We start from the raw sequence: 112,504 nt of genomic DNA, 5'->3' as shown, positions 1-112,504 counted from the left end.
CCTTGCGCGGGAAAGTGACGGAGCTGGAACGCGTGAACAAGGATGGCAGCATCCAGAGGTACAAGCGCCTTGACTAAAAAAACCCATCAACCGGCCCCGATCGATGACGCCGTGTTTCTCGGCCGCGCTGTCGAACGGCTGAGCGTCTTGATCGCCGAGCAATCCAAGACTGTCTTCGATACGATGGGGATCGTCATCCCGGTTCGTTCGTGTTCGCTGATGACTGTCCTGGCAACGCTCGGCACGGCCTCCGCTGCGGATCTGGCGCGCGAACTCGGACATTCGCACCAGCTGGTCATGCAAAAGATACCAAAGCTGCTCCGCCTAGGCCTCGTACGGTATCGGAACGATGACAATGATGCCCGGCGACGACTATTGGAGCCCACGGAGGAAGGCTTGTCGCAGCTCGCGAAATTCGAGCAGTGCACGGTGCTGATCCGGGCGGCCTATGCCGGCCTGTTTGCCGAGGTGGGGGACGTCAGGCAATTCGTGGACCGGGCCGCCGATGCGCTCAACGAGAAGCCGCTGGACAAGCGCATCCATTCCCCGGCGCGTTTGACCTGACGCACAAGCAGTTTTGTCTTCATTTTTTGCTGACTATCCCCATGCTTTCCATGATCCTGGCTGTATTATCCTTGCAGTCCAGCTCATCGGGTTTTGCCTCGATCAGCTGAATCAGCGACAAAAGATGGGCCTTGTTCTGCGCCAGCCGCACTTCCAGAGACTCGATATCGGCGATCTTCTTCTTAAGCGCCACCATCAGCTCATCATGTTTCCATGATGAAATATCCTCCGGCAAGACCTGCCTGATTTCGTCCAGGGAAAAGCCCGCCTGCTGGGCGTCGGTGATGATGGACAGTACCGCCACCGCTTCCAGCGGATAGTCGCGGTAGCCGTTCGATTGCCGGTCCACGGCTTTCAGCAAGCCCTTGGCTTCATAGAAGCGTATCGTGGACGCCGCCAGGCCGCTGCGCTTGGCCAGTTCGCCGATTTTCATCTTTTTTCCTGCTCCCTTATTGTGGTGTGTTATTCCGCAGGGCCGCGAGCAGAGCTTGCGCCACTTCCTTGCTCGATCCGGGGTTCTGGCCCGTGACGAGGCGGCCATCGGTCATGACGAAGCTGCCAAACGGTAGAAAACCCTTGTCATACAGCGCTCCCCTTCCCTCGAGCTCGCTTTGCAGCAGGTAGGGTACCTGATCCTTGATGCCGGCCAGCGATTCCTCCGTATTCGAAAAGCCCGTCACGCGGCGCCCTTGTATCAGCGGCTTGCCGTTGTCGTCCTGCAGGTCGAGCAAGCCGGCGGCGCCATGGCAGACGGAGGAAACGATGCCGCCGTTGCGGTAGATCGCCTCGGCAATGCGCTTGAGGTCCTGGTTGCCCTTGAAATCCCACATCGTGCCATGGCCGCCCGTGTAGAAAATAGCCCGGTAGCCAGCAGGATCGATGTCGGCCGCCGCTCGTGTCGACGCCAAAGCCGCCATGAAAGCGGGATCTTTCAAGTGGCTTTTTGCGGCGGCATCCATATACAGCCATCCCAGGCTGCGCTCATCGAGCGGCACGGCGCCGCCGTTCGGGCTGACGAAGTCGACGCCAAAGCCGGCGTCCTTCAGCGCGTCATACACGTGCGTCAGTTCCGTGAGCCAGAGCCCGGTATGGTCGTTTCTGCTCGGATACTGGGAATGATTGGTCATGACCACGAGTACCGTACCTGGTTCCCGTTTTGGCGCCGCCGGTTCCGCAGCAACGATCTGCATGAACAGCATGGGCATGAGCGCGAGGAAAAGCTGCTTGAAAACTGACATGGGATCGTCCTCCTGATGGTTGAGTGGCCTGCGCCATGTGATCCACTATAAGCTTAAAGCCAACTTGAATGTCAAGCGGCAGATGGGCGGTGACAGGATTTTGTTGTCTCAGGCTGCTGCGTTTCTTCCAGCCCGTGTTGCGAACGGTACACAGGCAAAAAAAGTGCGTTTTAGAGCTTGACCTTCAAGTTAGCTTAAAGCTTATCGTGAGGTCATCGCAACCCTGGAGATAAGCATGAAGCCTTTTACCCCACTGACGCTGCCCAATGGAAGCGTCATTCCGAACCGCCTCGCCAAAGCCGCCATGGAAGAGAACATGGCTGACAACGATCACGCGCCCTCACAGGAGCTGATCCGCCTTTACCAGTCATGGGCCGACGGTGGCGTTGGCCTGATGATCACGGGAAATGTGATGATTGACCGCCGCGCCATGACGGGACCGGGCGGCGTGGTACTCGATTCTGCGCAATTTGGCGCCCGCTTCGAGCAATGGTCGCGCACTGCCCGTTCACGCGGGGCGCAGATCTGGATGCAGATTAACCATCCCGGACGCCAGATGCCGGCCGCCATGGGACAGGAAACCATCGCGCCATCGGCCGTGGCCATGGATATGGGCAACTTCTCGAAGCAATTTTCCGCGCCGCGGGCAATGACGGAAGCCGACATTGCCGACGTGAAGCAGCGCTTCGTCAACAGCGCCAAGCTGGCGGAACAGTTCGGCTTTACGGGCGTGCAAATCCATGCGGCGCACGGCTACCTGCTCAGCCAGTTCCTCTCCCCTATTACAAATAAACGCACGGACCGCTGGGGCGGCTCGCTCGAGAACCGGGCGCGGCTGCTGGTGGACGTCGTCAACGGGGTGCGGCAAGCCGTGGGCAAAGGCTTTGCCGTCGCCGTGAAGCTCAACTCGGCGGATTTCCAGAAAGGCGGCTTCAGCTCGGAGGACGCCAGGCAAGTGGTTTCCATGCTCAACAGCCTGGGCGTGGACCTGATCGAATTGTCCGGCGGCAGTTACGAAGCCCCTGCCATGCATGGCCAGACCCGCGACGGCCGCACCTTGGCCCGCGAAGCGTATTTCCTGGAGTTTGCCAAGGACATCGCCACCGTGGCCACGATGCCCATCATGGTGACGGGCGGCATACGCCGCTACCCGGTGGTCGAGCAAGTGCTGGGCAGCGGCATCGCCATGGCGGGCATGGGAACGGCGCTGGCCATCGACCCGCACTTGCCGAAAGCATGGCGTGCCGATCAATCGGCCAGCCCCTTGCTCAGGGCCATTACTTGGAAAAACAAGGTGCTGTCGTCGATCGGCTACATGGCGATGGTGAAGTATCAGCTGCGGCGCCTGAGCCAGGGCAAGTCAACGAAGCCCAATGTGGCGCCCGCCCTGGCGCTGGCGATGCAGCAATGGGAAACCGCCATCAGGAACCGGCAGTATCGCCGCCGCATGAATAGCGGCGTGTGAATTGATTTCTTTAAATCCAACATAAAAGGTGCAAGCAATGAACATGAAAATTGCCGCGGCGGTATCCGCATTGATATGGAGTGCCGCCGCAGCCCCGTCGTGGGCTGACAATCCTGTTGAAAACAAGCCAGTCATCATCAATATCGCCGGCCATGACGTGCCGGTGGCGGCCGGTGGCCTGTATGACCGCTATCGCTCGAACCCGCCTCTATCGGTGATCGCGGCGGAAGCGCCGGAGCTCGACCTGAGCTGGTTCAAGGGAATCAAAAAAGAAAAAGTCGCCATCGGCTTTGACTCGTATTCACCGAATTTCTATTATAAAAACAGCAAAATCACGGCCGTCTTTACGGCCGACCTGGCAAGGCTGAAGGAACTGATGCCGGAAGACATACTGAAGCAGGTGCAGCCATTGCAAGTGTGGCCGGGCCGGGGCGCGGTGGCGTTGACGGCCTACGCCTATGAATACTGCGACAACGACAGCTACAATGAAATTTCCCTGGCGATCGTGACGAACAAGCCCGGCACGTCCAGTTTCGGCCCTTTCACCTTGCTGGGGCAATCGCTGTCGAAGGATTTCTGGGGTTATGTGCTCAAGCTGCCCGTGAACACGGAACTGGCCAGGGTGCGCGGTGTCGTAGGCTACAACCTGCCCAAGTGGCTGACCGGCATCGAGCGCAAGGAAACGGACGCCGCCGTCTCCTTTGAAGTCATGGATAGCGCAACGGGCAAGCTCGATTTTGTCTTCGCGGGGAAAAAACTGGACGGTCTGTCGCACCAGGCCGAGCTGGTGACGAACAGCTTCACCAATCAGGATGGCGCCGGCCAGCTCACTTATGGCTTTGCCGTTTCGCGCCAGCTCAGCCCTGCAACGAGCACGAGCGCGGAAGCGCTCGACCTGGCACTGGGCGACGGCAGCTTCTCCAGCTATCTCAAGTCATTGAAGCTGGGGAAGATGATGAAATATGAATATGTGCCGGAATTTCAAAATGCGCTGTATGCGCCGAAACCATTAACAGAGCTCGGTGCCGAAAAATGATTTTGAAATGGCGCCAGGCGGGCAGCAACGGGACGCTTACTCCTCCTGTAGCTGCAATTCCCAATACCCCACGTCGATCCACCGGTCGAATTTACGGCCGACCCGCTTGAACATGGCCGCCTTCTCGAATCCCAGGCGCTCATGCAAGGCGACGCTGGCGTCGTTGGGCTGTGCGATGCCGCCGATGACCACCTGCAGTTGTCGCCGGCGCAAGTCCTCGATGAGCGCGCTGTACAGCTGCCGGCCGATGCCCTGCCCCACGCATTCGTGCGCTAGGTACACCGTCGATTCGACGGAAAAACGATAGGCGCTGCGGGCGCGCCAAGGCGTCGCGTAGGCGTAGCCGAGTATCCTGCCGTCGCGCTCGAAGACATACCATGGCAACTGTGCCCCCACAGAGGCGATACGCTGGGCCATTTCGTCGGTGTCCACCACCCGTTCTTCGAAGGTGATGGTGGAGTTGCTGACGTAATGGTTGTAGATTTCTATGATCGCGGCGGCGTCGGCGGTGGTGGCAAGACGTATCATCAGGGCAATCCTGGTCGAAGGGTGGCAAAGACAGTTTATTTGCCCGGCGTCTCGTGTTCCATGGCCGCCGCGACAAGGGCGCGCGCATCGAGCGGCATGGATTCCTTGCGCTCGCTGTAGCGGCTGGTCAGGTAATCCGAGCGGTCGCGCACGATCAGGGTGAATTTATACAATTCTTCCATGACGTCGACCAGGCGGTCGTAGTACGGCGACGGTTTCATGCGGTCGTTGTCGTCGAACTCCTGGTAGGCCTTGGCGACGGACGACTGGTTCGGGATCGTCACCATGCGCATCCAGCGGCCCAGCACGCGCAAGCCGTTGACGGCATTGAACGATTGCGAGCCGCCCGACACTTGCATCACCGCCAGGGTGCGCCCTTGCGTGGGACGCACGCTGCCCATTTCCAGCGGCAGCCAGTCGATCTGCGACTTGAACACGCCCGTCACGGCGCCATGGCGTTCCGGGCTGCACCAGACCTGGCCTTCCGACCACAGCGACAAGGCGCGCAATTCCTGCACCTTGGGATGGTCGGGGCTGACGCTGTCGACCATGGGCAAGCCATGCGGGTCGAAAACCCGTGTCTCGGCGCCGAAATGCTGGAGAAGCCGCTCCGCCTCCAGGGTCAGCAAGCGGCTGAATGAACGTTCACGCAGCGAACCGTACAGCAGCAGGATGCGGGGCGGATGTGTGGCCACCGCCGGCGGCGCCAGTTTATCGAGGGTCGGCGTATCGAGGTGGGCTGCGCTGATGTTGGGCAAGTCATGCATGATGGTTTCCTTATTCAATAATTCCATGATAGTCGAATTATGGAATTAATGTAAACCTGTTTTGTTCCTGAAGCACCTGCCCTCCCTCCCGGCATATGTTGATGTAGATCAATCAATTTTTGAATCGTGTGCAGCAGAATATGATCATGCGCAAGCCGCTATTCAAGCGACGATGGTTCGGCCTGCACCCTGCACTACACGTACCCACTTCATAAGGAATACCATGATCCCCACTACCATGAAAGCCGCCGTTGTCGAGCAACTGGGCCAGCCGCTGGTGCTGCGCGACGTACCCGTGCCTGTGCCCGGTCCCGGCCAGATCCTCGTCAAGACGGAAGCATGCGGCGTCTGCCACACGGACTTGCATGCTGCGCGCGGCGACTGGCCCGTCAAGCCGACGCCGCCATTCATTCCCGGCCACGAAGGCATCGGTGTGGTGGTGGAGTTGGGCACGGGCGTGACCGAGGTGCGGCTGGGCGACCGGGTCGGCGTGCCCTGGCTCTATTCCGCTTGCGGCCATTGCGAACATTGCCTGGCAGCCTGGGAAACCGTGTGCGCCGAGGCGCAGTTCGGCGGTTACACGAAGAACGGCGGCTTCGCCGAATACATCCTGGCCGACCCGCGCTACGTCGCGCATATTCCGGCCGGTCTTTCTGCCGTGCAGGCGGCGCCCATCATCTGCGCCGGCGTAACGAGCTACAAGGGCATCAAGGAAACGGGCGCGCGGCCGGGCCAGTGGCTGGCCGTATCCGGCATCGGCGGACTGGGCCACCTGGCCATCGAATATGCGGTGGCGATGGGCTTGCGCGTGGCGGCCGTCGACATCGATGAAGGCAAGCTCGAGCACGCGCGCGCCCTCGGCGCCGAAGTGACGATCAATGCGCGCCAGGGCGACCCCGTGGCGGCCTTGCGCGAAGCGACGGGCGGCGGCGCCCACGGCGTACTCATCACGGCGCCGTCGATCGATGCCTTCCAGCAAGGCGTGGCGATGACGCGCAAGCGCGGCACCTGCGTATTGGTGGGCTTGCCGCCTGGCGACTTCCCGACGCCGCTGTTCGACGTCGTCGCCAACTGCGTAACGATACGCGGCTCTTTCGTGGGCACGCGCCAGGACATGGCCGAGGCGCTTGGCTTTGCCGCCACGGGCAAGGTCACGGCCGGCATCGAATTGCAGCCGCTGTCGGCCATCAACGAAGTCTTCAGCCGCCTGGAACATGGCAAGGTCGCCTCGCGCGTGGTGCTCGATTTCAGCAGCAGCTGAGCGCGACTCCCGCCGCGCGGCCGCTGTGTCCTATGGTGCGACGGCAAGCAATTGCCGTTGTTATCATGGCATTTCATAAAAGACACAACAAGGACACCGCGATGAAAAAAACCCTTTCCAGCCTGCTGGCCTGCGCCGCCCTCGCCTGGCCGCTTGCCGCCGGCGCGGCCGAGCAGGCTCCATCCGCGCTGCCCGGACATTATTACCTGCAAGGCGTGATGGAAACGGGTTCCGAGCTGCTGCTGAAAAAGGACGGCACCTTCGAATGGGTGCTCAGCTACGGCAATACCGACCAGCAAGCCAGCGGCGAATGGCGCGTTGCCGGCGACACGGTGACCCTGGTGACGGGCAACGGCGGCAAGGAGCCGCAGTTCCGCGTGTTCGAGGAAGCGGAAATGCGCATCCAGAAACCTGCCGAAGCGGGCCTGTGGGTGGCCATCGTCGGCTTCCCCAAAGTGGGGCCGATGGCCGGCGTGGAGGTAAAATTCGAGGCGCAAAGCGGCAAGACGGCCACGGCGGTGAGCGTGGCGAACGGCGACGCCATCGTCCGCATGCCGGCGTCGGAACGCTGGGTGCGCGCCGGCTTGCGCCGCCAGGGTTCAACAGCCGACTATCAATGGCTGGCCGTGCCGGCGGCGCGCGCGCAGGAACGCATCGCCGCGTTCGCCGTCACCGACGCGCAGTGGCTGCGGGGCCAGGCATTCCAGAAGCTGGCCTTGCGCGTCGTCGATGGCGGTCTGAAAGTCGACGATGCGGACAATGGCCTGTCCAGGGGCTTGTACGCCAAACCGGCATCGAAGCAGTAGCCCTCAATTTACCTCATTCCATTGCGCAAACACGCGGCAACTGGCCGGCAATATCGGCCAGGGCAGCGCTGTTTTACGCCCGCGCACGCCCGTGCGCCGTTGACACCCTGCACCGTCTGTCCTATAGTCGCCGGGTTAACGACAAATGAGAATGAGAATCATGTTCAGTTCTATCAAGAAATGGCTGGTCTGCTATCCGCTCGTGGCTGCCAGCCTCAGCCTGTTACTGGCCGGAGGCGCGCAGGCGCAGGCGGCAGATCCTGGCGCCGGCGCCAAGCAATTGTGGCAATTGATTGACTACGTTGCCGTCGATTACAGCGGCGCCGTCGAGCACGGCAAGGTGGTCAGCGAGGCGGAATACGCGGAAATGCTCGACTTTACCGACAACGCGACGACGCAGATCGCCGCCCTGCCCGCCCACGCGTCACAGGCGGCCATCGCCGCCGCCATCGCCGACCTGCGCAAAGCCGTCGTGGCCAAGGCCGATGGCGTGGAAGTCAAGCGCCTGGCGCACCACGCGAACGGCTTGCTGATTGCCGCCTACCCGATCCCCGTGGCGCCGAAAGTGCTGCCGAACCTGGCGCGCGGCGCGGCCCTGTATGCGGCCCAGTGCGCCTCTTGCCACGGCGTGGCCGGCGGCGGCGATGGTCCGCTGGCGGCCAGCCTGGAGCCGAAACCGATCGCCTTCACGGATGGCGAACGGGCCCAGTCGCGCAGCCTGATGGCCCTGTACCAGGTCATTTCGCAGGGCGTGGCGGGCACCTCGATGGCCAGTTTCGGCCAGCTGTCCGAAAACGAGCGCTGGGACCTGGCCTTCTATATCGGCGGCATGTCGCACGATGCGGCGGCAAGCGCGCGCGGCGAAAAACTGTGGCAGGACGATCCGCGCAGCAAAAAACTGTACGCGGACCTGGCCGCCGTGACGACCTTGACGCAGGAAGCCGTGGCCGCCAAGCTGGGCGCGGACGAGGCGCAAGCCTTGACGGCATACTTGCGCAGCCATCCTGACAAGGCCGAGGCGCACAAGCCTGCCGGCCTGGCCCTGTCGCGTATGCGTCTGGAAGAAAGCCTGGCCGCCATGCATGCGGGGGACCGCGCGGCCGCCACCCGCCTGGGCCTGTCCGCCTACCTGGACGGTTTCGAGCCGATCGAGCCGATGGTCGGCGCGCGCAACAAATCCCTGCTGCTGGCCGTGGAAAACGCCATGCTGGCCTACCGCTCCGCCGTTGCCAAGGGCACGGTGGCCGACGCCGAGGCGGCCGGCGACAAGCTGCAGCAACTGTTTACCCACGTGGAAGCGGAACTGGGCGATGCCAAGGCCGATCCGATGACGACTTTTGTCGGCGCCCTGACGATCCTGCTGCGCGAAGGCGTGGAAGCGCTGCTGATCGTCATCGGCATCATCGCCTTCCTGCGCAAGGCCAAGCGCAACGACGTGCTGCCTTACGTGCATGCGGGCTGGGCCAGCGCCCTGGTGGCGGGCGGCCTGACGTGGGTGGCGGCGACGTATCTGGTGACCATCAGCGGCGCCAGCCGTGAAGTGAGCGAGGGTCTCGGTTCCGTGTTCGCGGCCCTGGTCCTGCTCAGCGTGGGCTTGTGGATGCACCAGAAGAGCAGCGCCGGGCGCTGGCAGGAATATTTGCACGAGAAACTCACGGCGGCCATGACGCGGCGCTCGGCCTGGGGCCTGTTCGCCCTGGCCTTCATCGCCGTCTACCGCGAAGTGTTTGAAACCGTGCTGTTCTATTCCGCCCTGGCGGCGGACGGCAACGGCGGCGCCCTGCTGGGCGGCTTCCTGGTGGCCATCGTGCTGCTGGTCGTCATCGCCTGGGCCTTGCTGCGCACCAGCGCCCGCATGCCGATCGGCAAGTTCTTCTCATGGACGTCGGCCTTCGTGGCCGTGCTGGCCGTGATTTTGATGGGCAAAGGCGTGGCCGCGCTGCAGGAAGCAGGCTGGGTCGGCGTCACCCCCGTCGACTTCATGCGCATCGACTTGCTGGGCATCCTGCCGACGGCGGAAACCCTGCTGGCGCAGGCGGCCATCGTGGCCATCATCATCGCCGGCTATGGCTGGAACCGCGTCTCCGCAGGCAAGCGCAAGCTGGCCTGACCTTGCAATAGCCGGCATGGGCAAGCCGCCCGTGCCGGCACTTCCGCACTTTTTCCCCATTCACCTGTTGCCATGCCGCTCAAGGAGCGGCATGGCGCGCATCCACGTAGGCCCAGGCTTGCAGGCCCGACGCCAGGGTCACGCGCTCGCGCCGGTAGTCGGCCACCTCGTAACCATCCGCCTGCCGCAATTCCTCCAGCGAGACGGCCAGTACGGCGCCCGGCACGCTATCCGTCGGTTCGCCGCGCGAGGCGATCGGATGATGCGTCTTGCCGCTGGTCGCCACCACTTGCGCATCAGAGATGGCCAGCAGCGCCAGACGATAGCCGGGCAAGCGGTCGGGCCGGCTGTCGAGCAGACGCCCGAAGGTGGCCAGTTGCACCCCGGGCTGCTGCAAGGTGCCGTAGGAAAACAGGTGTTCCATCGTTGCCGTTGACATAGTTGCCATCTGTTTCTCCTGGTCGCATGTCGATAGCATGCATCGTAACGCCTTTTGCCGGCACAAGCCCTGCACGGTTTTGAAAACTGCGATATGATGACCATCATGCAGAACTCATCCAACAAATCATCTGACAAGCAACCTTCGGCGCAAAGCCGCAAGGAAGCCACCCATGAACGCATCGTCGAGGTGGCCACGCGCGCCATCCGCCGCAGCGGCTATGCGGGCACGGGCGTGGCCGATATCATGAAGGAAGCGGGCCTGACGCACGGCGGCTTTTATGCGCACTTCGCCTCGCGCGACGCCCTGCTGGCCGAAGCGGGCGACCGCGCGGGCGCCGAAGCGGTGGCGCTGGCGGCCAGGGTGGCGGCCGCCGCCCCGCCCGGCCAGGCGCTTCAGGCCATGCTGGCCGCCTACTTGTCGCCCGAACATATCGCCGCCATCGAGGTCGGCTGCCCCGTCTCGGCGCTGGGTTCGGAAATGCCGCGCCAGGCGCCCGAGGTGCGGCGCGCCGCCACCATCCACATCAAGGAAATGATCGACCTGTTCGCGCGCCAGCTGCCGAACTGGGGCCAGCCCGAAGCGCACGCGCAAGCCATGGCGACGGTGTGCGCCATGATCGGCACCACCATCCTGGCGCGCGCCGTCGACGAACCGGCGCTGTCGGACGCCCTGTGCGCGGCCACCCTGGCGCAGTTCCAGGACACAAACCAGCCGTAACACCCATGGCCCGGGTCCGTCCCGGGCTTTTTTTCAAACAACAATATGACGATCATCATATTCAACACTATCCACCACTGAAGGAACTGCCATGAACAATAACAAGATTGCCCTGGTCACCGGCGCCTCGTCCGGCATCGGCGCGGCCACGGCCCAACGCCTGGCGCAAGCGGGCTACACGGTCTACGGCACCAGCCGCCGCGGCGCGCAAGCCGATGCGGTCGGCTACACGATGCTGGCGCTCGACGTCACCAGCGACGCGTCCGTCGCTGCCGCCGTGGCCGAGCTGATGCGGCGCGAAGGCCGCATCGACCTGCTGGTGAATAACGCCGGTTTCGGCGTGGCCCCGGCGGGCGCCGAGGAAAGCAGCATGGCGCAGGCGCAAGCCATCTTCGTCACGAATTTCTATGGCGTGTTGCGCATGACCCTGGCCGTGCTGCCGCACATGCGGGCCCAGGGCGGCGGGCGCATCCTCAATATCGGTTCCGTCCTGGGCTTTTTGCCCATGCCCTACGGCGCGCTGTATTCGGCCACCAAGCACGCGATCGAGGGCTACACGGAATCGCTCGACCATGAAGTGCGCGGCTGGGGCATCCGCGCCAGCGTCATCGAGCCGGCCTATACGAAAACCACGTTCGAAGCCAATCTGCTGGCGCCCGATACGCCGCTGTCCGCCTACCGGCAAGTGAGCGCGGACGTCACGCGCCGGCTGCAAGCGCTGATGGCCGGCGCCGACGACCCTGGCGTCGTGGCCGACACGGTCCTGGCGGCGGCCCAGGCAAGCCAGCCGACATTGCGCTACACGGCCGGGCCGCTGGCGGCGCGCTTGCGCCTGATGCGCCGTTTCCTGCCCGCCGCGCTGATGGACGCCGGCTTGCGCAAGGACCTGCGCCTGGCCTGAACGCCAGCATTTTTTCCCGCATTCAGAGAGAACATCATGCAAGCATTGCAACTTAAAAAATACGGCGGCCTCGATCACGTGGCGTTTGCCGACCTGCCCCGCCCCACGCCCGGCCCCGGCGAACTGCTGGTGCGGGTGCACGCCGTCGGCCTGAACCCCATCGATAACCTGATTCCCAGGGGCGACTTCAAGCCGATATTAAAACTGCGCTTGCCGGCCACCCTGGGCAGCGACCTGGCCGGCGTGGTGGTGGAAGTCGGCAGCGGCGTCACGCGCTTCAAGGTCGGCGACGCCGTGTATGCGAGCATTTTCGACACGCCGCACGGCAGCCTGGCCGAATTTGCCGTCGTAGCGGAACAGGCGGCCGCGCTGAAACCGGTGAACCTCGATTTCGTGCAGGCGGCGTCGATTCCGATGGCGGGCTTGACGGCGTGGCAAGCCATGCACGAGCGCATGCAGCTGCGGCCGGGTCAGAAAGTGTTCATCCCGGCCGGTTCCGGCGGCATCGGCACGTTCGCCATCCAGCTGGCCCGGCACTTGGGCGCCCGCGTGGGCACGACCACCAGCACGGCGAACGTGGAACTGGTGCGCAGCCTGGGGGCCGATGAGGTGGTCGACTATAAACAACAGCCGTTCGAGGACGTGCTGCGCGATTACGACGCCGTGCTGGGCACGGTGCGCGGCGACGGGCTGGAAAAAGCCTTGCGCATCGTCAAGCCCGGCAGCCGCGTCGTCTCGCTGGTCGGCCCGCCGGATGCGGCCTTTGCCCGCGCGCGCGGCATGCACGCGGTGCTGAAACTGGTGTTCGGTTTACTCAGCCGCAAGATCATCAGCCTGGCACGGCGGCGCGGCGCCAGCTATGCCTTCCACTTCGTGCGTCCCGACGGCGGCCAGCTGGCGCAGATCGCCGCCCTGCTTGAGGCGGGCACCATCCGCCCCGTCATCGACCAGGTGTTTCCTTTTCTTCAAGCCAAACAGGCGCTGGCCTACCTGGCGCAGGGACGCGCACGGGGCAAGGTGGTAGTACAGCTGACCGTGCCTTAAACGAGCTGCGCCGCAACGGCGTCGGGCGCCGTGACTATGTGTGAGTTTTTTGTTGGCAATTTCCTCCATACTCGTTGTCAACCCCATGCCTATTGATACCGGTCAACCTCCATAAAGGTAGCTCATGCGCTTTTCCCCGGAATGCTGCTGGCTCGCTATCGCTCTCGTGGCCGGCATAGTCCATGCCGCCGAACCTGGCGTCACCGATACGCACATCCGGCTGGGCATGGTCAATGCGCAAACGGGCGCGGCCTCGGGCCTGGGGCGGGCCATGCTCGATGGCGCGACGGCCGTGTTCCAGGAAGCGAACCGCAGCGGCGGCATCCACGGCCGCAGCATCGAGCTGGTGGTGGCCGACGATGGCTACGATCCGGACCGCGCCATCAGCGAAACGCTCAGGCTGGTCGAGGAAATACAGGTATTCGCCCTGTTCGGCAACGTGGGCACGCCCACCACCAACGCCGTCATCCCGATTGTGCAGGAAATGAAGGTGCCGCTGGTGGGCGCGTTTACGGGCGCGATGACCTTGCGCCGCCCCGTGGTGCATGAAATCATCAACTTTCGCGCCAGTTACGACGATGAGTCCGATGCCCTGGTGCAGTACTTCGCCAGCCGGGGCATCAAGCGCTTTGGCGTGCTGTACCAGGACGACGGTTTCGGCAATGCCGTGCTCGACGGCACCGTGCGCGCGCTGCAGCGGCGCGGCATGGAACTCGTTGCCAAGGGATCGTTCCAGCGCGGCACGACGGCCGTCAAGGCGGGGCTGGCGGCCCTGATCGGCCACGACCTGCAAGCGGTGATCATGGCCGGCCCCTACACGCCGGTGGCCGCATTCGTGCGCGAAGCGGGCCAGGCCGGGCTGAAGGCGGCCTTGTCCACGGTATCGTTTGTCGGTACCGACAGCCTGCTGCAGCTGCTGGGCACGGAAGGCAACAACATTGTGATTTCGCAAGTGGTGCCCCTGCCGGAAGACCGCCAGTTGCCGATCGCCGCCGACTGCGCCGCCCTGCTGGCCCGGCACGTGCCGTCGGCCAGGCTGTCTTTCGTCAGTTTCGAAGGCTGCATCTCGGCCACCCTGATGGTGGCGGCGCTGCGCCGCACAGGCGCCGACCTCACGCGCGAGCGCCTGATCCAGAGTTTCGAAACGTTCGACCGGCTCGATCTGGGCGGCATGCTGGTAACGCTGCGGCCGGACAATCACCAGGCGTCGACGGCCGTTTTCCTGACCCGTATCGCCGACGGCAGGATCGTTCCGGCGGACCTGGCGCCTGGCGCCAAGTGATGCGCGCCCATTTTTGCGGCCCGCCCTGGAGCCTGACATGAAAATCAGGACCAAGCTGATCATCAGTACCACCGTCCTGCTGGCCGGCGTGGCGGCCATGGCGGCGGCCGGCCTGCTGCTGGTGAAAGGCATCGAAACCCATGTCCACGGCTTGACCGACGAGACGGTGCCGCTGTACACGGACGTGTTGCGCCTGCGTTATACCGTGCAGGACATGGCGTCGGACTTTTTCGAGCTGGGCAAGGCGGAAGACCTGGCGCAGCTGGAGCAGGTATCGAACAAGATCGGCGCCAATATCGAGGCCGCCGAGAACATCAGCGACGATTTGCGGCGCCATGGCGAATCGCAGGCGCCCCGCTACCACGCGGCCTTCGAACGGGAATTCCAACGCATGCGCGTCGCCGTGCGCAAGCGCCTGGAAAACGAGGCCTATTACAAGGCGCAGGCGACGGAGATGCGGCAAGTGCTGGCGCAGATCAAGGCCGCCGCCAAGGGCGCGCGCAGCAAGATCCGCGTGGTCGACAGCCAGGCCCAGGCCACGGCCGCCGAGGTGCAGCTGCAAAGCCAGCGCCTGAACCAGAATGCCCGCTACCTGACCGACCTGCGCAAGAGCATCCACGACATGCAGATTGCGCTGGCCGAAACGGAAGCCGTGAAGAACCGCTTCCGCATCGCCCCCCTGCGCGAGCGGCTGACGGCGGCCGTCGCGCACCTGGCGGGAACCAGCGAGCGCGACATCAGCCCCGCCCAGCAGACGCTGCGGGCGACCCTGCTGGCCACGGCGCGCCAGATGCTCGATCCCGCCGCAGGCTTGCTGGCCCTGCGCGCCGGCCTGCTGGCCGAAGGCGGCGCCGGCGCGGCGCAGCAGGACAAATATCTTGCCCTAAAGGAACAAATCAGCGCCGCCCTGGCCACGGCCCACCTGCGCCTGGCCGAGGAGCTCGATCCCATCGAACTGCAGCTGGCCATCGGACGCGACCGGCTGGCCGAGGCCGGCCGCTACATGCGCACCTCGGCCCGCATCGAGGATGCCAGCGGCGAAATCAACCTGGCCGTCGACGCCATCAGCATCGACGTGGGCGAAGTCATGCTGGCCACGGCCGCCGCCGACGTCACGCGCCTGGGCCAGGATATCGCCCGGCGCATCAGCGCCCTGCACCGCGACATGGCCACCATGCAGGCCTTACAGCAAAGCATAGGCCAGCTGGGCTTGCTGGCCGAAACGAGGGTCGTCAACACTTACCTGGACGCGGTGGAGCGCTCGGGACGGCGGCTGGTGCAGGCCAAGGGCAGCGTGCTGGACAGCCAGACGGCGCTGGGCGAGGTCATCGACCATGTGCGCGCCTTCGAGCGCGAACAGGCCGCCTATTCCGCGCAGCAAGTGGCGCGCATCACGGGGCAGCAGCAGGAGGCGGTGGCCAAGGTGCGCGACGGCGTGCGGCATGCCTTCGTGCTGATCCTCGGCATCGCGCTGGTGCTGCTGTTGGCCTGCGTGATCATCACGGGCCTGATCAGCGCATCGATCGCCAGGCCGCTGGCGCGTTTGTCCTACGCGATTGCGCATATCCGCGACGGCAAGGCCCTGTCGGTGCGCGTGGCGCAGCACGGCAGCGATGAACTGGGGCAGCTGATCACGGGCTTCAACGGCATGCTCGAGCACGTCGAACAGCGCGACCTGGCGCTGACGCAGGCCAAGGCCGAGGCCGACGCCGCCAACCGCGCCAAATCCGAATTCCTGGCCAAGATGAGCCACGAGATCCGCACGCCGATGAATGGCGTGCTGGGCATGACGGAATTGCTGCAACGCACGGAACTGAGTCCCAAGCAGCAGCGTTTCGTGCACACGGTGCACCGTTCGGGCGAAAGTCTGCTCAGCATCATCGACGACATCCTCGACTTTTCCAAGATCGAGGCGGGCAAGCTGGTGCTCGAACACATCCCTTTCGACCTGCGCCAGGTGATCGACGATGTGGTGGCGCTGTTTGCCAACGGCATCCAGCGCAAGGCCATCGAATTTACCTGCCGCGTTGCCTCCGACGTGCCGCAGCACGTCCGTGGCGATCCCGTGCGCCTGCGCCAGATCCTCACCAACCTGCTCAATAACGCCACCAAGTTCACGGAACGGGGCGAAATTTCCGTCGATGTCAGCTGTCCCGCTGCCGGCCAGATCCGCCTGGAAGTGCGCGACACGGGCATCGGCATGGCACCGGAAGCGGCGGCGGCCGTCTTCCAGCCGTTCCGCCAGGCCGACAGCACCACCTCGCGCAAATACGGCGGCACGGGCCTGGGCCTGGCCATCATCAAGCAGCTGGCGGAAATGATGGGCGGCAACATTGTGCTCCAGTCCGTGGCGGGACAGGGTTCCAGCTTCGCCGTGACCGTCGTCGTCGGCGAGGTGGCGCCCGAGGACGCGCCGGCGGCGCCGCCACCGCGCGTGTCGCTCGATGCCTTGAACGTGCTGATCGTGGACGACAACGCCACCAACCGCAGTATCCTGCTGCAGCACGCGATCGAGTGGCAGATGGCCGCCGCCAGCGCCGCCGACGGCGCCGAGGCGCTGGACCGGCTGCAAGGCGCGCTGCGTAGCGGGCGCCCGTTCGACCTGGCGATCATCGACATGCGCATGCCCGTCATGGATGGCGCCGAGCTGGTGCGGGCGATCAAGGGCGACGCACGCATGGCGGCGCTGAAAATCATCATGCTCAGTTCGATCGACGCCTCGGCCGATCTGCGCCAGGTGACGGCGCTGGGCGTGGAATACTGCCTGACCAAGCCCGTGCGGGCGCTGGAATTGCGCCACTGCATCGAGGCCGTCGGCGGCTTCGGCACCCTGGCGCCAGCGACGGCTGCGATACCTGCCACGTCGGCCCCGCCCGCCGCGCCGGATACGGCTGGCGCAGCTCCGGGCCAGGCCCCGCTGCGCATGCTGCTGGTGGAAGACAACGCGATCAACCAGGAAATCGCCCTGGCCATGCTGGAAGACACGGGCTACGAGGCCACGCCGGCCGACAACGGGCGGCGCGCGCTGGCCCTGTGGGAACGCTACCCGTTCGATGTGATCCTGATGGATTGCCAGATGCCGGAAATGGACGGCTTCGAAGCGACCCGGCGCTTGCGCCGCATGGAAACCCAGCAAGGCCGCAGCCGCACGCCCATCATTGCCCTGACGGCCAACGCCATCCTGGGCGACCGCGAACTGTGCCTGGAGGCGGGCATGGACGACTACCTCGCCAAGCCGTACACGCGCGCCGCCCTGCTGGCCGTGCTGGCCCGCTGGCGCCCGGCGTCCGCCGCACCAAAGGCAACGGAGACGCCGCCAGTGACGGCGCAGGCTGTCCAGGCGGCGCCGGCCGAATCGGCCTCCATCCTCGACGCGGCCGCCCTGCAAAACCTGCGCGCCATGCGCCGTCCCGGCCGTCCCGACGTGCTCGGCCGCATCATCGATTTGTTTTACAGCGACGCCCCGCGCCTGCTGGGCCAGCTGGAAGTGGCCGCCGGGGCCAGCGACGCCGCGGCGCTGCAGCTGGCGGCGCACACGCTCAAGTCGAGCTGCGCCAACGTGGGCGCGCTGGGCTTGTCGGCCACCTGCCGTGAAATCGAACAATATGCGCGCGGCAATGACGTCGGCAGCGCGCTGCAGCATATCCGCGGCATCCAGCAAGAACTCGACCGTGTCCTCGCCGCCCTGGCCATTGAAAAGGAAACCCCATGAATACCGCACAGCCCCCGCAAGCACTGGTCCTGGTGGTCGATGACGACACCATGACGCGCATCCTCGTGACGGAAGCGCTGGAGCCGGAAGGCTTCCGCATCGAGGAAGCGGCCAGCGGCCTGGAAGCGCTGGCCGCCTTCCAGCGCGGCGTGCCCGACCTGATCCTGCTCGACGTCGCCATGCCCGGCATGAGCGGCTTCGAATGCTGCGCCCAGCTGCGCCGGCTGCCCGGCGGCGCGCACGTGCCCATCGTCGTACTGACCGGCAACGACGACGATGACTCCATCAAGCAGGCGCTGGAAGCGGGCGCCAGCGATTTCATCTCCAAGCCGATGCAATGGCGGCTGCTGGCGCACCGCCTGCGCTACCTGCTGCGGGCCAGCAGCGCATTAACCGAGCTGAGCCGAATCCAGGAAAGCCTCAGCCACGCGCAGGCGCTGGCCCGCCTCGGCAACTGGGAATACCGGGGCACCGGCGGCGACGGCTACTGGTCGCCGGAACTGCTGCGCATCCTGGGCCTGGAGGCCGATTCCGGCCCCACCAGCTTCGACCGTTTGCTGCAATGCCTGCCCGAAGACCAGCGGCCCCTGCTGCTCGATGCCTTCATGGAACTGCATGCCAACGGCACCAGCTACAGCCTGGAGCACAAGGTGCGGCAGCCCGATGGCGGCGAGTGCATCGTCTTTCACCAGGCCGAAGCCGTGCGCGAAGGCCATCAGGTGCTGCTGATGCGCGGTACCGTGCAGGACATCACGGAACGCAAGCTGCAGCAAAGGCGCATTGAATACCTGGCCAACCACGATGCGCTGACGGACTTGCCCAACCGCCAGTTGCTGAACGACCGCATCGGCCAGGCCATCGCCCACGCGCGCCGCACCCGTTTGCACCTGGCGACCCTGATGCTGGACCTCGACCGTTTCAAGTTCGTCAACGACAGCTATGGCCACCCCGTGGGCGATGCGCTGCTGCAGGAAGTGGCCCGCCGGCTCAAGCTGGCCGTGCGCGAAGGCGACACCGTGGCCCGCCAGGGCGGCGACGAATTCGTCGTCCTGCTGACGGACCTGCCCGACATCGGGACGGCCGAAGAGATCGTGAAAAAAGTGCTCGAGCTGTTCGCCGATCCGGTCGTGCTGGGCGAACATACCTTGCACGTCAGCACCAGTATCGGCGCCAGCGTCTTTCCCTCCGACGGCGACAGCGCCGACATGCTGCTCAAGACGGCCGACGCGGCCCTGTACAGCGCCAAGGACAAGGGCCGCGACGGCTACCAGTTCTACAACCACAAGATGGGCGTGCTGGTGGAAGAGCGGGCCGAAATCGAACACGCGCTGCACCAGGCGCTGGCGCTGAACGAGCTGGAATTGCATTACCAGCCCAAGGTCGACCTCACCAGCGGCAAGATCTACGGCATGGAAGCGCTGCTGCGCTGGCGCCGCGACGGCATCGGGCTGGTGCCGCCGGACCGCTTCATTCCCCTGGCCGAGGAAACGGGCATGATCGTGCCCATCGGCGAATGGGTGCTGCGCACGGCCTGCGCGCAACTGGGCGTCTGGCATGCCTACGGCTTTACGCACCTGACGATGGCCGTCAACGTGTCGGCACGCCAGTTCCGCCAGGTCGACATGCCGGAACTGGTGCGCGCAGTGCTGGACGACAGCGGCCTGCCGGCGCATTGCCTGGAACTGGAGCTGACGGAGAGCGTGCTGATGCAGAACCGCGACCTCGTGGTGCGGGCGCTGGAGCAGCTGAAGGAAATCGGCGTCACCCTGTCGCTGGACGACTTCGGCACCGGCTATTCCAGCCTGTCCTATCTGAAGCAATTCCCCATCGACGTGGTCAAGATCGACCAATCGTTCATCCGCGACGTGACCGACAGCGTGGATGGCGCGTCGCTGACCCGCTCCATCATCGCCATGGCCAAGTCCCTGCACCTGACCACGGTGGCCGAAGGCGTCGAAACGGAGGGTCAATTGGGTTTTCTCAATACCAACCGCTGCGACGCCATGCAAGGCTATTACTTCAGCCGCCCCCTGCCCGGCGCCGAGATGGATCTGATGCTGCATGCAGGCACCCATTTGCCGCCCGAGAGCTGCCATGCCGTGGCGCCCCAGCGCGTGCTGCTGCTGGTCGATGATGAGGAGCATATCCTGTCCGCCCTGCGCCGCTCGCTGCGCAAGGAAGGCTACCAGATACTCAGCACCACCAATCCCCAGGAAGCGCTGGAACTGGTCGCCTCGCATGCGGTGGGCGTGATCCTCACGGATGCGCGCATGCCGGGCATGTCGGGCAACGAACTATTGCGCCGCATCAAGGGCGTCTATCCCGAGATCGTGCGCGTGATGCTGTCCGGCTACCCTGAGCTGCATTCGGTCACGGCGGCCATCAACGAAGGCTCGGTGTACAAATTCATCACCAAGCCGTGGGACGAAACCCTGCTGAAAGACCACTTGCTGGAAGCCTTCCAGCGTTTCGAATCGGGCGTGCAGCGGCCACCACGGGGGCCCCATGGCATCGAGATCAGCAACCGCGCCGCCTAGCGCGCCGCCAGGAGCCATCATGCAGGAGCAGCTGTTCTTCGAAGGCTTGCGCGCCCTGGCCGAAGCGGCCTTTCCCAAGCATTGCGCCTGCTGCGGGCGCGTCTTCGCCACGGCGCACGAGTTCATCTTGCAGACGCAGGCGATGCGCCAGAATGTCTCGGGGCTCAAGCAAAGTTTCGATGACAACAACGTGGCCATCGTCGAGGTCTACCGCAATTGCCTGTGCGGCTCGACCCTGATGGATTTCTTTTCGGACCGGCGCGACAGGTCCGAACCATCGCTGCGGCGGCGCCAGCTGTTTGAGCGCCTGCTGCCGCTGCTGCAGGAAAAAGGCATGGAACAGGCCGCGGCGCGCGACTATCTGCTGCAAGTCGTGCGCGGCGAGCTGCCTTACCAGTAACCAAGCACCTTCCACCACGTCGTGCCGACGACGGCAAAGATCAGCAGTTCCACCACGCACATGATGAAGCCGACCCGCCACCAGTTGCCCATCGTCACGAAGCCGCTGCCGAAGATGATGGGCGAGGTACCCGTCGCGTAGTGGGTCAGGGTCATCATGATGGCCGAGCCGGCCGTCATCATCAGCATGAACGGCACGTGGTATTCGGCCGGGATCAGGTGCAGGCCCACGGTCAGGAAGGCCAGCAGCATGGCGCTGATGTGGGCCGTCGTGCTGGCAAAGAAGTAATGCGAAAAGACAAACACCAGCACGAGGACGGCGGCGATCGGCAGCCAGTCCATGCCGCTGGCGACGATGGCCGCCTTCATGCCGGCCGAGAACCAGGCGATCACGCCCGTCTTGTTCAGCTGCTCGGCCATCATGACCAGGGCGCCAAACCACACCAGAGTGTCCCAGGCGCTTTTTTCCGACAGCACGTCGTCCCAGTCGATGGTGCCGGTAATGATCAGCACGAACAAGCCGACAAAGGCAACGACCGTCGCATCGAGCGAAAAGGCGGGGCCGAACAGCATGGCGGGCACGTTGGCCCACAGCAGCAGCAACAGGGCGAAGGTGCCCAGCATGACTTTTTCCGGCGGCGACAGCGGGCCCATGCCTTTCAATTGCGCCTTAGCGTAGGTGACGGCGTCGGGCGTGGCTTTCAGTTCCGGCGGCGACAGCCAATAGATGATCAACGGCATCACCAGCAGGCAGACCAGGCCCGGCAGCAGCATGCACAGGGCCCAGGTGGTCCACGTCAGGTGGAAACTCTGGCCGCTGGCCTTGGCCACGAAATCGACCACCAGCGGGTTGGGCGCCGTGGCCGTCAGGAACATGGCCGAGGTGATCGGGTTGGCATGGTAGTTGACGAGGGCCAGATACGTGCCCACCTTCTTTTCCGTGCCCTTGGCCGGGTCGGAATCGAAGGCGTTGGCGATCGATTTCATGACGGGGTGGACGATGCCGCCGCCGCGTGCCGTGTTACTGGGCGTAAATGGCGCCAGCACCAGTTCGCAAATCGCCAGGCCATAGCCGATGCCCATGGTGCGTTTGCCCAGCAGCGAGATGAACAGCAAGCCGATGCGGCTGCCCAGCCCCGTCTTTTTCAGGCCGCGCGATATCAGAATCGCCACGACGATCAGCCAGATCAATGGATTCGAAAAACTGCTGAGCGCATCTGTGATGGCGCCCTTGGACGAGGTCGACGTCACCTGCGACAAGGACACGATGACGATGGCCATCATCGCCATCACGCCGATCGGCATGACTTTTAATATGATCGCCAGTATCGTGGTGAGGAAGATCGCCACCAGGCCCCAGGCCTTCGGCGTCAAGCCTTCGGGCGCCGGCAGCAATAGCATGCCGACAAGCAAGGCAGTGCAGATCAGGGCGGGGACGAGGCGGAATGGGACGGCTTCCTTGAAATGCAGGAACAGGTCGCGCACTGTTTTATACATCATGATTTCCTTTACTGGACAGGCATCCGGACGGGCAGTGGCGCCCGCTCGGCTTGTGATAATTCTTTTTAGCAACATCATACAAGCTCATACGCAACCGCCCCGCTCCATTACGCGTGCGCGTGCCAGGAAATTGCCGAATCGTTGACTTGAGCGCTATCACAGGAGCGGAATATATTGACGGCCAGTGACAATGGGTGACTTTTTTGGCAATTTTTCTCTGTATCTTTCCCCGTAGCTGCCGCCAGATATGCCACCAGGATTGCCAACCTTTCAGGGGAAAACTTGATGAATAGCACGGAACAGTATTCGATCCACCCATCCATCGGCATCGCCCGCGTGGGCAACAGCCATGATTCGTTCTATCTGGCGCCGGAAACCATCGGCGGGCTGCCGGTCGAAGCGGACGGCAACAACGATCCGCTGCTGGCCGATGGCAAGCCGGTCCACGTTGCCCAGTTCAAGGATGCGGCCGGCCGCGTGCGGCGCCAGGCGGCCAGTTTCCGCATCTACAAGTCCGTGGCGGGACGTCCCGGGGAAAAAGTCCTGGTCGACCTGCAAGACCCGAGCATTGCCAAAATCGAGTGGACAGTGCACGTGGCTAACAAGAAGGCGGCCTGGTGGAACTTCATTCCCCTGCTGGGCGACCTGATGTTTGGCCCGTACAACAGCTATGAAACCTGGGAAAATACGCCGCCCGCCTGGAACCTCACGCCCACGTCCTGGACCAATCTGCGCAACAGCGACGTCACGGGAGAGGCGGCACGGCAAAAACTGATCGTCGATCCGGGACCGCGCACCCTCGACGCGCCGCTGGGCAAGGCCCAGTTCGACAAGGACGGCGCCGGCGCGTACAAGCACGTGTCCTTCCCCGATCCGCAAGCCATCACGCAAGGCTATCCGGTGCGCACCCTGGGCGAAATGCGCACGGATTCGCGCGGCAACTTGCTGGTGATCGGCGCCTATGGCCGCGCCGGCGGCTCGGAAAGCATCACGGGCTTCGGCGGCGGCGATACGTGGAATGACGACGTGGCCGACGGCCCCGTCAGCGCAACCATCCATTTCAAGGATGGCAGCCCCTCCGTGGAGCTGAAAGCCTGGGTGGTCATCGGCTCGCCGAAGTTCGCGCCAGAACTGGTGAATATTTCCACTTGGGATGACGTCGTGGCCGACATGGCCATCAAATACAAGAACGCGCTGCCAGAGGCCTACGATGCGGCCCGCTGGAGCGGCAGCGATGGCTGGAACCCCGACTATGTCGTCAATTACGCGCAGGACATTCAGCCATTCCTCGCCAGGATAGGCGATTACCAGTGGGTGGCGACGGTGCCGTCGATGACGGCCTTCATCCGCCCCGCCTTCGACGTGGCCGATGCCTCGGAAGCAAACCGGCCCCAGCGGGAAAAATTCCTCAGCTATTTCAGGAAGCCATCGGCCATCCGGCCCGGGACCAAGGAACAGGTGCCGGGTTTTACCGGCGGCCAGGGCGGGCAATTGTTCAGCGCCGCCACCACGGACAATCCCGGCGCGGGCATACCGCTCGTGCCCCTGAATTCGGGCAGCAATTCCGTGCGCAACAACGTCATCAGCAAGTTTTCGGTATTGACGGATACGCAATACTTTGCCTTGCAGCAATGGGCGGCCGGCAAATTCGCCCCCGACGCGCCGGGCCTGGCCTTACCGGGCATCGACCCGCTCGACCACGCGACCATCGGCAATTGCGTCGGCGAACCCATGTGCCCTGGCATCGAAGTGACGTGGAGCGTGCGCAACCCCATCATCTATGAAAAACCGTACGCCATCCTGCACCGCGTGGATGCCGACTACGCCAAAAACGGCCTCTCGCCGGGCCGCGACGAATGCGAACCGCTGGACTGGAGCGATCCGACCGTCGGCACCGGCTGCGAACCGGGCGACCTGACCAAGCGCATGGCGATTCCATGGCAGGCCGACTTCTATGACTGCTCCGTGCAGATGATCAACTTCGACAATCCGGATATCGTCAAGAATCCCGATACGATGATCCCCGTGCCGCCCACCTACTACGCCTACTGGTGGCCGCCGCAAAGCCCGTGGAACGTGATCAATGGCGCCACCACCAAGGAAGAACAGGCGCTCGCCGGCGTGCCGGCCGGCATGCAGGTGATGTACAGCCGCGGCATGAACAGTTTTTCGCAGATGATCAGCTCCTGGCACTACCTGGGTTTCATCGTGAACCAGAACGAGGATGCCGAATCGGGCCGCCAGTATCCGTACTTTGTGGAAAAGGAGCGCAATCACGCGAAATTCGTGGCCGCCAGCGTCGGTGTCGGCAATGCCAGCAGCTTCATCACGGGCGACGATGCCAACTACCTGCCTGCGTGGTTCCTCAAGGATGAAGATCCGCAGACGGCGCCCGAGAAGGCCTCGCAGCTGTTTGCCAGCGGCGGCGCGCAAGTGGCCCTGCATGACACGCCGAAGAAAATCATGCCGGCCAACCGGCGCCGGTTTTCCCATTGAGCATGTCTTCATCGCCCGACTACGACGTCGTCATTGTCGGCGGCGGTGCCGCCGGCACGGCCGCCGCCCTGACCCTGGCCCGCTACACGGGCTTGCGCATCGCCTTGCTGGAAAAGCAGCTGTTCGACGATTACCGGGCCGGCGAAACGGTCTCGTCGTCCATCTTCTCGATGCTGGACTTTCTGGGCGTGGGCCGCGACCTGCTGGACGGCGCCCAGCTGCCCGCGTTTTCCCACGCGGCCGCCTGGGGCAGCGCGGAACTGATGTCGCGCGACGCCGTCTTCAGCAGCCATGGCCACGGCTTGCACCTGGACCGCCGGCATTACGACGCCATCCTGCTGGAGCAGGCGCGCCAGGCGGGCGTGGAGCTGTGGCGTCCCGCCCAACTGGTGCAGCTGGAACACGGCGGCCCATGGCGCTTGCGCGTGGCGACCGGCGGGCAGGAAGTGGACCTGACGGCCCGTTACCTGATCGATTGCAGCGGCAAGCAGGCGGCCATCGTGCGCCAGCGCAAGCGCCCCATCCACACGCAAGACGCGCTGGTGGCGCTGTACGCCTATTATCAGTTGCAAGAACCGCAATTCCTGCCGCACCGCACCCTGGTGGAAACGACGCAGCACGGCTGGTATTATGCGGCGCCCCTGCCCGGCGACCGCGTGGCGCTGGCCTTCATCACGGATGCCGACATCCTCAAGCGCCTGCGGCTGAAGGAGGAAGCGCCCTGGCGCGAGGCCGCCATGGGCACGCGGCACGTGCGCGATATCATGCCGCGCCTGCCCGCGCCGAACGCCCTGCGCCACTATGCGATCCACAGCCGCGTGGCCTCGCTGCCGGCGGACGACAACTGGACGGCGGCGGGCGACGCGGCCGCCTGCTTCGACCCCATCTCCTCACTGGGCATCGGCCAGGCCATGGCGTCGGGCATCCATGCGGCGCGGGTGGCGGAAGCCTGCCTGGCGGGCGACCGGGGCATGGCGGCGGGCTACCGGCGCAGCGTCTTCGCCTCGTTTGAAACCTATCTGCAGATGCGGCGCGGCTTCTACGGCGCCGAACAGCGCTGGCCGGAGGCGCCATTCTGGCAGCGCCGGGCCGCATCCTGATGCCGCCGGCGAAAAACTGAGCCAGGTCAAGAGACCGCATGCCCACCGCCCGTTTCCGGGCGGATTTCAGCCCGAAATTACCATCCGCACTATAATGTCGGCACCGCGTGCGGCAGCATTGGCGGCGATAGACGGTAACAATTTCGTGTGGAGGCCAGTACAATAGCGTCTGGGCCTACACAGGGTTTCACTTTTGCCAGCAGTTGCCAGCAACTAACCATTTTTTTGACCAGCCAACAAATACTATGAGTTCGATGAATGAAGAGCGCGTTTTAAGCGTGCACCACTGGACGGATACCCTGTTCTCCTTTACCACCACGCGCGACCCGTCGCTGCGTTTCTCGAATGGCCACTTCACCATGATCGGCCTGCGCGTCGACGGCAAGCCATTGCTACGCGCCTACAGTATCGCCAGCGCCAATTACGAAGACCACCTGGAATTTTTCAGCATCAAGGTGCCGGGCGGCCCCCTGACGTCGCGTCTGCAACACTTGCAAGTGGGCGACACCGTCATCGTCGGCCGCAAGCCGACGGGCACCCTGGTGTCCGACTACCTGCTGCCGGGCAAGCGCCTGTACATGCTGTCGACGGGCACGGGCCTGGCGCCTTTCCTCAGCATCGTGCGCGATCCAGACATCTACGAACGCTTCGACGAATTGATCCTCGTGCACGGCGTGCGCCAGGTCGACGAACTGGCTTACCACGACTTGCTGGAAGAACATCTGCCGAAGCATGAGTTCCTGGGCGAAATGGTCAGCGACAAGCTGCGCTACTACCCGACCGTGACGCGCGAAGACTTCCGCAACATGGGCCGCATCACGGAGCTGATCGAAAACGGCAAGCTGGCCAAAGACCTGGGCGTGCCGGAACTCAATCCTGCCGAAGACCGCGTGATGATTTGCGGCAGCTCCGAGATGCTGCGCGACCTGAAAGACATGCTGGAAGCGCGTGGCTTCAAGGAAGGCAATACCTCGACGCCTGGCGACTTCGTTGTCGAGCGCGCATTCGCCGAGAAGTAATCGAGAGCAAATCCGCAGCAAATGCAGGGGCCCGGCCCCGCCGCTTCCCGCGGCGGCGCCGGGCCTTTTCATTGCCGGCTCAACGGGCCAGCACTGGACCGCGCTGGTACTGCAAACCATTCATGAAGCGCTGCACGGGCGTAAAGGCACTGCTGAGGATATCGTCATGCGCGGCGTAATAGCGCGTCTCGATCTTCAGCAGGCCCAGCACGGTCGCATCGAGCTTGTCCGTCTGATACGGCCGGCTTTCCAGCGCGGCGCGCGCGGCCGTCGACTGCGGCGCTTGCTGGTTATCCCAGATCAACATGGGGATTTCATAGCCGCTCTTGTCCGACGCGGAATGGCCCGCGTGATTGCGGCTGTAGCCCACTTCCTGCCCATGGTCGGAGACGAACAGCAAGGAGGCGGCCCGGCCGGTCTTGGCTTGCTCCGCCATGCCGATCAGGGTGCCCAGCACGTAATCGCCATAGCGGATGGCGTTATCGTATTCGTCGCGCTGGTTGCGTATCCAGCTGGACCTGCCCTGGCTGGCCATCTGCGCGCTGACGGCGTCCTGTGCCCGGTCGAAATGGGCGAAGCGGCTGGGATAGCGCATGTCATAGCTGGGATGCGCGCCCAGCAAGTGCACGACGATGAGCTTTTTCGGCGCCGCGTCGCGCAGCGCGTGGGCGAATGGCTGGAACAGGTTGCCGTCAAAATTGTTTTCTCCACGACCGGTGCCGTAGTTGATGAAGTCGCTTTCATCGGCCTCGCCCGCCAGCAGCCCGATCCAGCCATCGTTACGCGTCTGGTTCGAAACCCAGAACGTCTTGTAGCCGGCCGCCTCGGCCAGCATCAGCAGATTCGGCTTGGCCATCCACGCATCGGGGTTGCCGATATCGGCCGGCGTGAGCATGGTCATCATCGATTCCACCGTGCTGGACGCGGGCGAAATCACATCGTTAAAAACCAGCAGCTTCGCGCGCATGGCGTCGAGCTGGGGCGTGGTCGCGCGCGGATAGCCGTACAGCGACATCGAGGCGCGGTTGGTGCTCTCGCCGATCACGAGGATGACGGTACGCGCCTCCTCGCCCGCATAGCGCACATTCCAGTCGCGCGGCGCGGCCATGGCCGCCGTCAGCGCATGCTGCATCGATTTCATCGCGTCCAGCTGCGCGCTGTACTGCTGGTAGCGCAGCGGCCAGAACAATGCCGGATTTTCGCGCCGCATGGTGGTATTGACGTGCAGCAGCACGAGAAACACGGCCATACCGGCGGCAAAGGCTTTGTGCGGCCAGCCCGGCCCGGTACCGGCGCGCGACGCCTGCCAGCGCTGCAGCTGGCGGTCGGCCAGCAGCACGGCTGCCGTCACCAGCACAAACCAGCCAGCCGCTTGCGCCAGGGCGACGCTGTTGTGCAGGAAGAATTCTCCCGTTTCCGCTTGATCTGTCGCAAACATGGCCTGCAAAACCGCATTCGGGTTCGGGCGCATGCCAAAATAGCCACGCAAGAAGCCTTTTACGGCGGCGTCCAGGTAAAACACGGGCACGACGACACGCACCAGCAAGGTGATCGCGCCGGAACTGCCACGCCATGCGTGCAGCACGCCGCCCACGCCCAGCAGGAAGGCCGCCAGCAAGACGCTCAATTTCAGGCATTCATTCGCGCTTAACTGATCGAAGAGGAAGAAAACCAGCAGGCCAGCAATGCTGAACAGGACACGGCAAAACAGAATCAGCATGAAGGCGATGGAGAGTAAGCATTGAACAAGGACAAGCCCGCGCGGACGGGCCAGCGATTGTAGCGCAGTCTGTTGCAACTTGTACCATCGTTTCCTGCGCCCTGCTGATTCACGCATGCTACTGACAGAAATTGTCAGTGCTTTTTATTATGATTTCGGCACCAGCTGGCCAGCCAGCCAGTACTATTGATATCTCCACCTGCGACAGGACTTTTCATGACACGTGCCATTACCATACTGACCGAAAACTTTGCCGATTGGGAAACCGCCCTGCTCAATTCCACGGCGCGCCTGTACTACGGTTTCTACACGCAGTTCGCCACGCCGGGCGGCTTGCCCGTCACCTCGTCCGGCGGCATGCTGGTCACGCCGCAGCTGGCGCTGGAAGATATCGTGCTCGAGGAACTCGATTTGCTGATGGTGTGCGGCGGCAGCCACTGGCAAAGCGGCAAGGCGCCCGACCTGGGACCCCTGCTGCGCGCGGCGCGCGACAAGGGCGTGGTGCTGGCCGGCATTTGCGACGGCACGCGCGTGCAGGCGCAGGCGGGCGTGCTCGACACCGTGCGCCATACGTCCAACAGCGCGGGCAACTTGCTGGAAACGGGCTATGCTGGCGCCGCCCTGTACCAGGATGTGCCTTGGGCCGTTGCCGACCAGCGCATCATCACGGCGCCCGGCACGGCGCCCGTCACCTTCACCAAGGAAGTCTTGCGCGCTCTGGGCATCGCCGACGACAACCTGACGGCCTACTTGGCCATGCACGGGTCCGAGCACGGCCAGGCCGCGGCGGCGCGCTAGTGGGGGGCCAGCACGCGCAAACGCGCCACGGCGTGCGTGTTGCCCGGGTCCAGCTCCAGCGAACGGCGGTAATGCGTGACGGCCAGCGCCGTGGCGCCATCGGCCTCATACGCTTCGGCCAGGCTGTCGTGGCCATTCGCCCCTTGCGGATACAGCTGCACGCCCAGCTCGAAGACGGCCACCGCCTGTTTCGGCTGCTGCCGGCCCAGCAGGCGGTAGCCCCAGGCATTCAGGTCGTCGTCGGCGGGTGCAGGCAGCCCATGCTCGCGCCGGATGGCGGCCAGTTTCTGCTCCAGCCCTTCAAAGCCCGTGCCGGCCGCCTTGTTGCGCAATAGATGCGCGGCATACGCGCCGCCCCGCTGCTGGCGCAGGGCGGGAAGGTAAAAGCCGGCAATGGTATCGATCAGCTGTTCCGGCTGGCCGCCAGCCAGGTTGCTCAGGATAATGACGGCCAGGCCGTCGTCGGGATACACATAGAAGGCCGAGCGGCCGCCGCCGATGCCGGCCACGGCGCGGTGGCCATCACGGCCGATGGTGGGCCAGCCCAGCGCCCACGGCGCCGGCTTGCCGTCGTTCAAACTGGTCGGCTGCCACAGCCGTTCCACACTGGCGGGCGCCAGCAAGCGCCCCGACTGCAGCGCGATGAGCCAGTTGGCCAGTTCGCCCGCATTGCTGTTGATGCCGGCCCCGGCGCGCATGAAGACGGGAAAGTCCTCGATCACGTTGCGGTAGCCGTTGCCTCCCCGGTCCAGCACGTAGGAACTGGCCTTGCCCACGACGACGTCCTTCGCATCGCCAAAGCCGCTGTGCCGCATGCCCGCCACGTCGAACTGCCGGTGCCGGATGAAGTCGGTAAAGGGCTGGCCGCTCTGGCGCTCGATCAATTGCGCCAGCAACACGTAATTGGTCTGGTTGTAGCGGTAGCGCTGGCCTGGCGGGGCTTCCACGGGCAGCGCCTGCACGGCGCTCCACGCCGCAGCGGCGTCGTCCGGTTGCGGCCCCACCAGCTTGCCGCTGCGCTGGTCGAGCACGTCGGGCAAGCCCGAGGTATGGTTGAGCAATTGCGTCACCGTCACGGCTTGCCAGGCTGCAGGCAGCCCCGTCAGGTATTGGCCGATGGGCGCGGCCAGGTCGATCTTGCCCTCCTGCACCAGCTGCATCACGGCCACACCCGCAAACGCCTTGGTGGCTGAGTTGATGGAAAACAGGCTGGCGTCCGTCACGGGCACCTGATATTGCAGGCTGGCCAGGCCGAAATTGCGCTTCAGCACGACCTTGCCATGCTGGATCACGGCCAGTTGCAGCCCGGGAATCTGGCGCTCCCGCATTTCGCTGCGCACAAAGGCGGCAATCTCCTGTTCCGCGCGCGATGCCTGCGATGAGTTGGCGGGGGCGGCAGTGGCGAGCGAGGTGACGGGAGCTGCCACGGCGGCAAGCGCCATGACGAGCAGGACGGATGGGAGGCGTGGTTTCAAGATGCGGCTTTCGACAGTTGAAAACGGAACCGCAGCATCCCATACCTATTTGTCAACGTCAACGACAATCTTGCCTGCTAGAAAGCTACTCTTCCAGCCACACATCTTCATACCCTTGCCGGTCGAGAATGAACTTGGCGCCGCTGGGCAAGGCCAGGTAATCGACCACTTGCGGCAGCATCTCGTGCAGGTGCTCCGCATGCAGGGGCTGGTAAAAGCCGCTGGCGTCGTCGTGTTCGCCGCAGTGGATGAACCAGCTGATGGTGCCGTTTTCCGGCAGCACGATGCGCGTGCCGTAGATGGGCGACTGCGCCAGGCTGCCGATGGCCAGGGCCACCATGGGTTCGGGCGCCTGCGCCGGCAAGCCGAATTTGTCGCAGATGCGTTGCTGTGTTTCGCTGATCAGTTCAGTCATGGTGCTCTCAGGATCCGATGTAGCGGTAATGGAGGCGCAGCGCGCCATCGTGGCCGGACATTTCCAGGTGCAAAATCGCTTCACCGGGCTTGCCGTCGGCCAGCAACAGGCATTCCAGGCCCAGCGCTCCGTCGCCGGCGGCGTACACATCGACGCCGGGCCGGCCGCCCTTGCCCGGCACAAAGGCGTGCGCCAGCGGCGTCAGGGACAGCGCCTCGTTGGCGGCAAAGTAGCTGTCGAGCATGTCGACGATCTCCGCGGCCACGGCCGGCGACAGACCCCAGTCGCGTTGCAGCGCAACAGGATCGCGCCCGTTCAGCGTCTGCACGAACGCTGCGGCCTGCGCGTACGCCAGCTCTCGCAGGCTGTCAGTAACTGTCATTTCCATATAGCGACTCCCGCCTTCTCCATTCAACAGGCGACATTATAGTGCGTGGCCGGGCGCATAGTCGATCCGTTTGCCATCCATAACCAAACGGCTTGCAGCTCATTTAAAACGCCGCCCTTATTATTTATCGCACTGCAATAACATAAATGGCCGGCGTGATATTTGGTGAGTATCTCGGACATAGAATCGCGAATACGGTTGATTTCCAATTGACGCTTATTTATTCCGGCGCTAATATCGAATGGCCATATACCATGGCACACAGCGCAAGCAGTACTTAACCATCACAAGAGGATAGTACAATGCAAAACCAATCCAAATTGTTCGCATTCAAACTGGCTGAAAAACAGGTACAAAAACAGGCGGCGCCCGCCACCGCCTGGAAAGTGCGCGACGGCGTCGCCGTGGCCGGCTGCACCGCCGTCGGCACCAATGATCAATATCGCGACTCTTCGCGTCTCAAGCCGAACGACAGCGGCCAGTATTGCTGATTTCCGGCACGCCATAACCCCGCCCGGCGCGGGGTTGCATATATTCCCCATATTCAAACCGGCGCCGTGCGGCGCGGATTTTCCGCGTGCAATGAATATATGAACCCCTCTCAATTGGAGATTCCATTCTTTAAAGCAGTTATCGGTAAAAATCGAAACATAACCATTAACAGAGGATCTCATGCACGATAAAACCAAGCTGTTCGCATTCAAACTGGCGGAAAAAAAGGAAGAGGAAAAACCGGCGCGTCCTGCGCCCTGGAAAGTACGCGACGGTGTCGCCGTGGCCGGCTGCACGGCGGTCGACAGCGAGGAACAATACCGCTATTCGCGCGTCGGCTCGAGTGACGGCGGAGAATTCTGCTGATCGTTGCGCCAACTGAAAGCCTTGCCGCGGCAAGGCTTTTTCATCTTCCCGATTTTCCGCTACTGCAGGCTCCCCGACATGCATAAAAAGGTTTTGATTATCAGCCATAGCGGCGACCTGCACGCCGACCTGGTGGCATCGATTCTCGCCGACCGCGGTCATGCCCCCTTCCGTATCGATCTCGACGCCTTTCCCCGCGATTACCAGCTGTGCCAGCGCATGCTGGGCGGCCAGGCCAGTGCGCGGCTGCGCCGCCTGCCCGACGGCGACTGGCTGGACCTGCGCCAGGTAGGCGCCGTCTGGCTGCGCAAGGCGGCCGACTACGCCTATGCCAGCGCCGACCTGACGCCGCAGGAACGCGCCTACGCCCGGCTGGAAACGGAACAGGCCATCTTCAGCGTGCTGTACAGCCTCGATTGCTACTGGCTCAGCCATCCGCTGGCCCTGCGCGGCGCCCAATGGAAAGGCGAACAGCTGGCACGGGCCGCGCGCATGGGCTTTCGCGTGCCCGCCACCGTGATCAGCAACGTGCCCGACGACGTGCGCGCTTTCCGCGCGGCCATCGGCGGACCCATCATTTTCAAGAGCATGTCCACGCCCAGCCTGGCGGCCGAAACGGTCGAGGATGCAGACAGGGTCAGCGGCGGCATAGGCACCACCGTCGTCGACGATGCCATGCTCGACAGCCTGGACGCCGTCAGCGAACTGAGCTGCCAGTTCCAGGAATATATCGCCAAGCAATATGAACTACGGATCACCGTGATCGGCAAGCAGCTGTTTGCCGCCCGCCTGTATTCGCAGGACGATGCGCGCACGGCCATCGATTCGCGCGACATGTCGGCGCCCATCCGCTACGAAGCGGCGACCTTGCCGGACGACATACACGAGCGCTGCCTCGCTTTCGTGCACAGCTATGGTCTCGAGTACGGCGCGCTGGACCTGATCGTCACGCCCGAGGGCGAGTATGTTTTCCTGGAAAACAATCCTGTTGGTCAATTTTTATATGTGCAACAACTGGTGCCCGCCTTGCCCCTGCTGGAAAGCGTCGCCGATATCCTGATCGAAGGAGCGTTATGCCACAGTCGGACCTGACCCTGCTGCCTTCGCAGCTGCGCGCACTGGAGCAGGCGCGCGACAGCCGCGCCATCGTCCTGGCCGCCTCGCACCTGGACATGGAGCTGTTGCCCGCCCTCTACGAAATGTGCCAGGGCATCGGCCCCATGGCGCGCCTCGACGTGGTGCTGCACGGACGGGGCGGCATCGTCAACGCGGCGCGCCGCATCGCCCTGCTGCTGCGCCAGCATGCGCGCCACCTGAGCTTTATCGTGCCCTTCCACTGCCAGTCGGCCGCTACCCTGCTGGCCCTGGGCGCCGATGAAATCATCGCCGGCGACCTGGCCCTGTTCTCGCCCATCGACCCGCAGCTCGACGGCGTGGACGGCGGCGCCATTTCCAGCCTGGACATCAAGGTCTTCGGCGACATGGCGCAGCAGTGGTTCGGCGTCGATGCCGGCGAAGCGCGCCAGCAATCCTTGTCCCTGCTGTGCGGCAGCATCTTTCCCCCGTCCCTGACGGCCTTTTACCGCACCACGCTGGAACTGGCGCAAATCGGCGAGGAATTGCTGGCCTGGCAATTGCCCGATGCCACGCAAGAGGCGCGGCGCGCCATCGTCGCGCAATTGGTGACCGGATACCACTCGCATAACTATGCCTTGACGCGCGAAGAGCTGGCCCGGCTGGGCTTGAACATGGCGCGCGATGCCCAGGCTGAACGGCTGGGCTGGGCCATCTCGACCCAGTTGCAGGCGCACATAGGCGGCGCCCTGCGCAGCGCCCCCGACGAACCGTGGAACGACGCGCTGCTGGCCTCGCGCGACGGCGTGCAGCTGCGGCGCCAGCGTCCGGGCGGCTTCGCACCGCTGTGGACCACGCAAACGGGGGCAGCATGCTGACGGCATTGCTGTCTGATATCGCGCGCTGCTGCATCGCCTTGCTGCTGCTGGCGGCCAGCGTGGGCAAGCTGCGCAGCTACGGGGAATTTCGCGGCAACCTGACCACCTCGTTCGGCCTGCCGCCCGCCGCCGCTGCCTGGGCCGCGCCAGCCCTCGTGGCGGCAGAACTGCTGCTGGCCGGCTGGCTGCTGGCCGGCGGCGCCCGGCTGCCGATGCTGCTGTCGCTATTGCTGTTGAGTACCCTCACCGGCGTGCTGGCCTGGCGCTACTTCACGCACAGCGTGGTGCGCTGCAGTTGCTTCGGCGAAGCGGCGCGGCCCGTCTCGCAGTACGACTTGCTGCGCAACGCGCTGGCGGTGGGCATCAACGGCAGCTACTTTGCGCTGGCGCAAGATGCGGCCTTGCCCGTCACCACCACTGTATTGGCGGCCGGCTTGGCGGCCATCTCCTGCGTGGCCATCATTTCCCTGCACGACATCGCCACCCTGGCAAAGGCCGGATGATGGATGCCGCGACCTTGCAACTGGTGCTGGCGGCACTGGCGTTCGCCATCGCCGGCAATCTCTGGCTGACCCTGGCCGTGCTGCGCGCCAGCCGCCGCGAAAGGCTGGCGCCCACGGCGCTGGCGCCGGGCGAGCCCCTGCCCGCCGTGCCAGCCCACCCGCTGGCTGGCGGCGCGCGTTTCCAGCCGGGCGCCCCCGGCCAGGCGGCCGTGCTGCTGTTCCTGGCCAGCCGCTGCCCGAAATGCGCGGATAAGCTGGCCGGCATCGAACGGCTGCTGCCGCTGGCGCGCAATGCGGGCCTGGCCGTGTGGCTGGTCAGCGAAGAACCGGCCCGCCGGCTGCGCGCCTTCCTGCCCGACGGCCCCTTGCGGGCGGCGGCGGCACGCGTCAGCCTGCGCGACTACCGGCGCGTCAATCCCCTAATGAGCTCGCCGTCCTATGTCTTTGTCAATCACCAGGGACGCGTGGAAGCGGCCGGCCTGATCGGCGACGCAGACTGGCTGGCCCTCGTCGGACAATTGAACGCCGAACCGTCACAGGAGCGCGCCGCATGAGCAATATCAACTTCGGCCCGCATTTTGAACGCCTGCGCCTGCTGTACCCGGTGCGCTGGCGCATTGCCGCCGGCCTGCTGTGCATGGCCCTTACCGTGGGCGCGCAGCTGGCCTTTCCGCAAGCCATCGCGTATTTCATCGACAACGTGACCGCCCTCACCCGGCACGGCGTCACGCCGGGCATGGTCGCCGCCATGCTGGCCTTCAGCGTGCTGTATGCGCTGGCTTCGGCCGCGCGCTTCTACCTGCTGCAATCGAGCGGCCACATGGTCGTCATGGGCGTGCGCCGGCGCCTGTTCGACGTGGTGATCAACCAGCCCATCGCCTTCTTCGACAAGCACCATGGCGGCGAGCTGAACAGCCGGCTCACGTCCGACGTGTCGGCCCTGCATGAAAGCCTGACCATCGGCGCGGCCAACGCCCTGCGTTCGCTGTGCGTGTTTTTGGGCGGCATCGCCATGCTGCTGCAGCTGTCGCCCATGCTGAGCCTGCCGCTGGCCTTGTTCATTCCCATCAGCCTCTATCTCGGCAAGTTATCCGGCAGCAATTACCGGCAGCGCGCGCGGGCCATTTCGGCCACCCTGGCCGCCAGCGGCAAGGTGGCGCAGGAATATTTTGCCCATGCGCGCCTGGTGCAGGCGTTCAACCAGCAAGGCGGCGCCATGGCCCGTTACGCGCAAGCCATGCGGGAGCTGCTGGGAGTGTCCCTGGCCGGTACGCGGCTGCTGGCCGTGTTTCAGGGCGCGCAGGGGCTGCTCGCGTTTGCTGCCCTGCTGACCACCTTGTGCTTCGGCGCCCACCTGATCGGCCAGGGCCGCCTGAGCGTGGGCGAGCTGACGGCCTTTGTCATCTATGCCAGCATGGTGACGGACACGGCCGGCTCCATCAGCGAGTTCTGGAACACCTGGATGCGCACCATGGGCTCGACCGACCGCATCTTCGAGATCCTGCGCAGCCACCGTGCCGTGCCCGAGGCGCCGCCGCAGCCGCCGCTGGCGGGCCACATCGCGCTGCGCGACGTGCGTTTTGCGTATCCCGAGCGCGTACAGGTCGCGGCGCTGGACGGTGTCAGTCTGTCCATCCGCGCGGGCGAAAAGATCGCCCTCGTCGGCGCCTCGGGCGCGGGCAAGTCCACCATCGCCAGCCTGGTGCTGGGCCACTACAAGATGGACGCGGGCAGCCTGCAATTCGACGGCATCGACGCGCAGGTGCTGGGCGTGACGCAGTTGCGGCGCCAGATGGCCGTGGTGGAGCAGGAGCCGGCCCTGTTTTCCGGCAGCATCGCCGACAATATCGCCTTTGCCGTGCCGGACCGGATCGTGGCGCGCGAAGCGATGGTGGCGGCGGCGCGCCTGGCGCACGCGCACGATTTTATCGCGGCCTTTCCTGACGGCTACGACACCCTCGTGGGCGAACGGGGCGTGCAATTATCGGGCGGACAGAAGCAGCGCATCGCGATTGCCCGCGCCATCCTGCGCGCGCCGAAAATCCTGATTCTGGACGAGGCCACCAGCGCGCTCGACGCGGCCAGCGAACAGCTGGTGCAGCGCGCCCTCGATGCGCTGATGCAAGGGCGCACCACCATCATCATCGCCCACCGCTTTTCCACCATCGTCAAGGCCGACCGCATCATCGTCATGGACAAGGGCCGGATTTGCCAGCAAGGCACGCACGCCGAGCTGCTGCGCGCGGGCGGCCAGTATGCGCGGCTGATGCAGCAGCAGCTGTCGCAATTCCAGCAGTTGCATGACAGTACGGCCACCCTGTAAAGTGGGCCAGATGAAAAAAACCTACCATGGCAGTTGCCACTGCGGCGCCGTGCGCTTCGCGGCCGAGATCGACCTGGCGGCCCCCAGCCTGCGCTGCAACTGTTCCTATTGCCTGAAGATCCGCTGCTGGGCCAGCCAGGTGCCGCCCGCCGACTTCCAGTTGCTGGCCGGCGAAGGCGACTTGAGCGCATACCGCTTCGGCGCCGGGCGCGAGCGCCACTATTTTTGCCGCCACTGCGGCGTACGGCCGTTTGGCTACGGCGATTCGCCCCGCAGCGGCCCGTTTGTCGGCATCGGCGTGAACTGCCTCGACGATGCGGCGGCGGCCGAGCTGGCCCGGGTGCCCGTCACCTTTGTCGATGGCTGGCATGACGACTGGGACAGGCCGCCGCAGGAAACAGGGCACTTGTAAACAATGTAAATGTAGAAATGGTTGTCTGCTACGCCGGAGTTTTCCTACGTGGCGACAAGGAGTGTCCCTATGGTTAAGCCCGACGCTTGCAACGAGAATGGTCTCAACGGTGCTGCACGGCGCCGGAGCTCAGGCAGGAACATCCAACCCAATATTGGAGCGGATGACGACGCAGACTAACCTTAGGGGACATGATCATGACTTCGAACAGCAACGACAAATCCGGCAGCCAATCGGACAAACAGCAATCGGGCAGCCAACAGTCGGACAAACAGTCCGGCAGCCGCCAATCGTCGGGCGGTACCCAAGGGGGCACGCACGAGCAGCACGTCGAGGCGGGCCGCCAAAGCCACAAGAATGACGGCGACAAGCAATCAGGCTCACAAGGTTCGCAGCAGTCGGGCCAGCAATCGGGCCAGGGCAAGAGCGGCGGCGGCAGCCAGCAATCGGGTTCCGGCTCCGGCACGCGCGGCGGCACGCATGAGCAGCACGTGGAAGCGGGACGTCAAAGCCACAAGAATGACGACAAATCCTGATTTCGCAGGCACGGCCCGATGCTGCTGGTCGACATGAAAGCGCTGAAGGCCATGCTGTGCGCCGGGCTGGGCATGGGCCTGGCCGCCTGCGGCGCCAGGAATACGGCATCGAACGTGGAGGCCCCGGGCGCGCCAGCCGGGGTCTCCACGCGCGTGCTCGATGCTGGCGCCGACGCCCTGCAAGCCCGGCCGCCCATTGCGGCCCTCAATGCCTATCTCGACGGTTTTCATTTCTACAACGGCAATCTGCGCGGTCAGATGGAGGCGCACCACTATTGCGCCATCGTCAATGAAGAGTTGATTCAATGCGTGATTTACGACGGCAACGTCAAGGATGCCAAGCTGATGGGCGTCGAATACATCGTCAGCGCCAGGCTGTACCAAGGTTTGCCTGCGGCGGAAAAAGCGCTGTGGCACAGCCATGTGCATGAAGTGAAGTCGGGCCAGCTGATCGCGCCCGGCATACCTGCCGTGGCGGAAAAGGCGCTGATGCAAAAGCTGGTGGGGACCTACGGCAAGACCTGGCATACCTGGCACACGGATCTGCACAAGACCTTGCCGCTGGGCGTGCCGCAACTAATGATGGGCTTTACAGCCGACGGCCAGGCCGACGCCGCCATGGTCGCCGCGCGCGACCACCGCTTCGGCATCGATTCGGCCGAAAAACGCCGCCAGCGGACCGACATCGCCGCGCCCGCCATCGTTGCCGGTGCCGACGCCTGGCAGCACGGCACGGTCATCCAGCTGGCCGACCCGACGGGAATGCCGCACAGTTCATCATCACCACCGCCGCCATCCACGCACACGGCCGCGCCCGCCATTTCGCGTCCAGCCAGATAGACGGCGTGCGAAAGGCCGTTGTCTGGATCGGCATTCTGGGTGATAATTACGCCCATGAACGATACCACTACCTTACCCCCATTGCCCGATCGCCTGTCGATCGACCCGAGCAGCCCTTACCACGTTGCAGCCGTGTTCGAGAACGACGTCGGCATCCGCTTCAACGACAAGGAACGACTTGACGTGGAAGAATATTGCATCAGCGAACGCTGGATCAAGGTCGCTTCCACCAAGTCCCTCGACCGCCGCGGCCGTCCGCTGCAGATCAAGCTGAAGGGCAAAGTCGAAGCGTTTTACCGCTAAGCAACACCTGCAGTTGTCATCGAGGCCGATTTTCATCGGCCTTTTTTGCGTCCGCCGTACCATTCAGGCCGCGCTGGTGATCAGCCCGGCCGCGGCCGCCAAGGGCAGCCACAGCATGGCGTCGGCCAGCACCTCGTCCGGCGCCCTGCCGCTGGACCGCGCCGCCTGCTGCGCGCACTGCGCCAGCGTCGCGCCGCCGGCCAGCGCCTGCAGGCAGTCAAATTGCCAGGGCTGCAGCTCTTGCATGGCAAGCCGGTAATGCATGCGTGAAATGGCAACAAAGGCGGGACTGGCCTGCGGCTGAGCCGGCACGGCAGCGTCCGGCGCCACCTGCACCTGTTGCCAGAATGCACACAAGGGAAATGACAGGGCCAGCAGCCGCGTGCACGGCGCCAGGCGCCAGGCCGGAGTATTTCCCAACAGCAAGTCCAGACCGGAAGGCAGGACGGGCTGCGCCAGTTTTTCCAGCCCCGGCGCCCTGGCCGCCTCGCTGCGCGCCCGCTCCAGCCGCGCCAGTTCGACGGGAAAGCGCAAGACGTCCCCCTGCGCGCCGGCCGCGCCCTGGCTGGCGGCGAGAAAATCGGCAAAGCCGCCGCCCAGGTCATACAAGGTCGGGGAAGCGGACGGGTGGCGCCAGACATAGGCGCGGGCAAAGAACGCGAACAGCTCGTCGCCCATGGCCTTGTGCAAGACGGGATAGTCGGCCTGCAGGCATTCGAGCAGGCGCTGCACGTAGCCGTCCGCATGGATGTGCAGCGGCGCCGGCCCGCCCCGCGCCCGCTTCAACACTTGCTCCTGCGTCAAACCGTGGCGCTCGCTGGCCAACTGCGCGCCGCGCGCCGCACCGCCCGGCGCCGTCATGGCCGTCAGGAACCACGCCTGCAATTGCGCCAGCGGTGCGTCCGCGCGCGCGTCGCCGTCGGCGCTACGGGGCATGGGCGGCCTCCAGGTGAAAGCCCAGCGGCGCCGAGACGGCGGCCAGGCTCGCCGTGGCCGTGGCCGTGGCTGGTACGGCATCGGAAAACTCTCCCCGCCCGGCCGCGCGCGCCTTGTCGAGTTCAGCCAGCAGCTGCGGGTACGCCGGGATATCCGCATCCCATTCCAGCAGGGCCGACACGCCCCCCGTCAACTGCTGCGCCAGCGCGTACAGGCGCCAGACGGCGGCCGGCACGGGGGCGTCGTGCGTGTCGATCAGCATGGCGCCGCAGACGGTGGGCCCGGCCAGGTGGATTTGCACGATGTGCTCATGCGGCAACTGGCGGATGTAGGCGGCCGCGTCATAGCCATGGTTATGCGCGCTGACGTGGACATTATTAACGTCGAGCAAGAGTCCGCAGCCCGTGTCCACCGCCAGGCGGCCCAGGAATTCCCATTCCGGCATGCTGGACTGGGCAAACTCCACGTAGGTGCTGGGGTTTTCCAGGATCAGGGGCCGGCCCAGGAATTCCTGTACCTGGCGCACGCGCGCGCCCACATGGCGCAGGCTGGCCTCGTCCAGCGGCAAGGGCAGCAAGTCATGGCTGTTGAGCGAGGCGGCGCCCGTCCAGCACAGGTGGTCGGAAATCCACGCGGGGCGGATCTCGGCGGCCAACTGGCGCAGCTTGCGCAGGTAGGCCAGGCTCAGGGGATCGCTGCTGCCGATCGACAGCGACACGCCATGCATGACGATGGGCACCTGCGCCGCCACCTGCTCCAGCACATGGCGCGCATAGCCGTGGTTGTCGATGAAATTCTCGCTGATGATCTCGAACCAGTCCACCTGCGGACCGTGTTCCAGGATGTGCGCGTAATGGGGCGGACGCAGCCCCACGCCCAGGCCCAGGTTCGGCAGGCCCAGGCGCGGCCGCGCCTCGTGCAGGATGCCCCGCATCAGGTCGACGGCGGCAAGGCCAGGCGCAGGTCGGTGGGCGCCGGCGGCGCGCCCACCGGCGTGCCGCGCGCCGCCATCACCTTGCCGTAGGCTTCCCAGGCCTTGTCGTAGACATTGTCGCCCAGCGCAAAGCGCATGGTCTGGCCCAGCGGAATGCTGCGGTGCTCGGGCGCGGGACCGAAATCGTACAAGGTCATGGTGGCGGGTTCGGGCGGGTCCTTCTTCGTGGTGTTCGGATACAGCTGCGAGGCCGAAATCGGCACGGCGCAGCCGCCGAAGCCGCCGCATTTGTTGTCGCTGGGCGCGCTGTAGATTTTATCGTCCTGCGGCGGCGGTGGCACATAGCATTCGCTGCCAGGCGCCGCGGCAGCCTTGACCGAATGGCCGCAGGACGAGCCGCCCGTGTCTGCCTGGGCAAAGCCGCAGCCGCCCTGGGCGTGGCAGCCGTTGGAGCCGCGGCAGGTATGGTAGACGGCCAGCGCGGCGCAGGTGGACGACGCCTCGTCCTCCAGATGCATGCCCTGGCAGGCGTGGTACAGCACGCCTTTCTCGGCCAGCGGCACGCCCGTCGCCAGGTTCGGCGCCTGGCCCAGCACGGCCCAGCAGATGGCCATGCGGTCGCCCGCGCCCACCATCGACGGATACGGGAATTCCAGTTGCTGGTTCAGCCAGTACTTGTCCAGCACGGAAGTAATGCCATAGATGGCGCCCGTGGCCACCGTGCTCAGCATCCCCAATGTGCCGCTGGTATCCTTCAGGCGGTTCAGGGCACCCGCCACGGCAGCGGGCGCGGGGATGTTCTTCGGCGCGGTGGCCGGGTTGTAGCGCTCGTTGGTCAGCATGGCTTCGCTCCAGCGCCCGCCTTCCTTGTGCCAGCCGGCCCAGGTCTGCACTGGCAGCATGGCCTTGACCTGACCGAAACGCTCATAGTGATCGAACGGGGCGCTGTCGTGGCGCGCGGCCGCATCGCGCGATTCGGCGTCCTTGCCATTGTTCGCGTACGACGGGTAATCGCACTTCAAGGCGGCCAGGTCTTCGCGGTAGTCGGGCTGCACGGCCATCAGGCGCTGCCCTGCGTCACGGCGGTAGCGCTGGATGGCCGTGTCGCTGCCCTCGCCCTGGTCCGTGATGGCCGCCATCATGTCGATGGCCTTGTTGAACGAGCCCGTCTGGCCGCCATCCTGGTCCTGCGGGCCGAAGCAGGTGTCGAACTTGGGAAACTCCGCCTTGGCGTGGCCCGGCACCTGGCTGTTGAACATATCCTGCTGCACCGAGCCGTTGACGAACAGTTTTTGCCACAAGGTCTGGCCATCCGTGTATTCGATGCCGATGTAGCGCGCATAGCATTCATACATGTAACCGATGGTGCCGAACAGGGGCAGATCATGCACGTGCTTGCCCGGCGTCCAGCCCACGAACGGCACCTCGGGGAAATATTTGGTGTGGTTGTGCTCGTCAAACTTCGCCAGCTGGGCGCGCGCCTGCTGTTCCGGCTGCTCGATGGCGAGGAACAGGTCACACTGGTTATCGTTCAGCTCTTCCAGGTTGACGCGCACGTGGCGGTAGCCGGCCGTGTCCTGCAAGTCGACGATGTGCGGGATCACCGTGCAATCCTTGCCGTAGCAGGTCCAGCCGTGGTCCTGCGACTGCAGCTCCGAGCCCGTGAAGCATGGCGCCGTGCCGATGGCCGTGGCCAGGTTGGCCGCCATCTGCAGGTGCAGCATTTCCTGGATGAAGACGCTGAAAATGATATTGAAAGCCTTCTGCTCCTTCAGTTCGGGCCGGGCCGTGGTGCCCATGCCCGGCCACTGGCGGCCTTCGTAGTAGGTGATGCCTTTCGAGTTGATCTGGTGCGTGCCCTGGATCGAATACATGGTGGCCATGTACAGGGGAATGGTGAACAGTTCCACGCTGACGGCTGCCTGGGCGATGGCGCGCACTGCCGCCGTATCGGTGGCCAGCATGTCGAGCGGACGGTTGCTGATGGCGGCCTGGGTGCTTCCTAAAACGGGCATTTTCATTCTGTCTCTCCACAGGAACGATGCGTTTCGGATATCGGGCCGGGCCGCACCATCTGCGTGCGCTGCTCACGGCACGGAAATCATACGCCTGAGAAAGATATTTTTGCGGCAAGATTTATGGGCTGGCCGCGGTATTGATCTGCGTCAATTCAACCGGGTTTTCAGCGCATAAATAAACGTTTTACGCCGCCATTCGATGACAATTGAATAGAATCGGCGAAACGCGCGCGTGTATAAGCAGCGCACCGGCCATGGCCGGCGCGTCGCTTGCATGATGATAGTTACGCGGCCGGCGGCGGCTGGAAGGCGCAAAAGCCGGGCCACTGCTCGCGGCTGTCGCACACTTTCAGGCAGCCTTGATTGCCCTTGAAGGTGGCGACAACCTTGATGGGAAAGCCATACAGTGGCGTGGTGGCCAGGAAGGCGGACGGGCAGCTTTGCTCATTGCTGAAGCGGAAAGTGATTTCTTCGCGGCGGCCCTTGCGCGCAAAGCTCAGCATGAAGGTTTCATTGCTGTTCCACTGCGCCTTGCCCGGCACGCGGAAACGATAGCGCGGACTGCCCGGCTGCTGGCCCTCGAGTTTCTGTCCGAAGACGCGGCTGCTGGCCGTGGCCGTTTCCACCTTGGCGATCGGATAAGGCACGGCAAACATGTAGGTGCCCGCGAAACCCTGGTCGAAGCCCAGGCCCTTCTGGTAGAACGGCACGACGATATGCGGCGCACCCGCGTATTCCACGCTGTTGCGCGCTGTCATGCGCGACGTCAGCTTGTCGTCGGGCGCTTGCCCGAAGACGACGTCCACTTCCACCAGGGCCTGGCTCTTGTCGATGTCTTGCGCCAGATAATCCCTGGGGGCGATCTCGCTGTGCACGCAGCCGGCCAGCAGGACTGCGGCGAGGCCGCCGGCGATGAATTGAGGGTAGCTCATGGCTGTTTTCCTTCCGGCGGCGCGGAACTGAGGCCCAAGCCCGTCACTTGCCAGCCGCCCTTGCCTTGTTTCCATTGAAATTGCTGGCCGAACCAGGCCAGTTCCAGCTCGCGCCGGATGCGGTTGCTATCCGTGCGGCCCTGGCGCGCCTTGATGGCGGCGCCCGCCTGCGCGGAAGCGGCCTCCGACAAGGGTTTCAGCCACCGTTGATACGTGTCTGGCGGCAGGGCCAGCACACCGGCCACGCCGTCGTCGCGCGTGGCGACGATGATCCCCACCTTCGTCAGCGCATTCGTCAGCGTATTCGTCAGATACGCGCCGCGTCGCCCGTCGGGCGAAACGGAGACCAGCATGGCGGGCGCGTAATCGCCGGTGACGCCGCCCGGCACGTCAAACCACAGCAGCTCGCCCGTGCCCGTGTCGAGCGCGCGGCCGTCGCGGGCGAACAGCAGCACCTCGGGACTGCCCGGCTGCGGCACGCCCCATTCGGGGTCGCGCTCCGTACGCACCATGCTGTCGCGCTGCAGGGGGCTGACGGGACGCATCAGCGGTTCGCCATTCTGCACGCCGATGAGGATGGTGCCCTGGCCCGTATAGCCCTTGGTGAATGCCAGCAGCATGGGCTGGCCCTCGCGCGTCGCTTTCAGCGGACGCACCTCCACCACTTCGCGCGCGCCGCCGGGCCAGTAGCCGTGCTTGCGGAAAGTCAAGGTAACGAGCGGGGCGTGGCGGTCGCGCGTGACGACAAAGTCGCCGTATTGCTGCATCACCGGCACGTATGGCGCTTGCGCCTGCGCGGCGGGCACGATGGCGGCGGCCAGGGTGGCGGCGGCCGCCAGGCGGTGTAAAGAAAAGAACAGCATGGCATCCTGTAAAGGTCGCAATGGGCGAAGGAACGCCATCATAAACGATTCATCGCCAGCAACACTGTCCGATAGCCAACATCAACGGCGCTGGATTTCGATCAGCTCGATTTCGAACAGCTTGGGCCACAATTTTCCCGTGACAAACAAGCGCTTGCCCCGGGCATCCCAGGCGATACCGTTGAGCACGGCGTCGGGATTGGCCGTGCCCCGCTGCTCGGGCGGCAGCAAGCCCGTCAGGTCGATCCAGCCCATAACTTTACCGCTGGCGGGATCGATGCGGGCGATCACGTCCGCGCCCCACACATTGGCGAACAGTTGCCCATCGACCATTTCCAGTTCGTTCAGCCGGTCGATGGGCCGCCCTTCGGCTTTCACTTCGAAGCGGCGCACTTCCTTCAGGGTTTTCGGATTGAGCACGCGGATGGCCGACGTGCCGTCGCTCATGTAGACGAATTGATTGTCGCTGGCCAGGCCCCAGCCTTCGCCCGGGTAGCTGAATTTGCGTTTCAATTTGAAGGTCTTCACGTCGAAGACATAGCCCGTCTGCGAAATCCACGTCAGGCCCAGGAGCTCATCGCCCACATCCGTGATGCCTTCGCCAAACACATTCTTGTCGAGCATGCTTTTCTGCAGCACCTTGCCCGTCGTCAATTCCACCTTGCGCAAGGAGGACTGGCCATTCTGGCCCGTGCTTTCATACAGATGGCCATCCTTGAACAGCAAGCCTTGCGTGAACGCCTGGGGGTCGTGCGGATAGGTGTTCTTGACGAAATAACCATACACGGGCAAGGCGGCCTGGGCGTAGCCCATTTCGCTCATCAGGCCCACGGTGCATAACAATCCCAGCAGCAATGAGCCGGCCGTGCGTTTAAGTCTGGTATTGACGTTGATGTTCATCGGGTCGGGCGGAAGTTGGCGAGCGCCTATTGTAAACGTGCCGCGTCCGCCATGCGCGCCCTGACGAGCTCCAGCCAGGCGCGCGCCGCGAACGACAGCCGCCCGCCCCGGCGCCAGGCCAGCATCAGATTCCACTCCACGGGCGGGCCGTCCAGGGGAATGACGTCAAACTGCGCCGGCTCCAAGGTGTCGCAATACATCTTCGGCAGCAGGCAGATGCCCACGCCCAGCCGCACCAGCGAGGCAATGAAATCCCACTGGCCGCTGCGGCCCGTGATGCGCGGCGCGAAACCGGCGCGCTGGCAGGCATCCTGCACGATGTCGTTGAGGGCAAACGCGGCGCCATAGAAGATGAAGGGGCTGTCGGCCAGCTCGGCCAGGGCCACGGACGAGCGGCCTTGCCACGGCGAGCCGGGCGCCGCCAGCAAGCACAGCGGTGAGCGCACGAGGGGCAAGGCTTCGAAATCCTGCCAGGTGGCGGCGTTGCCCGGATAGTCGAGCATGGTGCCCAGCTCCACCGTGCCGGTGCGCAAGTCGCGTTCGATCGCCTGCGTGCCGCTTTCATACATTTTCAGTTCGATGCCCGGATAGCGCTGGTGGTATTCGGCCAGCCATGGCGCCAGGGTCGAGTGCGTCTGCGGCGACACGCCGACCCGCAATTCTCCCCGCTCCAGGTGTTGCAGGTCGCGCAATTCCACCTTCAGTTCCGCGTGCAGGGCCAGCAGTTCATGCGCGCGCGACAGCACCACCTTGCCCGCGTCCGTCAGCGTAAAACGCTTGCCCGCGCGGTCCAGCAGGGCCAGGTCCAGCGATTGCTCCAGCTGTTGCACCATCTTGCTGACGGTGGGCTGCGTCACGTGCAGCCTGGCGGCCGCGCGCGTAAAACTGGCTTGCTCGACCACTTCGACGAAGTAGCGCAGGGAGCGGATATCCATGATGCATTCCAAAATAGAATGATAATCATGAGTTTAAGTCATTTTATCTTTTGATGTGGGCTCACTACAATGAAAACCTCCCCCATCCGTTTGAAAGCCCGCCGTGAAAGCCGCCCCTTGTTCCACCGCCGCCCCACTCTCCATCCCCGTCTGGCGCCAGCCCGCGCAGACTGCGTGGCAAGTGGGCATCCTGATCGCCGCCTGGTGGCTGGCCGACGCAGCCGCGTCCGCCCTGCACTTGCCGTTTTCCGGCGGCGTGGTGGGCCTGTTCGTGCTGGTGGCCCTGCTGCTGGCGGGCTGGGTGCGCCCCGCCGCCATCGAACTGGGCGCGAACTGGCTGCTGGCCAATATGCTGCTGTTCTTCATACCGCTGGTCGTATCCGTGGTGCAATTTACGCAACTGTTGAAGTCGCAAGGTCTGATGCTGTTCGTAAATATCGGCCTGGGCTTTGCCTGCGTGATGCTGGCGACGGCGCTGACGGTGGAATGGGTGTGCCGCTATGAACGCAAGTTGCGTCTGAATAAGCTGCTGCGCCAGCGCGCCGCGAGGGCGCCAGCATGAGCACCCTGCTGCTGTCGCTGCTGTTCCTGCTGCTGACCCTGGTGCTGTTTTATGCCAACCAGGCCGTGCACCGCCGCCACCCGCATTTTCTGCTCACGCCCGCCATCTGCACCTCGGCGATATTGATCGTCATCGTGCAGGCCACGTCGACGCCGTTCGCCACGTATTTCGGCGAGACGCGCTGGCTGCCGTGGCTGCTGGGCCCGGCCACCATCGCCTTTGCGCTGCCCATCTTCCAGGAGCGCAAGCTGATCCGCAAGCATTGGCTGGCCTTGTCGCTGGGCAGCTGCGCCGGCATCGTGGCATCGGTCGCCGCCACCTTGCTGCTGGACCGGGTATTTGGCGTGCACGGCGACATGGCGCGCAGCCTGCTGGCACGCTCCGTCTCGACGCCGTTCGCGCTGGAAGCGTCGCGCCACATGGGCGGTTCGGCCCAGCTGACGGGCATCTTCGTGGTGATGACGGGCTTGTTCGGCTTGATGCTGGGCAAGCCGCTGCTGAAACTGCTGCCCTTGCGCATGCGCATCGCCCGTGGCGCCCCATATGGCGCGGCCGCGCACGGCTTCGGCCTCTCCGTGGCGCGCAGGGTCGGCACGGAAGAAGGCGCCGTGGCCAGCCTGACGATGATCTTTTCCGGCATCGTGACGGTGCTGCTGGCGCCGCTGCTGGGACATTTGCTGGGCTAGCGGCCCGCTTGCAGCGCCTGCATGCCATGCACGATCAGGTCGATGCCCGCCAAAAAATCCTCGCGGTCGTCGTGCGCGCGCAGCTGGCCCGCCACCTTGCGGGCGAACGGAAACGCCTGCGCGTCGAGGCGTGACCAGGCGCTCGCCAGGGTGTCGAGGAAATGCGCGCGCTCCAGGCCCTGTTCACGGGCAATGACGGCATTGGCCGCATTCTGCCCGCTCACGCCCAGCAGATAATTGAGCAAGGCGCATGCCGCCATCCACTGCCGGTCCTGCGGCACGCCCAGCACATCGACCTGCCGGCCCAGGCGTTCCAGGATGCGCACGGTGGGCAGCTGGCCCGGCGCGCGCGACAGGGCCGAACCCAGCCACGGATGCGCATCCATCGCCTCGAACATGGCCAGCGCCACGGCGCGGATGCCCGCCTGCGGCGTATCGCCAGGCGGGGCGGCCTGCATGGCGCGGGCGACGATGGCGTCGCTGGCGGCCGTGAACAGATCATCCTTGTCGGCCACGTGCCAGTAGATGGCGCCCGCCCCCGTGGCCAGGCGCGCGGCCAGGGCGCGGAAGGTCAGGCCGCCCTCGCCCGCTGTGTCGAGCAGGGCGATGGCGGCGTCGATGATGGAGTCGCGCGTCAGCGAGTCGGCGCGTCGTGGTGGGGTCGCTACGGTATCGGGCATCGCTTATCTTGACACAGATGATGGCTTGCCGCAAAATTCTTCTGGAACGCCGTTCCACTACTATTTTGAACACCACCTGAAAGATCACCATGCAAATCGCCATCATCGGCGCGGGGCTGGGCGGGCTGATGCTCGCCCGCGTGCTGCACGTCCACGGCATCGCCGCCACCGTGTATGAAGCGGATGCGTCGCCGCAGGCGCGCCGCCAGGGCGGCATGCTCGACATCCACGAGGAAAGCGGCCAACAAGCGCTGCGGGCAGCCGGCCTGCACGACGCCTTCCGCGCCCTCATCCATGCGGGCGGCGAAGCGAGCCGCGTGCTCGACCAGCATGGCACGGTCTTGCACGACGAGGGCGACGATGGCACGGGCGGGCGTCCCGAAGTGCCGCGCGGCGAGCTGCGCCGCATCTTGCTCGATGCCTTGCCTGAAGGCTGCGTGCGCTGGGGCCACAAACTGACAAACGTCGCGACGCTGGACGGCGGCAGGTACATGCTGAGCTTTGCGCATGGCGCCACGGCGGCCAGCGATCTGCTGGTGGGCGCGGACGGCGCCTGGTCCCGGGTGCGGCCGCTGCTCTCCAGCGCGCAGCCCGCCTACAGCGGCATTGCCTTCATTGAAACGTATCTGTTCGACAGCGACCGCCGCCACGGGGCCACTGCGCAAGCCGTGGGCGCCGGCGCCCTGTTCGCGCTGGCGCCGGGCAAGGGCATCCAGGCTCACCGCGAAGCCGATGGCGTGCTGCATGCGTATGTGGCCCTGAGTAAACCCGAAGAGTGGCTGGCAGGCATCGATTTTGCCGATCCCGCCGCCGCGCGGGCAGCCATCGCCGCCGAGTTTGCCGGCTGGGCGCCGGCGCTCACGGCCCTGATCACGGACGCGGACACGCCGCCCGTGCCCCGTCCCGTGCACCTGCTGCCCGTCGACCACCGCTGGCAACGCGTGGCAGGCGTGACCTTACTGGGCGACGCGGCCCATTTGATGGCACCGGCCGGCGAAGGCGCCAACCTGGCCATGCTGGACGGCACCGAGCTGGCGCAGGCGCTTGCCGCGCACCCAAGCGACGTGGAAGCGGCCTTGCTGGCATATGAAACGGCGCTGTTTGCGCGCAGCAGCGCGGCCGCGGTGGAGTCGGAACGCATCCTGCGCCTGTGCTTTGACGACGACGCGCCGCATAGCCTGGTGCGGTTCTTCACAGGCATGCGGGACGCCGGCCCGGCACGCACAGTGTGAAAGGCGGCGCCAAAGCCCCACGCCAGCGGCCTTTATCGGGGATAATACGTCTTTCCCCATTCCAAGCAGCCGCGCCACGATGAAATACCCCGCAGTCCTTCCCTTCAGCGACATCCTGCCACGCCTGCATGAATTCGACGCCATCATCGACGTGCGCAGCCCGTCCGAGTTCGCGGAAGACCACTTGCCGGGCGCCATCAACCTGCCCGTGCTCGACGACGAGCAGCGCGTTCGCGTCGGCACGCTATATAAGCAGACGAGCGCCTTCGAAGCGAAGAAGCTGGGCGCGGCGCTGGTGGCGAAGAATATCGCGCGGCATATCGAAGACGGTTTCCTCGGTCACCCGCACGAATGGAAGCCGCTCGTCTACTGCTGGCGCGGCGGCAACCGCAGCGGCGCCATGGCGCACATCCTGGCGCGCATCGGCTGGCCCGTCACGCAACTCGATGGCGGCTACAAGGATTACCGGCGCCACGTGAATGCCGAACTGGCCACCCTGCCCGAGCGCTTCGATTTCATCAACGTGCTGTGCGGCCCCACGGGCAGCGGCAAGAGCCGCCTGTTGCAGGTGCTGGACAAGCAAGGCGCGCAAGTGATTGACCTGGAACAATTGGCAGCGCACCGCGGCTCCGTGCTGGGCGGCTTGCCCGAGGAAGAGCAGCCCTCGCAAAAATCGTTCGAAAGCGCGCTGTGGCAGCAGTTGCGCCAGTTCGACCCGGCATTGCCCGTCTTCATCGAATCGGAAAGCAAGAAAGTAGGCCGCGTGCGCGTGCCCGACGCGCTGATGGACAAGATGCGCGCGGCCGCCTGCACCGACGTGCGGCTGGCCACGGACCAGCGCGTGCAATTGCTGATGCAGGACTATGAACATTTCGTCGGCGACCCGGAGCGCCTGAATGTGCAGCTGGCCCTGTTGACGCAGCTGCATGGCAAGGAGAAAATCGCCCATTGGCAGCAGCTGGCGACGGCGGGCCAGATGGCCGAGCTGGTGGAAGAGCTGCTGGTCCAGCACTACGACCCCGTCTACCGGCAATCGATCGCCCGCAACTTCAGCCGCTACGCCCAGGCGACGCCGCTGGTCTTGCCCGATATTTCAGAACATGCCTTTGAGCAAGCCGCGCGCGCGTTGTGTGGTATTGTCGGCACTAATTCCCCCTAAAGACGCAGTGCCGGGGTCGGACCCTGAGGGGCCGACCCCAGACCTTGCGTTTGGGGTAAAAATGATCATCGTTGTACACAACATCAGCAGGAATTTCCATGTCAGATAGCGCAGCAACATCCAATACCCCCATCCGATTGACCGAATTTGCCCATGGCGGCGGCTGCGGCTGCAAGATCGCGCCCGGCGTGCTGGCCGACATCTTAAAGGGCAGCGGCGGCTTTCCCCTGCCGAAAGAATTGCTGGTCGGCATAGAAACTTCCGATGACGCGGCCGTCTACCAGCTCAACGACGAGCAGGCGCTGATCGCCACGACGGATTTCTTCATGCCCATCGTCGACGATCCGTTCGACTTCGGCCGCATCGCCGCCACCAACGCCATTTCCGACGTGTACGCCATGGGCGGCACGCCCATCATGGCGCTGGCCCTGGTGGGCATGCCGATCAACAAGCTTCCCGTGGAAACCATCGGCCTCATCTTGAAAGGCGGCGAAACCATCTGCGCCCAGGCCGGCATCCCCATCGCGGGCGGCCACACCATCGATTCCTTCGAACCGATCTATGGCCTGGTGGTGCTGGGCCTGGTGCACCCGTCGCAGGTGAAACGCAACGCGGGCGCGCGCGCCGGCGATAAACTGGTGCTGGGCAAGCCGATCGGCGTGGGCATCCTGTCGGCCGCGCTGAAGAAAAATGCGCTGGACGCGGATGGCTACGCGTCCTTGATCGACAACACCACCAAATTGAATACCCCAGGCAAGAAACTGGCCCTGCTCGATGGCGTGCATGCGCTGACGGACGTGACGGGCTTCGGCTTGCTGGGCCACACGCTGGAACTGGCGCGCGGCGCCAAGTTGCAGGCGCGCATCGCCATGGCTGACGTGCCGCTGCTGCCGCAAGTGCAGCAACTGGCGCAGAATGGCAACATCACGGGCGCCTCGGGCCGCAACTGGCAGGGCTACGGCGCGCAAGTGGCGCTGGATGACAGTCTAACTGCCATCGACAAGGCGATCCTGACGGACCCGCAAACGGCCGGCCCCCTGCTGGTGGCGTGCGCGCCGGAAGCCGTCGAGCAAGTGCTGGCGATTTTCCGCGCCGAAGGCTTTGGCGACGCCGTCGTCATCGGCGAGATGCAGGATGGCACGACCGGGGTTTCCGTATATTAATGAACAATCTTTCAAAGGCAGTCCCATGACCACATTCTCCAACAAGTTCCCCGCCATCCTGGCCACCGTCGCCGCCACCCTGGCCATCCACAGCGGCCTGGCGCAGGCGCAGCAAGTGCTGCGCGTGTCCGCCATTCCCGACGAAGCGCCGACGGAGTTGCAGCGCAAGTTCAAGCCGCTGGGCAGTTACCTGGAGAAAAAGCTGGGCATGAAGGTGGAATTTACGCCCGTCACCGATTACGCGGCCTCCGTGGAAGGCTTGATCAATCACAAGCTCGACATGGTCTGGTTCGGCGGTTTTACGTTTGTACAAGCCAACGTGCGCAGCGGCGGCAAGATCGTGCCGCTGGTGCAGCGCGAGGAAGACACGAAATTCCGCTCCGTGTTCGTGACCACCAGCAAGGACATCAATCAATTGTCTGACCTGAAAGGCAAGAACTTCACGTTCGGCTCGGAATCGTCGACCTCGGGCCACTTGATGCCCCGTTACTATTTGCTGGCCGCCAAGATCAATCCGGATACGGACATGAAGCGCATCGCGTTTTCGGGTGCGCATGACGCCACCGTGGCGGCCGTGGCCGGCGGCAAGGTCGATGCAGGCACCTTAAACATTTCCGTATGGGAAAAGCTGGTCGAAGCGAAAAAGGTCGATCCAAGCAAGGTGCGCGTGTTCTACACGACACCCGGCTACTACGATTACAACTGGAGCGTGCGCGCCGACATGAACCCCGTCGTGCGCAAGAAGCTGACGGACGCCTTCCTGGCGCTGGACCCATCGACGGCCGAAGGCAAGGAAATCCTCGAGCTGCAGCGCGCGACCAAATTCATCCCGACCAAGGCCGAGAACTACAAGGATATCGAAGCGGCCGCGCGCGATGCGAAGCTGTTGAAGTAGACTACGTCGACGCGTTTTATCGTAGGTCGGATTAGCGGCAAAGCCGCATAATCCGACACAAGCGATAATGCCAACAATGTTGTCGGATTACGGCCTCCGGCCTAATCCGACCTACGCTGCCGTCGCATGGCGTAATCCGACACCCCAACGCCCCCATACCGAACATCGCATGACATTCCAACTTCACAAGGTCAGCGTCCACCACGCGGGTGCCGCCGGCAATGCGCTGGCCCTGCGCGACGTGGACCTGGACGTGGCCCAGGGTGAACAGATCGCCCTGATCGGCCCTTCCGGCGCCGGCAAGACCAGCCTGCTGCACACCTTGGCCTGCGCGCTGCGCCCGGCATCGGGCACCTTGCACATCCTGGGCACGTCGCCCTGGCAAATCGGCAGCGGCGAACGCCACGCCTTGCGCGCTCGATTATTCCTGGCGCCGCAAACGCCGCCGCTGCCGCCGCGCCAGCGCGTCGTCAACGCCGTGCTGGCGGGCCGCCTGCCGCAATGGAGCTTGTGGACGGCCATCCGTTCGCTGCTGGTGCCCGTCGATCCGCGCGCCGCATGGGAAGCGCTCGGCAAATTCAACCTGCAGGATAAACTGTACGCCAGGGTCGACCGCCTGTCCGGCGGCGAACGCCAGCGCTGCGGCATGGCGCGCGCGCTCGTGTCGGATGCGCAAGTATTTCTCGTCGACGAACCGCTGTCCGCGCTCGACCCCACCTTGGCCTTGCAGACGATCCATGTGCTGCAGGCGGAAGCGACGGCGCGCAACGCCACCCTGATCTGTAGCCTGCACCAGGTGGAGATCGCGCGCGCCTGCTTTACGCGCATCGTCGCCCTGCGCGACGGCCAGATCGTCTTCGACTTGCCTGCCAGCGAGGTCAGCGACGCCATGATCGCCGAACTGTACCGCAACAAGGCCGATCCAGCGCCCCAGTTCGAATCGGTGGAGGCGAACCTGGACGCCGCGAGGCCCCTTTGCTGAAGAGTGCCGCCATGCCGCGCGACCCCGCCTGGCGCGGCCGCCTGACCGGGGCTGCCATCGTGCTGCTCGTGCTGTGGCCGATGCTGGTGCAGGCTGAGTTCAAACCGTGGATACTCTGGGATGCGCAAAGCCTGGCAGCCACCTGGCAATTCATCGCCAGCTTCGTGCCGCCCGCCCACTCGCTGGAATTTTTGCAGCTGGTGGCCATTTCCAGCTGGGAAACCATCGCCATGGCCACGGCCGGCATGGCGCTGGCCATGCTGGGCGCCATTCCCCTGACCTTGCTGGTGACGGAGCGCTTGTCGATCTCGCGCATCGGCAGCGGCCAAGTGTCGCCGCTGGCCGCCAGCGTGCGCCATGGCGTGCGCGCGCTGCTGGTGCTGCTGCGCAGCGTGCCGGAACTGGTCTGGGCATTGCTATTGGTGCGCATCGTGGGACTGGGGCCGACGGCGGGCGTGATCGCCATCGCGCTCACGTATTGCGGCATGCTGGGCAAGGTGTATGCGGAAATCCTCGAATCATCGGACGCCGCCGCCTGCAACGCGCTATTGCACAACGGCAGCGGCAGATTAAAAGCCTTGCTGTACGGCGCCCTGCCCGAATCGGCCGCGGAACTGGTGTCGTACACGATCTACCGGTGGGAATGCGCGATCCGCGGCTCCGTCGTCATGGGATTTGTCGGCGCGGGCGGCCTGGGCCAGCGCATGGATGAATCGATGAAGATGATGGCAGGCAATGAACTGGCCACCATGCTGATGGTGTTCGTGCTGCTGGTGGCGGGCGCCGACGCCGTCTCCGCCATGCTGCGCCGGAGGCTGGCATGAAGACTGAACCGATGTTGCCCGCCCCTGCCCCCGTGCGCTGGTCGACCTGGGCCTTGCTGGCCGGTCTGCTGCTGCTGGTCATCGCCAGCTTCGCCACCCTGCCCCTGAAATGGGGAGAATTCTTCAGTGCCGATGCCGTGCGCACGACGGCCGATTTCCTGCACGGCTTCGCCCCGCCCGAGCTGGCCAGCCCCTTCCTGATGAAAGTGGGCATTGCCACCTTTGAAACACTTGCCATGTCGGCCATCGGCACGGTGATCGCCGCCATCCTGGGCGCGCTGCTGGCCCTGCCCGCCAGCGGCCGTTTCGGCAGCCTGGCGCGCAACGCGACGCGTGGCGTGTTGAATGTGCTGCGCTCGATCCCGGAGCTGGTGTGGGCCTCGATCCTGCTGATCGCCGCCGGCCTGGGCCCGTTCGCGGGCACACTGGCGCTGGCCCTGCACACGGTGGGCGTGCTGGGCCGCTTGTTTGCCGACGCGTTCGAAAACTGCCCGCCCTTGCCGGCCGCCACCCTGCGCATCAACGGCGCCCGGCCTGCGGTGGCCTTTTTGTACGCGACCTTGCCGCAGTGCGGGCCGCAGATGATGTCCTACACTTTGTACCGCTGGGAAAACAATATCCGCGCCGCCGCCATCCTCGGCGTTGTCGGCGCGGGCGGCCTGGGGCAGATGCTGAAATACCATCTGTCGCTGTTCCAGATGCAGAACGCCGCCACCGTCATCGTCGCCATGCTGCTGATGGTGGCCGCCGTCGATGGCCTCAGCTACCTGCTGCGCCGCGCCATGACCCGCTAATTTTCACTTTTCACAAGGAATGCCCATGTCAGGCTGGTGGACGATTATCTCGACAGAAACGCCGGAACAAATGGCCGATATGACGAAGGTCAACAAGGAAGCGTTTCTCGCCACGTGGGAAGCGGGCCTGTTCGGCGCCGACTGGATCGCGCAACTGTGTGAGCAAGGCAAGGCGACCCAGCTGGCCTTCAATGGTTTCCCCAACCGCTACACGGCCTCGGCGGACGTCATCGCGCCCCTGCTGCTGGCGGGCATCGCCGAAGCGCAGGATGGCGAGTTTCCGCAGGACCAGCTCACGGGCTGGCCCGGCAGCATCACCGTGCACGGGGAGCGCATCGCCGCCTGCGCGCCCGGACAGCTGCTGACCATCGAAGTGTGGGACCAATCGTAAATGATGATCAGAGGCAAATGATTTACACTGGCAGCTGAACAATAAAGGAGTCCATGCATGGGATTGGCAATAACAGTCGGCGCTCTGGCCGATCTGCACGAAGAAGACCCGGAAGGCGCGCAATGGCTGGCCGATTCCCTGGCGCAAGCGAACGCCCTGCTGCAAAAAGCGGGCTTGCCGCAGCATGGCGAACCGCTGGTCTTGCCGCAACTGCAGTCGCGCGCAGCGCTTGATTCCTTTCCATACAGCTACCTCCATTATTTGCGCCGCGCGTATGCGCATGCGGTCCAGGATGGGCAATGGCAGGCCACGCCGCTGGCCGAAGGCGAGGATCCAAGCGAAGACCCGGTGCTGGAAGCGGCGCAGGATGACCTGGACAGCCACCTGCTCTGCCATTCCGATTGCGAGGGCTTTTATTTCCCCCTCGTCTTCGACGACGTCATTTTTGCCGATGATGAACATCCGCTGCTGGGCGGCATGCTCGGTTCCTCGTACAGCCTGCGCGCCGAACTGGTCACGGTCGCGCCCGCGCTGGGCATTTTCCTGCTCGGCGACGAGCTGAGCGATGAAGAAGCGGCGCGCATCAATGCGCGTATCGACGCCGAAGACGGTCTCGAGCGCGAACTGATCGCCTGGCTGGCCGCGTATGAGGCATGCAGGCTCAGCATCGAACACAAGACGGCGATCGTCTTCAACTGAGCATGCTGATACGGCCCACCACCGCCAGCGACTGGCCGGCGCTGAAAGCCACGCGCCTGGCCGCGCTGCTCGACGCCCCCACGGCCTTTGGCGCCAGCCACGCCAGCGCGGCCGCTTTTTCCGATGCCGACTGGCAGCAGCGCGCCACCAGCACGCCGCAGCGCACGTTTTTCCTCGCCTTTGACGGAGAACAAGCCATCGGCCTGGCCGCGCAAGTGGTGGCCGGCAATGGCGAATGCCATTTGATCGCCATGTGGGTACAGTCCGCATATCGGGGCCTGGCCGTGGCGCAAGGCCTGGTCGAGGCCGTAAAACAATGCGCCGTGGACAACGGCCACGTTCGCCTGGTGCTCGACGTGGCGCCCGGGAACGCCCGTGCGGCGGCGTTTTACCAGAAGCAGGGGTTTGTCTTTTTGCCCGAATGGGAAGCGCTGGAAAGCCATCCGCATATCCGCGTGCAGAAGATGGAGTGGCTGGCGCCGACTTGAACGCCATCCATCTGTACACATAACAACAATCCCACAATGCTCAATACCGCTGCTTTCCCACAGCATGCGCTGGAGCGACGACAGTGCGATCGAATTGGCATTCGAGAACGACCAAACTGCGCAGTGACTACCGGAATGTCTACTTGACCCGCTGCTTCTCCAGCTTGCGCGCCAGGGTGCGCCGGTGCATGCCCAGCCTTCTCGCCGTTTCGGAAATATTAAAATCCGTCTCGGCCAGCATTTCGTGGATGCGCTCCCATTCCAGGGTCTTGATGTTGGTGGCGCGGTTCGTCAGTTCGATGTCGGCGTTGCCGGCCACGTGGCCGAAGGCCGCTTCGATGTCGTCCGTGTTCGACGGTTTCGCCAGGTACTGGCAGGCGCCCAGCTTGATCGCTTCGACGGCCGTGCCGATGCTGGCGTAGCCCGTCAGCACGACGATCAGCATCTCCGGGTCGTGCTGGTGCAGCATCTGCACGCAGGCCAGGCCGGATGTATTGCCATTGAGTTTTAAATCGACGACGGCGTAGTCGGGGCAATGCTGTTCCAGCAAGGCGCTCGCCTCGTCGAAATTGGTGGCCAGGATGACCTGATAGCCGCGCCGTTCGAACGAGCGGCCCAGGGTGCGGGCAAACGCGGCATCGTCTTCCACGATCAGTAACAGACGGTCATTCTGCATGGTGGTCGCTTTCTCTTTCCAGTTTGATGGCCGCCAGCGGCAAAGCCAGGTGCACCACCGCCCCGCCCTGCACCCGGTTGCGCGCAGTCACCGTGCCGCCCAGGGTACGCGCGACATTGACCACCAGGAACAGACCGAGGCCGCCGCCGGGCTTGCCCTTGCTGCTTTGATATGGTTTACCCAGGTGCGTCAGCATCGACGGCTCGAAGCCGGGGCCCGCATCGGTAACGACCAGGTGCAAGGCGTCCGCTTCGCGCGTCGCTTCGAAGCGCAGCCATTCGGGCGACGCTTCCAGCGCATTGTCGAGCACATTGCAGATGGTTTGTTTCAAGGTCGAATCGAAGACGACGGGCACATCGTGCTCGATGCGGTTATCGTACTCGAAATCCTGGATCGGGCGGCTCGTGCGCCACTCGTCGACCAGGTCGTTGAGGAAGGTATTGATCGTCGTTTTCACGGAAGATTCCCCCCGCGCCTCGCCCGCCGACAACAGAATGCCGCTGACGATGCTTTTGCAGCGCTGCAATTGCGCCTGCATTTCCGTGATTTCTTCCAGCAATTCGCTGTTCTTGCTCAGTTCCGGCATGCGGCGCCAGTCGCCGAGGATGACGGAGAGCGTCGCCAGCGGCGTGCCCAGCTCGTGCGCGGCGCCCGAGGCCAGCAAGCCCATACGGATGATGTGCTCCTCTTCCGCCGCGCGCTGGCGCAAGTCGGCCACCTTGGCGTCGCCGGCCCGCTGGTTGCGGTTGATGCGCGTGATGAACACCACCAGCAAGGCGGCGTTCAAAATAAAACAGATCAGCAGGCCCTGCACGTACAGGCTGGAAAAGCCGCGCTCGGGGTCGATCGGCAGGATCAAGGGGCCGGGCAGCAAGGCCAGGCCCGCCAGGCACAGGCTGGTAATGGCCACCATGATCCAGGTCGACCACACTTCCAGCAGCACGGCGCTGAGGATGACTTGCAATAAATACAGGAAGGCAAACGGGTTGCTGATGCCGCCGCTCAGGTAGAGCTGGGCCGTCAGCACGGTGACGTCGACCAGCAGAGCAAGAAACAGGGCCGTATTGGAAACGGGCTGGCGCTCGTGCCAGCGCAGCAGGCTGGCCAGATTGAAGGCGATCAGGCAGGACAGCACTTCGAGCATGTAGGGCACGGGCAAGGCGATGCCCAGTCCCACGCCCACGCCGAAGATGGTGCTGATCTGGCCGATCACGGCCAGCCAGCGCAGCTGGATCAGCAGCTTCATGTTCTGGTGGCCGGCCGGATGTTCCATCTCGGCCGCCACGGCGCCGCGTTCTAGTACCTCGCGGTTGGGCAGGATTTCAATCCTGCCCGGCATGGTCGCTTTCCTGGCGATCGGCATTGCCCGCCTTGCGCGCGCGGCGGCGCTTGTCTTCGCGCACGATCCACCATGTGATGCCGGCCACCATCAGGGCCAGCGCGAACCACGTCAGTGCATACACGAGGTGGTTGTTGTGGAACGAGATCACGGTCAGGCCGCCGACGGGGGCGTCACTGGCCGTTTCCGATTTCTCTTTCGCATCGACGAAATATGGCGCCACGTTGCTCAGCATGTGCGAGGCGGCGATGGCGGCCACGTCGCGCGAATACCAGTGCTGCGTGGCAGGACTGTTTTCACGCAAGAAACCGCCGCCCGTCTCGCTGATGCGCAGCAAGCCGTCGACCTCGACGATGCCGGCCGGCGTGCTGGCGGCGATGCCGGCGCGTTTCGGCACGAAGCCGCGGTTGATGAGCACGGTGCTGCCGTCGGCCAGGCGCAAGGGCGTCACCAGCCAGTAACCGCTGCCCAGTGCCGTCGTTGCTTGCACCAGGGTATTGAAAATGGGGAGATAAGTACCGGAGAGTCGCACATGGCGGTATTCATCCGTTTGCTGCGTGATGCTGGCCCAGGCTGCGGGTCCAGGCGCGTCCGTTGCGGGCGCATGTACGCGTTGTTCGACGCGCTCGATCAGGTCAAGCTTCCAGAACAGGCGCTTGACTTGCCAGGTTCCCAGGACGCAGAAACCGGCAAACAAGATCCCCGCCAGCAAGGCTAGCGCAATTTTTGAATAATGCACAGCCATGCCGCGTGGGCCTGGCGCGGCATCTTGCGATGCGGCGCCAGGGGCGCGCCCGGTGTTGCTTGGGCGCGGTTGACTCATCATGGAGCCGTTTTCGTATGCATGTACTCAGGCATCAGATCCGGCATCATGTTGTGGTTCATGTGGTACATGACCCACAGGGAACCGGCCATGGCGATGCCCACGATCATGATCGTGAAGATCAGCGCCATCATGTTCCAGCCGCCTTCGGACTTGGTGTTCATGTGCAGGAAGTACACCATGTGTACCACCACTTGAACGGCCGCGAATGCCAGCAGAACCAGGCCCATGGTGCCCGAGTTGGTGATGGCTTTCGTCATCACCAGCCAGAACGGAATGGCCGTCAGGATCACCGACAGGATGAAACCGATGGCGTAGCTTTTCAGGCTGCCATGATCGTGGTTGTCATGGTGGTGGCTATCGCCGTGTGTGTGGTGGTCGCTCATGGCAGCACTCCCATCAGGTAGACAAAGGTGAAGACGCCGATCCAGATGACGTCCAGGAAGTGCCAGAACAGCGACAGGCACATCATGCGGCGGCCGTTTTCCGGGGTCAGGCCATGCTTGTTCAACTGGAACATCAAGGTCACGAGCCAGATCACGCCGAACGTCACGTGCAAGCCGTGGGTGCCGACCAGGGCAAAGAACGACGACAGGAACGCGCTGCGCTGCGGACCGGCGCCTTCGTGGATCAGATGAATGAATTCATACATTTCCAGCGACAGGAAGGCCAGGCCGAACAGGCCCGTGATGCCCAGCCAGACCAGGGTGCTGCGCAATTGCTTGCGCTGCATGGCCAGCATGGCGAAGCCGTAGGTGATCGACGACAGCAGCAGCATGGCCGTGTTGACGGCCACCAGCGGCAGGTCGAACAGCGCGGCGCCCGTCGGGCCGTCCGCATAGCTGCGGCCGACCACGGCGTACGTGGCGAACAGACAGGCGAAGATCAGGCAATCGCTCATCAGGTAGAGCCAGAAACCGAGCAAGCTGCCGTTTTCCGGATGATGCTCGCGCACAAAGTAGCTGCGCGTGCTTGGTGCGGCGCCAGCGGCGCCGGTGTTATGGGCGATGGTATCAGACATGGCTGCTCAGCAATTTAGTATAAGCGTCTTCGGTACGGACCACTTCTTCCGCAGGAATGTAGTAATCGCGCTTGTAGTTAAAGGTATGGACGATGATCGTAATCATCATGACCACGAAGCCAACGCTGGCGACGAGCCACATTTGCCAGATCAGGCCAAAACCGACCAGTGCGGACAGTGCGGCGATCACGAAACCAGCCCAGGTGTTCTTCGGCATGTGGATCTTCGTGAAACCGGACGTCGGACGCTGGTAACCGTGTTTCTTCATGTCAGTCCATGCATCGAGTTCGTGCACTTGTGGCGTGAAGGCGAAATTATAGTCTGGCGGTGGCGACGACGTCGACCATTCCAGCGTACGGCCGCCCCATGGGTCGCCGGTGACGTCGCGCAGGGCGTGACGGTTGCGGAAACTCACATAGAACTGCATCAGCAGGGAACCGATGCCCAGCGCGATCGAGACGGCGCCAAACCAGGCGATGATGGTCCAGATTTGCAAGGATGGATCTTCAAAGTGGTTGACACGACGGGTCACGCCCATCAGGCCCAGCACGTACAGCGGCATGAAGGCCAGGTAGAAGCCGACGAACCAGAACCAGAACGAGCACTTGCCCCAGAACGCGTCGAGCTTGTAGCCGAAGGCTTTCGGGTACCAGTAGTTAATTGCAGCAAAGACACCGAACACCACGCCGCCGATAATCACGTTATGGAAGTGGGCGATCAGGAACAGGCTGTTATGCAGCACGAAGTCCGCTGGTGGTACGGCCAGCAGCACCCCGGTCATGCCGCCGATGGTGAAGGTGACCATGAAGCCGATCGTCCACAGCATCGGCAGTTCAAAGCGGATACGGCCGCGGTACATGGTAAACAGCCAGTTGAAGATCTTCGCGCCCGTCGGGATCGAAATGATCATCGTCGTGATGCCGAAGAAGGAGTTGACGCTGGCGCCCGAACCCATGGTGAAGAAGTGATGCAGCCATACCAGGTAGGACAGGATCATGATGACGCAGGTGGCGTACACCATCGAGGCGTAGCCGAACAGGCGTTTGCTGCTGAACGTGGCGACCACTTCCGAGAACACGCCGAACAGCGGCAGGATCAGAATGTAGACTTCCGGGTGCCCCCAGATCCAGATCAGGTTGACGTACATCATGGCGTTGCCGCCCAGTTCCGTCGTGAAGAAGTTAAAGCCGGCGACGCGGTCCAGCGACAGCATGGCCAGAACAGCCGTCAGTACCGGGAAAGCGGCGACGATCAGGATGTTGGTGCACAGTGCGGTCCAGGTGAAGACAGGCATTTTCATCCAGGTCATGCCAGGCGCGCGCATCTTGACGATGGTGGCGATCAGGTTGACACCGGACAATAGCGTCCCGACCCCGGCAATCTGCAAGGACCAGATGTAATAGTCTACCCCCACGTCCGGACTGCCGACGATGCCCGACAGCGGCGGATACGCCAGCCAGCCCGTGCGGGCGAATTCGCCGACGAACAGCGAAGCCATGACCAGGGCGGCGCCCATGGTGGTCATCCAGAAGCTGAAGTTGTTGAGGAATGGGAAAGCCACGTCGCGCGCGCCGATCTGCAGCGGCACCACGTAGTTCATCAGACCCGTCACGAAAGGCATCGCGACGAAGAAGATCATGATCACGCCGTGGGCGGTGAAGATCTGGTCGTAGTGATGCGGCGGCAGGAAGCCGGCATTGTCGCCAAAGGCGATCGCCTGCTGGGTACGCATCATGAGCGCGTCGGCAAAGCCGCGCAGCAGCATGACCAGGCCCAGGATCATGTACATGATACCGATTTTTTTATGGTCGATACTGGTGATCCAGTCGCGCCACAGGGTACCCCAGACGCGGAAATACGTCAGTGCCGCAACGAGTGCGATACCGCCCAGGGCGACCATTGCAAAGGTCGCCAGCAGGATAGGTTCGTGAAATGGAATTGCATCCCAAGTCAGACGGCCGAATATAAGCTTCGTCAGATCAATATGGTCTAGCATTGTTACTCTCAGAGAAAAAAGGGAGGCGCCAGGCAAGCGGCGCCAGTATCTGCAGCGCCACTACGATGCGCTGCGGGATTCATGCAGTGGTTACTTGGCTTGAACGCCCTTTTCCACGACTGCATCGCTAGCGACTACTGCCGTTACGGCCGCTACCGGGCTTTTTGCCATCGTCAATTTGTATGGCTCGACCGGCGTCACGCACAGGGCGTCGGAAACGATGGTGCGGTTCAGAATTGCCTTGTACAGATCGTTAGGCACGGCGCTGTAGCGGCGTACCGGGTCGCGTTCGCTAGGCTGGGCCAGCGACAGGTAGTCGTCGCGGTTCAGCGCGCCGCCACCGGCACGTGCCGATTCCACCCATTTGTCGAAGTCCGCATCATTGACACCGTGGAACTTGAAGCGCATGCCCGAGAAACCGGCACCGCTGTAGTTCGCGGAGAAGCCTTTATAGACACCCGGCTTGTTGATGACGGCATTCAACTGCGTTTCCATGCCCGGCATGGCGTAGATCTGACCTGCCAGCGCGGGGATGAAGAACGAGTTCATGACGGACGACGCGGTGATCTTGAAGCGGATCGGACGATCGACGGGCGCGTACAGTTCATTCACGGAAGCGATGCCTTGCTCCGGGTAGATGAACAGCCATTTCCAGTCCATGGCCACGACTTCGACGATCATCGGCTTGTGGCTGGCGGGAATGGGACGGTTGGCGTCGATACGGCTCAATGGGCGGTATGGATCGAGGGTGTGGGTGCTGATCCAGGTCAGCAGGCCCAGCACGATGATGATCAACAGGGGCGCGCCCCAGATAATCAGCTCGAGGCGAGTCGAGTGGTCCCAGTCCGGCTCGTATTTGGCCGCGGTGTTGTTTTTTCTATAGCGCCATGCGAACAGCAGGGTCAGGGCGATTACCGGAACGATAATCAACAGCATCAGCAATGTCGAGATGACAATCAGATTGCCTTGCTGAACTGCGATGTCGCCAGACGGATTCAGTACCACCGTATTGCAACCAGCCAACAATGCGAGAGGTAAAAGAAGCAGTCCGCGACGAACTTTTAATGAAAACATACAGGAAAGTCCAGTACAGGGGATGAAGATATGGTACTGTATTCTCACTGGAGCGCACTGGCAATTGGACGTTTTGTCCTACCCCTTGCTCGGACTTTCACTTGGTAGACGAGGACTTCTCCTACAACTATCTAATGAATAGTCCTGCTCCGGGCGTGAGACACCCGGGGTAAGTTACGCGTTGGCCGAACTCGAAACGATATTGGAGACGATCATCATGTCCAGCACGCGCACACACAGCGGCGATGTACCCGCCGACTTTTCCCCCCACTCCCTGCGCGACGCACGCGGGGCCGGCACGGTCGAATCGCATATCGACCCCGGTGAGATCGCCGTCGGCGTGATCATCGGCCGCGCTTCCGAATACTTTGACTTCTTTGTTTACGCCATCGCCTCGGTGCTGGTGTTTCCGCGCGTCTTCTTCCCGTTCGAAGAACGCCTGGAAGGGACGTTATATGCGTTCCTGATTTTCTCATTCGCCTTCATCGCCCGTCCGTTCGGCACCGTGATCTTCATGGAAATCCAGCGCCGCATGGGACGCAGCGCCAAGCTGACGTTCGCCCTCTTCCTCCTGGGCGTGTCGACAGCCGGCATCGCCTTCCTGCCGACCTACTCCCACCTGGGCTTTGCCGCCATCATCTGGCTGTCCGTGCTGCGCATCGGCCAGGGCGTGGCCCTAGGCGGCTCCTGGGATGGCTTGCCATCGCTGCTGGCCCTGAACGCGCCGGAAAACAAGCGCGGCTGGTACGCCATGCTGGGCCAGCTGGGCGCGCCCGCCGGCTTCCTGATCGCCGCCGGCCTGTTCTGGTTCATGCTGACCAGCCTGACGGATGAAGACTTCCTCGACTGGGGCTGGCGCTATCCGTTCTATGTGGCCTTCGCCATCAACGTCGTGGCCCTGTTTGCCCGTTTGCGCCTGGTGTCGACGAATGAATATGCGCGCCTGCTCGACGAACGCGAACTGCAGCCCGTGAGCGTGTTTGAAATGAGCCGCGGCCAGGGCCGCAACGTGCTGATCGGCGCCCTCGCCGCGCTGGCCAGCTACGCCCTGTTCCACCTGGTCACCGTGTTCCCGCTGTCGTGGATTTCCGTCTACCAGACGCGTTCGGCCCCGGACTTCCTGCAAATCCAGATGGTCGGCGCCGTGCTGGCCGCCATCGGCGTAGTGATTTCCGGCTTGCTGGCCGATAAAGTGGGCCGCCGCACCACCCTGGGCGTGCTGGCCGTGCTGATCGCCATCTTCAGCGCCTTCGTGCCGACCCTGATGGGCGGCGGCAATACGGGCCAGGACGTGTTCATCCTCGTGGGCTTCAGCCTGCTTGGCCTGTCCTACGGCCAGGCTGCCGGCGCCGTGACGGCCAACTTCCCTGCCCGCTTCCGCTATACGGGCGCGGCCCTGACGTCCGACCTGGCCTGGCTGGTCGGCGCCGGCTTCGCCCCGCTGGTGGCGCTGGGCCTGTCGGCCAACTTCGGCCTCGCCTATGTCAGCTTCTACCTGCTGTCGGGCGCCGTCGCCTCGCTGGCCGCGCTGAGCCTGAACCGGGCGCTGGAAATCCGCGACTGACATATATATAGAGGCAAATCGGGTGGCAGCGTGCTGCCACCCGACAATACCCAAGAAACGCCGGCACCGTCCGGCGTTTTTTTATGCCCCGGACCGGCTTACTGTATCGCCAGTTGCCGCCCGCCCGTGCCCTCCTTCTTCGGCAAGTCCAGCAGCAGCACGCCATTTTCATAGCGCGCCTGGGCGCCGGCTTCGTCCACCTCGTGCGGCAGCACGAAGCTGCGGTATTGCTGGCCGTACTCGCGTTCGCTGCGCACGGTCTTGCCGCCGCCGTCGCGCGTCACCCTTTCATCCTTGAGTTCGGCACTGATGGAGACGCGGCTCCCGTCGATGGAGACCTTGATATCGTCCTTGTTGACGCCTGGAATGTCTGCCTGCACCTGATAGGCTTGCTCGGTTTCGGAAATATCGACGCGCATGCGTGACGAGCCCGCATCGCGCAAGCGCAAGGCGGGCGCGAAAAAGTCATGCATGAAATCTTCCATGTCGCTGAACGGGTCGAAACGTGCCAGCGGGTTTTGCGGATCGCGACGCATCAATTGATTGGCCATGATGTCCTCCTGCATGGGATGGTTTGCACACGGCGGTCGTCGCAGGGACGCCGCCACCTCCTGCATCTTAGGATGCGAACCGCTTGTCTCTTTGATCTGCCTCAATCGCGGCCAGCTTGATTTTTCCCCGACGATCATCTGTGCGCTGGCGCGCTTTGCACCGCCTTACGCGTCGGCAATTTAGCGCAAGACTGTTATGCTAGCGCACGCTATGCTTGACCACCAGAAACCTTGCATTTCAATTAAAATTGACTTTTTCGCGACAGCCTTACACGGACATGATGAATACCAAGACCCCGATCGACTCCTTCAGCTTTCGCCGCATCCTCGCCCGCAACGTTACCTTGCCGCTGCTTATCGGGATCGTCACGGCCCTCGTCTTTGTCGGCCTGATCGCCTACCTGCTCTCGGCCCTGCGCTCGGTCGAGCATTCCGAACGGGTGATCGGCAACGCCAACGAGGTCATGAAGCTGTCCGTCGACCTGGAAACAGGCATGCGCGGCTACCTGCTGACGGGCGATGAAACGTTTTTGGCGCCGTATAAATCGGGCAAGGCAAAGATCGCCGTGGAAATGAACACGCTGCTCGAGCTGGTGTCCGACAACTCCATCCAGGTGGACCGGCTGCGCCGCATCCGCGCGCTGCAAGGCCAGTGGATGGAGTACGCGGAAGCCGTGATCGCCCAGCGCCGCAACAACCAGGAATTCCTCGCGCGCGTGCGCCAGGGCGAAGGCAAGCTGGAATTCGACGAAATCCGCCGCGAATTTCTCACCTTCCTTTCCATGGAGCAGCGGCTGCGCCAGGAACGGGCCGACTCGGCCGAGGGCCGCACCATGCTGGCCGTGGTGGTGTTCCTGATCCTCAGCCTGGGATTGTCCGGCTTGCTGGCCTACCTGGGACGGCGCGAACTGCTGCGCCTGTCCGATATCTATAACGATGCGCTCGAGCAGCGCGGCAAGGACAACGACGTGCTGCAGGAGCAAGCGTGGCTGCGCACGGGACAGACGGAGCTGGCCGCCCACACAAGCGGCCAGCTGGGCCTGCCGCAACTGGGACGGCACGTGCTCGATTTCCTGGCCCACCGGCTGGAAGTGGCCGTGGCCACCCTGTACGTCGTCGACGAGGATGGCAGCCTGCGCCGTACTGCCGTGTACGGCTTCAACGAACAGGGCGTGAAGGAAAAACAGGTGTTCAAGCTGGGCGAAGGCCTGGTGGGCGAGACGGCGCGCGAAAAACGCCTCAAGCATGTGCAGCAAGTGCCCGAGAATTATCTGACCGTGACGTCGAGCCTGGGCAGCGGCGCGCCGCTGGAACTGGTGTTGGTGCCCGTCAACAATGAAGGCGTCGTCAACGGCGTCATCGAACTGGGCTTTACGCATCCCGTCAGCGCCCGCGCCAAGGAGTGGCTGAACCTGATTGGCACCAATATCGGCACGTCGCTGGAAGCGGCCCTGTACCGCCAGCGCCTGCAAAATGTACTGGAAGAAACGCAGCAATTGAATGAAGAACTGGAAGTGCAGCAGGAAGAACTGCGCACGGCCAATGAAGAGCTGGGTGAGCAATCGCGCGTGCTGGAACAGTCGCAAGCCCACCTGGAAGAGCAAAAAGCGGCGCTGGAGCAGTCGAACGAGCAGCTGGCCGTGCAGGCGCTGTCGCTGGACCAGAAGAACATGGCGATCGTCCAGGCGCACGCCCAGCTGGAAGCGCGCGCCGAAGAGCTGCAGCGGGCCAGCCGCTACAAATCCGAATTCCTGGCGAACATGTCGCATGAGCTGCGCACGCCGCTGAACAGCTCGCTCATCCTGTCGAAGCTGTTGTCCGACAACAGCAGCGGCAACCTGACGCCCGAGCAAGTGACGTTTGCGCAAACCATTTATTCGGCCGGCAATGACCTGTTGACCCTCATCAACGACATCCTCGACATTTCCAAGGTCGAGGCGGGCAAGCTGGAGTTGACGCCGGACGCCGTGCCTTTCGACGAGCTGCTCAGCAGCATGAAGATGCTGTTCGGCGCCCAGGCGCAGCAAAAGAAACTGGTATTTGACGTCAAGGTGGCGCCGGACACGCCGCCGTCCTTCGTCAGCGACCGCCAGCGCCTGGAGCAGATCCTGAAAAATCTGCTGTCGAACGCCATCAAGTTTACCGATGCGGGCACGGTGTCCCTGCACGTGAGCGCCGATGCGGCCGGCCAAGTGCGCTTCCAGGTGCAGGATTCGGGCATCGGCATCGCCGACGACCAGCAGCACAAGATTTTCGACGCCTTCCACCAGGCCGACGGCACCACCAGCCGCCGCTATGGCGGCACGGGCCTGGGCCTGTCGATTTCGCGCGACCTGGCCGCCTTGCTGGGCGGCGGCATCGAGCTGGCCAGCACGCCGGGCCAGGGCAGCACGTTTACCTTGGTGTTGCCGGCCGTCATGCCGGAACGGGCGGTGGAGGCGGCGGCAGCGCCCCACGCCGCGCCGCAAGCGCCCGCAAAAACCGCGGCCGCTGCACCAAAGGCGGCCCCCGCCGCCAAGCCCGTGCCGCTGCCCACGTTCCAGGATGACCGCGATAGCGTGCCCCCCGCCAAGACGGGCCAGCGTTCCGTGCTGGTGATCGAGGATGAGCCGTCGTTTGCCGGCATCCTGTTCGACCTCGCGCATGAAATGCAATACCGCTGCCTGGTGGCGCACGGCGCAGACGAAGGCTTGCGCCTGGCGGAAGAATTCCTGCCCGACGCCATCCTGCTCGACATGGGCTTGCCGGACCGCCCTGGCTTGCTGGTCTTGCAGCAATTGAAGGAAAACCCGATAACCCGCCACATTCCCGTGCACATCGTCTCCGGCAACGACCAGATCCAGGAAGCCATGCAGCTGGGCGCCATCGGCTACGCCACCAAGCCGCGCACGCGCGAACAATTGAAGGAAGTGTTCCACAAGCTCGAATCAAAATTCACGCAGCAGATGAAGCGCATCCTGCTGGTCGAGGACGATGAACGCCAGCGCGAAAGCGTGGTCCACCTGATCAGCGACAACGACGTGGAAATCACGGCCGTGGCCTTGGGTGAGCAGGCGCTGGAACTGCTGAAGACACAAATTTTCGACTGCATGATCATCGACTTGAAGCTGCCCGACATCCAGGGCAACGAATTGCTCGAACGCATGGAACATGAAGAATTGTGCTCGTTCCCGCCCGTCATCGTCTACACGGGCCGCAACCTGAGCCGCGAGGAAGAAGCGGATTTAATGAAATATTCGCGCTCGATCATCATCAAGGGCGCCCGTTCGCCCGAACGCCTGCTCGACGAAGTGACCCTCTTCCTGCACAAGGTGGAGTCGGAACTGTCGAGCGAGCGCCAGGGCATGCTGCAACAGGTGCGCAGCCGCGAGCGCGTGTTTGAAGGACGCAAGATTTTGCTGGTGGACGACGACGTGCGCAACATCTTTGCCCTGACGAATGCGCTGGAACAGAAAGGCGTGGTGGTGGAAATCGGCCGCAACGGCTTCGAAGCCATCAGCAAGCTCAACAGCGTGGACGATATCGACCTGGTGTTGATGGATGTCATGATGCCGGGCATGGATGGCCTGGAAGCGACGCGCTTGATCCGCGCCGATGGCCGCTACAACAAGCTGCCCATCATCGCCATTACGGCCAAGGCCATGAAGAATGACCAGGAAGAATGCCTGCAGGCGGGCGCATCCGATTACCTGGCCAAGCCGATCGACCTGGACCGTCTGTATTCCTTGCTGCGCGTGTGGATGCCGAAGATGGAACGCATCTGATGCCACGCCACGCGATGGAAAGCCGCTGATGTCCCCGCGCTACACGGACGAGCAGCTGCATGCGCTGATGGAAGCCATCTATCAGCGCTACAGCTACGACTTTCGCGACTATTCCCTGCCCTCGCAGCGCCGCCGCCTGAACCAGGCGCTCGAGCGCTTCCATTGCGCCGACTTGCCTGCCTTGCAGCAGCAAGTGCTGCACGACGCGGCCAGCTTTGGCAAGCTGCTGCAGATTTTGACCGTGCCCGTCACGCAAATGTTCCGCGACCCGGCGTTTTTCCTCGCCCTGCGCGAACACGTGGTGCCCGTGCTGAAAACCTACCCGTCGCCGACCATCTGGGTGGCCGGCTGCTGCACGGGCGAAGAAGCGCTGTCGCTGGCCATCGTGCTGCACGAGGAAGGCTTGCTCGAACGCAGCACGATCTACGCCACCGACATCAATCCGCAGGCGCTGGCCACGGCCGCGCGCGGCGTGTATCCGCTGCACCGGCTCGAGGAGTATGGCGCCAACTACCTGGCAGCGGGCGGCCTGGGCCAGCTGGCCGACTACTACACGGTCGAGCATGCCACGGCGCGTTTCCAGCAGCGTCTGCTCGACAGTATCAACTTTGCCGACCACAGCTTGTCCACGGACAGCGTTTTTATCGAAACGCAATTGATTTTGTGCCGTAACGTGCTGATTTACTTCAACAAAACCTTGCAGGAGCGGGCCCTGGGTCTGTTCCACGACTCGCTGTGCCACCGGGGTTTCCTGGGCCTGGGCAGCAAGGAAAGCACGCATTTCACGCGCTTTGCCGCCGACTTCGAGCCATTGCCGGGTCCCGAAAAGCTCTACCGCAAGCGTGCGCCGTCGCACGCCGCTTCCCATTACGCTGGGCGGCACATGCCAGGATTGAAACATGATGAATGAAACAAGCACCAAACTGCTGATCGTCGATGACTTGCCGGAAAACCTGCGCGCGCTCAATGCGCTGATCCGCGAGAGCGACCGCAGCGTCTACCAGGCCTCGTCCGGCGAAGAAGCGCTGGCCCTGCTGCTCGAACACGATTTCGCGCTGGCCATCCTCGACGTGCAAATGCCGGAAATGGATGGCTTTGAGCTGGCGCAACTGATGCGCGGCACGGAAAAGACGCGCCACATCCCCATCGTCTTCGTCACGGCGGCCGGCAAGGAAATGAATTTCGCCTTCCAGGGGTATGAAAGCGGCGCCGTCGACTTCCTGCACAAGCCGCTCGACATCAATGCCGTGCAAAGCAAAGTCAACGTGTTCGTCGCCCTGCACCAGCAGCGCAGTGAGACGCGGCGCCAGGTGCAGGCGCTCGAGCACAGCCGCCAGCAGCAGGAAGCGTTATTGAAGGAATTGCGCGCCACCCAGGCTGAACTGCAGCGCTCGCTGCGCCTGCGCGACGAATTCATGTCCATGGTGGCGCACGAGCTGCGCACGCCCCTGAACACGCTGTTCCTCGAGACGCAGATGCGCACCGTGAACCTCGAGCGGGGCAATCTGGCCGCCTTCGAGCCGGAAAAGCTGGGCAAGATGGTGGCGCGCGACGGACGGCAGATCCGCAGCATGGTGCGCCTGATCGACGACATGCTCGACGTCTCGCGCATCACCAGCGGCAAGCTGTCGATCCGCCGCGAAGCGGTCGACCTGGCCAGCCTGGTGCGCCGCGTGGCCGACGACCTGGGCCCGTATGCGGCCGCCACGGGCAGCGTGCTGGAAGTGCTGGCCTTCGAACCCATCCACGGTTACTGGGATGCCTTTCGCGTCGAGCAAATCGTTGTCAACCTGATCAGCAATGCCGTGCGCTACGGCCAGGGCCAGCCCGTGGAAATCAGCCTGGCGCACACGCAGAACAGCGCCGTCATCGAAGTGCGCGACCATGGCATCGGCATCAATGCGCGCGACCAGGAACGCATCTTCGACGCCTTCGAGCGCGTCATGCACCAGGACCGCACGGGCGGCCTGGGCCTGGGGCTGTTCATCACCAAGCAACTGGTCGATGCGCATGGCGGCGCCATCACCCTGCAAAGCCAGCCCGGCAATGGCGCCCTGTTCAGCGTCACCCTGCCGCTGGCCGGCAGCTGAGGCCGGCATGAGCATCACACCCGCCCCCCGCGGCCAGGCCGGCGCCAGCGGCGTCGCCTTCTTGCTGCAGCTGGAACGCCGGCTGCGGCTGCTGCAGGACACGGGCGAGATCCTGTCCCTGTCGGCGCAGCTGCTGGGACAGCGCCTGGGCGCCCAGCAGGTGGCCTGTTTCGATATCGACCAGAGCCTGCAATGCCCTACCCTGCAGCATGCGTGGAGCGACGGCCTGGCGCCCGGTGCCACCGGCGAGTATTTCCTCGGCGATTATGCCGCCCGCCTGGCCGATGCCCTGGCCGCCGGCCAGGCGCTGGCCGTCAGCGATGTGGCGAGCGACCCGCGCATGGCCATGCCGGCCGCGCTGGCCACGTTCGCGCGCCTGGGCATCCGTGCCTTCCTGAACATTCCCATTGCCAAGGAGGGCCGGCTGGCGGCCCTGTTCGTCGTGCACAGCAGCGCGGCACGGCTGTGGCATGCGGACGAAATCGAACTGGCCGTGCAAGTGTCGGAACGGGTCTGGTCGACCATTTTGCGGGCCCGGGCGGAATCGCGCCTGCGCGCCCTCAGCGCCACCATGGAAACGCAGGTGGCCGAGCGCACGCGCGAGTTCGGCCGCACATGGAACGTCAGCCCCGACTTGCTGGGCGTGCTCAACCTCGACGGCTATTTCGAACACTCGAACCCCGCCTGGCAAGCCACCCTGGGCTGGTCGGTCGAGGAAATCCGCACGACGAAATTTTTTGAACTGATCCATCCCGAAGACTTACCGCGCACCTATGCGGCCTGGGAGGCGGCCAACCAGGGCCAGCCGGCGCTACGCTTCGAAAACCGCTACCGCCACAAGCTGGGCGGCTGGCACTGGCTGTCGTGGGTGGCCGTGCCCGAGGGCGAGAAAGTGTATTGCAGCGCGCGCGACATCACCGTGGAAAAGAAACTGGAAGCGGACCTGGCCGCCCGCAACAGCGAGCGCGAACGGCTGTGGCGCAGCGCGCAAGACCTGATGGTGGCCATCGATGCGGACGGCTGCTTTACCGCAGTCAACCCGGCCGCCAGCGCCATCCTGGGCTGGCTGCCCGAGGAAATGCTGGGCCGCAGCCTGTTCGACTTCGTGCTGCCCGAGGATGCGGCCGCCACGCGCCAGGCGCTGGCGCAAGTGTCGCGTGAAGCCATGCCCAGCTTTGAAAACCGCTACCGGCACCGCGATGGCGGCCACCGCTGGCTGTCGTGGGTGGCGGCGACCGAAGGCGACCTGGTGTTTGCCACCGGGCGCCACGTCACCCTGGAAAAGGAAGCGCAAAGCACCTTGCTCAGCATGCAGGAATCGTTGCGCCACAGCGAAATGGCGCTGCTGCAATCGCAAAAACTCGAAGCGCTGGGCAAGCTGACGGGCGGCGTGGCCCATGATTTCAATAACGTCCTGCAAATTATTTCGGGCAATCTGCAGCTGCTGCAGATGACCCTGGACGGCGACCCGCTGGCCGCCAAGCGCATCGCCAGCGCCTCGGCCGCCGTGGAACGGGGCGCCAAGCTGTCGGCCCAGCTGCTGGCCTTTGCGCGGCGTCAACCGTTGAAACCGCTGGTGACGGACCTGGCGCAACTGCTGCGTTCGACGGAAGAGCTGCTGCGGCGCGCCACGGGCGAAACCATCGAAACGCGTTTGCTGCTGGCCGATGACTGCTGGCGCGCGCTGGTCGACCCGCACCAGCTGGAAAACGTCATCCTCAACCTGGCCATCAACGCGCGCGACGCCATGAATGGCCAGGGCCAGCTGACCATCGAACTGAGCAACAGCGTGCTGGACAGCGGCTACGCGGCGCGCCATGCGGACGTGGCACCCGGCGACTACGTGCAGCTGGCCGTCTCGGATACGGGCACGGGCATTCCCGCCGAGCTGCTGGACAAGATTTTCGAACCGTTCTTCACGACCAAAAGCGAGGGCGAAGGCACGGGACTGGGCCTGTCCATGGCCTATGGCTTCCTGCGCCAGAGCGGCGGCCACCTGACGGTGGACAGTTTGCCGGGCCACGGCAGCACCTTCCGCATCTACCTGCCGCGCTCGCTCGAAGCGGAAACGGAACTGCCGCTGCAACTGGGCGGACCCGTGCTGGGCGGCAAGGAAACCATCCTCGTGGTGGAAGACGACGTGCAGGTGCAGACGACGGTGGTGGACATGCTGCGCGGCCTCGGCTACGTCGTGCTGCGCGCCAGCGACGGCGAAAGCGCGCTGGCCATCGTCGGCAGCGGCGTGCCCATCGACCTGCTGTTTACGGACGTGGTAATGCCGGGCAAGGTAGCCAGCACGGAACTGGCGCGCCAGGCCCGCTTGCTGCTGCCGCAGCTGGCCGTGTTGTTTACCTCGGGCTACACGCAGGACGCCATCATGCAGGGCGGCCGCCTGGAGCCGGGCGTCGAGCTGCTGAGCAAGCCCTACCGGCGCGAAGACCTGGCGCGGCGCATCCGCCACCTGCTGGCCAATGGCCGCCATGTGACGGCCCTGCACCAGTACCGTGCGCAGCTGGCGCCGCAGCCTGCGCCGGCGCTGCCGGAGGGAAGGCATATCCTGCTGGTGGAAGACAATGCCGACGCGCGCGCGATGACGAGCGAACTGCTGGCCATGCTCGGTCACACGGTGCTGGCCGTGGGCACGGCCGAGGAAGCCCTGCCCCTGCTGGGCACGCCGGGACTGGATCTGCTGCTGACCGATATCAGCCTGCCGCAGATGTCGGGCGTCCAGCTGGCCGAGCTGGCGGCGCGCGACTATCCGCAGCTGGAAGTGGTGTTTTCCACCGGCCATGCGCCGGCCAATTCCGGCGTGCTCGACCCGCAGGCGCGCTTTCTGGTGAAACCATTTACCGTCAAGCAATTACAGCGGGCCTTGCTGCCGCCAGGTCAGTAGACGTCGAGCCGGCGTGCCTTCAGTGCGCTGGCCAGCTCTTCCAGGCCAAACGGCTTGCGCAGGAATCGCGCGCTGGCGTCCTGCATCAGGCTGGCGCCCCAGTCGTGTCCTGAAGCAAACACCACGTCCAGCTGCGGCCAGTGCGCGCGCGCATGGCGCGCCAGCTCCAGGCCGGACATGGTGGGCAGGCTGATGTCCGTCACCAGCACGTCCAGGCCCGGCATGGCCAACAGCGGCATGGCCGCTTCCGCGCTGGCCACGCCGTGCACGGTGTGCCCCAGCATATTGAGCATCTCGGTGGTCATTTCGCGCGCATCGTCATTGTCTTCCACCAGCAGGATGCGCCGCCCGGACGGATCGGGCGCGCCCACCAGGCGGCGGTCGGCCAGCAAATGGCGGATGCGCCGCGCCAGGTCTTCGCGCTGGTAGGGTTTGCTCAACAGCTCGACGCCAGCGTCCAGGCGCCCGCCGCGCATGATGGCGTTATGCGTATAGCCCGAGGTAAACAGCACGGCCAGGTCCGGCAGCAGCAATCTCGCCTGCTGCGCCAGCTCCTTGCTGCTGACGGGACCGGGCATGACGACGTCCGTAAACAGCAGGTCGATGGCCACGCCTGTGCCCAGCAGGGCCAGCGCCGAGGCGCCGTCGTCCGCATGCAGCACGTCGTAGCCGAGGCCGCGCAGCATGTCGACCACCGTGTGCTGCACGGGCGCGTCGTCTTCTACCACGAGGATGGTCTCGCCGCCGCCCAGCACGGGGCCCGTCAGGCCAGGCGGCGGTTCGGCCAGCTTTTCCAGTGAGCGCGGCAAATATATCTTGAACGTCGTGCCGGCGCCCGGCGCGCTATGCACCTTGATGTGGCCCGCGCTTTGGCGGATGAAGCCGTACGCCATGGACAGGCCCAGGCCCGTGCCCTCGCCTTCCTTTTTCGTCGTGAAGAACGGTTCGAATATCTGGTCGATCACGTCGCGCTCCATGCCGTGGCCCGTGTCGGTGATGGTCAGCAGCACGTATTGCCCCTCCAGCACATCGGCATGCAGGCTGGCATAGGCGGCGTCGAGCGTGACGTTACTCAAGGTAAAAGTGAGGCGCCCGCCCTTGTCCATCGCGTCGCGCGCATTGATGGCCATGTTCAGCAGCACGTTTTCCATCTGGTTCGGGTCGACCAGGGTATGCCACAAGCCTTCGCTGATGAAGGTTTCCTCGGTAATCGCCTCACCCAGGGCGCGGCGGATCAGCTCGTGCATGCGGCGCAGCAGACGGCCCAGGTCCGTCACCAGCGGTTTTAATGGCTGGCGCCGTGCAAAGGCCAGCAGTTGCGACGACAGCTTGGCGCCCCGCTCGACGGCCGAGGCGGCTGAATCGAGGCGCCTGGCCGCCTGCGGATTATCGGCCACGGTCAGCTTCAGCAACTGCAAATTACCGGAGATGATTTGCAGCACGTTATTGAAATCGTGGGCCACGCCGCCCGTCAGCTTGCCGATCGATTCCAGCTTTTGCGCCTGCAACAAGGCTTGCTCGCTGCGCACGAGCGCCAGACGCGCCTCTTTTTCATCGGTGACGTCGCGGCCGATGGCGTGGATCAGCTTTTGCGCCGGCACGGCCGTCCAGGAAATCCAGCGGTAGCCGCCATCGCGGCGGCGGTAGCGGTTTTCCATGCGCAAGGTGGGTGCGCCGTGGGCCAGGCGCGACAAGTCCTGCAGGGCCGCCATGCGGTCGTCGGGATGCACGAGGCTGATGAAGTCCATGCCCAGCGATTCGATTTCCGGGCGCTCGAGGATCTTGCTCCATGCGGGGTTGACGGCAATGATCATGCCGGACAGGTCCGCCACCAGCATGATGTCGGTGGACAGCCGCCACATGCGGTCGCGGTCTGCCGTGCGGTTGGCCATTTCCACTTCCAGCGAGGAATTCAGGTAGGCCATTTTTTCCAGCACGTTCTTCTGTTCCTGCACGTCCGTATTCGTGCCCACCCAGCGCAGCACCTTGCCCGCCTCGTCGAACAGGGGCAAGGCGCGCGCCAGGAACCAGCGGTAGGCGCCGTCGCTGGCGCGGCGCATGCGGAACTCCTGTTCATAGGCGCTGGCGGTGGCGACGGCCCGGTCCCAGCTTTTCTGCGTGATCTGCACGTCGTCCGGATGCACGCAGTGGCGAAAGCCGCTCGATACGAGCGACTTCATCGATTGCCCTGTGTATTCGCACACCTGTTCGTTGACCCAGTAGGTGGCGCCGCTGCCATGCGCCAGCCAGGCCTGGTTGGGCATGGTCGAGGCAAGCGAACGGAACTGCGCCTCGCTGTCGAGCAAGGCGTTGCGCGCCTGCCAGTGTTCGTCGATATCGTCGCAGGAGCCATACCATTTCACGGCCTGGCCGCGCTCGTCTCGCCGGCAATACGCGCGCGAATGCACCCAGCGGTACTGGCCATCCTGCCGGCGCACGCGCATTTCCTGGTCCAGGGGCTGGCCGCTGCCCACCGCTTCGCTCCACGCCGCCAGTGTACGGGGCACGTCCTCGGGATGGATGGCGTCCAGCCAGCTGGTACCGAGGCCGCTGCCGCCCGTCCAGTCGCGCCAGCGCTGCGCTACATAGTCGAGCTTGCCGTCGAGGTCGGCCGTCCACAGCACTTGCGTGTTGAGCTCGATGGCGTAATGAAAGTGTTCGCGGCTGTCGTGCAGCGCCTGTTCCAGCTGGCCCCGCTCGATGACATGCGCGGCCACGCGCGCGGCCAGCGCCAGCAGTTCGATTTCCGGTTGCGTGGGATGGCATGTCGCCTGGAAAAACAGGCCCAGCACGCCCAGGATATGCCCCTTCGCGCCAAAGACGGGGGCGACCCAGCAGGCGCGGTAGCCGTGCAGCATGGCTTCCTTGCGTCCGGCGCTCCAGTGCACGTCGCGCGTGATGTCGCCGCAATATACGGGCGCGCCGGAAAAGGCCGCCGTGCCGAATGGGGAAGGCTGTTCGCCGCCGTGGCGCAGGGCCAGGCACAGGTCTTGTGGCAGGCTGGGCGCGGACAGGCCGCAAAAGCGGTCGGCCTCGTCGATGAGCACGAGGCAGGCATGTGCGCCGCCCTCGGCCAGGTCTTGCAGCGCCAGCAACAAATGCTCCAATGCCTGGGCCAGGTCGGCGCCTGCCGCGATGCTGCCCAGCGCACTATGCTCGGCGTCCAGCAAGGAAAGAATGTTGTTTGCGTGCACCGTGTCGATAAGGGGAAAACTGATGCCCGAAATATACCATGGGGCAACGCTCTTGCAGGAGGAAAACAGCATGCCCCTTGATCTCTCCCCCCACGCGGCCCTATGCTAAAGTGTTGCTCTCCTCTCAAGCGAATCCCAGCATGCCTACCACCTTGCCGTTCTCCCTGATCGCCACCGCCCTGCTCGCCTCCGTCCATGGCGCCGTCGCCGCCCCCATGAGCCTGGAAGACTACCTGGCCCTGAACGGCCCCGCGCCCACGGCACAGATCGCGTATGGCCCCGCGCCGTCGCAATACGCGCAGCTGTTCCGGCCCGAAGGCAGCGGCCCGTTCCCCGTCGTCGTGCTCGTCCATGGCGGCTGCTGGACGGTGGCCTTCGGCGGGATCAAACAGATGCGCAACGTGGCCGGCGCGCTCGTCGCGCAAGGCATCGCCGTGTGGAATGTGGAGTACCGGCGCGTCGACGAGGAAGGCGGCGGCTATCCGGGCACCTACGAAGACATGCACGCGGCACTCGACAGCCTGCAGCAGCACGCGCGCCAGTACCAGATCGACACGAGCCGCATCGTCGCCATGGGCCACTCGGCCGGCGGCCAGCTGGTGCAATGGATCGCCGGCAGGGAAAAGCTGCCCAGGACCAGCCCCCTGTACCGCGACACCTACCTGCCGGTAAAAAACATCGTCAGCCTGGGCGGCCTGGCCGACCTGCGCCATGAAAAGGAGTTGATCAAGACCAGCTGCGAGCGCGACATCGCGCAACTGGCAGGCAGCGCCAGCATAGACCGTCCCGACATCTACAGCGACACCAACGCCGCCGACCTGATCCCCAACGGCAGCCGCACCGTCCTGGCGACCGGAGAGCTCGACACCATCTCCCCGCCCCGCGTCGCGCACGACTATGCGGCCAAGACCCGGCTGGCCGGCGACCATGCGGAGGTGCTGATTTTGCCGGGGGCCAGTCATTATGACGAGATTGCCGCGACGTCGAATGCTTGGGGGATGATTTTGCCGGTGGTGCGGGAGATGTTGGAGATGGCGGATGAAAAGGTGCAGTAAATGGGGCAGCATCCGCCTCAAACTTCACCCTGCATGTGCTATGTGATCAGTTACAATCAGAAGGAATAGCGTATAGCGTCAGAACGAAAGTCTACAACATGAGAGTAGTGAAAATTTGGGACGCGGATATTTATCGAGACGGCGGATCATATGGCTTTTGCTTTGATGCCGATGATGGTCACTGGTACGAGTTGTTCATGCAAACCACTGCGTTCGATGACGATAAGAGCGCCACGCACCGCCCTCCCGTCATTTACTTTGAAGGCTGCAATAGCGGACATGTCGTTCAAAACCTTTCATGGGATGAAGCAAAGGTCTTTATCAAACACCTGTCCTACAACAATCATCGCTTCAGCGAATTAGCGCTCATCGTCGCAAATGAAGGTCGCGAACTTACCGGCTGAGATTGTCCGCCACCCAGTTCGATCGCCACTCGTGGCCTGGAATTTAATTCAACTATAAATTTTTCAACAAGACTGCGATCCTTTTCCGTTTTGTCATTCTTCCAGTGAACAATGGTTCCGCGGTTTGGGGGCAGGCCGCGCCTTTGCGAGCAGACAACGACAGCAAGAACCCGCCCGCGCCTCGAACGAAGGCTGCCCGGGCCCAGCGGGCCTGAAAAATGGCCAGGGCAAGGCGCGCGGGCGAAGACAGTACGCATGTACGGCGAGCCCAAGCAACGCAGCCATGGCCGTTTTCTCAGGCCCGCGGCTCTGGCCCGCCATTCAATACAAACTTACTGAACACGCGCCAGGTACTGCGCCAGCTGGGCAAACGTCGCCTTGAACCCCTGCTTCATCGACTCAAACCCCTGCTTGAACGTCTCATGCTGCTCATCGGTCGCCTTGTGCGGCGTCGACCGCAAGGTCATCGTCGTCTTGCCGTTTTCCTCGGTAAGCGTCATGACATTGAACGATTCCAGCGGCCACGTCGCGCTGACCGGGTGCTGCACGGCATTGCCCTGCTTGTCGGCGAAGGACAGGATCGAGACGATCTTTTCCGGCGCTTCGATCGCCTGGTAGGTGAACTTGCCCCACATCTCATAGCCATTGTCGGCGCGCATGCCGTAGTGGAAGACGCCGCCCGGCCGCAAGTCCAGCGCCAGCACGCTCAATTCGAAGCCCACGGGGCCCCACCACTGGGCCAGGCGTTCCGGCTCCACCCACGACTGGAACACCAGCTCGCGCGGCGCGTCGAAGGTTTGCGTGATGACAAAGTCGCTGCTGTCGCGGTGCTGTCCGTCCTGCTTCTGTTTTTCCGTCGTCATGCTGTCTCCTGATGGTGGTGGGCTGCCTGTTAATGTACCAGCGGCGCCGGCAAACGGAAAGGCCTGTACGCCTGTCAAACCGGCGTGCTAGAATATTAATTAGACACCTAACCATTAGACGACTCACCTTATGATTTCTATCGAAGAGCGCTTTTCCGCCGCGCTCCACAAGACGGCGCGCGGCTGGCGCCATGCCATCGACCGGCGCCTGAAAGACCTGGACCTGGGGCAAGCGAGCTGGATGTGCATCGCCATGATCGCCAAATCGCCGCAGCCGCCCTCGCAAAGCGAACTGGCCCATCAGCTGGGCGTGGAAAACCCCACCATGGTGTCGATGCTGGACCGGCTCGTGAAATCGGGCTTCGTGCAGCGCCAGCCGTCGGAAACGGACCGCCGCGTGAAACTCGTCGTGCTGACGGAAGCTGGCCTGCAGGTGTACGACACGGTGCGCAAGGAGGCGGACGGTTTCCGCAAGGAGCTATTGCAGGGCATTGATCCCGGTCAGCTGCAGGCCGCCACCGAACTGCTGGAAGCCTTGCAGGCGGCCACGGAGAAATCCGCATGAGTTCGGCCACAGCCAGCGCCACACCGGCGCTGCCCGCTTCACAGGACCCTACCTTGAACCGGCGCATGATCACGATTTCGATCATGCTCGCCACCATCATCCAGGCGCTCGACGGCACCATCGCCAACGTCGCCCTGCCCCACATGCAGGGCAGCCTGTCCGCCTCGCAAGACCAGATCACCTGGGTGCTGACCTCGTTCATCGTCGCCGCCGCCATCGCCACGCCCCTGACGGGCTGGCTGTGCGACCGTTTCGGCCAGAAAAACACCTTTCTCGTGTCGGTCGCCGGTTTCACGCTCGCCTCCGTGCTGTGCGGCCTGTCCGGCACCCTGTCCGAGATCGTTGCCGCCCGTTTGCTGCAGGGCGTATTCGGCGCGGCCCTCGTGCCGCTGTCGCAGGCGGTCTTGCTCGACATCAATCCACGCGAAAAACACGGCTCGGCCATGGCCATCTGGGGCATGGGCGTGATGATCGGCCCCATCCTGGGACCGACCTTGGGCGGCTGGCTGACGGACAGCTACAGCTGGCGCTGGGTCTTCTTCATCAACATCCCCATCGGCGCCATGGCCTTCTATGGCATCTGGCGCTACATCCGCAAGGACCCGCCCAACCGCCGCATGAACTTTGACATGTTCGGCTTTGCGACGCTCAGCCTGTCCATCGGCGCGCTGCAGATGCTGCTGGACCGGGGCGAGCAGAACGACTGGTTTTCCTCCACGGAAACGTGGATCGAAGCCATCGTGCTGGCCATGAGCCTGTGTTACTTCATCGCCCACACGGCCCTGCGCCCGGCCGGCAAGTCCTTCCTCGACTACCGCCTGCTGAAGAATTCGAACTATGTGAGCGGCCTGCTGTTCATCTTCATCGTCGGCATGGTGCTGTTCGCCACCCGCGCGCTGACGCCGTCGATGCTGCAAGGCTTGATGAATTACCCGGCGGCCATTGCCGGCCTGGTGACGGCGCCCAGCGGCCTGGGCACGATGCTGGCCATGCTGATCGTCGGCAGGCTGACGGGCAAGATCGATACGCGCATCCTGCTGGGCGTGGGCTTTTCGATTACCGCGTTTTCGCTGTGGCAGATGGCCAATTTCACGCTGGACCTCGTACCGAAGACGGTCGTATGGAACGGCATCATCCAGGGCATCGGCCTGGGCCTCGTGTTCGTGCCCCTGAGCGCGGCCACGTTCGCCACCCTGTCGCCGCAGATGCGGGCGGAAGGCACGGCAATCTACAGTCTGGTGCGCAATATCGGCAGCAGCATCGGCATCGCCCTCGTGCAGACCTTGTTGGTGCGCAATACGCAGATCGCCCATGCGTCCCTGACGGAACACATCACTATCGCCAACCCGGCCCTGCATGACCCCGGCATCGCCCAGGTGTTCGACCTGGGCACGAGCACGGGCATGGCGGCGCTGAACGGCGAAATCACGCGGCAGGCGTCGATGATCGCCTACCTCGACGACTTCTGGCTGATGATGTGGCTGACCATCCTCGTGCTGCCGCTCTTGCTCCTGATTAAACCACCGAAGAAAAATGCGCCTGTCGTGGTCGACCACGCGGCCATGGAATAACCCTCATGCACACACCGATGAAACTCTCCCTGAGCGTCCTGGCGCTAAGTTTATCCCTGGCCGGCTGCGCCAGCATCCCGCCCGACACGCAACAGCTGCCGCAGCAAGACCTGGCCACCGTGCAATTGGCGGCCGACATCCACCTGGCCAGCGAAGGCTGGCCCGCCGCCCAGTGGTGGCGCCAGTTCCAGGACGATCAGCTGGACCAGCTGATCGAACAGGCGCTGGCCGCCAGCCCGAACCTGGCGGTGGCAAATGCCCGCATCGGCTCGGCCCTGTCCGCGTTCGACGCGCAACACGCGGAGCGCGGCCCCAGGCTGGACCTGGGCGCGAATGCCAGCCGCCAGCGCTATTCGGGCAACGGCCTGATGCCCGCCCCCATCGGCGGCAATTACTACAACGAGGTCACGGTGGGCGTGCAAGCCCATTACGACCTGGACTGGTGGGGCAGGCACAAGGCGCAGATCGCCGCCAGCCTCGGTGAAGTCAATGCACGGCGCGCCGAATACGCGATGGCCGAACAGATGCTGGCGGCCGAGATCGCCCGCCACTACTTCAGCATGCAAAACGGCTGGGCCCGCATGGACAATCTGCATGCGCTGGTGGCCCTGCAGCAGCAACTGGTGGTCGACAAGGAAAAGCGCATCGCCAACGGCCTCGGCGTCAGCGACGACCATCTGTCCGCGCAAACGCGTTTGAGCCTGCTGCAGCAACAAATTGCCCTGCTGGAAACGCAGGTCGTCACGGAACGGGAAGCCTTGCGCGCCCTGCTCGGCGGCGACAACTCGGCGCTGGCCAGCCTGCAGCCGAAGCAAGCCCAGGCGCTGCCGCATGCCCTGCCCGGCAAGCTGGGCATGGAATTGCTGGCGCGCCGGCCCGACTTGCAGGCGGCGCGCTGGCGGGTACAGGCTTCGATGAGCAAGATCGAGGCGGCGCAGGCGGCGTTCTACCCCGATATCGACCTCGGGGCCTCGTTCGGCCTCGATGCCATCAAGCTGGGCAAGCTGCTGCAATCGGGCAGCCGCACCCTGTTCATCGGCCCGGCCCTATCGCTGCCCCTGTTCGACAGCGGCCGCCTGCAGGCGCAGCTTGCCGGCGCACGCAGCGAACGCAACGAGCTGATCGCCGACTACAACCAGAACGTCTTCAATGTCGTGCGCGACGTGGCGCAGGCAGGTGCCAGGGTGCAAGGCGTGGAAAACCAGCTGCGGCTGCAGCAGGAAAACCTGCGCGCCAGCGAAGCGCAGCTGCGCAACGCGAATGCGCGGCTCAAGCAAGGCCTGGCCGACCGCGCCACGCAACTGAACGCGGAAATGACCGTGCGCGGCCAGGTGGACCTGGGCATGCAGCTGCAAAACCAGCGCCAGAACGCGGAAATCAACCTGACCGTGGCCCTGGGCGGCGGCTACCGGGGCAGCAGCGACTTTGCCGCCACGACGACTCAACAATAACGATCGATTACGGAACACATCATGAGCAGCGACACCACAGCCACCACCACCTCCACCGAACAGCCGGGCAAGCGCAAGGCCGTCCTGATCGCCATCACGGCCGCCTTTCTCGTGGCCGGCGCCGCCTGGACCGCCTACTATCAACTGGTGCTGTCCAGGGAAGAAGTGACGGACAATGCCTACGTGGGCGGTAACCTCGTCACCCTGTCCGCGCAAGTGACGGGCAATGTCGACGCCATCCGCGCCGACGAAACGCAGATGGTCAAGGCGGGCGCCCCGCTGATCACGCTGAACGCCATCGATGCGGACCTGGCCCTGAGCCAGGCCGAGGCGCGCCTGGGCAACGTCGTGCGCCAGGAGCGCGAACGCTATGCCAGCGTGGCGCAGTACGACGCCGTCATCGAGCAGCGCCGCCTGGCCTTGGCCACGGCGCAGGGCAACCTGGCCCGCCGCGCGCCGCTGGCGGCGGACCACACGATCTCGGGCGAAGATCTTGTTCATGCGAAACAGGCCGTCGACGACGCCAAAGCGGCCTTGATCGTGGCGCAGCGCCAGGCCGAGTCCGCCAAAGCGGGCGTGACCGGCGTCAACCTGGCCAGCCATCCGGCCGTGCTGTCGGCCAAGGGCGACGTGCTGCAGGCGTGGCTGGCCGTGCGCCGCAATGCCGTGGTCGCGCCCGTTTCAGGCTATGTGGCCAAGCGCAGCGTGCAACTGGGCACGCACGTGACGCCGGGCACGCCCCTGATGTCCATCGTGCCGCTCGACCAGTTATGGGTCGACGCGAACTTCAAGGAGTCCGAATTGCGCAATATCCGCGTGGGCCAGGCGGCAACCATCGAAACGGATTTGTACGGCAGCAAGGTGGTCTACCACGGCAAGGTGCTGGGCATGTCGGCCGGGACGGGCAGCGCGTTTTCGCTGTTGCCGGCGCAAAACGCCACGGGCAACTGGATCAAGGTGGTACAGCGCGTGCCCGTGCGCATCACGCTCGACCCGAAGGAACTGGCCGCCCACCCGCTGCGCATCGGCCTGTCGTCCACGGTGACGGTCGACACGCGCCATGGCGAAGGGGCAACCCTGGACCAGCCGATGGCGGCGTCCACCGTCTACACGACCCAGGCGCTGAGCCAGCCCGTGGACGAGGCGGAGAAGATGGCCGATGCCATCATTGCGCAGAATCTTCTGAATTGATGCGTAGGTCGGCTTAGCGCAAGGCGCGTAAGCCGACAACATTGTTGGCACGGCCGGTGGTGGTGTCGGATTACGCGGGGCGTTGCCCCGCTAATCCGACCTACCTGGCCTTGCCGGCCGAGGCCACCTGATCCAGGATATGCTTGGGCACGGCCGCATAATGCTTGAATTCCATCGTGTACGTGGCGCGGCCCTGGGTCAGCGAACGCAGGGTGGTGGAATAGCCGAACATTTCCGCCAGCGGCACGAGGGCCTTGACGATGCGCCCCGCGCCTCCGGGAATGTCGTCGACGCCCTGCACCATGCCGCGCCGGGCCGTCAAGTCGCCCATGACGTTGCCCATAAATTCTTCCGGCGTTTCCGCCTCCACCTGCATCATCGGTTCCAGCAGCACGGGATGGGCCTTGCGCATGCCATCCTTGAAGGCGATGGAGCCGGCCATGCGGAACGCGTTTTCATTCGAATCGACGTCGTGGTAGGAGCCGAACGTCAACGTGGCCTTGACGTCGACGACCGGATAGCCGGCCAGCACGCCCGCCTTCAGGGTTTCGATGATGCCCTTGTCGACGGCGGGAATGAATTCGCGCGGCACCACGCCGCCCTTGATGGCGTCGACAAACTGGTAGCCCGTGCCCGGCTCCAGCGGTTCAAGTTTCAGCACCACGTGGCCGTACTGGCCTCGTCCGCCCGACTGCTTGACGAACTTGCCCTCGATATCTTCCACCGTGCGCGTGATGGTTTCGCGGTAGGCCACCTGCGGCTTGCCCACGTTCGCTTCCACGCCGAATTCGCGCCGCATGCGGTCGACCAGAATTTCCAGGTGCAGTTCGCCCATGCCCGACATGATGGTCTGGCCCGATTCCTCGTCCGTATGCACCCTGAACGACGGGTCTTCCTGCGCCAGGCGGTTCAGGGCGATGCCCATCTTTTCCTGGTCCGGCTTGGTCTTCGGTTCGACAGCCTGGGAAATCACGGGTTCCGGGAAGATCATCTTTTCCAGCACGATGATGTGGTCGATGGCGCACAGGGTGTCGCCCGTGGTGACGGCTTTCAGGCCCACGGCGGCGGCGATGTCGCCCGCATACACTTCCTTGATCTCCTTGCGCTCGTTCGCATGCATCTGCAGGATGCGCCCCAGCCGTTCCCGCGCGCTCTTGGTGGGGTTGTAGACCATGTCGCCCGAGTTCACCACGCCCGAATACACGCGGAAGAAGGTCAGCTGCCCCACGAACGGGTCCGTCATGATCTTGAAGGCCAGCGCCGAGAAATGCTCGTCGTCGGCCGGATGGCGCTCCACCTCGTTGTCGTGCTCGTCGTGGCCCATGATGGGCGGCACTTCCATGGGTGACGGCAGGTATTCGATGACGGCGTCGAGCATGGCCTGCACACCCTTGTTTTTAAAAGCGCTGCCGCACAGCATGGGCACGATCTCGTTGCGGATGGTGCGCGCGCGCAAGGCCTGCTTGAGCTCCGCTTCCGTGAACGTGTCGCCATTCAGGTAGCGTTCCGTCATCTCCGTGGTGGCCTCGGCCGCGTGCTCGACCAGGTGCTCATGCCATTCCTGCGCCTGCGCCTGCAAGCTGGCGGGAATCTCGCCATAGCTGAACTGCACGCCCTGGCTGGCGTCGTCCCAGGTGATGGCGCGCATCTTCAGCAGGTCGATGACGCCCGTGAAATGCTCTTCCGCGCCGATGGGCAGCTGGATGGGCACGGCCACGCCCTTCAGGCGCTCGCCGATCTGCTTGCGCACGCGCAGGAAATCGGCCCCCACCCGGTCCATCTTGTTGATGAAGGCGATGCGTGGCACGTGGTATTTATTGGCTTGCCGCCAGACGGTTTCCGATTGCGGCTGCACGCCGCCGACGGCGTCGTAGACCATCACGGCGCCGTCGAGCACGCGCATCGAACGCTCGACCTCGATCGTGAAATCCACGTGGCCGGGCGTGTCGATGATGTTGATGCGGTGTTCGGGGAAGTTGCCGGCCATGCCTTTCCAGAACGCGGTGGTGGCGGCCGAGGTGATGGTGATGCCCCGTTCCTGCTCCTGCTCCATCCAGTCCATGGTGGCGGCACCGTTGTGCACTTCACCGATCTTGTGATTGACCCCCGTATAAAACAGGATGCGCTCGGTGGTGGTGGTCTTGCCGGCGTCGATATGGGCGCTGATGCCGATGTTGCGGTAGCGCTCGATAGGTGTTTTACGGGTCATCACAATCTCCATGGCTAGCCCCGGCACGACTGTGTTTGCGCCGGTTTTCCAGTGTAGCAGACATCGATTTTGGCGGTAGCGGGTAACCGGTTTTTACCATGCGCGCAACACTGACATTAACGCGCACGCGCGTTGCACAGGACAAATAAGAGTTTCGGCTATACTTTCAACTTTATTAATCCAGCAAAGATTAATCAAAATCAATACGCACGGTGAATTACCGTGCAAGGCGACGCCGCCGGCATGCAGCCCAGGTGCGCACCGAATGACATGCCCCACTCAGCCTATGACCATCCAACTAAGAAAAATAATCCTCTCCTCCCTGCTGGCGTCGCCGGCGCTGGCCATGGCCGGCGAACTGGAACAGCAAATGCAGCGTTGCGCCGTGCTTGGTGACGCCAGCGCCCGCCTGGGCTGCTTCGACACCCTGGCCAAAGCGGCGGAAAAAGCGACCATCGCCGCCGGCGGCGATCCTGCCACGGCTGCCGTCACCCTGGCGGCCGCTGCCGAGGTCGCCCCCATCACGCCCGTCAGCCCGCCTGGCGTGGCCACGCCGGAAGCCGTCAACGCCGCCATTCCCGCCATCGCGCAGGCGGGTGCGGCGCCGCCGGAAGCACCGATTTCGCGCACCCAGCAATCGTGGGAACTGAACGATGCCTCGAAACGGGGCCTGTTCAACTTCCGCCCGCACCGCGACACTTATCTGTTGCTGGCCAATTACAGCGACGCCTCGAACGACGAACCGTTCCAGGATTTCACGCCGGCCGGCATCAAGAGCCAGCACGTGGAATTGACCTTCCAGCTGAGTTTCAAGATGAAACTGCTGGAAGACATCGCCGGCACGCCCATCGACATGTGGTTCGGCTACACGCAGCAAAGTTTCTGGCAAGCGTATAACCGCAAGGCTTCGAGCCCTTTCCGCGAGACCAATTACCAGCCGGAGCTGATGCTGATCTTGCCGATCAACAAGAATTTCGCGGGCCTGGAATTCAATTACCTGAACCTGGGCCTCGTGCACCAGTCGAATGGCCAGACCTCGACCCTGTCGCGCAGCTGGAACCGCGTGTATGCCGAGCTGGGCGTGGAAAAAGACAACCTGGCCGTCACGGGCCGCATCTGGCACCGCCTCGACAACAGCGCGACGGACAATGACAATATCGACATCACCGATTACATGGGGCATGGCGACTTGCGCGTGAGCTACCGCAACAAGGGCCATGAATACGCCGTGACGGCGCGCCGCAATTTCAGCAAGAAGCATGGCTCGATGCAGGCCAGCTGGGCTTTCCCATTGAAAGCCAACCTGAAAGGCTATCTGCAGCTGTTCTCCGGCTATGGCCAGAGCCTGATCGACTATAACTATTCGCAGAAATCGATCGGCGCCGGTTTCATGGTCGACCTGTAAGCAGTACACGCATAAAAAATGGCGCCGACGGCGCCATTTTTTATGGGAAATCCAGTTTAGTGCCGCCCGCCACCGAGCACGCGTGCCGGCAGCATGACGATGGCGCGCAGCAATTCGAACACGCCTTCCACGCCGATGCCGATCAGGCGAAATGGCAGCAACAGCAGCCAGGCCAGCGGATACAGCACGAGAGCCAGCAAGGCCAGGGGCCAGCACACCAGCAAGAGCAGCAGCCACAGCACGAATCCCAGCATCGCGTTCCCCTCGAATGAAATGTGCGGAGCAAGCCGTGCTTGCCCCGCTACCGTGACGGCACTATAGCCAAGCGCCGCGGGGGCGGCAACGGCCGTGCGACGAACTGCGTGCTACGGGGATGAACGGTACAAAAACGGGAATGAACGGGGGCTTACTGGCCGACGCAAATCACTTTCGTGATGTACTCATGCGCGTTCGGCTTCTTGCTGGCAGCCCATTTGATGGCCTGGTTGGCCTCTTCGATGGTCAGGATGGAGGCCTTGTCCTTCGACTTGATGAAGGACACGCCTTCAAACACGCCTTCCTTGCTGCGCATTACCTTGGCAAACACGGGCGGCTTGGTCTCGCCGTCGCTGATTTTGTTCTGTTGCACGAGGTAACGCTGATCGATCTGTTCCATGATAATAAAGCTGTCCAGTGGTAAAAGACGGAATATACCCTGAATGGACAAACGCCGCAGGATGAAATCGCTGCGGCGTTATCTTTAAATCAATGATACTCAGGCGTAGACGGCGTTCTGCGTGGCAGGCTGCAGATTCACGTCATAGATCACCTGCGCGCGGATCGACGTTTCCAGCGAGGGGATCGAGCCGCCCGCGCGGTACTGGAAGCTCACCTGCAGCACGTCGCCCGCCTTCACGGCGATCGGCGCGGCCAGCGGCAGGCACATGTAGTGGTTCAGCCAGTCGATGGTGGTCGAGCGCTCGGGCACGACGGCCAGGATGTTCTTGGTGACGAAACGCAAGGCGTTCAAGGTGCCGCTGCGCTCGACGACGAACTTGCCGTCGAAACCGAACACGCTGTCCGTCGGCTGGCTGAAGTCGATGATGCTGTAGACGGACGGCGGCGCCAGTTCCAGCACACCTGGATGGATGGCCGTGGTTTCCTGGAATTGCACGATGGGCGCATAAAACCCCTCGAAATCGTATTCCTGCTGCATCGGCTGCACGGCCATGATGACGGCCTCGGGCAGGAAGATGGGCAGCGGGCCGCCGAAGCGGGCCAGGTAGCGGCGCTTGAACGATTCGATCACTTCCACCTGCTTTTCGCGCAGCATGCCCACATGGATCATTTCGCAGATGACCACATCGACGGGCTCGGGCGGCAGGTATTCGAAGGCGTCCGCATGAACGACTTCGACTTTTTCACCGTTCGGGTTGAGCGCCAGCATCTTGCGCGCTTCCTTGACCATGTCCGGATTGAACTCCACGCACCAGACCTTGTCGGCGCGCGCGGCCGCAAACCACGACAGCACGCCGGTGCCGCCGCCCAGCTCCAGCACCTTCATGCCGGGTTTCACCGCGTAATCGATCGCCGACTTAAACCCGTGCATGCGGTTCTGGTCCATCAACATATTGTGGTGGTAATGGACGGGGATAAATTGCCCCAGGTAACAACTCTCGATTTCTCGTTCATTCAGCATGTCTGTCCTCTTGGAGTCTGGCTCCGATGGCCGATCGGTTTTGTCATTCCAGAAAGCAGTGATATCGCACGGGCTGCGCGCGGGGCGGCGACAATACAGCCGGCGCCTGACGGTGGTGTGATGGCCCATGCGAACAATCTCCTGATTAATGCGACACGATCATTATCGTTAATCGCCAGGGAGAACAAAGGGCTGAGGTGAGAGGCAATTCCATGCCAGTTTTGGCGCTGGCATGGAAAATATTATCAGAACGATTACTTACATGTACTTATTTACGGGCAGCACGCGCCTTTTGGGCCGCTTCGATGATGGCGACCACGCCCGGCTTGTCGCCGGCCTGGGCGAACTGCACGGCCGTCCAGCCATGGTCGCTTTTCAGGCTGGCGTCCGCGCCCCAGGACAACAGCAGCTTGACGGCGCCCTCCTGTCCTTCGCGGGCGGCAAACATCAGCGGCGTGATATTGGCAGGCGCGCGCGCATCAACGACGGCGTCGCGGTCGAGCAATATCTTCATGATGGGCAAGTCACCCGCCGAGGCCGCATAGTGGAGCGCCGTCCAGCCGCTCTGGTTGACCTTGGCCCCCTTGGCCAGCAAGGCGTTCACCGCGTCCAGCTTGTGCTTGTAGGCGGCCATCATCAGCGCCGTGTTGCCGTTGGCCGAACGGGCCTCGATATCAATGCCGGGAGCGTCGAGCAGCACCTGGAAAACCCGGTCAGCATCGTCGCGCAAGGCCAGCACGAGCGGAATGTCGCCGCGCTGCGCGTCAGGCTGGTTCGGATTCATGCCGTCAGCCAGCATGCCGCGCACGCCGCTGTCGTTGTTGACGGAGACGGCGCGGAAGAAGGCATCCGGTTCCGGCGCCGCCTGGCCGGCCGTCGCCCAGCACAGCAGCATCGCCGCAGCGAGTTTTTTCATCATGTCGAACCTTAAGAATTTACGGCAACTGATTGAATAGCTTGAAGAAATTGTCCGTCGTCTGTTTCGCCACCTGGTCCAGGGGAATGCCTTTCAGGGTCGACAGGTACTCGGCCACGTGGGCCACGTAGCCCGGTTCGTTCATGCGGCCGCGGAACGGCACGGGGGCCAGATACGGCGAATCGGTCTCGATCAGGATGCGCTCGAGCGGCACTTCCAGCGCCACGGCCTGCAAATCCTTGGCGCTCTTGAACGTGACGATGCCTGAAAACGAGATATAGAAACCCATATCGATGGCGGCGCGCGCCACTTCCAGCGATTCCGTAAAGCAATGCATGACGCCGGCCACGCCGCCGTCGGCCACGCCCGCGCCCTCTTCGCGCATGATGCGTATCGTGTCTTCGCTGGCCGCTCTTGTGTGAATAATCAAGGGTTTACGGGTGATTCTTGAAGCTTTGATGTGAGTGCGGAAACGCTCGCGCTGCCACTCGAGGTCGCCCGTCAGGCGGAAATAATCGAGGCCCGTCTCGCCGATGGCGATGATCTTCGGGTGGTCGGCCAGGCGCACCAGGTCTTCCACTGACGGTTCAGGCGTGTCCTCGTAATCGGGATGCACGCCAACGGAGGCAAAGATATGCGGATACTGCTCGGCCAGGGCCAGCACCTGCGGAAAGTCCGGCAAGTCGACGGACACGCACAGCGCGTGCGTCACCTTGTTCTCGGCCATCTTGGCGAGGATCTCGGGCATGCGAGCAGCCAGCTCGGGGAAATTGATATGGCAATGGGAATCGATATACATAAGGCGGGATTGTACCGGAGGGAGCAAAAACTGGCAGGGGAACGGCGGCGGCGCGCATCCCCTGCCGGGGCGGTTCGGATGCTGGCAGCCGATTACATCTGCGAGGCCGGATGTTCCGCGAGCGGAACGAAGTTGCCGGTCGATTCGTCGAGCGCGTCGAGCGAACCGTTCTCGATGTCGTACACCCAGCCATGCAGGGTCAGGCGATGTTGCGCCATGGCCAGCGCCACCGAGGGATGCGTGCGCAGGTTATTCAGTTGCGCGACCACGTTGGCGCGCACCATGCCGTCGATGCGCGACTGCTCCGTCGGATGGTCGACCGATTCGTTGATCATGCGCGCAGCATCGGCGTGGTGCAGCCAGCTGCGCACGGCCGGCATGTGATCGAGGCAGGCGCAGGTGGCGATCGCCTTCATCGCGCCGCAATCGGAATGGCCGCAAATGACGATGTCGCTCACGTTCAGGGCGGACACGGCAAATTCCACCGTGGCGCTGACGCCGCCCGGCTCCGGGCCGTACGAAGGCACGATGTTGCCCGCGTTGCGGATCACGAAGAGTTCGCCCGGCTCGCGCTGCGTCACCAGTTCGGGCACCATGCGGCTGTCCGAGCAGGAAATGAACAGGGCCTTCGGGGTTTGCCCCGTGGCCAGGGTCTTGAACAACTCGCGGCGCTCAGGAAAAACCTCTTTTTGGAAACGTAGGAATCCAGCAATAATGTCGCGCATAATCAATAGGGATCGTTATCTGAGCCGGTATTATCGCTGAATGGCGCAGGTTTCGCCTATTGCCCCGCCTACTGCCCTTCTGGCGGCTGCCACAGTTCCACCTTGTTGCCCTCGGGATCGATAACCCAGCCGAACTGGCCGTATTCCGAGTCCGGCGCCTTGTCCAGCACATTACAGCCTTCGTCGCGCAGCGCTTGCAGCAGCACATCGAGGTCGTCGACCCGGTAATTGATCATGAAGGACGCCTTGCCGGGCGCGAACTGCTCGCTGTCCCGCGCTGCCACGGACCAGATGGTGGTGCCGCCAGTGGGCTGGCCAGCGGCGTCCGTCCAGGTGAAGGCCGCGCCGCCCCAGGGCTGCACGTCCAGACCCAGGTGACGCTGGTACCAGGCGCGCAGCGCGGCCGGGTCTTGCGCCTGGAAAAAGATGCCGCCAATGCCAGTGACTCGTTGCATGCACGCCTCCGTTGCTGTCCAGTGCCTGACTGTAACACCGGGGGTCAAGCGTGGCAAACGGCGCAGAGATAATTTACATTAACTTAGTAACACAAGCCCTTGATTTCATTGGCAACTTGACGCGTAGTCCAGCAGCATGTCTTCGAGGAACAGCTTGGGCGACAAGGGGTGTTCGGCAATCGCGCGGCGCTCATTCGCCGCCTTGATGGCGGCCATCAGGCGGCTGACGTTGATGCGCCCGGCCAGCGCTTCCAGTTCGCGCCGGTGGCGCGGGTAGTAGCGGATGGTGCCGGACAATTTAACGGAGAACACGTCGTACAGCCAGCGCTGGAGCGATGCCACGAGCGGCGCCAGCGGCGCCTTCTGCAATTTGTCGGCCGCCTTCAGGGCCGCTTCCACGCCGGGATTGGCCAGCACTTGCAGCAACTGTTCCGTTTCCTCGCGACCGCCCGATTCGGACTGGGCCAGCGCGGCCAGCGGCGCGCCGCCCTGCTCGCGCAGCCAGCTGTCCGCATCGTTCAAGCCTTGAGCCTTGAGCCACGTCAAGGCCTGTTCGTGGCTGGGCATGGGCAAGGCAAATTTCCTGCAGCGCGACAAGATCGTCGGCAGCAGGCGGTCCAGGCTGTTCGAGGCCAGCAGGAACAAGGTGCCCGGCGGCGGCTCTTCCAGGGTCTTCAGCAAGGCGTTCGAGGCGGGCGTGTTGAGCGCCTCGGCCGGGTACAGCACGACCACGCGCAAGCCTTGCCGGTGCGTGGAAATGTTCATGAAGTCGGCCAGGTTGCGGATCTGTTCGATCTTGATGTCTTTCGACGGCGTCTTGGTCTTGGCGCTTTTCTTCGCGCCCTCGCCCTCTTCGCCGTCGTCGGCCACTTCGTCTTCCAGCGCTTCCGGACGCACGCGGCGGTAATCGGGATGGTTGCCCTGGCTAAACCAGCCGCACGAGGCGCAGGCGCCGCAGGCATGGCCGTCGGCGCGCACGTCTTCGCACAGCAGCGCCTGCGCAAAATGCTCGATGAAGTCGGCCTTGCCGATGCCTTGCGCGCCATGGAACAGGATGGCGTGCGGCATGCGCGGGCGCAGGGCTTGCAGCTGCTGCCACGCGTCCTGTTGCCACGGATACAGAGAACTTGTCATATCTTCTTCTTTTAAATCAGCGCGTTACAGTGCTTTGTGCAAGCAATACATCAAGCAATTGCGCGAGCTGCACTTGAATATCGGCAATGCTTTGCGTGGAATCGATGATGCGGAAACGCTGCGGGAACTGGGCCGCGCGGCGCAAATACTCATTGCGCGTGGCGGCAAAGAAATCCGATCGCTCCTGCTCGAATTTATCCAGTGCGCGCGTGGCATCCAGGCGGGCTCTAGCCACGGCCAGCGGCACATCGAACAGGAATGTGATGTCCGGCTGCAAATGCGGGTGCACCCACGCTTCCAGCTGCTCCATCTTGCGCAAGTCCATGCCCCGGCCGCCGCCCTGGTAGGCGAAGCTGGCATCGGTAAAGCGGTCGGAAATGACCCACTCGCCCCGTTCCAGGGCGGGCGCGATGACTTGCGCGATGTGTTCGCGGCGGCTGGCGAACATCAGCAAGGCTTCCGTTTCCAGGTGCATCTTTTCATGCAGCAGCAGTTCGCGCAGCTTTTCGCCCAGGCTGGTGCCGCCCGGTTCGCGCGACGAGACGAGGCTCACGCCCCGCTGCCGCAGGTAATCGGCAACAAAGCCGATATGCGTCGACTTGCCCGCGCCGTCGATGCCTTCGAAGGTGATGAAGCGCGGTTGATAGTGTTGTGTCATGAAGCTCTTGATTTGATAAGGATATTAGCGCTGGTACTGGTTCACGGCGCGGTTATGGTCGGGCAAGTTGGCCGAGAACTGGCTGGTGCCGTCGCCGCGCGCGACGAAATACAGCGCCTGCGTGCGGGCCGGCGCCAGCGCCGCCGTCAGCGATTGCGCGCCAGCCAGGGCGATCGGCGTGGGCGGCAAGCCGCCGCGCGTGTAAGTATTGTACGGGGTGTCCGCTTCCAGGTCGCGTTTGCGGATCTTGCCCTGGTAGTTGTCGCCCATGCCATAGATCACGGTGGGGTCCGTCTGCAGCAGCATGCCCGTCTTCAGGCGGTTGACGAACACGCCGGCGATCATGGCGCGCTCGGACTTTTGTCCCGTTTCTTTTTCCACGATGGACGCCATGATCAGCGCCTCGTACGGGTTTTTATACGGCAAGGCCGGATCGCGCTTGAACCACGCTTCGGACAGGCGGCCTATCATGGCCGCGTGCGCCTGCTTGAAAATCTGCATTTCGCTGGCGCCCTTGGCGAACAGATACGTGTCCGGGAAGAACAAGCCTTCCGGCAGCACATATTCGGGGCTGATCTTCGCCATCAGTTCCTTGTCGGACAGGCCCACGGTATCGTGCTTGAGACCAGGATGGCTGGCCATGGCCATGCGCATCTGCCTGAAGGTCCAGCCTTCGATGATGGTCAAGGATTCCTGCGCGAACTCGCCGCGCGCCAGTTGCGTGATCAGACGCTGCGGCGTCGTGCCCGGCTTCAGCTCGTAGGAACCGGCCTTGATCTTCGAGGTCTTGCCTTCGATGCGCGCCAGCATGTTGAACAGGATGGGCACGATGGGCACGCCCGCGTCCGCGATCTGCTGGCCGGCCGCATGCGCGCCGCTGCCGGGCGCAATCGTAAACGGGATCGCTTCGCCGTCCGTGGTGATGGGCTGCTGCGCCCAGTACACAAAAGTACCGCCCACGCCGATGGCGGCGATGACTGAACTGACTACAAGTTTTTTAAAGAAAGCCATTGTTCCGATTCTTGTGATGCACTCGCTGGCGGGCAGCGCGCGCTTGTTATGATCGTTCATTTGTGAAGCAAGTACGCGCAAAGCGGCGCCAACACTGGCAATCTTGCCGCTGCCGACGCAATCTGCGCGACATCACTATAATGAACCCGTAATGATAATGCTTAATCGCTGATCTAATGGAAATTATGAATAACTGGAATCAATTTTTAACCGCCCAAGGCGCCCGCCCCGCTGCCATCGATGGCGCGCCTGACGGCACCGCCCCCATCGCCGCCGCCCCTATCGCCGATTTTGGCCAGTCCCTGACAGTGTCCCAGCTGCAAGAAGGTTTTGTCGCGGCCATCACGGACCAGGGCTTGATCGGCCTGACCGGCGACGAGGCAGCCAGTTTCCTGCACGGCCAGCTGACCAACGACGTGGAACACCTGAGCCAGGAGCAAGTGCGCCTGGCCGGCTACTGCACGCCGAAGGGCCGCCTGCTGGCCAGTTTTTTGATGTGGCGCAACGCCACCACCATTTATCTGCAATTGCCGCGCGCCATACAGCCCGCCATCCAGAAGCGCCTGCAGATGTTCGTGCTGCGCGCCAAGGCCAAGCTGCACGATGCGACCTTTGATGCAGCGAACCAGGTCATGCTGGGCCTCGGCGGCAAGCAAGCCGGCGCGGCCCTGTCCGCCTGGTTCCCCGCCCTGCCCGCCGCGCCGTTCAGCAAAGTCGAACATGCGCCGGGCACCCTGCTGCGCGTGGCCGATGCCTTCGGCAGCCCCCGCTATGAATGGCTGACGTCCGCCGCCACGGCGCGCGACGTGTGGCCGCAATTGGTGCAACAGCTGGCCAAGGGCGGCAATGACGCCTGGCACTTGTCGGACATCCATGCGGGCATCCCGCAGATCACTGCCGCCACGCAAGAGCAATTCGTGCCGCAGATGGTCAATTTCGAGCTGCTGGGCGGCGTCAATTTCAAGAAAGGCTGCTACCCGGGCCAGGAAATCGTCGCGCGCAGCCAGTACCTGGGCAAGCTCAAGCGCCGCACCACCCTCGTCAGCATCGCTAACGCAAGCGTCGTGGCCGGCGGCGAACTGTTTGCCGTCAGCGACCCCGAACAGCCTTGCGGCATGGTCGTCAACGCCGCGCCGAACGGCGTGGGCGGCTTTGACGCCCTCGTCGAAATGAAGCTGGGGGCGATCGAAGAAGGTTCAAGCGCCGCCGGCGCCGTGCGCTACGGCTCGGCCCAGGGTGCGGCCGTGCATTTCCTGCCCATGCCTTACGTGCTTGACGCACTCGACTTGTGAGAATGCCATGAAAGATTTGTACATTTATTATCAGGTCAAGGAAGAGCACGCCCAGGCGCTGGAAGCCAGGGTCCGCGCCTTGCAGGCCAAGCTGGCGGCCGCGTCCGGCGTAGCGCCGCAACTGAAGCGCCGCCCCGAAGCCAAGGATGGCTTGCAGACGTGGATGGAAATCTATCCCGTCGTCGGCGAAGGCTTTGCGGACTTGCTGGCCGCTGCCGCCGACGAGGCGGGCTTGCTGGCCCTGACGGCCGGCGCGCGCCATACGGAAGTGTTCATGGATTTGCCCCCATGTGCCTGATCGTTTTTGCCTGGAAAGTCAATCCGCATATTCCGCTGATTGCCGCCGCCAACCGCGACGAATTCTATGAACGCGCCAGCGCCCCCGCCGGGGCCTGGCCCGAGCACCCGCAAGTGTATGCGGGCCGCGACCTGCAGGCGGGCGGCAGCTGGATGGGCATCACCCAGGCCGGCAGCGGCAGCTCACGCTTTGCCGCCATCACGAATATCCGCAGTCCGCAAGACCGCAACCCGGACGCCCCCTCGCGCGGCGCCCTGGTGGCGGACTATTTGGCCGGCGACATGTCGCCGCAAGACTATATCGCGCAAATCCGCACCGGATGCAAAGCCTACAACGGTTTTAACCTGGTGCTGGGCGATGCGGATACGCTGATCTGGTTTTCCAACCGCGGCGATGGCGATGCGCGCAATGGCCAGCCATTGGAACCGGGCATCTACGGCCTGTCGAACGCCCTGCTCGACGCGCCGTGGCCGAAGGTCCTGAAGACCAAGGCCCAGTTCGCCAGCCTGCTGTGCCAGGGCGCCCCCGACGAGGCCTACTTCGACATGCTGGCCGACACCACGCGCGCCCCGGACTTCCGCTTGCCCGACACGGGCGTGCCGCTCGACCTCGAGCGCGTGCTGTCCGCCGTCTGCATCGAAACACCGGGCTACGGCACGCGCACGTCCACCGTCGTAAAACTGTTCCCGGACTCGCCCGGCGAATTGCATGAGCTGGTGATCCAGTAGGTCGGGTTAGCGCGCAAGCGCGTAACCCGACAACACCAGCGCCCTCAACCGGCATCACCACCGTCCCCGATGTCGGATTACGCGCGCCTCTGGCGCGCTAATCCGACCTACGCAAGCTTTCTCTATCCTCATCGAAAACCCACCATCCACCCATCCGCACAAAAAAGAAAGCGCTTGCGCAAGCGCTTTCTTTTGTTTACGATAGATTCCAACGCGGCGACACAGCCGCACACTATCGCAGCACACAATAAGAATAAAACCATCAGGAGACACCATGGCCACCATGGAAGATGTAGCGCGGGCGGCGGACGTATCGTTGTCGACCGTTTCGCACGTACTCAACGGCACCCGCAAGGTCAGCCCGAAAACCGTCGCCGCCGTCAACGCGGCCATGCAGCAGATCGGCTATGTGCCGAACATGCTGGCGCGCGCCCTGGCCGGCTCCTCGTCGGGCACCATCGGCGTGGCCATTTCCGCTTTCACCAATCATTACTTCAGTGAAACCGTGCGCGCCATCGAGGCGGCCTGCACGCGCCACGGTTTGATGATGCTGTTTTCCGATACGCATGACGATCCCGAACAGGAACTCAAGGTGGTGCAGAACTTGCACCAGCGCCGGGTCGACGGCATCGTGCTGGCGCCTTCGGGCGACTCGCACCATCGCACCCTCGACTACTTGACCAGCAACAAGATCGCTTCCGTGCTGGTCGACCGCATGTCGCCGCAACCATTCGACCAGGTGGGCGTGGAAAACATCGAGGCGACTGCCGAACTGGTCAGCCATCTGATCGCGGCCCACGGCCACCGCCGCATCGGCTTCATCAGCGGCGCACCGGGCCTGTCCACGACACACGAGCGTATCGAAGGCTACCGCCTGGCCTTGCAGCGTGCCAATATCGCCTTCGACCCGGACCTGCTGCGCTCGGGCGACTCCAACCTCGAGCGCAGCGGCGCGGCCACGCGCGAGTTGCTGGCCCTGCCCGTCGGACAGCGCCCGACAGCCATCGTGGCCGGCAATAACCTGATGACCATCGGCACCATGCACGCCTTGCGCGATGCTCACATTGCGGTACCACAAGACGTCGCGCTGGCCGGCTTCGATGATTTCGACTGGGCCGATTACTTCAGCCCCCGCCTGACCGTGATGGCGCAGCCGCTCGAGGAGCTGGGCGCCATGGCCGTCGACCTGTTGATCGACCGTATCGCCAACCCGGGCCGCGCCCAGCATGTGCAGCGCTTGTCGCCTACCTTGCGCGTACGCAACTCCTGCGGCTGCCCCTGACCTTTCACTGTAAATCAACATGCATCCAGCGATTTCCCTCGGTATCGACCTCGGTACCTCCGAACTGAAAACCGTGCTGATGGACGGCACTGGCAACGTGCGCGGCCAGGCCTCCGTGCGCATCGATACCAGCCGCCCGCATCCGGGCTGGTCCGAACAGTCGCCGCAAGACTGGTGGGCCGCCTGCGTCAACGCACTGGCCCAACTGCGCGCCGGCTGGCCGCAGGACTATGCGCAGATCGCCTGCATCGGCCTGTCGGGCCAGATGCATGGCGCCGTGCTGCTCGATAGTCACGACAAGGTGATCCGTCCCGCCATCCTGTGGAACGACGCGCGCGCCGAAGCCGAGGCGGCGAGCCTGGCGCGCGACTATCCCGCCTACGCGGACGTGACGGGCAGCTTGCCCATGGCGGGCCTGACGGCGCCAAAACTGCTGTGGCTGCAAAAGCATGAGCCGGCCGCGTTTGCCGCCATCGCCTGCCTGCTGTCGCCGAAAGACTATCTGCGCCTGCGCTTGACGGGAATCAAACTGACGGACATGTCCGACGCGGCCGGCACCCTGTGGCTGGACGAGGCCAACCGTGCCTGGTTCGCGCCCATGCTGGCCGCTTGCGGCCTGGTGCCCGAACAGATGCCGGCGCTGGCCGAAGGCGACGCTGCCACGGGTACCGTGCAGGCGGCCATCGCAGACCAGCTGGGCTTGCCGATGGACGTGGTGGTGGCCGGTGGCGGGGGCGACAACCCCGTCTCGGCCGTAGGCATCGGCGCCGTCAACGGCGGCGACAGTTTCATTTCGCTGGGTACCAGCGCCGCCATCGTGTCCGTCACCGAGCAGCCGCTGGGCAACCCGGCCGGCGGCGTGCACAGCTTTTGCCACGCCCTGCCCGGCCGCTGGTATGCGATGGGCGCGATCCTGTCGGGCGCCAGCTGTCTGCGCTGGGCCACCGGCGTGCTGGGCCAGCCCGACGAGGCCGCCCTGCTGGCCCTCGTGGAAGCGGGCTTGCCGCTCGACACTGTCATCGCACCGTCCGCACCGCTGTTCCTGCCGTATCTGTCGGGCGAGCGCACGCCGCATAACGACCCGCAAGTGCGCGGCGCCTTTTTGCAACTGGGCCACGACAGCACGCCGGCGCAGCTCGGCTACGCCGTGCTCGAAGGCGTGGCGTTCGCCTTGCGCGATGCCATGGCGGCCGTCACCTCGACGGGTGCCGTCGTTCCCCACTGCATGCTGGTGGGCGGCGGCGCGCGCAGCCAGTACTGGGCGCAGCTGCTGGCCAACGTGCTGGGACGCGAAATGCGCACCCTGCACAACAGCGAACTGTCGGCCAGCCTCGGTGCGGCCAAGCTGGGCTTTGCCGCCATCGGCGACGCCAGCCTGCTGACGCAGGGATTGCCCGTCAAAAACACTTTCCTGCCCGATGCCGCGCACAGCGCAGCCTTGAGCATCCGCTACGACCGCTACCGTAGCCTTTTTCCAGCCGTGCAAGCTCTGCACCAACTCAGTGATAAGGAATAGCAATGAATCAGCTGCAACAATTGAAGCAACACAGCACCGTCGTCGCCGACACGGGCGACTTTTTGCAACTGGCCCGCTTCGCGCCGCAAGACGCCACCACCAATCCGTCGCTGATTTTAAAAGCCGTGCTGCAGCCCGATTACGCGCCCTTGCTGGAGAGCACGGTCGCAGCCCACAAGCATGCCTCGCTCGACGATATCGTCGACCAGGTGCTGGTGCGCTTCGGCCTGGAAATCTTGAAAGTGGTGCCTGGCCGCGTGTCGACGGAAGTCGATGCCCGTTTGAGCTTTGACCGCGACGCTACCGTGGCCCGCGGACGCCGCCTGATCGCCCTGTACGAGCAAGCCGGCATTGGCCGCGAGCGCGTGCTGATCAAGGTCGCCGCCACCTGGGAAGGCATCCAGGCCGCGCGCGAACTGGAAAAAGACGGCATCTTTTGCAACCTGACCCTGCTGTTCGCCTTTTGCCAGGCCGTCGCCTGCGCCGACGCGAAGGTGCGGCTGATTTCGCCGTTCGTGGGCCGCATCTACGACTGGCATAAAAAATCGTTGGGCGCGGCTTGGGACGAAGCGGCGCGCAGCCTGTCCAACGATCCAGGCGTGCAGTCGGTCACGCGCATCTTTAATTACTACAAGCAACATGGCATCGCCACGCAAGTGATGGGCGCCAGCTTCCGCAACGTGGGACAGATCACGGCCCTGTCCGGCTGCGACTTGCTGACCATCAGCCCCGACTTGCTGGCCAAGCTCGAAGCGTCGAGCGAACCGTTCGAGCGCGCGCTGGGCGGCGACCTGGGCGCGGCGCAGCCGGCCGTCACGTATGACGAGGCGGCCTTCCGCTACGCCTTGAACGACGATGCGATGGCCACCGAAAAGCTGGCCGAAGGTATCCGCGGCTTTGCCGTCGATGCGGGCAAGCTCGATGCCATGATCGAGAAATTACGCAGCCAATAAGTTTGCACCCAGTTTTTTACCCGTAGCACCGTTTGTTTTTACAATAAAAACCCTTGGAGATCCTCATGAAAAAAGTCATTACCGCCACCCTGCTGCTGTCCGCCGCCTGCGGCGCCTTCGCTGCCGACAAACCGCTGAAATCGATCGGCGTGAGCGTGGGCGACCTGGCCAACCCGTTCTTCGTGGCGATTGGCCGCGGCGCGGAAGAAAGCGCGAAAAAGCTGGGCGGCCCCGGCGTGAAAGTCACCACGGTGTCCAGCAAGTATGACCTGAACACCCAGGTGGACCAGATCGAAAACTTCATCGCCAACAAGACCGACATCATCATCCTGAACGCCGTCGATTCCAAAGGCATCGCCCCGGCCATCAAGAAAGCGCGCAATGCGGGCGTGGTCGTGATCGCCGTCGACGTGGGCGCCGTGGGCGCTTCGGCCACCGTGATGTCCGACAACACCATGGCCGGCGACGTCTCGTGCGCCTACCTGGCCAAGCAGATCGGCGGCAAGGGCAATGTGGTGATTCTCAACGGCCCGCCCGTCACGTCCGTGATTGACCGCGTCAATGGCTGCAAGAAAACCCTGGCCGCGTTCAAGGATATCAAGATCCTGTCCGACAACCAGAACGCGGGCGGCAGCCGCGACGGCGGCATGACCGTGATGTCGAATCTGCTGACGGCCCATCCGAAGATCGACGGCGTGTTCGCCATCAACGATCCGACGGGCATCGGCGCCGAACTGGCGATCAAGCAATCGAAGCGTACGGACGTGAAACTGATCACGGCCGTCGATGGCGCGCCCGATGGCCAGAACGCCCTGAAAAACAAGGCCGGCCTGTTTGCCGCCACCTCGGCGCAAAACCCGTACCGCATGGCGACCGATGCCGTGCAGATGGGCTACGACATCATGAACGGCCGTACGCCGAAGCAGACCATGGTGCTGTTGCCGACCCCGGCCATCACCAAGGAAAACGTCGCCACCTACACGGGCTGGGTAAAGAACTGATCTGCCTGACCTGAACCACGTGGCGCCGCCGGCCAGTTCGCGGGCGGCGCCAGTTTCACCAGCAAGGAAGGACAGTCATGAGCGACAATATTATTTTTGAAATGCGCGGCATCGAGAAGCGCTTCGGCGCCACGCGCGCGCTGCGCGGCGTGCACCTGACGGTGCGCAGCGGCGAAATCCATGCCGTGATGGGAGAGAATGGCGCCGGCAAGAGCACCCTGATGAAGATCCTCTCGGGCGTGTACACCCCCGATGCGGGCGAAATCCTTCTCGACGGCAAGCCGATCCGTATCCGCAACCCGGGCGAGGCCCGCGCCCTGGGCATCAACCTGATTTACCAGGAACTGAGCGTGGCCAAGAACATGACGGTGGCGCAGAACGTCTTCATGGGCAGCGAGCCGCAAGGACCGTTCTGGACCGTCAAGGGCGGCGAGATGCGCGCGCGCACGAACGCCATCCTGGCCGACCTCGGTTCCCGCTTCGACGCGGACACCATGGTATCGACTCTGTCGATCGCCGAGCAGCAGCAGGTGGAAATCGCCCGCGCCCTCGTGCACGAAAGCCGCATCCTGATCATGGACGAGCCCACTGCCGCCCTGTCCGACCGGGAAACAGAACAATTGTTCCGCATCATCGAAGAGCAGCGCGACAAGGGTCTCGCCGTGCTCTACATCAGCCACCGCATGGCCGAGGTGGAACGCCTGGCGCGCCGCATCACGGTGCTGCGCGACGGCGCCTATGTGGGCGAGCTGGGCAAGGATGAGCTGGATCAAAAGAAAGTCGTGCAAATGATGGTGGGCCGCCCCGCCGACGACTTTTATGCGCACCAGCGGCGCACCACGCGCGGCGCCGAGCGCTTGCGCGTGGACAAGGTAGGCGGCGGCAAGGTCAAGCCCGCCTCGTTCGCCCTGCATGCGGGCGAAGTGACGGGACTTGCCGGCCTGGTCGGCGCGGGCCGCACGGAACTGGCGCGGCTGATCTTTGGCGCGGACAAGAAACAATCGGGGCAAGTGTGGCTGGACGGCCAGGAAGTGCACATCCAGCGGCCGCTGGCGGCGATACGCCACGGCATCGGCTATCTGCCGGAAGACCGCAAGAGCCTGGGCCTGTTCATGCAGTTGTCGGCCATGGAAAACATGTCGATGAATATCCTGTCCAGGCATGCGACGGCGGGCGTGGTCAACCGTGGCGCCCTGACCCAGCTGACGCGCGAGGCGATTGCCAACCTGAACGTCAAGGTCTCCGGCCCGGACGGCATCGTCGGGGGCTTGTCTGGCGGCAACCAGCAGAAAGTCTTGCTGGCACGCTGGCTGGCCATCGCGCCCAAGGTCCTCATCCTCGACGAACCGACGCGGGGCGTGGACGTGGGCGCGAAGAGCGAAATCTACAAGATCATCCACCAGCTGGCGGACGCGGGCACGGCCGTCCTGTGCATTTCCAGCGAACTGGCCGAGCTGGTCGGCATCTGCGACCGCGTGATGGTGATGTGCGAAGGACGCCTGACGGGCGAAGTGACGGGCGACGATATCACGCAGGAAAACATCCTCGCTTACGCCACCCAGCTGGAAGCGGCATAAGAATAATCATTCAGGAGATAGACCATGACAACGAGTACCACCCGCGGCGCCCCGCGCGCCGGCGAACCCTTCAATGCCTCGAACCTGATGCGCCGCCTGGGCATGCTGCCCGTGCTGGTCGTGCTGTATCTGGCCATGTATGGCCTGACCGTGTATTTCTCGGCAGACGGCACGTCCACGTTCATGACCAGCAACAACACCATGAATATCTTCCGCCAGGTATCGATCAACATCGTGCTGGCCTCGGGCATGACTTTCGTCATCCTGACCAGCGGCATCGATTTATCGGTCGGCTCCGTGCTGGCCGTCTCGGCCGTGGCAGGCATGCTGATGTCCTTGTCTGCCCAGTTCGCCGGCTTTTCGATTCCCACCTTCCTCATCGTCGGCTTGCTGCTGGGCGCGCTGAACGGCGTGCTGGTCGCCCTCGTCGGCCTGAACCCCTTCGTCGTGACGCTGGGCACCATGACGGCCCTGCGCGGCGCGGCCTATCTGCTGGCCGACGGCACCAGCGTGCTGAACACGGAAATTCCCAGCTTTGAATGGATGGGCAACGGCAGCTTCCTGGCCGTGCCCTGGCTGATCTGGCTGGCCGCCGCCGTCGTCCTGCTGACCTGGTTTATTTTGCGCAAGACCACCCTGGGCCTGCATATCTACGCCGTGGGTGGCAATATCCAGGCGGCCCGTTTGACGGGCATCAAGGTCGGTCTCGTGCTGATGTTTGTCTACACCATCAGCGGCCTGTTCGCGGGCCTGGGCGGCGCCATGTCGGCCAGCCGTCTGTATGCGGCCAACGGCAACTGGGGCACGGGCTATGAGCTGGACGCCATCGCGGCCGTCGTGCTCGGCGGCACGAGCCTGATGGGCGGCGTCGGTTCCGTCTGGGGCACCGTCATCGGCGCCCTGATCATCGGCGTGATGAACAATGGCTTGACGATCCTGGGGCTGTCGTCGTTCTGGCAGTATGTGGCGAAAGGTGTCGTGATCGTGCTGGCCGTGATCCTGGACAAATGGCGCCAGAGCCACGCGCAGAACTGATGGTGCTGGTGGTGTCGGGTTACGCGCTTTGCGCTAACCCGACCTACCATAGCCGCCACAGGCCGGCGTAGGTCGGATTAGGCCGCAGGCCGTAATCCGACAACACCTGATGGTGCTGGTGGTGTCGCGTTACGCGCTTCGCGCTAACCCGACCTGCCATAGCCGCCACAAGCCGGCGTAGGTCGGATTAGGACCGAAGGGCCGTAATCAGACAACACCTGATGGTGCTGGTGGTGTCGGGTTACGCGCTTCGCACTAACCCGACCTGCCATAGCCGCCACAAGCCGGCGTAGGTCGGATTAGGCCGCAGGCCGTAATCCGACAACACCTGATGGTGCTGGTGGTGTCGGGTTACGCGCTTCGCGCTAACCCGACCTGCCATGGCCGCCACAAGCCGGCGTAGGTCGGCGTAGGTCGGATTAGGGCCGCAGGCCGTAATCCGACAACACCGGAAGCACCGTTTAAAACTGCAGCCGCATCTCCACATGCGCAATCCCGGCCTCTTCAAACACGTCCCCCTGCTGCACGAAACCGTGGCGCGCATAGAATGGCGCGGCCACGGTTTGCGCGTTCAGCACCACCGCCGCATCACCGCGTTCGCGCGCCTTGTCCATCAGCAAGGTCAAAATGGCGCCGCCCACGCCCGTGCCCCGGCCAGACTGGCGCACGGCCATGCGGCCGATGTGGCCATCGGGCAATAGCCGGCCCGTGCCGACGGCATTGCCCGCGTCGTCATAGGCCACGGCATGCAGGCAGACGGCGTCCATGTCGTCGAGTTCGATCTCGGCCGGCACTTTCTGTTCATCGACGAAGACTTCAAAACGGATGGCGGTGGCATCAAGGCCCAGGGTGGCCCAGTCGCCGAGGCGGATGGTGTGCTTGGTCATGGTGTAAGGTAGAAAGAGACAGGCCGTTATTGTCGCACGGCCTGCCTTTCGAGAGGGAGATCAGCTGAGCTTGACCAGCTGCTTGCCGAAGTTACGGCCTTTCAACAGGCCGATGAAGGCTTCCGGCGCGCTGGCCAGGCCCTCGGCCACGGATTCGCGGAATTTCAGCTTGCCCGTCGCCACCAGGGTACCCAGTTCCGCCAGGCCTTGCGGCCAGAATTCCGGCTGCTCGGAAACGATGAAACCGCGCATGGTGAGGCGGTTGGTGAGGATGAAGCGCGCATTGTTGAGCGGCGTCGGTTCGCCGTTGTAGCCGGCTATCCAGCCGCACAGGGCCACGCGGCCAAACGCGTTGGTGCGCGCCAGGGCCGCGTCGAATACGGCGCCGCCCACGTTTTCAAAGATGGCGTCGATGCCGTCCGGCGTGGCAGCCGCCAGGTCGGCTTCCAAGTTGCCCGCCTTGTAGTCGACGCAGGCATCAAAACCCAGCTCGTCGACGACATATGCGCACTTCTCCGCCCCGCCCGCGATGCCGACGACCCTGCAACCTTTCAGTTTCGCCAGCTGGCCCACGACGCTACCCACGGCGCCGCTGGCGGCCGACACGACCACCGTTTCGCCCGCTTTCGGCGCCATGATCTGGTTCAAGCCATACCATGCCGTCATGCCCGGCATGCCGACGGCGCCCAGGTAGGCCGACGCGGGGATGTGCGTCGTATCGACCTTGCGCAGCATCGTGCCGTCCGACACGGCCACTTCCGTCCAGCCCAGGGTCCCCACCACCGTGTCGCCGACGGCGAACTTTGGATGCTTAGACTCGAGCACCACGCCCACCGTGCCGCCGATCATGGTTTCATCGAGCGCTTGCGGCGCCGCATAGCTTTTATTCGTGCTCATGCGCCCGCGCATATAGGGATCGAGCGACAGGAACTGGTTGCGCACCAGCAGTTGCCCATCCGTGATGGCGGGAATGTCTTTGGTTTCCAGACGGAAGTTATCCGGCTGCACTTCTCCCGTGGGGCGCGAGGCGAGGACGATGCGTTGGTAGGTGGTCATAAGGGTTCCTGTTTGTGGGGTGAATTCAGAATTTAGCCCGTAACGCAAGAGCTGGGGTCAGACCCGGCGGGTCTGACCCCGGATTTACACTTCGTAGTCCATGCACTGTCGCGCTTCCCGCACGGCGCCAAAAAACGGCTTGATTTTCACGTGCTCGGGATGGTTCTGGTAGGCATCGAGCGCTTCGCGGCTGGCGAACTCGCTGTACAGGACGATGTCGTAGGTCGCTTCCAGGCCCGGCTGGGCCACGGCTGCCTCGAATTTCAGGATGCCGGGGACCAGATCCGAACAGGAATCGAGCAGGGCTTTCAGTTTCAGGGCATTCGTGGCGCGGTCGGCGCCTTCGGCGTGGTCTTTGAGTTTCCAGAAAACGATGTGCTTGATCATGGTGGCAGGCTGCTTGTTTATTAATGAAGCATTACTGTACCCGCTATCGGCGTGCCTTGCAGAAAGTGAGCGGCAAAAGAAAACGGGCGGCACTCAGGCCGCCCGCAGACTGGCTGCCAAGCAAGCATCACAGCACTTCGAACAGCCCCGCCGCGCCCTGCCCGCCGCCGATGCACATGGTCACCACCACGTATTTGACGCCGCGGCGCTTGCCTTCGATCAAAGCGTGGCCCGTCAGGCGCGCGCCCGACACGCCGTATGGGTGGCCGACGGCAATCGCGCCGCCATTGACGTTCAGGCGGTCCATGGGGATGCCCAGGGTGTCGGCGCAATACAGCACTTGCACGGCGAACGCTTCGTTGAGTTCCCACAGACCGATGTCGGCCACCGTCAAGCCCGCCTTTTTCAGCAGTTTCGGAATCGCGTAGACGGGGCCAATACCCATTTCATCGGGTTCGCAGCCGGCCACGGCAAGGCCGCGGAAGATGCCCAGCGGCTGCAGGCCTTTCGCTTCGGCCACTTTCGAGTTCATCACGATGGCCATGGACGCGCCGTCGGAAAACTGGCTGGCATTGCCGGCGCTGATGACGCCGCCGGGCATGGCGGGGCGGATCTTCGCCACGCCGTCATACGTCGTGTCGGCACGGATGCCTTCGTCGGCGGCAATCGTCACTTCGCGCGACACCAGCATGCCGCTGGCCTTGTCGGCCACGCCCATGATGGTGGTCATCGGCACGATTTCCGCGTCGAACAGGCCGGCCGCCTGGGCCGCGGCGGCGCGCTGCTGGCTTTGCGCACCGTAGGCATCCTGGCGCTCGCGCGAAATCTGGTAGCGCTTGGCCACGGTTTCGGCCGTCTGCAGCATGGGCCAGTAGACTTCCGGCTTGTGCTGCTGCAGCCAGACTTCCCTGTACATATGCGTGTTCATTTCATTTTGCACGCAGGAAATCGACTCCACGCCGCCGGCCGCATAGATATCGCCTTCGCCCGCGATGATGCGTTGCGCCGCCAGGGCGATGGCCTGCAAGCCCGAGGAACAGAAGCGGTTGACGGTCATGCCGGCCGTGGTGACGGGGCAGCCGCCGCGCAAGGCCACCTGGCGCGCGATATTGCCGCCCGTGGCGCCTTCGGGGAAGGCGCAGCCGACCAGCACGTCTTCCACTTCTTCCGCCTCGATGCGCGCGCGCTCGACGGCGGCCGCCAGCACATGGCCGCCCAGGGTGGCGCCATGCGTCATGTTGAACGCGCCCTTCCAGGACTTGGCCAGGCCCGTGCGGGCGGTCGATACGATGACGGCTTCATTCATGCTGTGTCTCCTTGTGGGGATATTATTGGGTGGGGTGTCTGCGGAATGAGAATAGCACATTTAAGTACGGTCGTTCGCAAAGTTGGAATGATCGGCAATTTGTAAGCTTGGTGTAAGTTTCAAGCAAGCATGACGTAAGGTTCGGAGAACACACTCGCCCCAAGCTGTTGCAAGAATGGTCAAAAAGACCTCGGCACCAGTTCACTATAAAACATAGGGAGACAAACCATGGCATCACCATCCGGCTCGGCCGACGTACGGAAAATGTCCACCAAGGGAACGCCGATTACGCCCGAGGAACGCAAGGTCATCTTTGCATCCTCGCTCGGCACCGTTTTTGAATGGTACGATTTTTACCTGTACGGTTCGCTAGCATCGATCATCGCCAAGCAATTCTTCATCGGCGACCCCACCACCACCTTCATTTTCGCGCTGCTGGCCTTTGCCGCCGGCTTCATCGTGCGTCCGTTCGGCGCGCTGGTCTTCGGCCGCCTGGGCGACATGATCGGCCGCAAGTACACTTTCCTGATCACGATTCTGATCATGGGCGGCTCCACCTTCATCGTCGGCTTGCTGCCGGGCCATGCGTCCATCGGCATCGCCGCACCGATCATCCTCGTCATCCTGCGCATCCTGCAAGGCCTGGCGCTGGGCGGCGAATACGGCGGCGCAGCCACCTATGTGGCCGAGCACGCGCCTGAAGGCAAGCGCGGCGCGTTCACGGCGTGGATACAGACGACGGCAACGCTGGGCTTCTTCCTGTCGCTGATGGTCATCCTGGGCACCCGCCTGGCGACCGGCGAGAAGGATTTCGAGGCCTGGGGCTGGCGCATTCCCTTCCTCGTTTCCGTCATCCTGCTCGGTATTTCCGTGTGGATCCGCCTGGCCATGAATGAATCGCCGGCGTTTGCCAAGATGAAGGCCGAGGGCAAGACCTCGAAGGCGCCGCTGACGGAAGCGTTCGGCAAGTGGAAAAACCTGAAGATCGTCATCCTGGCCCTGATCGGCCTGACCGCCGGCCAGGCCGTCGTCTGGTACACGGGCCAGTTCTACGCCCTGTTCTTCATGATCCAGACCCTGAAAGTGGACCTGGCCACGGCCAACGTGCTCGTCGCCATCGCCCTGCTGCTGGCCACGCCGTTCTTCCTGTTCTTCGGCAGCCTGTCGGACCGCATCGGCCGCAAGTACATCATCCTCGGCGGCTGCCTGATCGCCGCCCTGACCTACTTCCCGATCTTCAACGGCCTGACCCACTTCGCCAATCCGCAGCTGGAAGCTGCACTGAAGAACTCGCCAGTGGTGGTGGTGGCCGATCCCGCTTCCTGCCACTTCCAGTTCAACATGACCGGCACCAAGAAGTTCCCGTCGTCGTGCGACATCGCCACGGGCTTCCTGTCGAACAGCTCGGTGAACTACACGAAGGAAGACGCGCCAGCGGGCAGCATCGCCAAGGTACGCATCGGCACGAAGGAATTTACGTCGTTTAACGCCGTCATGACGCCGGACGGCCTGAACTTCGATGCCGAGAGCAAGGCCCATGAAGCAGCGCTGAAGAAAGAAATCGGCGCCGGCATCAAGGAAGCGGGCTACCCTGCGAAAGCCGATCCAGACCAGATCAACAAGCCGATGGTCGTCTTGCTGCTGTTCATCCTGGTGCTGTACGTGACCATGGTGTATGGCCCGATCGCCGCCATGCTGGTGGAAATGTTCCCGACGCGTATACGTTACACGTCGATGTCCCTGCCCTACCATATCGGTAACGGCTGGTTCGGCGGCTTGCTGCCGACCACGGCCTTCGCGCTGGTGGCCTTCAAGGGCGATATCTATTACGGCCTGTGGTATCCGATCGTCGTCGCCCTGGCGACTGTCGTGATCGGCACCCTGTTCGTCAAGGAAACCAAGGACAACAATATCTACGCCGACGACTGATCTGATGCATGCCCCGGTCGCCAGGCCGGGGCCCGCAAAGCAAAACGCCGCTGACTCGTCAGCGGCGTTTGTTTTTTTAAGCAGCACATGCGGCGCAGGCGGCGGCAAGCCTATTTTTCGCTCTTGCCCTTTTTCAGCTGGTCGCGCTGCTGCACGTATTCCTGATAGCTGGTCTGGTTGCGCTTGCGGCAGGCGTTGCGGTCGTCGAAATTATTGAGGCTGTTGCAATACTCGCCGATCTTGTCCCGGTTCGCGTCATACAGTACTTCGCAGCCAGTGATGGCCAGCAAGAAGGGAACGATCAGATATTTCATTGCTACTCTCATGGATAGGGACGGATTGCGCGAAAAAACACCAGATTGCCCGCTGGATAAGCGTGCAGCTTTATCTTAACGCGATCCTGGCGAAAAGTACAAGCGCTCGGTATTACTAAATAGAAAGGATTCCCGGCGCGCCGCGCGCCAGGGCAGCCACCTCATCGGCACCGGCATCCTCATTCAACAGCGGGTTGGCCGCCGCAAACGCCGCCAGGTGCTCGAGCAGCACGCGCACGCGGGCCGGCAGGTAGCGCCGCTGCGTCCACACGGCGTACACGTGGCGCGGCTGCGGCATCCAGTCGGGCAAGACGCGCACGAGCGAACCGCGCGCCACCTCGTCGCGGC

Annotated in this window: 108 protein-coding genes (2 of these 108 only partly in view); 63 read left to right on the top strand and 45 right to left on the bottom strand. The window is 63.7% G+C overall.

The window, feature by feature from the left end; genetic code table 11:
• A protein-coding gene (locus AC1Q6X_RS06360) for a S41 family peptidase (protein WP_492495834.1) crosses the window boundary here: on the top strand, positions 1-77 show its 3' portion. It extends 1,255 nt beyond the left edge of the window; 77 of the gene's 1,332 nt are visible here — the last part of the coding sequence; its start codon lies off the left edge, out of view; the stop codon is at positions 75-77.
• Positions 70-564 (top strand): MarR family winged helix-turn-helix transcriptional regulator, encoded by a 495-nt coding sequence (locus AC1Q6X_RS06355; protein WP_492495832.1) that lies wholly within the window; start codon positions 70-72, stop codon positions 562-564. The genes AC1Q6X_RS06360 and AC1Q6X_RS06355 overlap by 8 nt, the downstream gene beginning before the upstream one ends.
• 19 nt (positions 565-583) lie before the next feature.
• On the opposite strand, the gene AC1Q6X_RS06350 is transcribed toward AC1Q6X_RS06355, so the two are convergent.
• A complete protein-coding gene (locus AC1Q6X_RS06350) occupies positions 584-997 on the bottom strand; it encodes a MerR family transcriptional regulator (RefSeq protein ID WP_492495830.1) in 414 nt (137 codons plus the stop codon).
• Positions 998-1,013: 16 nt separating this feature from the next.
• Positions 1,014-1,691 (bottom strand): type 1 glutamine amidotransferase domain-containing protein, encoded by a 678-nt coding sequence (locus tag AC1Q6X_RS06345; protein ID WP_492495828.1) that lies wholly within the window; start codon positions 1,689-1,691, stop codon positions 1,014-1,016.
• Positions 1,692-2,037: 346 nt separating this feature from the next.
• On the opposite strand from AC1Q6X_RS06345, the gene AC1Q6X_RS06340 reads away from it, so the two are divergent.
• Positions 2,038-3,267: an NADH:flavin oxidoreductase/NADH oxidase family protein gene (locus AC1Q6X_RS06340; protein WP_492495826.1), complete on the top strand. Its 1,230-nt coding sequence runs from the start codon at positions 2,038-2,040 to the stop codon at positions 3,265-3,267.
• A gap of 43 nt (positions 3,268-3,310) precedes the next feature.
• The gene (locus AC1Q6X_RS06335; RefSeq protein WP_492495824.1) at positions 3,311-4,303 is read left to right on the top strand and encodes an acetoacetate decarboxylase (ADC); all 993 of its coding nucleotides are present in this window, start codon (positions 3,311-3,313) and stop codon (positions 4,301-4,303) included.
• Between the two features lie 36 nt (positions 4,304-4,339).
• Here the strand turns inward: AC1Q6X_RS06335 and AC1Q6X_RS06330 are convergent, their stop codons facing one another.
• Positions 4,340-4,831: an arsinothricin resistance N-acetyltransferase ArsN1 family B gene (locus tag AC1Q6X_RS06330; RefSeq protein WP_492495822.1), complete on the bottom strand. Its 492-nt coding sequence runs from the start codon at positions 4,829-4,831 to the stop codon at positions 4,340-4,342.
• 35 nt (positions 4,832-4,866) lie between these two features.
• Entirely contained in the window at positions 4,867-5,601 is a 735-nt protein-coding gene (gene arsH, locus AC1Q6X_RS06325; RefSeq protein ID WP_492496061.1) for an arsenical resistance protein ArsH, read from the bottom strand.
• Positions 5,602-5,821: 220 nt separating this feature from the next.
• Between arsH and AC1Q6X_RS06320 the strand changes: the two genes are divergently transcribed.
• The 3 genes from AC1Q6X_RS06320 to AC1Q6X_RS06310 all read left to right on the top strand — a co-directional run bounded on the left by AC1Q6X_RS06320 (position 5,822) and on the right by AC1Q6X_RS06310 (position 9,775).
• Positions 5,822-6,859, top strand: a complete 1,038-nt coding sequence (locus AC1Q6X_RS06320; RefSeq protein WP_492495820.1) for a zinc-dependent alcohol dehydrogenase — start codon at positions 5,822-5,824, stop codon at positions 6,857-6,859.
• A gap of 101 nt (positions 6,860-6,960) precedes the next feature.
• Complete coding sequence (locus AC1Q6X_RS06315) at positions 6,961-7,665, top strand: hypothetical protein (protein WP_492416676.1); 705 nt, start codon at positions 6,961-6,963, stop codon at positions 7,663-7,665.
• 160 nt (positions 7,666-7,825) lie between these two features.
• Complete coding sequence (locus AC1Q6X_RS06310) at positions 7,826-9,775, top strand: FTR1 family protein (protein ID WP_492495818.1); 1,950 nt, start codon at positions 7,826-7,828, stop codon at positions 9,773-9,775.
• Between the two features lie 79 nt (positions 9,776-9,854).
• Here AC1Q6X_RS06310 and AC1Q6X_RS06305 read toward each other — a convergent pair whose 3' ends face one another.
• Complete coding sequence (locus tag AC1Q6X_RS06305; protein ID WP_492495816.1) at positions 9,855-10,223, bottom strand: gamma-glutamylcyclotransferase family protein; 369 nt, start codon at positions 10,221-10,223, stop codon at positions 9,855-9,857.
• A gap of 84 nt (positions 10,224-10,307) precedes the next feature.
• Here AC1Q6X_RS06305 and AC1Q6X_RS06300 point away from each other — a divergent pair, with 84 nt between their 5' ends.
• From AC1Q6X_RS06300 to AC1Q6X_RS06270, 7 genes are all read left to right on the top strand, one after another.
• The gene (locus AC1Q6X_RS06300; protein ID WP_070218878.1) at positions 10,308-10,934 is read left to right on the top strand and encodes a TetR/AcrR family transcriptional regulator; all 627 of its coding nucleotides are present in this window, start codon (positions 10,308-10,310) and stop codon (positions 10,932-10,934) included.
• Positions 10,935-11,025: 91 nt separating this feature from the next.
• A complete protein-coding gene (locus AC1Q6X_RS06295; RefSeq protein ID WP_492495815.1) occupies positions 11,026-11,835 on the top strand; it encodes an oxidoreductase in 810 nt (269 codons plus the stop codon).
• Between the two features lie 36 nt (positions 11,836-11,871).
• Positions 11,872-12,879, top strand: coding sequence for an NADP-dependent oxidoreductase (locus AC1Q6X_RS06290; RefSeq protein WP_492495813.1), 1,008 nt, complete (start codon positions 11,872-11,874; stop codon positions 12,877-12,879).
• A 124-nt stretch (positions 12,880-13,003) separates the two neighbouring features.
• On the top strand, positions 13,004-14,161 hold the full coding sequence (locus AC1Q6X_RS06285) for an ABC transporter substrate-binding protein (protein WP_492495811.1): 1,158 nt from the start codon (positions 13,004-13,006) through the stop codon (positions 14,159-14,161).
• Between the two features lie 37 nt (positions 14,162-14,198).
• Positions 14,199-17,873: a response regulator gene (locus tag AC1Q6X_RS06280; RefSeq protein WP_492495809.1), complete on the top strand. Its 3,675-nt coding sequence runs from the start codon at positions 14,199-14,201 to the stop codon at positions 17,871-17,873.
• Positions 17,870-20,410: an EAL domain-containing protein gene (locus AC1Q6X_RS06275; RefSeq protein WP_492495807.1), complete on the top strand. Its 2,541-nt coding sequence runs from the start codon at positions 17,870-17,872 to the stop codon at positions 20,408-20,410. Before AC1Q6X_RS06280 ends, AC1Q6X_RS06275 begins: the two co-directional genes overlap by 4 nt.
• Before the next feature lie 19 nt (positions 20,411-20,429).
• A complete protein-coding gene (locus tag AC1Q6X_RS06270; RefSeq protein ID WP_492495805.1) occupies positions 20,430-20,810 on the top strand; it encodes a hypothetical protein in 381 nt (126 codons plus the stop codon).
• On the opposite strand, the gene AC1Q6X_RS06265 is transcribed toward AC1Q6X_RS06270, so the two are convergent.
• On the bottom strand, positions 20,801-22,306 hold the full coding sequence (locus AC1Q6X_RS06265) for an anion permease (RefSeq protein WP_070310386.1): 1,506 nt from the start codon (positions 22,304-22,306) through the stop codon (positions 20,801-20,803). The genes AC1Q6X_RS06270 and AC1Q6X_RS06265 overlap by 10 nt on opposite strands.
• Before the next feature lie 288 nt (positions 22,307-22,594).
• On the opposite strand from AC1Q6X_RS06265, the gene lodA reads away from it, so the two are divergent.
• The 3 genes from lodA to AC1Q6X_RS06250 all read left to right on the top strand — a co-directional run bounded on the left by lodA (position 22,595) and on the right by AC1Q6X_RS06250 (position 26,924).
• Complete coding sequence (lodA, locus tag AC1Q6X_RS06260; RefSeq protein WP_492495803.1) at positions 22,595-24,805, top strand: CTQ-dependent lysine 6-oxidase LodA; 2,211 nt, start codon at positions 22,595-22,597, stop codon at positions 24,803-24,805.
• Positions 24,806-24,807: 2 nt separating this feature from the next.
• Positions 24,808-25,905: a tryptophan 7-halogenase gene (locus AC1Q6X_RS06255; protein WP_492495801.1), complete on the top strand. Its 1,098-nt coding sequence runs from the start codon at positions 24,808-24,810 to the stop codon at positions 25,903-25,905.
• A gap of 245 nt (positions 25,906-26,150) precedes the next feature.
• Positions 26,151-26,924, top strand: coding sequence for a ferredoxin--NADP reductase (locus tag AC1Q6X_RS06250; protein ID WP_070218815.1), 774 nt, complete (start codon positions 26,151-26,153; stop codon positions 26,922-26,924).
• Between the two features lie 79 nt (positions 26,925-27,003).
• Here AC1Q6X_RS06250 and AC1Q6X_RS06245 read toward each other — a convergent pair whose 3' ends face one another.
• Positions 27,004-28,644 (bottom strand): phosphoethanolamine transferase, encoded by a 1,641-nt coding sequence (locus AC1Q6X_RS06245; protein WP_492495799.1) that lies wholly within the window; start codon positions 28,642-28,644, stop codon positions 27,004-27,006.
• A 216-nt stretch (positions 28,645-28,860) separates the two neighbouring features.
• On the opposite strand from AC1Q6X_RS06245, the gene AC1Q6X_RS06240 reads away from it, so the two are divergent.
• Complete coding sequence (locus AC1Q6X_RS06240; RefSeq protein ID WP_492495797.1) at positions 28,861-29,442, top strand: type 1 glutamine amidotransferase family protein; 582 nt, start codon at positions 28,861-28,863, stop codon at positions 29,440-29,442.
• On the opposite strand, the gene AC1Q6X_RS06235 is transcribed toward AC1Q6X_RS06240, so the two are convergent.
• The 3 genes from AC1Q6X_RS06235 to AC1Q6X_RS06225 form a co-directional block, all read right to left on the bottom strand.
• Positions 29,439-30,917, bottom strand: coding sequence for a serine hydrolase domain-containing protein (locus AC1Q6X_RS06235; protein ID WP_492495796.1), 1,479 nt, complete (start codon positions 30,915-30,917; stop codon positions 29,439-29,441). The genes AC1Q6X_RS06240 and AC1Q6X_RS06235 overlap by 4 nt on opposite strands.
• A gap of 85 nt (positions 30,918-31,002) precedes the next feature.
• Positions 31,003-31,332 (bottom strand): immunity protein Imm33 domain-containing protein, encoded by a 330-nt coding sequence (locus AC1Q6X_RS06230; protein ID WP_070218818.1) that lies wholly within the window; start codon positions 31,330-31,332, stop codon positions 31,003-31,005.
• A 7-nt stretch (positions 31,333-31,339) separates the two neighbouring features.
• The gene (locus AC1Q6X_RS06225; protein WP_492495793.1) at positions 31,340-31,714 is read right to left on the bottom strand and encodes a hypothetical protein; all 375 of its coding nucleotides are present in this window, start codon (positions 31,712-31,714) and stop codon (positions 31,340-31,342) included.
• A gap of 308 nt (positions 31,715-32,022) precedes the next feature.
• On the opposite strand from AC1Q6X_RS06225, the gene AC1Q6X_RS06220 reads away from it, so the two are divergent.
• From AC1Q6X_RS06220 to AC1Q6X_RS06170, 11 genes are all read left to right on the top strand, one after another.
• Positions 32,023-32,211 (top strand): hypothetical protein, encoded by a 189-nt coding sequence (locus tag AC1Q6X_RS06220; RefSeq protein WP_070218819.1) that lies wholly within the window; start codon positions 32,023-32,025, stop codon positions 32,209-32,211.
• Positions 32,212-32,392: 181 nt separating this feature from the next.
• Positions 32,393-32,578: a hypothetical protein gene (locus tag AC1Q6X_RS06215; RefSeq protein WP_070288440.1), complete on the top strand. Its 186-nt coding sequence runs from the start codon at positions 32,393-32,395 to the stop codon at positions 32,576-32,578.
• A gap of 78 nt (positions 32,579-32,656) precedes the next feature.
• Positions 32,657-33,670, top strand: coding sequence for an ATP-grasp domain-containing protein (locus tag AC1Q6X_RS06210; protein ID WP_492495791.1), 1,014 nt, complete (start codon positions 32,657-32,659; stop codon positions 33,668-33,670).
• Positions 33,652-34,530 carry an SDH family Clp fold serine proteinase gene (locus AC1Q6X_RS06205; RefSeq protein WP_492495789.1) on the top strand — a complete coding sequence of 293 codons (879 nt, stop codon included), beginning with the start codon at positions 33,652-33,654 and terminating at the stop codon, positions 34,528-34,530. The genes AC1Q6X_RS06210 and AC1Q6X_RS06205 overlap by 19 nt, the downstream gene beginning before the upstream one ends.
• Entirely contained in the window at positions 34,524-35,033 is a 510-nt protein-coding gene (locus AC1Q6X_RS06200; RefSeq protein WP_492495787.1) for a MauE/DoxX family redox-associated membrane protein, read from the top strand. Before AC1Q6X_RS06205 ends, AC1Q6X_RS06200 begins: the two co-directional genes overlap by 7 nt.
• Positions 35,030-35,587, top strand: a complete 558-nt coding sequence (locus tag AC1Q6X_RS06195) for a hypothetical protein (protein WP_492495785.1) — start codon at positions 35,030-35,032, stop codon at positions 35,585-35,587. Before AC1Q6X_RS06200 ends, AC1Q6X_RS06195 begins: the two co-directional genes overlap by 4 nt.
• Positions 35,584-37,356 (top strand): ABC transporter ATP-binding protein, encoded by a 1,773-nt coding sequence (locus AC1Q6X_RS06190; protein WP_492495783.1) that lies wholly within the window; start codon positions 35,584-35,586, stop codon positions 37,354-37,356. The genes AC1Q6X_RS06195 and AC1Q6X_RS06190 overlap by 4 nt, the downstream gene beginning before the upstream one ends.
• 10 nt (positions 37,357-37,366) lie before the next feature.
• Positions 37,367-37,768 (top strand): GFA family protein, encoded by a 402-nt coding sequence (locus tag AC1Q6X_RS06185; protein WP_492495781.1) that lies wholly within the window; start codon positions 37,367-37,369, stop codon positions 37,766-37,768.
• Positions 37,769-37,965: 197 nt separating this feature from the next.
• On the top strand, positions 37,966-38,304 hold the full coding sequence (locus AC1Q6X_RS06180; RefSeq protein WP_205602360.1) for a hypothetical protein: 339 nt from the start codon (positions 37,966-37,968) through the stop codon (positions 38,302-38,304).
• A gap of 18 nt (positions 38,305-38,322) precedes the next feature.
• On the top strand, positions 38,323-39,144 hold the full coding sequence (locus AC1Q6X_RS06175; RefSeq protein WP_492495779.1) for an OBAP family protein: 822 nt from the start codon (positions 38,323-38,325) through the stop codon (positions 39,142-39,144).
• Between the two features lie 54 nt (positions 39,145-39,198).
• Positions 39,199-39,447: a DUF3297 family protein gene (locus AC1Q6X_RS06170; RefSeq protein WP_010398340.1), complete on the top strand. Its 249-nt coding sequence runs from the start codon at positions 39,199-39,201 to the stop codon at positions 39,445-39,447.
• Positions 39,448-39,510: 63 nt separating this feature from the next.
• Here AC1Q6X_RS06170 and AC1Q6X_RS06165 read toward each other — a convergent pair whose 3' ends face one another.
• From AC1Q6X_RS06165 to AC1Q6X_RS06135, 7 genes are all read right to left on the bottom strand, one after another.
• The gene (locus AC1Q6X_RS06165; RefSeq protein ID WP_492495777.1) at positions 39,511-40,383 is read right to left on the bottom strand and encodes an HvfC/BufC family peptide modification chaperone; all 873 of its coding nucleotides are present in this window, start codon (positions 40,381-40,383) and stop codon (positions 39,511-39,513) included.
• On the bottom strand, positions 40,373-41,317 hold the full coding sequence (bufB, locus tag AC1Q6X_RS06160; RefSeq protein WP_492495775.1) for an MNIO family bufferin maturase: 945 nt from the start codon (positions 41,315-41,317) through the stop codon (positions 40,373-40,375). The genes AC1Q6X_RS06165 and bufB overlap by 11 nt, the downstream gene beginning before the upstream one ends.
• Positions 41,317-43,338, bottom strand: coding sequence for a ferritin-like domain-containing protein (locus tag AC1Q6X_RS06155; RefSeq protein WP_492495773.1), 2,022 nt, complete (start codon positions 43,336-43,338; stop codon positions 41,317-41,319). The genes bufB and AC1Q6X_RS06155 overlap by 1 nt, the downstream gene beginning before the upstream one ends.
• 281 nt (positions 43,339-43,619) lie before the next feature.
• Positions 43,620-44,267, bottom strand: a complete 648-nt coding sequence (locus AC1Q6X_RS06150) for a hypothetical protein (protein WP_492495771.1) — start codon at positions 44,265-44,267, stop codon at positions 43,620-43,622.
• Complete coding sequence (locus AC1Q6X_RS06145) at positions 44,264-45,130, bottom strand: hypothetical protein (protein WP_492495769.1); 867 nt, start codon at positions 45,128-45,130, stop codon at positions 44,264-44,266. The genes AC1Q6X_RS06150 and AC1Q6X_RS06145 overlap by 4 nt, the downstream gene beginning before the upstream one ends.
• Before the next feature lie 81 nt (positions 45,131-45,211).
• Positions 45,212-46,030: a glutaminyl-peptide cyclotransferase gene (locus tag AC1Q6X_RS06140; protein WP_492495767.1), complete on the bottom strand. Its 819-nt coding sequence runs from the start codon at positions 46,028-46,030 to the stop codon at positions 45,212-45,214.
• Positions 46,031-46,056: 26 nt separating this feature from the next.
• A complete protein-coding gene (locus AC1Q6X_RS06135; protein WP_230503075.1) occupies positions 46,057-46,965 on the bottom strand; it encodes a LysR family transcriptional regulator in 909 nt (302 codons plus the stop codon).
• Between the two features lie 103 nt (positions 46,966-47,068).
• Between AC1Q6X_RS06135 and AC1Q6X_RS06130 the strand changes: the two genes are divergently transcribed.
• Both AC1Q6X_RS06130 and AC1Q6X_RS06125 read left to right on the top strand, forming a co-directional pair.
• Positions 47,069-47,527 (top strand): CidA/LrgA family protein, encoded by a 459-nt coding sequence (locus AC1Q6X_RS06130; protein ID WP_492495765.1) that lies wholly within the window; start codon positions 47,069-47,071, stop codon positions 47,525-47,527.
• The gene (locus AC1Q6X_RS06125) at positions 47,524-48,213 is read left to right on the top strand and encodes an LrgB family protein (RefSeq protein WP_492416623.1); all 690 of its coding nucleotides are present in this window, start codon (positions 47,524-47,526) and stop codon (positions 48,211-48,213) included. The genes AC1Q6X_RS06130 and AC1Q6X_RS06125 overlap by 4 nt, the downstream gene beginning before the upstream one ends.
• Here AC1Q6X_RS06125 and AC1Q6X_RS06120 read toward each other — a convergent pair.
• A complete protein-coding gene (locus AC1Q6X_RS06120) occupies positions 48,210-48,893 on the bottom strand; it encodes a TetR/AcrR family transcriptional regulator (RefSeq protein ID WP_492495763.1) in 684 nt (227 codons plus the stop codon). The genes AC1Q6X_RS06125 and AC1Q6X_RS06120 overlap by 4 nt on opposite strands.
• An 89-nt stretch (positions 48,894-48,982) precedes the next feature.
• Here AC1Q6X_RS06120 and AC1Q6X_RS06115 point away from each other — a divergent pair, with 89 nt between their 5' ends.
• The 10 genes from AC1Q6X_RS06115 (at position 48,983) to AC1Q6X_RS06070 (ending at position 57,520) form a co-directional block, all read left to right on the top strand.
• Positions 48,983-50,125: an FAD-dependent oxidoreductase gene (locus AC1Q6X_RS06115; RefSeq protein ID WP_492495761.1), complete on the top strand. Its 1,143-nt coding sequence runs from the start codon at positions 48,983-48,985 to the stop codon at positions 50,123-50,125.
• A 79-nt stretch (positions 50,126-50,204) separates the two neighbouring features.
• A complete protein-coding gene (gene mnmH, locus AC1Q6X_RS06110) occupies positions 50,205-51,284 on the top strand; it encodes a tRNA 2-selenouridine(34) synthase MnmH (RefSeq protein WP_492495759.1) in 1,080 nt (359 codons plus the stop codon).
• A 98-nt stretch (positions 51,285-51,382) separates the two neighbouring features.
• On the top strand, positions 51,383-52,447 hold the full coding sequence (selD, locus tag AC1Q6X_RS06105) for a selenide, water dikinase SelD (protein WP_492495757.1): 1,065 nt from the start codon (positions 51,383-51,385) through the stop codon (positions 52,445-52,447).
• A gap of 25 nt (positions 52,448-52,472) precedes the next feature.
• On the top strand, positions 52,473-53,342 hold the full coding sequence (locus tag AC1Q6X_RS06100; protein WP_070218836.1) for a putative selenate ABC transporter substrate-binding protein: 870 nt from the start codon (positions 52,473-52,475) through the stop codon (positions 53,340-53,342).
• A 169-nt stretch (positions 53,343-53,511) separates the two neighbouring features.
• A complete protein-coding gene (locus tag AC1Q6X_RS06095; RefSeq protein WP_492495755.1) occupies positions 53,512-54,324 on the top strand; it encodes a phosphonate ABC transporter ATP-binding protein in 813 nt (270 codons plus the stop codon).
• A gap of 11 nt (positions 54,325-54,335) precedes the next feature.
• The gene (locus tag AC1Q6X_RS06090) at positions 54,336-55,148 is read left to right on the top strand and encodes a PhnE/PtxC family ABC transporter permease (protein ID WP_070288559.1); all 813 of its coding nucleotides are present in this window, start codon (positions 54,336-54,338) and stop codon (positions 55,146-55,148) included.
• Positions 55,145-55,942, top strand: coding sequence for a phosphonate ABC transporter, permease protein PhnE (gene phnE, locus AC1Q6X_RS06085; RefSeq protein WP_070288457.1), 798 nt, complete (start codon positions 55,145-55,147; stop codon positions 55,940-55,942). Before AC1Q6X_RS06090 ends, phnE begins: the two co-directional genes overlap by 4 nt.
• Positions 55,943-55,967: 25 nt before the next feature.
• A complete protein-coding gene (locus AC1Q6X_RS06080; protein ID WP_492495752.1) occupies positions 55,968-56,333 on the top strand; it encodes a hypothetical protein in 366 nt (121 codons plus the stop codon).
• Between the two features lie 57 nt (positions 56,334-56,390).
• Complete coding sequence (locus tag AC1Q6X_RS06075) at positions 56,391-57,032, top strand: putative DNA-mimic protein (protein ID WP_492495750.1); 642 nt, start codon at positions 56,391-56,393, stop codon at positions 57,030-57,032.
• Positions 57,033-57,034: 2 nt separating this feature from the next.
• Positions 57,035-57,520, top strand: a complete 486-nt coding sequence (locus AC1Q6X_RS06070) for a GNAT family N-acetyltransferase (protein ID WP_492495748.1) — start codon at positions 57,035-57,037, stop codon at positions 57,518-57,520.
• 139 nt (positions 57,521-57,659) lie between these two features.
• On the opposite strand, the gene AC1Q6X_RS06065 is transcribed toward AC1Q6X_RS06070, so the two are convergent.
• The 7 genes from AC1Q6X_RS06065 to cyoA all read right to left on the bottom strand — a co-directional run bounded on the left by AC1Q6X_RS06065 (position 57,660) and on the right by cyoA (position 64,449).
• Positions 57,660-58,196: a response regulator transcription factor gene (locus AC1Q6X_RS06065; RefSeq protein WP_492495746.1), complete on the bottom strand. Its 537-nt coding sequence runs from the start codon at positions 58,194-58,196 to the stop codon at positions 57,660-57,662.
• Positions 58,186-59,535, bottom strand: a complete 1,350-nt coding sequence (locus tag AC1Q6X_RS06060) for an ATP-binding protein (protein ID WP_492495744.1) — start codon at positions 59,533-59,535, stop codon at positions 58,186-58,188. The genes AC1Q6X_RS06065 and AC1Q6X_RS06060 overlap by 11 nt, the downstream gene beginning before the upstream one ends.
• Positions 59,519-60,361, bottom strand: a complete 843-nt coding sequence (locus AC1Q6X_RS06055) for an SURF1 family protein (RefSeq protein ID WP_492495742.1) — start codon at positions 60,359-60,361, stop codon at positions 59,519-59,521. Before AC1Q6X_RS06055 ends, AC1Q6X_RS06060 begins: the two co-directional genes overlap by 17 nt.
• Positions 60,358-60,744: a cytochrome o ubiquinol oxidase subunit IV gene (gene cyoD, locus AC1Q6X_RS06050; protein ID WP_034788483.1), complete on the bottom strand. Its 387-nt coding sequence runs from the start codon at positions 60,742-60,744 to the stop codon at positions 60,358-60,360. The genes AC1Q6X_RS06055 and cyoD overlap by 4 nt, the downstream gene beginning before the upstream one ends.
• Complete coding sequence (gene cyoC, locus AC1Q6X_RS06045; RefSeq protein WP_034788486.1) at positions 60,741-61,379, bottom strand: cytochrome o ubiquinol oxidase subunit III; 639 nt, start codon at positions 61,377-61,379, stop codon at positions 60,741-60,743. The genes cyoD and cyoC overlap by 4 nt, the downstream gene beginning before the upstream one ends.
• Entirely contained in the window at positions 61,372-63,375 is a 2,004-nt protein-coding gene (gene cyoB, locus AC1Q6X_RS06040) for a cytochrome o ubiquinol oxidase subunit I (RefSeq protein WP_070288466.1), read from the bottom strand. The genes cyoC and cyoB overlap by 8 nt, the downstream gene beginning before the upstream one ends.
• Before the next feature lie 90 nt (positions 63,376-63,465).
• Positions 63,466-64,449, bottom strand: coding sequence for a ubiquinol oxidase subunit II (gene cyoA, locus AC1Q6X_RS06035; RefSeq protein ID WP_175444764.1), 984 nt, complete (start codon positions 64,447-64,449; stop codon positions 63,466-63,468).
• Positions 64,450-64,666: 217 nt separating this feature from the next.
• Here cyoA and AC1Q6X_RS06030 point away from each other — a divergent pair, with 217 nt between their 5' ends.
• On the top strand, positions 64,667-66,013 hold the full coding sequence (locus tag AC1Q6X_RS06030) for an MFS transporter (RefSeq protein WP_070218888.1): 1,347 nt from the start codon (positions 64,667-64,669) through the stop codon (positions 66,011-66,013).
• Positions 66,014-66,111: 98 nt separating this feature from the next.
• On the opposite strand, the gene AC1Q6X_RS06025 is transcribed toward AC1Q6X_RS06030, so the two are convergent.
• Positions 66,112-66,564, bottom strand: a complete 453-nt coding sequence (locus AC1Q6X_RS06025; protein WP_070218889.1) for an Hsp20/alpha crystallin family protein — start codon at positions 66,562-66,564, stop codon at positions 66,112-66,114.
• A gap of 281 nt (positions 66,565-66,845) precedes the next feature.
• Here AC1Q6X_RS06025 and AC1Q6X_RS06020 point away from each other — a divergent pair, with 281 nt between their 5' ends.
• Genes AC1Q6X_RS06020 through AC1Q6X_RS06005 form a run of 4 tightly spaced genes read left to right on the top strand, consistent with a single transcriptional unit; the run spans position 66,846 to position 75,311 of the window.
• Positions 66,846-70,328 carry a response regulator gene (locus AC1Q6X_RS06020; protein ID WP_492495739.1) on the top strand — a complete coding sequence of 1,161 codons (3,483 nt, stop codon included), beginning with the start codon at positions 66,846-66,848 and terminating at the stop codon, positions 70,326-70,328.
• A 28-nt stretch (positions 70,329-70,356) separates the two neighbouring features.
• Positions 70,357-71,238: a CheR family methyltransferase gene (locus AC1Q6X_RS06015; protein WP_230503061.1), complete on the top strand. Its 882-nt coding sequence runs from the start codon at positions 70,357-70,359 to the stop codon at positions 71,236-71,238.
• Positions 71,228-72,418 carry a hybrid sensor histidine kinase/response regulator gene (locus tag AC1Q6X_RS06010; protein WP_492495736.1) on the top strand — a complete coding sequence of 397 codons (1,191 nt, stop codon included), beginning with the start codon at positions 71,228-71,230 and terminating at the stop codon, positions 72,416-72,418. The genes AC1Q6X_RS06015 and AC1Q6X_RS06010 overlap by 11 nt, the downstream gene beginning before the upstream one ends.
• Positions 72,419-72,425: 7 nt before the next feature.
• A complete protein-coding gene (locus AC1Q6X_RS06005; RefSeq protein WP_492495734.1) occupies positions 72,426-75,311 on the top strand; it encodes a hybrid sensor histidine kinase/response regulator in 2,886 nt (961 codons plus the stop codon).
• Here AC1Q6X_RS06005 and AC1Q6X_RS06000 read toward each other — a convergent pair.
• Positions 75,305-78,577: a PAS domain-containing protein gene (locus tag AC1Q6X_RS06000; protein ID WP_492495732.1), complete on the bottom strand. Its 3,273-nt coding sequence runs from the start codon at positions 78,575-78,577 to the stop codon at positions 75,305-75,307. The genes AC1Q6X_RS06005 and AC1Q6X_RS06000 overlap by 7 nt on opposite strands.
• 68 nt (positions 78,578-78,645) lie before the next feature.
• Between AC1Q6X_RS06000 and AC1Q6X_RS05995 the strand changes: the two genes are divergently transcribed.
• Entirely contained in the window at positions 78,646-79,560 is a 915-nt protein-coding gene (locus AC1Q6X_RS05995; protein WP_492495730.1) for an alpha/beta hydrolase, read from the top strand.
• 98 nt (positions 79,561-79,658) lie between these two features.
• Positions 79,659-79,964 (top strand): hypothetical protein, encoded by a 306-nt coding sequence (locus AC1Q6X_RS05990; protein WP_121669518.1) that lies wholly within the window; start codon positions 79,659-79,661, stop codon positions 79,962-79,964.
• Positions 79,965-80,296: 332 nt separating this feature from the next.
• Here AC1Q6X_RS05990 and AC1Q6X_RS05985 read toward each other — a convergent pair whose 3' ends face one another.
• Complete coding sequence (locus tag AC1Q6X_RS05985; protein WP_070311852.1) at positions 80,297-80,827, bottom strand: SRPBCC family protein; 531 nt, start codon at positions 80,825-80,827, stop codon at positions 80,297-80,299.
• 130 nt (positions 80,828-80,957) lie between these two features.
• Between AC1Q6X_RS05985 and AC1Q6X_RS05980 the strand changes: the two genes are divergently transcribed.
• The 4 genes from AC1Q6X_RS05980 to AC1Q6X_RS05965 are packed head-to-tail and all read left to right on the top strand — an operon-like array spanning position 80,958 to position 85,605.
• Positions 80,958-81,392, top strand: coding sequence for a MarR family winged helix-turn-helix transcriptional regulator (locus AC1Q6X_RS05980; protein ID WP_070218336.1), 435 nt, complete (start codon positions 80,958-80,960; stop codon positions 81,390-81,392).
• Positions 81,389-82,963 (top strand): DHA2 family efflux MFS transporter permease subunit, encoded by a 1,575-nt coding sequence (locus AC1Q6X_RS05975; protein WP_070311853.1) that lies wholly within the window; start codon positions 81,389-81,391, stop codon positions 82,961-82,963. The genes AC1Q6X_RS05980 and AC1Q6X_RS05975 overlap by 4 nt, the downstream gene beginning before the upstream one ends.
• A 5-nt stretch (positions 82,964-82,968) precedes the next feature.
• Positions 82,969-84,414, top strand: coding sequence for an efflux transporter outer membrane subunit (locus tag AC1Q6X_RS05970; protein WP_492495727.1), 1,446 nt, complete (start codon positions 82,969-82,971; stop codon positions 84,412-84,414).
• 21 nt (positions 84,415-84,435) lie between these two features.
• Positions 84,436-85,605 carry an HlyD family secretion protein gene (locus tag AC1Q6X_RS05965; protein WP_492495725.1) on the top strand — a complete coding sequence of 390 codons (1,170 nt, stop codon included), beginning with the start codon at positions 84,436-84,438 and terminating at the stop codon, positions 85,603-85,605.
• 100 nt (positions 85,606-85,705) lie between these two features.
• Here the strand turns inward: AC1Q6X_RS05965 and fusA are convergent, their stop codons facing one another.
• Positions 85,706-87,814, bottom strand: coding sequence for an elongation factor G (fusA, locus tag AC1Q6X_RS05960; protein WP_492495723.1), 2,109 nt, complete (start codon positions 87,812-87,814; stop codon positions 85,706-85,708).
• Positions 87,815-88,100: 286 nt separating this feature from the next.
• Between fusA and AC1Q6X_RS05955 the strand changes: the two genes are divergently transcribed.
• Positions 88,101-89,219 (top strand): phospholipase A, encoded by a 1,119-nt coding sequence (locus AC1Q6X_RS05955; protein ID WP_492495721.1) that lies wholly within the window; start codon positions 88,101-88,103, stop codon positions 89,217-89,219.
• Between the two features lie 56 nt (positions 89,220-89,275).
• Here AC1Q6X_RS05955 and AC1Q6X_RS05950 read toward each other — a convergent pair whose 3' ends face one another.
• The 10 genes from AC1Q6X_RS05950 to mltG form a co-directional block, all read right to left on the bottom strand.
• The gene (locus AC1Q6X_RS05950; RefSeq protein ID WP_070218341.1) at positions 89,276-89,473 is read right to left on the bottom strand and encodes a hypothetical protein; all 198 of its coding nucleotides are present in this window, start codon (positions 89,471-89,473) and stop codon (positions 89,276-89,278) included.
• A gap of 152 nt (positions 89,474-89,625) precedes the next feature.
• Positions 89,626-89,874, bottom strand: coding sequence for a hypothetical protein (locus tag AC1Q6X_RS05945; RefSeq protein ID WP_070218342.1), 249 nt, complete (start codon positions 89,872-89,874; stop codon positions 89,626-89,628).
• A gap of 99 nt (positions 89,875-89,973) precedes the next feature.
• A complete protein-coding gene (locus tag AC1Q6X_RS05940) occupies positions 89,974-90,897 on the bottom strand; it encodes a class I SAM-dependent methyltransferase (RefSeq protein ID WP_230503049.1) in 924 nt (307 codons plus the stop codon).
• A gap of 268 nt (positions 90,898-91,165) precedes the next feature.
• Entirely contained in the window at positions 91,166-91,816 is a 651-nt protein-coding gene (locus tag AC1Q6X_RS05935) for an ankyrin repeat domain-containing protein (RefSeq protein WP_492495718.1), read from the bottom strand.
• A 16-nt stretch (positions 91,817-91,832) separates the two neighbouring features.
• Entirely contained in the window at positions 91,833-92,612 is a 780-nt protein-coding gene (locus AC1Q6X_RS05930) for a TatD family hydrolase (RefSeq protein ID WP_070288475.1), read from the bottom strand.
• Between the two features lie 92 nt (positions 92,613-92,704).
• Positions 92,705-93,337 (bottom strand): carbonic anhydrase, encoded by a 633-nt coding sequence (locus AC1Q6X_RS05925; RefSeq protein ID WP_034756156.1) that lies wholly within the window; start codon positions 93,335-93,337, stop codon positions 92,705-92,707.
• A gap of 68 nt (positions 93,338-93,405) precedes the next feature.
• Positions 93,406-93,792: a VOC family protein gene (locus AC1Q6X_RS05920; RefSeq protein WP_492495715.1), complete on the bottom strand. Its 387-nt coding sequence runs from the start codon at positions 93,790-93,792 to the stop codon at positions 93,406-93,408.
• Positions 93,793-93,897: 105 nt separating this feature from the next.
• The gene (locus tag AC1Q6X_RS05915) at positions 93,898-94,926 is read right to left on the bottom strand and encodes a DNA polymerase III subunit delta' (RefSeq protein ID WP_070218347.1); all 1,029 of its coding nucleotides are present in this window, start codon (positions 94,924-94,926) and stop codon (positions 93,898-93,900) included.
• A gap of 16 nt (positions 94,927-94,942) precedes the next feature.
• The gene (tmk, locus tag AC1Q6X_RS05910) at positions 94,943-95,584 is read right to left on the bottom strand and encodes a dTMP kinase (protein ID WP_492495713.1); all 642 of its coding nucleotides are present in this window, start codon (positions 95,582-95,584) and stop codon (positions 94,943-94,945) included.
• A 24-nt stretch (positions 95,585-95,608) separates the two neighbouring features.
• On the bottom strand, positions 95,609-96,595 hold the full coding sequence (gene mltG, locus AC1Q6X_RS05905; protein ID WP_099408553.1) for an endolytic transglycosylase MltG: 987 nt from the start codon (positions 96,593-96,595) through the stop codon (positions 95,609-95,611).
• A gap of 176 nt (positions 96,596-96,771) precedes the next feature.
• On the opposite strand from mltG, the gene ygfZ reads away from it, so the two are divergent.
• The 9 genes from ygfZ (at position 96,772) to AC1Q6X_RS05860 (ending at position 106,277) form a co-directional block, all read left to right on the top strand.
• Entirely contained in the window at positions 96,772-97,887 is a 1,116-nt protein-coding gene (gene ygfZ / locus AC1Q6X_RS05900; protein ID WP_492495711.1) for a CAF17-like 4Fe-4S cluster assembly/insertion protein YgfZ, read from the top strand.
• A 7-nt stretch (positions 97,888-97,894) separates the two neighbouring features.
• Positions 97,895-98,185, top strand: coding sequence for a DUF4936 family protein (locus AC1Q6X_RS05895; RefSeq protein WP_492495709.1), 291 nt, complete (start codon positions 97,895-97,897; stop codon positions 98,183-98,185).
• Positions 98,176-98,913, top strand: a complete 738-nt coding sequence (locus AC1Q6X_RS05890) for an NRDE family protein (RefSeq protein WP_492495707.1) — start codon at positions 98,176-98,178, stop codon at positions 98,911-98,913. Before AC1Q6X_RS05895 ends, AC1Q6X_RS05890 begins: the two co-directional genes overlap by 10 nt.
• Before the next feature lie 274 nt (positions 98,914-99,187).
• Positions 99,188-100,195 carry a LacI family DNA-binding transcriptional regulator gene (locus AC1Q6X_RS05885; RefSeq protein ID WP_492495705.1) on the top strand — a complete coding sequence of 336 codons (1,008 nt, stop codon included), beginning with the start codon at positions 99,188-99,190 and terminating at the stop codon, positions 100,193-100,195.
• A gap of 31 nt (positions 100,196-100,226) precedes the next feature.
• A complete protein-coding gene (gene xylB, locus AC1Q6X_RS05880) occupies positions 100,227-101,711 on the top strand; it encodes a xylulokinase (protein WP_492496058.1) in 1,485 nt (494 codons plus the stop codon).
• Positions 101,712-101,713: 2 nt separating this feature from the next.
• Positions 101,714-102,664 (top strand): transaldolase, encoded by a 951-nt coding sequence (tal, locus tag AC1Q6X_RS05875; RefSeq protein ID WP_492495703.1) that lies wholly within the window; start codon positions 101,714-101,716, stop codon positions 102,662-102,664.
• 65 nt (positions 102,665-102,729) lie between these two features.
• Positions 102,730-103,665, top strand: a complete 936-nt coding sequence (locus AC1Q6X_RS05870) for an ABC transporter substrate-binding protein (RefSeq protein ID WP_121669532.1) — start codon at positions 102,730-102,732, stop codon at positions 103,663-103,665.
• Positions 103,666-103,742: 77 nt separating this feature from the next.
• Positions 103,743-105,242: a sugar ABC transporter ATP-binding protein gene (locus AC1Q6X_RS05865; RefSeq protein ID WP_070311867.1), complete on the top strand. Its 1,500-nt coding sequence runs from the start codon at positions 103,743-103,745 to the stop codon at positions 105,240-105,242.
• A 24-nt stretch (positions 105,243-105,266) separates the two neighbouring features.
• Positions 105,267-106,277 (top strand): ABC transporter permease subunit, encoded by a 1,011-nt coding sequence (locus AC1Q6X_RS05860; protein ID WP_121669534.1) that lies wholly within the window; start codon positions 105,267-105,269, stop codon positions 106,275-106,277.
• A gap of 461 nt (positions 106,278-106,738) precedes the next feature.
• Here AC1Q6X_RS05860 and AC1Q6X_RS05855 read toward each other — a convergent pair whose 3' ends face one another.
• The 4 genes from AC1Q6X_RS05855 to AC1Q6X_RS05840 all read right to left on the bottom strand — a co-directional run bounded on the left by AC1Q6X_RS05855 (position 106,739) and on the right by AC1Q6X_RS05840 (position 109,913).
• Positions 106,739-107,164, bottom strand: a complete 426-nt coding sequence (locus tag AC1Q6X_RS05855; protein WP_492495699.1) for a GNAT family N-acetyltransferase — start codon at positions 107,162-107,164, stop codon at positions 106,739-106,741.
• A 60-nt stretch (positions 107,165-107,224) separates the two neighbouring features.
• Positions 107,225-108,220: an NADP-dependent oxidoreductase gene (locus AC1Q6X_RS05850; RefSeq protein WP_492495697.1), complete on the bottom strand. Its 996-nt coding sequence runs from the start codon at positions 108,218-108,220 to the stop codon at positions 107,225-107,227.
• A gap of 84 nt (positions 108,221-108,304) precedes the next feature.
• A complete protein-coding gene (locus tag AC1Q6X_RS05845; protein ID WP_070288489.1) occupies positions 108,305-108,607 on the bottom strand; it encodes a Dabb family protein in 303 nt (100 codons plus the stop codon).
• Positions 108,608-108,734: 127 nt separating this feature from the next.
• Positions 108,735-109,913, bottom strand: a complete 1,179-nt coding sequence (locus AC1Q6X_RS05840) for an acetyl-CoA C-acyltransferase (protein WP_492495695.1) — start codon at positions 109,911-109,913, stop codon at positions 108,735-108,737.
• Between the two features lie 228 nt (positions 109,914-110,141).
• Here AC1Q6X_RS05840 and AC1Q6X_RS05835 point away from each other — a divergent pair, with 228 nt between their 5' ends.
• Positions 110,142-111,842 (top strand): MFS transporter, encoded by a 1,701-nt coding sequence (locus AC1Q6X_RS05835; RefSeq protein ID WP_070288491.1) that lies wholly within the window; start codon positions 110,142-110,144, stop codon positions 111,840-111,842.
• Between the two features lie 110 nt (positions 111,843-111,952).
• Here the strand turns inward: AC1Q6X_RS05835 and AC1Q6X_RS05830 are convergent, their stop codons facing one another.
• Positions 111,953-112,156 carry a hypothetical protein gene (locus AC1Q6X_RS05830; protein ID WP_070218363.1) on the bottom strand — a complete coding sequence of 68 codons (204 nt, stop codon included), beginning with the start codon at positions 112,154-112,156 and terminating at the stop codon, positions 111,953-111,955.
• Between the two features lie 115 nt (positions 112,157-112,271).
• Positions 112,272-112,504: the final stretch of a LysR family transcriptional regulator gene (locus AC1Q6X_RS05825; protein WP_492495692.1), read on the bottom strand. The gene runs 721 nt beyond the window's last position; the window shows 233 of its 954 coding nt (coding positions 722-954); its start codon lies off the right edge, out of view; its stop codon occupies positions 112,272-112,274.

The organism is Janthinobacterium sp. GW823-FHT06H09, assembly GCF_058794735.1.
Note: the sequence above shows the minus strand (reverse complement) of the source record. Positions and strands in the feature narration are given on the sequence as shown.

Coding starts and splice junctions, on each gene's coding strand:
- AC1Q6X_RS06350 (WP_492495830.1), bottom strand. CDS start 997: ATGAAAATCGGCGAACTGGCCAAGCGCAGCGGCCTGGCGGCGTCCACG.
- AC1Q6X_RS06345 (WP_492495828.1), bottom strand. CDS start 1,691: ATGACCAATCATTCCCAGTATCCGAGCAGAAACGACCATACCGGGCTC.
- AC1Q6X_RS06340 (WP_492495826.1), top strand. CDS start 2,038: ATGAAGCCTTTTACCCCACTGACGCTGCCCAATGGAAGCGTCATTCCG.
- AC1Q6X_RS06335 (WP_492495824.1), top strand. CDS start 3,311: ATGAAAATTGCCGCGGCGGTATCCGCATTGATATGGAGTGCCGCCGCA.
- AC1Q6X_RS06330 (WP_492495822.1), bottom strand. CDS start 4,831: ATGATACGTCTTGCCACCACCGCCGACGCCGCCGCGATCATAGAAATC.
- AC1Q6X_RS06320 (WP_492495820.1), top strand. CDS start 5,822: ATGATCCCCACTACCATGAAAGCCGCCGTTGTCGAGCAACTGGGCCAG.
- AC1Q6X_RS06315 (WP_492416676.1), top strand. CDS start 6,961: ATGAAAAAAACCCTTTCCAGCCTGCTGGCCTGCGCCGCCCTCGCCTGG.
- AC1Q6X_RS06310 (WP_492495818.1), top strand. CDS start 7,826: ATGTTCAGTTCTATCAAGAAATGGCTGGTCTGCTATCCGCTCGTGGCT.
- AC1Q6X_RS06305 (WP_492495816.1), bottom strand. CDS start 10,223: ATGGCAACTATGTCAACGGCAACGATGGAACACCTGTTTTCCTACGGC.
- AC1Q6X_RS06300 (WP_070218878.1), top strand. CDS start 10,308: ATGATGACCATCATGCAGAACTCATCCAACAAATCATCTGACAAGCAA.
- AC1Q6X_RS06295 (WP_492495815.1), top strand. CDS start 11,026: ATGAACAATAACAAGATTGCCCTGGTCACCGGCGCCTCGTCCGGCATC.
- AC1Q6X_RS06290 (WP_492495813.1), top strand. CDS start 11,872: ATGCAAGCATTGCAACTTAAAAAATACGGCGGCCTCGATCACGTGGCG.
- AC1Q6X_RS06285 (WP_492495811.1), top strand. CDS start 13,004: ATGCGCTTTTCCCCGGAATGCTGCTGGCTCGCTATCGCTCTCGTGGCC.
- AC1Q6X_RS06280 (WP_492495809.1), top strand. CDS start 14,199: ATGAAAATCAGGACCAAGCTGATCATCAGTACCACCGTCCTGCTGGCC.
- AC1Q6X_RS06275 (WP_492495807.1), top strand. CDS start 17,870: ATGAATACCGCACAGCCCCCGCAAGCACTGGTCCTGGTGGTCGATGAC.
- AC1Q6X_RS06270 (WP_492495805.1), top strand. CDS start 20,430: ATGCAGGAGCAGCTGTTCTTCGAAGGCTTGCGCGCCCTGGCCGAAGCG.
- AC1Q6X_RS06265 (WP_070310386.1), bottom strand. CDS start 22,306: ATGTATAAAACAGTGCGCGACCTGTTCCTGCATTTCAAGGAAGCCGTC.
- lodA (WP_492495803.1), top strand. CDS start 22,595: ATGAATAGCACGGAACAGTATTCGATCCACCCATCCATCGGCATCGCC.
- AC1Q6X_RS06255 (WP_492495801.1), top strand. CDS start 24,808: ATGTCTTCATCGCCCGACTACGACGTCGTCATTGTCGGCGGCGGTGCC.
- AC1Q6X_RS06250 (WP_070218815.1), top strand. CDS start 26,151: ATGAGTTCGATGAATGAAGAGCGCGTTTTAAGCGTGCACCACTGGACG.
- AC1Q6X_RS06245 (WP_492495799.1), bottom strand. CDS start 28,644: ATGCTGATTCTGTTTTGCCGTGTCCTGTTCAGCATTGCTGGCCTGCTG.
- AC1Q6X_RS06240 (WP_492495797.1), top strand. CDS start 28,861: ATGACACGTGCCATTACCATACTGACCGAAAACTTTGCCGATTGGGAA.
- AC1Q6X_RS06230 (WP_070218818.1), bottom strand. CDS start 31,332: ATGACTGAACTGATCAGCGAAACACAGCAACGCATCTGCGACAAATTC.
- AC1Q6X_RS06225 (WP_492495793.1), bottom strand. CDS start 31,714: ATGACAGTTACTGACAGCCTGCGAGAGCTGGCGTACGCGCAGGCCGCA.
- AC1Q6X_RS06220 (WP_070218819.1), top strand. CDS start 32,023: ATGCAAAACCAATCCAAATTGTTCGCATTCAAACTGGCTGAAAAACAG.
- AC1Q6X_RS06215 (WP_070288440.1), top strand. CDS start 32,393: ATGCACGATAAAACCAAGCTGTTCGCATTCAAACTGGCGGAAAAAAAG.
- AC1Q6X_RS06210 (WP_492495791.1), top strand. CDS start 32,657: ATGCATAAAAAGGTTTTGATTATCAGCCATAGCGGCGACCTGCACGCC.
- AC1Q6X_RS06205 (WP_492495789.1), top strand. CDS start 33,652: ATGCCACAGTCGGACCTGACCCTGCTGCCTTCGCAGCTGCGCGCACTG.
- AC1Q6X_RS06200 (WP_492495787.1), top strand. CDS start 34,524: ATGCTGACGGCATTGCTGTCTGATATCGCGCGCTGCTGCATCGCCTTG.
- AC1Q6X_RS06195 (WP_492495785.1), top strand. CDS start 35,030: ATGATGGATGCCGCGACCTTGCAACTGGTGCTGGCGGCACTGGCGTTC.
- AC1Q6X_RS06190 (WP_492495783.1), top strand. CDS start 35,584: ATGAGCAATATCAACTTCGGCCCGCATTTTGAACGCCTGCGCCTGCTG.
- AC1Q6X_RS06185 (WP_492495781.1), top strand. CDS start 37,367: ATGAAAAAAACCTACCATGGCAGTTGCCACTGCGGCGCCGTGCGCTTC.
- AC1Q6X_RS06180 (WP_205602360.1), top strand. CDS start 37,966: ATGACTTCGAACAGCAACGACAAATCCGGCAGCCAATCGGACAAACAG.
- AC1Q6X_RS06175 (WP_492495779.1), top strand. CDS start 38,323: ATGCTGCTGGTCGACATGAAAGCGCTGAAGGCCATGCTGTGCGCCGGG.
- AC1Q6X_RS06170 (WP_010398340.1), top strand. CDS start 39,199: ATGAACGATACCACTACCTTACCCCCATTGCCCGATCGCCTGTCGATC.
- AC1Q6X_RS06165 (WP_492495777.1), bottom strand. CDS start 40,383: ATGCCCCGTAGCGCCGACGGCGACGCGCGCGCGGACGCACCGCTGGCG.
- bufB (WP_492495775.1), bottom strand. CDS start 41,317: ATGCGGGGCATCCTGCACGAGGCGCGGCCGCGCCTGGGCCTGCCGAAC.
- AC1Q6X_RS06155 (WP_492495773.1), bottom strand. CDS start 43,338: ATGAAAATGCCCGTTTTAGGAAGCACCCAGGCCGCCATCAGCAACCGT.
- AC1Q6X_RS06150 (WP_492495771.1), bottom strand. CDS start 44,267: ATGAGCTACCCTCAATTCATCGCCGGCGGCCTCGCCGCAGTCCTGCTG.
- AC1Q6X_RS06145 (WP_492495769.1), bottom strand. CDS start 45,130: ATGCTGTTCTTTTCTTTACACCGCCTGGCGGCCGCCGCCACCCTGGCC.
- AC1Q6X_RS06140 (WP_492495767.1), bottom strand. CDS start 46,030: ATGAACATCAACGTCAATACCAGACTTAAACGCACGGCCGGCTCATTG.
- AC1Q6X_RS06135 (WP_230503075.1), bottom strand. CDS start 46,965: ATGGATATCCGCTCCCTGCGCTACTTCGTCGAAGTGGTCGAGCAAGCC.
- AC1Q6X_RS06125 (WP_492416623.1), top strand. CDS start 47,524: ATGAGCACCCTGCTGCTGTCGCTGCTGTTCCTGCTGCTGACCCTGGTG.
- AC1Q6X_RS06120 (WP_492495763.1), bottom strand. CDS start 48,893: ATGCCCGATACCGTAGCGACCCCACCACGACGCGCCGACTCGCTGACG.
- AC1Q6X_RS06115 (WP_492495761.1), top strand. CDS start 48,983: ATGCAAATCGCCATCATCGGCGCGGGGCTGGGCGGGCTGATGCTCGCC.
- mnmH (WP_492495759.1), top strand. CDS start 50,205: ATGAAATACCCCGCAGTCCTTCCCTTCAGCGACATCCTGCCACGCCTG.
- selD (WP_492495757.1), top strand. CDS start 51,383: ATGTCAGATAGCGCAGCAACATCCAATACCCCCATCCGATTGACCGAA.
- AC1Q6X_RS06100 (WP_070218836.1), top strand. CDS start 52,473: ATGACCACATTCTCCAACAAGTTCCCCGCCATCCTGGCCACCGTCGCC.
- AC1Q6X_RS06095 (WP_492495755.1), top strand. CDS start 53,512: ATGACATTCCAACTTCACAAGGTCAGCGTCCACCACGCGGGTGCCGCC.
- AC1Q6X_RS06090 (WP_070288559.1), top strand. CDS start 54,336: ATGCCGCGCGACCCCGCCTGGCGCGGCCGCCTGACCGGGGCTGCCATC.
- phnE (WP_070288457.1), top strand. CDS start 55,145: ATGAAGACTGAACCGATGTTGCCCGCCCCTGCCCCCGTGCGCTGGTCG.
- AC1Q6X_RS06080 (WP_492495752.1), top strand. CDS start 55,968: ATGTCAGGCTGGTGGACGATTATCTCGACAGAAACGCCGGAACAAATG.
- AC1Q6X_RS06075 (WP_492495750.1), top strand. CDS start 56,391: ATGGGATTGGCAATAACAGTCGGCGCTCTGGCCGATCTGCACGAAGAA.
- AC1Q6X_RS06070 (WP_492495748.1), top strand. CDS start 57,035: ATGCTGATACGGCCCACCACCGCCAGCGACTGGCCGGCGCTGAAAGCC.
- AC1Q6X_RS06065 (WP_492495746.1), bottom strand. CDS start 58,196: ATGCAGAATGACCGTCTGTTACTGATCGTGGAAGACGATGCCGCGTTT.
- AC1Q6X_RS06060 (WP_492495744.1), bottom strand. CDS start 59,535: ATGCCGGGCAGGATTGAAATCCTGCCCAACCGCGAGGTACTAGAACGC.
- AC1Q6X_RS06055 (WP_492495742.1), bottom strand. CDS start 60,361: ATGATGAGTCAACCGCGCCCAAGCAACACCGGGCGCGCCCCTGGCGCC.
- cyoD (WP_034788483.1), bottom strand. CDS start 60,744: ATGAGCGACCACCACACACACGGCGATAGCCACCACCATGACAACCAC.
- cyoC (WP_034788486.1), bottom strand. CDS start 61,379: ATGTCTGATACCATCGCCCATAACACCGGCGCCGCTGGCGCCGCACCA.
- cyoB (WP_070288466.1), bottom strand. CDS start 63,375: ATGCTAGACCATATTGATCTGACGAAGCTTATATTCGGCCGTCTGACT.
- cyoA (WP_175444764.1), bottom strand. CDS start 64,449: ATGTTTTCATTAAAAGTTCGTCGCGGACTGCTTCTTTTACCTCTCGCA.
- AC1Q6X_RS06030 (WP_070218888.1), top strand. CDS start 64,667: ATGTCCAGCACGCGCACACACAGCGGCGATGTACCCGCCGACTTTTCC.
- AC1Q6X_RS06025 (WP_070218889.1), bottom strand. CDS start 66,564: ATGGCCAATCAATTGATGCGTCGCGATCCGCAAAACCCGCTGGCACGT.
- AC1Q6X_RS06020 (WP_492495739.1), top strand. CDS start 66,846: ATGAATACCAAGACCCCGATCGACTCCTTCAGCTTTCGCCGCATCCTC.
- AC1Q6X_RS06015 (WP_230503061.1), top strand. CDS start 70,357: ATGTCCCCGCGCTACACGGACGAGCAGCTGCATGCGCTGATGGAAGCC.
- AC1Q6X_RS06010 (WP_492495736.1), top strand. CDS start 71,228: ATGATGAATGAAACAAGCACCAAACTGCTGATCGTCGATGACTTGCCG.
- AC1Q6X_RS06005 (WP_492495734.1), top strand. CDS start 72,426: ATGAGCATCACACCCGCCCCCCGCGGCCAGGCCGGCGCCAGCGGCGTC.
- AC1Q6X_RS06000 (WP_492495732.1), bottom strand. CDS start 78,577: ATGCTGTTTTCCTCCTGCAAGAGCGTTGCCCCATGGTATATTTCGGGC.
- AC1Q6X_RS05995 (WP_492495730.1), top strand. CDS start 78,646: ATGCCTACCACCTTGCCGTTCTCCCTGATCGCCACCGCCCTGCTCGCC.
- AC1Q6X_RS05990 (WP_121669518.1), top strand. CDS start 79,659: ATGAGAGTAGTGAAAATTTGGGACGCGGATATTTATCGAGACGGCGGA.
- AC1Q6X_RS05985 (WP_070311852.1), bottom strand. CDS start 80,827: ATGACGACGGAAAAACAGAAGCAGGACGGACAGCACCGCGACAGCAGC.
- AC1Q6X_RS05980 (WP_070218336.1), top strand. CDS start 80,958: ATGATTTCTATCGAAGAGCGCTTTTCCGCCGCGCTCCACAAGACGGCG.
- AC1Q6X_RS05975 (WP_070311853.1), top strand. CDS start 81,389: ATGAGTTCGGCCACAGCCAGCGCCACACCGGCGCTGCCCGCTTCACAG.
- AC1Q6X_RS05970 (WP_492495727.1), top strand. CDS start 82,969: ATGCACACACCGATGAAACTCTCCCTGAGCGTCCTGGCGCTAAGTTTA.
- AC1Q6X_RS05965 (WP_492495725.1), top strand. CDS start 84,436: ATGAGCAGCGACACCACAGCCACCACCACCTCCACCGAACAGCCGGGC.
- fusA (WP_492495723.1), bottom strand. CDS start 87,814: ATGACCCGTAAAACACCTATCGAGCGCTACCGCAACATCGGCATCAGC.
- AC1Q6X_RS05955 (WP_492495721.1), top strand. CDS start 88,101: ATGACCATCCAACTAAGAAAAATAATCCTCTCCTCCCTGCTGGCGTCG.
- AC1Q6X_RS05950 (WP_070218341.1), bottom strand. CDS start 89,473: ATGCTGGGATTCGTGCTGTGGCTGCTGCTCTTGCTGGTGTGCTGGCCC.
- AC1Q6X_RS05945 (WP_070218342.1), bottom strand. CDS start 89,874: ATGGAACAGATCGATCAGCGTTACCTCGTGCAACAGAACAAAATCAGC.
- AC1Q6X_RS05940 (WP_230503049.1), bottom strand. CDS start 90,897: ATGCTGAATGAACGAGAAATCGAGAGTTGTTACCTGGGGCAATTTATC.
- AC1Q6X_RS05935 (WP_492495718.1), bottom strand. CDS start 91,816: ATGATGAAAAAACTCGCTGCGGCGATGCTGCTGTGCTGGGCGACGGCC.
- AC1Q6X_RS05930 (WP_070288475.1), bottom strand. CDS start 92,612: ATGTATATCGATTCCCATTGCCATATCAATTTCCCCGAGCTGGCTGCT.
- AC1Q6X_RS05925 (WP_034756156.1), bottom strand. CDS start 93,337: ATGCGCGACATTATTGCTGGATTCCTACGTTTCCAAAAAGAGGTTTTT.
- AC1Q6X_RS05920 (WP_492495715.1), bottom strand. CDS start 93,792: ATGCAACGAGTCACTGGCATTGGCGGCATCTTTTTCCAGGCGCAAGAC.
- AC1Q6X_RS05915 (WP_070218347.1), bottom strand. CDS start 94,926: ATGACAAGTTCTCTGTATCCGTGGCAACAGGACGCGTGGCAGCAGCTG.
- tmk (WP_492495713.1), bottom strand. CDS start 95,584: ATGACACAACACTATCAACCGCGCTTCATCACCTTCGAAGGCATCGAC.
- mltG (WP_099408553.1), bottom strand. CDS start 96,595: ATGGCTTTCTTTAAAAAACTTGTAGTCAGTTCAGTCATCGCCGCCATC.
- ygfZ (WP_492495711.1), top strand. CDS start 96,772: ATGGAAATTATGAATAACTGGAATCAATTTTTAACCGCCCAAGGCGCC.
- AC1Q6X_RS05895 (WP_492495709.1), top strand. CDS start 97,895: ATGAAAGATTTGTACATTTATTATCAGGTCAAGGAAGAGCACGCCCAG.
- AC1Q6X_RS05890 (WP_492495707.1), top strand. CDS start 98,176: ATGTGCCTGATCGTTTTTGCCTGGAAAGTCAATCCGCATATTCCGCTG.
- AC1Q6X_RS05885 (WP_492495705.1), top strand. CDS start 99,188: ATGGCCACCATGGAAGATGTAGCGCGGGCGGCGGACGTATCGTTGTCG.
- tal (WP_492495703.1), top strand. CDS start 101,714: ATGAATCAGCTGCAACAATTGAAGCAACACAGCACCGTCGTCGCCGAC.
- AC1Q6X_RS05870 (WP_121669532.1), top strand. CDS start 102,730: ATGAAAAAAGTCATTACCGCCACCCTGCTGCTGTCCGCCGCCTGCGGC.
- AC1Q6X_RS05865 (WP_070311867.1), top strand. CDS start 103,743: ATGAGCGACAATATTATTTTTGAAATGCGCGGCATCGAGAAGCGCTTC.
- AC1Q6X_RS05860 (WP_121669534.1), top strand. CDS start 105,267: ATGACAACGAGTACCACCCGCGGCGCCCCGCGCGCCGGCGAACCCTTC.
- AC1Q6X_RS05855 (WP_492495699.1), bottom strand. CDS start 107,164: ATGACCAAGCACACCATCCGCCTCGGCGACTGGGCCACCCTGGGCCTT.
- AC1Q6X_RS05850 (WP_492495697.1), bottom strand. CDS start 108,220: ATGACCACCTACCAACGCATCGTCCTCGCCTCGCGCCCCACGGGAGAA.
- AC1Q6X_RS05845 (WP_070288489.1), bottom strand. CDS start 108,607: ATGATCAAGCACATCGTTTTCTGGAAACTCAAAGACCACGCCGAAGGC.
- AC1Q6X_RS05840 (WP_492495695.1), bottom strand. CDS start 109,913: ATGAATGAAGCCGTCATCGTATCGACCGCCCGCACGGGCCTGGCCAAG.
- AC1Q6X_RS05835 (WP_070288491.1), top strand. CDS start 110,142: ATGGCATCACCATCCGGCTCGGCCGACGTACGGAAAATGTCCACCAAG.
- AC1Q6X_RS05830 (WP_070218363.1), bottom strand. CDS start 112,156: ATGAAATATCTGATCGTTCCCTTCTTGCTGGCCATCACTGGCTGCGAA.